At 63.2% G+C, this 114,459-nt stretch carries 102 protein-coding genes, 1 tRNA gene, 4 pseudogenes and 2 riboswitches (1 of these 109 cut by a window edge); of the genes and pseudogenes, 28 read left to right on the forward strand and 79 right to left on the reverse strand.

The genetic code is table 11. From position 1 onward, the window contains the following. A protein-coding gene (radA, locus tag H2510_RS17785; protein ID WP_186629627.1) for a DNA repair protein RadA crosses the window boundary here: on the forward strand, positions 1-582 show its 3' portion. 828 nt of this gene lie to the left of the window's left edge; the window shows 582 of its 1,410 coding nt (coding positions 829-1,410); its start codon lies beyond the left edge, outside the window; the stop codon is at positions 580-582. A 112-nt stretch (positions 583-694) separates the two neighbouring features. Next, positions 695-1,792: a DNA integrity scanning diadenylate cyclase DisA gene (disA, locus tag H2510_RS17790; RefSeq protein ID WP_186629628.1), complete on the forward strand. Its 1,098-nt coding sequence runs from the start codon at positions 695-697 to the stop codon at positions 1,790-1,792. Between the two features lie 22 nt (positions 1,793-1,814). Here the strand turns inward: disA and H2510_RS17795 are convergent, their stop codons facing one another. Then, the gene (locus H2510_RS17795; protein WP_186629629.1) at positions 1,815-2,561 is read right to left on the reverse strand and encodes a hypothetical protein; all 747 of its coding nucleotides are present in this window, start codon (positions 2,559-2,561) and stop codon (positions 1,815-1,817) included. A 98-nt stretch (positions 2,562-2,659) separates the two neighbouring features. Next, a complete protein-coding gene (locus H2510_RS17800; RefSeq protein WP_088944281.1) occupies positions 2,660-3,283 on the reverse strand; it encodes a carbonic anhydrase in 624 nt (207 codons plus the stop codon). A 68-nt stretch (positions 3,284-3,351) separates the two neighbouring features. Between H2510_RS17800 and H2510_RS17805 the strand changes: the two genes are divergently transcribed. Continuing rightward, positions 3,352-4,248 (forward strand): A/G-specific adenine glycosylase, encoded by an 897-nt coding sequence (locus tag H2510_RS17805; RefSeq protein ID WP_186629630.1) that lies wholly within the window; start codon positions 3,352-3,354, stop codon positions 4,246-4,248. A 16-nt stretch (positions 4,249-4,264) separates the two neighbouring features. Here H2510_RS17805 and H2510_RS17810 read toward each other — a convergent pair whose 3' ends face one another. Together H2510_RS17810 and H2510_RS17815 are read right to left on the reverse strand one after the other, a co-directional pair. Then, complete coding sequence (locus tag H2510_RS17810; RefSeq protein ID WP_397517381.1) at positions 4,265-5,080, reverse strand: alpha/beta fold hydrolase; 816 nt, start codon at positions 5,078-5,080, stop codon at positions 4,265-4,267. Then, the gene (locus tag H2510_RS17815; protein WP_186629632.1) at positions 5,077-5,814 is read right to left on the reverse strand and encodes an alpha/beta fold hydrolase; all 738 of its coding nucleotides are present in this window, start codon (positions 5,812-5,814) and stop codon (positions 5,077-5,079) included. Before H2510_RS17815 ends, H2510_RS17810 begins: the two co-directional genes overlap by 4 nt. Before the next feature lie 44 nt (positions 5,815-5,858). Between H2510_RS17815 and mhuD the strand changes: the two genes are divergently transcribed. Then, positions 5,859-6,167, forward strand: a complete 309-nt coding sequence (gene mhuD, locus H2510_RS17820; RefSeq protein ID WP_186629633.1) for a mycobilin-forming heme oxygenase MhuD — start codon at positions 5,859-5,861, stop codon at positions 6,165-6,167. Positions 6,168-6,283: 116 nt separating this feature from the next. Here the strand turns inward: mhuD and H2510_RS21115 are convergent. The 18 genes and pseudogenes from H2510_RS21115 to ftsH all read right to left on the reverse strand — a co-directional run. Next, a pseudogene (locus tag H2510_RS21115) lies at positions 6,284-8,446 on the reverse strand (putative bifunctional diguanylate cyclase/phosphodiesterase); the annotation flags it as partial. A 135-nt stretch (positions 8,447-8,581) separates the two neighbouring features. Next, positions 8,582-9,019, reverse strand: a complete 438-nt coding sequence (locus H2510_RS17830) for an OsmC family protein (protein WP_186629634.1) — start codon at positions 9,017-9,019, stop codon at positions 8,582-8,584. A 63-nt stretch (positions 9,020-9,082) separates the two neighbouring features. Continuing rightward, positions 9,083-10,672: an MFS transporter gene (locus tag H2510_RS17835; RefSeq protein WP_186629635.1), complete on the reverse strand. Its 1,590-nt coding sequence runs from the start codon at positions 10,670-10,672 to the stop codon at positions 9,083-9,085. A gap of 283 nt (positions 10,673-10,955) precedes the next feature. Beyond that, positions 10,956-13,496: an ATP-dependent Clp protease ATP-binding subunit gene (locus H2510_RS17840; protein WP_186629636.1), complete on the reverse strand. Its 2,541-nt coding sequence runs from the start codon at positions 13,494-13,496 to the stop codon at positions 10,956-10,958. Between the two features lie 308 nt (positions 13,497-13,804). After that, complete coding sequence (gene lysS, locus H2510_RS17845) at positions 13,805-15,325, reverse strand: lysine--tRNA ligase (protein WP_186629637.1); 1,521 nt, start codon at positions 15,323-15,325, stop codon at positions 13,805-13,807. A 39-nt stretch (positions 15,326-15,364) separates the two neighbouring features. Continuing rightward, positions 15,365-15,787, reverse strand: coding sequence for a rhodanese-like domain-containing protein (locus H2510_RS17850; protein WP_186629638.1), 423 nt, complete (start codon positions 15,785-15,787; stop codon positions 15,365-15,367). After that, positions 15,784-16,332 carry a cysteine dioxygenase family protein gene (locus H2510_RS17855; RefSeq protein ID WP_315901413.1) on the reverse strand — a complete coding sequence of 183 codons (549 nt, stop codon included), beginning with the start codon at positions 16,330-16,332 and terminating at the stop codon, positions 15,784-15,786. Before H2510_RS17855 ends, H2510_RS17850 begins: the two co-directional genes overlap by 4 nt. A 147-nt stretch (positions 16,333-16,479) precedes the next feature. Further along, on the reverse strand, positions 16,480-17,280 hold the full coding sequence (locus tag H2510_RS17860; protein WP_186629640.1) for a type III pantothenate kinase: 801 nt from the start codon (positions 17,278-17,280) through the stop codon (positions 16,480-16,482). A gap of 2 nt (positions 17,281-17,282) precedes the next feature. Next, positions 17,283-17,714 (reverse strand): aspartate 1-decarboxylase, encoded by a 432-nt coding sequence (panD, locus tag H2510_RS17865; RefSeq protein WP_186629641.1) that lies wholly within the window; start codon positions 17,712-17,714, stop codon positions 17,283-17,285. 11 nt (positions 17,715-17,725) lie between these two features. Then, positions 17,726-18,628: a pantoate--beta-alanine ligase gene (gene panC / locus H2510_RS17870; protein ID WP_136170904.1), complete on the reverse strand. Its 903-nt coding sequence runs from the start codon at positions 18,626-18,628 to the stop codon at positions 17,726-17,728. After that, positions 18,625-19,569, reverse strand: a complete 945-nt coding sequence (locus tag H2510_RS17875; protein WP_397517382.1) for a Rossmann-like and DUF2520 domain-containing protein — start codon at positions 19,567-19,569, stop codon at positions 18,625-18,627. The genes panC and H2510_RS17875 overlap by 4 nt, the downstream gene beginning before the upstream one ends. A gap of 155 nt (positions 19,570-19,724) precedes the next feature. Further along, positions 19,725-20,960: a DUF6779 domain-containing protein gene (locus H2510_RS17880; protein WP_186629642.1), complete on the reverse strand. Its 1,236-nt coding sequence runs from the start codon at positions 20,958-20,960 to the stop codon at positions 19,725-19,727. A 100-nt stretch (positions 20,961-21,060) separates the two neighbouring features. Next, positions 21,061-21,528 carry a DUF3180 domain-containing protein gene (locus H2510_RS17885; protein ID WP_186629643.1) on the reverse strand — a complete coding sequence of 156 codons (468 nt, stop codon included), beginning with the start codon at positions 21,526-21,528 and terminating at the stop codon, positions 21,061-21,063. Beyond that, on the reverse strand, positions 21,525-22,043 hold the full coding sequence (folK, locus tag H2510_RS17890) for a 2-amino-4-hydroxy-6-hydroxymethyldihydropteridine diphosphokinase (RefSeq protein ID WP_186629644.1): 519 nt from the start codon (positions 22,041-22,043) through the stop codon (positions 21,525-21,527). The genes H2510_RS17885 and folK overlap by 4 nt, the downstream gene beginning before the upstream one ends. Continuing rightward, positions 22,040-22,402 carry a dihydroneopterin aldolase gene (gene folB / locus H2510_RS17895; protein WP_186629645.1) on the reverse strand — a complete coding sequence of 121 codons (363 nt, stop codon included), beginning with the start codon at positions 22,400-22,402 and terminating at the stop codon, positions 22,040-22,042. Before folB ends, folK begins: the two co-directional genes overlap by 4 nt. Beyond that, entirely contained in the window at positions 22,399-23,253 is an 855-nt protein-coding gene (gene folP, locus H2510_RS17900; RefSeq protein WP_186629646.1) for a dihydropteroate synthase, read from the reverse strand. The genes folB and folP overlap by 4 nt, the downstream gene beginning before the upstream one ends. After that, positions 23,250-23,855, reverse strand: a complete 606-nt coding sequence (gene folE / locus H2510_RS17905; RefSeq protein WP_136172650.1) for a GTP cyclohydrolase I FolE — start codon at positions 23,853-23,855, stop codon at positions 23,250-23,252. Before folE ends, folP begins: the two co-directional genes overlap by 4 nt. 116 nt (positions 23,856-23,971) lie before the next feature. Next, a complete protein-coding gene (gene ftsH / locus H2510_RS17910; protein WP_186629647.1) occupies positions 23,972-26,653 on the reverse strand; it encodes an ATP-dependent zinc metalloprotease FtsH in 2,682 nt (893 codons plus the stop codon). Positions 26,654-26,986: 333 nt separating this feature from the next. On the opposite strand from ftsH, the gene H2510_RS17915 reads away from it, so the two are divergent. Then, positions 26,987-29,293 carry a serine/threonine-protein kinase gene (locus H2510_RS17915; protein WP_186629723.1) on the forward strand — a complete coding sequence of 769 codons (2,307 nt, stop codon included), beginning with the start codon at positions 26,987-26,989 and terminating at the stop codon, positions 29,291-29,293. Between the two features lie 7 nt (positions 29,294-29,300). On the opposite strand, the gene hpt is transcribed toward H2510_RS17915, so the two are convergent. The 4 genes from hpt to dacB form a co-directional block, all read right to left on the reverse strand. Next, the gene (gene hpt / locus H2510_RS17920) at positions 29,301-29,855 is read right to left on the reverse strand and encodes a hypoxanthine phosphoribosyltransferase (RefSeq protein WP_186629722.1); all 555 of its coding nucleotides are present in this window, start codon (positions 29,853-29,855) and stop codon (positions 29,301-29,303) included. Between the two features lie 62 nt (positions 29,856-29,917). Beyond that, positions 29,918-30,883 carry a tRNA lysidine(34) synthetase TilS gene (tilS, locus tag H2510_RS17925; RefSeq protein ID WP_397517385.1) on the reverse strand — a complete coding sequence of 322 codons (966 nt, stop codon included), beginning with the start codon at positions 30,881-30,883 and terminating at the stop codon, positions 29,918-29,920. A 14-nt stretch (positions 30,884-30,897) separates the two neighbouring features. Continuing rightward, positions 30,898-31,965, reverse strand: a complete 1,068-nt coding sequence (locus H2510_RS17930) for a zinc-dependent metalloprotease (protein WP_186629648.1) — start codon at positions 31,963-31,965, stop codon at positions 30,898-30,900. Beyond that, on the reverse strand, positions 31,962-33,371 hold the full coding sequence (gene dacB / locus H2510_RS17935) for a D-alanyl-D-alanine carboxypeptidase/D-alanyl-D-alanine-endopeptidase (RefSeq protein ID WP_186629649.1): 1,410 nt from the start codon (positions 33,369-33,371) through the stop codon (positions 31,962-31,964). The genes H2510_RS17930 and dacB overlap by 4 nt, the downstream gene beginning before the upstream one ends. Positions 33,372-33,503: 132 nt before the next feature. Between dacB and H2510_RS17940 the strand changes: the two genes are divergently transcribed. Together H2510_RS17940 and H2510_RS17945 are read left to right on the forward strand one after the other, a co-directional pair. Then, positions 33,504-33,995: an inorganic diphosphatase gene (locus H2510_RS17940; protein ID WP_186629650.1), complete on the forward strand. Its 492-nt coding sequence runs from the start codon at positions 33,504-33,506 to the stop codon at positions 33,993-33,995. Between the two features lie 114 nt (positions 33,996-34,109). Continuing rightward, complete coding sequence (locus H2510_RS17945) at positions 34,110-34,583, forward strand: PAS domain-containing protein (protein ID WP_186629651.1); 474 nt, start codon at positions 34,110-34,112, stop codon at positions 34,581-34,583. A gap of 67 nt (positions 34,584-34,650) precedes the next feature. Here the strand turns inward: H2510_RS17945 and H2510_RS20925 are convergent, their stop codons facing one another. The 4 genes from H2510_RS20925 to H2510_RS17960 all read right to left on the reverse strand — a co-directional run bounded on the left by H2510_RS20925 (position 34,651) and on the right by H2510_RS17960 (position 36,836). Beyond that, a complete protein-coding gene (locus tag H2510_RS20925) occupies positions 34,651-35,103 on the reverse strand; it encodes a MarR family winged helix-turn-helix transcriptional regulator (RefSeq protein ID WP_315901415.1) in 453 nt (150 codons plus the stop codon). Between the two features lie 6 nt (positions 35,104-35,109). After that, positions 35,110-35,937: a crotonase/enoyl-CoA hydratase family protein gene (locus H2510_RS20930; RefSeq protein WP_261393010.1), complete on the reverse strand. Its 828-nt coding sequence runs from the start codon at positions 35,935-35,937 to the stop codon at positions 35,110-35,112. Between the two features lie 66 nt (positions 35,938-36,003). Continuing rightward, entirely contained in the window at positions 36,004-36,225 is a 222-nt protein-coding gene (locus H2510_RS17955; RefSeq protein ID WP_186629652.1) for a DUF6480 family protein, read from the reverse strand. A gap of 29 nt (positions 36,226-36,254) precedes the next feature. Continuing rightward, a complete protein-coding gene (locus H2510_RS17960; RefSeq protein ID WP_315901423.1) occupies positions 36,255-36,836 on the reverse strand; it encodes a helix-turn-helix domain-containing protein in 582 nt (193 codons plus the stop codon). Positions 36,837-36,967: 131 nt separating this feature from the next. Between H2510_RS17960 and H2510_RS17965 the strand changes: the two genes are divergently transcribed. Beyond that, positions 36,968-37,960, forward strand: a complete 993-nt coding sequence (locus H2510_RS17965; RefSeq protein WP_186629653.1) for a hypothetical protein — start codon at positions 36,968-36,970, stop codon at positions 37,958-37,960. Positions 37,961-37,999: 39 nt separating this feature from the next. Then, complete coding sequence (locus H2510_RS17970; protein WP_186629654.1) at positions 38,000-38,473, forward strand: YbaK/EbsC family protein; 474 nt, start codon at positions 38,000-38,002, stop codon at positions 38,471-38,473. A 99-nt stretch (positions 38,474-38,572) separates the two neighbouring features. Here the strand turns inward: H2510_RS17970 and H2510_RS17975 are convergent, their stop codons facing one another. Together H2510_RS17975 and H2510_RS17980 are read right to left on the reverse strand one after the other, a co-directional pair. Beyond that, positions 38,573-39,112 (reverse strand): hypothetical protein, encoded by a 540-nt coding sequence (locus tag H2510_RS17975; protein WP_186629655.1) that lies wholly within the window; start codon positions 39,110-39,112, stop codon positions 38,573-38,575. A 141-nt stretch (positions 39,113-39,253) separates the two neighbouring features. Next, positions 39,254-40,666 (reverse strand): aminotransferase class V-fold PLP-dependent enzyme, encoded by a 1,413-nt coding sequence (locus tag H2510_RS17980; RefSeq protein ID WP_186629656.1) that lies wholly within the window; start codon positions 40,664-40,666, stop codon positions 39,254-39,256. 54 nt (positions 40,667-40,720) lie between these two features. Beyond that, a riboswitch (SAM riboswitch) is annotated at positions 40,721-40,836 on the reverse strand. Positions 40,837-41,057: 221 nt separating this feature from the next. Between H2510_RS17980 and H2510_RS17985 the strand changes: the two genes are divergently transcribed. Both H2510_RS17985 and H2510_RS17990 read left to right on the forward strand, forming a co-directional pair. After that, entirely contained in the window at positions 41,058-44,987 is a 3,930-nt protein-coding gene (locus tag H2510_RS17985) for a Pls/PosA family non-ribosomal peptide synthetase (RefSeq protein WP_186629657.1), read from the forward strand. Positions 44,988-45,013: 26 nt separating this feature from the next. After that, positions 45,014-46,327, forward strand: coding sequence for a M1 family metallopeptidase (locus H2510_RS17990; protein ID WP_186629726.1), 1,314 nt, complete (start codon positions 45,014-45,016; stop codon positions 46,325-46,327). A gap of 121 nt (positions 46,328-46,448) precedes the next feature. Here H2510_RS17990 and H2510_RS17995 read toward each other — a convergent pair whose 3' ends face one another. From H2510_RS17995 to H2510_RS20935, 4 genes are all read right to left on the reverse strand, one after another. After that, positions 46,449-47,684 carry an MFS transporter gene (locus tag H2510_RS17995; RefSeq protein WP_186629658.1) on the reverse strand — a complete coding sequence of 412 codons (1,236 nt, stop codon included), beginning with the start codon at positions 47,682-47,684 and terminating at the stop codon, positions 46,449-46,451. After that, a complete protein-coding gene (locus H2510_RS18000; protein WP_315901416.1) occupies positions 47,681-48,343 on the reverse strand; it encodes a GntR family transcriptional regulator in 663 nt (220 codons plus the stop codon). Before H2510_RS18000 ends, H2510_RS17995 begins: the two co-directional genes overlap by 4 nt. Before the next feature lie 206 nt (positions 48,344-48,549). Then, entirely contained in the window at positions 48,550-48,999 is a 450-nt protein-coding gene (locus H2510_RS18005; RefSeq protein WP_186629659.1) for a DUF2752 domain-containing protein, read from the reverse strand. A gap of 18 nt (positions 49,000-49,017) precedes the next feature. After that, the gene (locus H2510_RS20935) at positions 49,018-49,371 is read right to left on the reverse strand and encodes a plastocyanin/azurin family copper-binding protein (protein ID WP_186629660.1); all 354 of its coding nucleotides are present in this window, start codon (positions 49,369-49,371) and stop codon (positions 49,018-49,020) included. Between the two features lie 84 nt (positions 49,372-49,455). On the opposite strand from H2510_RS20935, the gene H2510_RS18015 reads away from it, so the two are divergent. Next, the gene (locus H2510_RS18015; protein ID WP_186629661.1) at positions 49,456-49,890 is read left to right on the forward strand and encodes a hypothetical protein; all 435 of its coding nucleotides are present in this window, start codon (positions 49,456-49,458) and stop codon (positions 49,888-49,890) included. Between the two features lie 10 nt (positions 49,891-49,900). On the opposite strand, the gene H2510_RS18020 is transcribed toward H2510_RS18015, so the two are convergent. From H2510_RS18020 to H2510_RS18150, 27 genes are all read right to left on the reverse strand, one after another. Then, complete coding sequence (locus H2510_RS18020) at positions 49,901-51,076, reverse strand: Dyp-type peroxidase (protein ID WP_315901417.1); 1,176 nt, start codon at positions 51,074-51,076, stop codon at positions 49,901-49,903. Continuing rightward, the gene (locus H2510_RS18025; protein WP_186629662.1) at positions 51,069-51,548 is read right to left on the reverse strand and encodes a copper chaperone PCu(A)C; all 480 of its coding nucleotides are present in this window, start codon (positions 51,546-51,548) and stop codon (positions 51,069-51,071) included. The genes H2510_RS18020 and H2510_RS18025 overlap by 8 nt, the downstream gene beginning before the upstream one ends. 213 nt (positions 51,549-51,761) lie before the next feature. Continuing rightward, positions 51,762-52,289, reverse strand: a complete 528-nt coding sequence (locus H2510_RS18030) for a hypothetical protein (protein WP_186629663.1) — start codon at positions 52,287-52,289, stop codon at positions 51,762-51,764. A gap of 31 nt (positions 52,290-52,320) precedes the next feature. Continuing rightward, positions 52,321-53,013 (reverse strand): (2Fe-2S)-binding protein, encoded by a 693-nt coding sequence (locus H2510_RS18035; RefSeq protein ID WP_186629664.1) that lies wholly within the window; start codon positions 53,011-53,013, stop codon positions 52,321-52,323. Then, positions 53,010-53,777 carry an ABC transporter ATP-binding protein gene (locus tag H2510_RS18040; protein WP_186629665.1) on the reverse strand — a complete coding sequence of 256 codons (768 nt, stop codon included), beginning with the start codon at positions 53,775-53,777 and terminating at the stop codon, positions 53,010-53,012. The genes H2510_RS18035 and H2510_RS18040 overlap by 4 nt, the downstream gene beginning before the upstream one ends. After that, positions 53,774-54,862 (reverse strand): iron ABC transporter permease, encoded by a 1,089-nt coding sequence (locus tag H2510_RS18045; RefSeq protein WP_186629666.1) that lies wholly within the window; start codon positions 54,860-54,862, stop codon positions 53,774-53,776. The genes H2510_RS18040 and H2510_RS18045 overlap by 4 nt, the downstream gene beginning before the upstream one ends. Continuing rightward, entirely contained in the window at positions 54,862-55,857 is a 996-nt protein-coding gene (locus H2510_RS18050; RefSeq protein ID WP_186629667.1) for an ABC transporter substrate-binding protein, read from the reverse strand. The genes H2510_RS18045 and H2510_RS18050 overlap by 1 nt, the downstream gene beginning before the upstream one ends. Positions 55,858-55,957: 100 nt before the next feature. Next, positions 55,958-56,107: riboswitch (cobalamin riboswitch) on the reverse strand. A gap of 41 nt (positions 56,108-56,148) precedes the next feature. After that, entirely contained in the window at positions 56,149-57,450 is a 1,302-nt protein-coding gene (locus H2510_RS18055) for a GAF domain-containing protein (RefSeq protein ID WP_186629668.1), read from the reverse strand. A gap of 45 nt (positions 57,451-57,495) precedes the next feature. Continuing rightward, complete coding sequence (locus H2510_RS18060) at positions 57,496-58,347, reverse strand: IclR family transcriptional regulator (protein ID WP_186629669.1); 852 nt, start codon at positions 58,345-58,347, stop codon at positions 57,496-57,498. Positions 58,348-58,626: 279 nt separating this feature from the next. Further along, complete coding sequence (locus H2510_RS18065) at positions 58,627-60,243, reverse strand: NAD(P)/FAD-dependent oxidoreductase (RefSeq protein ID WP_186629670.1); 1,617 nt, start codon at positions 60,241-60,243, stop codon at positions 58,627-58,629. 60 nt (positions 60,244-60,303) lie between these two features. Beyond that, positions 60,304-61,020, reverse strand: coding sequence for an SDR family NAD(P)-dependent oxidoreductase (locus H2510_RS18070; protein WP_186629671.1), 717 nt, complete (start codon positions 61,018-61,020; stop codon positions 60,304-60,306). Then, on the reverse strand, positions 61,017-61,817 hold the full coding sequence (locus H2510_RS18075; protein WP_186629672.1) for a mycofactocin-coupled SDR family oxidoreductase: 801 nt from the start codon (positions 61,815-61,817) through the stop codon (positions 61,017-61,019). The genes H2510_RS18070 and H2510_RS18075 overlap by 4 nt, the downstream gene beginning before the upstream one ends. A gap of 15 nt (positions 61,818-61,832) precedes the next feature. Beyond that, positions 61,833-62,255, reverse strand: coding sequence for a Zn-ribbon domain-containing OB-fold protein (locus H2510_RS18080; RefSeq protein WP_186629673.1), 423 nt, complete (start codon positions 62,253-62,255; stop codon positions 61,833-61,835). A 2-nt stretch (positions 62,256-62,257) separates the two neighbouring features. Further along, positions 62,258-63,460 carry a thiolase family protein gene (locus H2510_RS18085; RefSeq protein ID WP_088941920.1) on the reverse strand — a complete coding sequence of 401 codons (1,203 nt, stop codon included), beginning with the start codon at positions 63,458-63,460 and terminating at the stop codon, positions 62,258-62,260. Further along, positions 63,460-63,900 carry a MaoC/PaaZ C-terminal domain-containing protein gene (locus H2510_RS18090; RefSeq protein ID WP_088941967.1) on the reverse strand — a complete coding sequence of 147 codons (441 nt, stop codon included), beginning with the start codon at positions 63,898-63,900 and terminating at the stop codon, positions 63,460-63,462. Before H2510_RS18090 ends, H2510_RS18085 begins: the two co-directional genes overlap by 1 nt. A gap of 29 nt (positions 63,901-63,929) precedes the next feature. Then, positions 63,930-64,436, reverse strand: a complete 507-nt coding sequence (locus H2510_RS18095) for a MaoC family dehydratase N-terminal domain-containing protein (protein WP_186629674.1) — start codon at positions 64,434-64,436, stop codon at positions 63,930-63,932. A gap of 43 nt (positions 64,437-64,479) precedes the next feature. Continuing rightward, positions 64,480-65,751: a CaiB/BaiF CoA-transferase family protein gene (locus H2510_RS18100; RefSeq protein ID WP_186629675.1), complete on the reverse strand. Its 1,272-nt coding sequence runs from the start codon at positions 65,749-65,751 to the stop codon at positions 64,480-64,482. Further along, positions 65,748-66,944 (reverse strand): CaiB/BaiF CoA-transferase family protein, encoded by a 1,197-nt coding sequence (locus H2510_RS18105; protein WP_186629676.1) that lies wholly within the window; start codon positions 66,942-66,944, stop codon positions 65,748-65,750. The genes H2510_RS18100 and H2510_RS18105 overlap by 4 nt, the downstream gene beginning before the upstream one ends. After that, positions 66,934-68,082, reverse strand: a complete 1,149-nt coding sequence (locus H2510_RS18110; protein WP_186629677.1) for an acyl-CoA dehydrogenase family protein — start codon at positions 68,080-68,082, stop codon at positions 66,934-66,936. Before H2510_RS18110 ends, H2510_RS18105 begins: the two co-directional genes overlap by 11 nt. 37 nt (positions 68,083-68,119) lie before the next feature. After that, on the reverse strand, positions 68,120-69,298 hold the full coding sequence (locus H2510_RS18115; RefSeq protein WP_186629678.1) for an acyl-CoA dehydrogenase family protein: 1,179 nt from the start codon (positions 69,296-69,298) through the stop codon (positions 68,120-68,122). 40 nt (positions 69,299-69,338) lie between these two features. Beyond that, positions 69,339-70,154, reverse strand: a complete 816-nt coding sequence (locus H2510_RS18120; RefSeq protein WP_088941914.1) for an ATP-binding cassette domain-containing protein — start codon at positions 70,152-70,154, stop codon at positions 69,339-69,341. Then, complete coding sequence (locus H2510_RS18125; protein ID WP_186629679.1) at positions 70,154-71,197, reverse strand: ABC transporter ATP-binding protein; 1,044 nt, start codon at positions 71,195-71,197, stop codon at positions 70,154-70,156. The genes H2510_RS18120 and H2510_RS18125 overlap by 1 nt, the downstream gene beginning before the upstream one ends. After that, positions 71,190-72,077 (reverse strand): ABC transporter permease, encoded by an 888-nt coding sequence (locus tag H2510_RS18130; protein ID WP_088941912.1) that lies wholly within the window; start codon positions 72,075-72,077, stop codon positions 71,190-71,192. Before H2510_RS18130 ends, H2510_RS18125 begins: the two co-directional genes overlap by 8 nt. Next, positions 72,074-73,015: an ABC transporter permease gene (locus tag H2510_RS18135; RefSeq protein WP_186629680.1), complete on the reverse strand. Its 942-nt coding sequence runs from the start codon at positions 73,013-73,015 to the stop codon at positions 72,074-72,076. The genes H2510_RS18130 and H2510_RS18135 overlap by 4 nt, the downstream gene beginning before the upstream one ends. Positions 73,016-73,060: 45 nt before the next feature. Continuing rightward, positions 73,061-74,626: an ABC transporter substrate-binding protein gene (locus tag H2510_RS18140; RefSeq protein WP_315901418.1), complete on the reverse strand. Its 1,566-nt coding sequence runs from the start codon at positions 74,624-74,626 to the stop codon at positions 73,061-73,063. Between the two features lie 51 nt (positions 74,627-74,677). After that, positions 74,678-75,577 carry an NAD(P)-dependent oxidoreductase gene (locus tag H2510_RS18145; protein ID WP_186629682.1) on the reverse strand — a complete coding sequence of 300 codons (900 nt, stop codon included), beginning with the start codon at positions 75,575-75,577 and terminating at the stop codon, positions 74,678-74,680. Beyond that, positions 75,574-76,329: a class II aldolase/adducin family protein gene (locus H2510_RS18150; RefSeq protein ID WP_186629683.1), complete on the reverse strand. Its 756-nt coding sequence runs from the start codon at positions 76,327-76,329 to the stop codon at positions 75,574-75,576. The genes H2510_RS18145 and H2510_RS18150 overlap by 4 nt, the downstream gene beginning before the upstream one ends. A gap of 209 nt (positions 76,330-76,538) precedes the next feature. Here H2510_RS18150 and H2510_RS21260 point away from each other — a divergent pair, with 209 nt between their 5' ends. From H2510_RS21260 to H2510_RS18165, 3 genes are all read left to right on the forward strand, one after another. Beyond that, positions 76,539-77,234 carry an IclR family transcriptional regulator gene (locus H2510_RS21260; RefSeq protein ID WP_222438907.1) on the forward strand — a complete coding sequence of 232 codons (696 nt, stop codon included), beginning with the start codon at positions 76,539-76,541 and terminating at the stop codon, positions 77,232-77,234. Between the two features lie 64 nt (positions 77,235-77,298). After that, complete coding sequence (locus H2510_RS18160; protein WP_186629684.1) at positions 77,299-78,243, forward strand: alpha/beta hydrolase; 945 nt, start codon at positions 77,299-77,301, stop codon at positions 78,241-78,243. 138 nt (positions 78,244-78,381) lie between these two features. Continuing rightward, positions 78,382-80,223, forward strand: coding sequence for an NAD(P)/FAD-dependent oxidoreductase (locus H2510_RS18165; protein ID WP_186629685.1), 1,842 nt, complete (start codon positions 78,382-78,384; stop codon positions 80,221-80,223). A 70-nt stretch (positions 80,224-80,293) separates the two neighbouring features. Here the strand turns inward: H2510_RS18165 and H2510_RS18170 are convergent, their stop codons facing one another. Beyond that, positions 80,294-81,646, reverse strand: coding sequence for an NAD(P)/FAD-dependent oxidoreductase (locus H2510_RS18170; RefSeq protein ID WP_186629686.1), 1,353 nt, complete (start codon positions 81,644-81,646; stop codon positions 80,294-80,296). Between the two features lie 20 nt (positions 81,647-81,666). Continuing rightward, positions 81,667-82,668, reverse strand: a complete 1,002-nt coding sequence (locus H2510_RS18175; RefSeq protein WP_186629687.1) for an aldo/keto reductase family protein — start codon at positions 82,666-82,668, stop codon at positions 81,667-81,669. Between the two features lie 107 nt (positions 82,669-82,775). Here H2510_RS18175 and H2510_RS18180 point away from each other — a divergent pair, with 107 nt between their 5' ends. Both H2510_RS18180 and H2510_RS18185 read left to right on the forward strand, forming a co-directional pair. Next, positions 82,776-84,392 (forward strand): helix-turn-helix domain-containing protein, encoded by a 1,617-nt coding sequence (locus H2510_RS18180; protein WP_315901419.1) that lies wholly within the window; start codon positions 82,776-82,778, stop codon positions 84,390-84,392. An 86-nt stretch (positions 84,393-84,478) separates the two neighbouring features. Beyond that, positions 84,479-85,588 carry an NDMA-dependent alcohol dehydrogenase gene (locus H2510_RS18185; protein WP_186629688.1) on the forward strand — a complete coding sequence of 370 codons (1,110 nt, stop codon included), beginning with the start codon at positions 84,479-84,481 and terminating at the stop codon, positions 85,586-85,588. Between the two features lie 75 nt (positions 85,589-85,663). Here the strand turns inward: H2510_RS18185 and H2510_RS18190 are convergent, their stop codons facing one another. Beyond that, a complete protein-coding gene (locus tag H2510_RS18190; protein ID WP_222438909.1) occupies positions 85,664-86,809 on the reverse strand; it encodes an acyl-CoA dehydrogenase family protein in 1,146 nt (381 codons plus the stop codon). A gap of 70 nt (positions 86,810-86,879) precedes the next feature. Further along, the gene (locus tag H2510_RS18195) at positions 86,880-87,701 is read right to left on the reverse strand and encodes an SDR family oxidoreductase (RefSeq protein ID WP_186629690.1); all 822 of its coding nucleotides are present in this window, start codon (positions 87,699-87,701) and stop codon (positions 86,880-86,882) included. Between the two features lie 94 nt (positions 87,702-87,795). Here H2510_RS18195 and H2510_RS18200 point away from each other — a divergent pair, with 94 nt between their 5' ends. The 4 genes from H2510_RS18200 (at position 87,796) to H2510_RS18215 (ending at position 92,495) form a co-directional block, all read left to right on the forward strand. Beyond that, positions 87,796-88,926 (forward strand): NADH:flavin oxidoreductase, encoded by a 1,131-nt coding sequence (locus tag H2510_RS18200; RefSeq protein ID WP_186629731.1) that lies wholly within the window; start codon positions 87,796-87,798, stop codon positions 88,924-88,926. A 112-nt stretch (positions 88,927-89,038) separates the two neighbouring features. Continuing rightward, positions 89,039-90,709: a phospholipase D family protein gene (locus H2510_RS18205; protein ID WP_186629691.1), complete on the forward strand. Its 1,671-nt coding sequence runs from the start codon at positions 89,039-89,041 to the stop codon at positions 90,707-90,709. 84 nt (positions 90,710-90,793) lie between these two features. After that, the gene (locus tag H2510_RS18210; protein WP_186629692.1) at positions 90,794-91,204 is read left to right on the forward strand and encodes a hypothetical protein; all 411 of its coding nucleotides are present in this window, start codon (positions 90,794-90,796) and stop codon (positions 91,202-91,204) included. A 271-nt stretch (positions 91,205-91,475) separates the two neighbouring features. Then, on the forward strand, positions 91,476-92,495 hold the full coding sequence (locus H2510_RS18215) for an LLM class flavin-dependent oxidoreductase (protein ID WP_186629693.1): 1,020 nt from the start codon (positions 91,476-91,478) through the stop codon (positions 92,493-92,495). Between the two features lie 39 nt (positions 92,496-92,534). On the opposite strand, the gene H2510_RS18220 is transcribed toward H2510_RS18215, so the two are convergent. From H2510_RS18220 to H2510_RS18230, 3 genes are all read right to left on the reverse strand, one after another. Then, complete coding sequence (locus H2510_RS18220) at positions 92,535-94,382, reverse strand: APC family permease (RefSeq protein WP_186629694.1); 1,848 nt, start codon at positions 94,380-94,382, stop codon at positions 92,535-92,537. Positions 94,383-94,642: 260 nt separating this feature from the next. Further along, positions 94,643-96,289 carry a 4Fe-4S binding protein gene (locus tag H2510_RS18225; RefSeq protein WP_186629695.1) on the reverse strand — a complete coding sequence of 549 codons (1,647 nt, stop codon included), beginning with the start codon at positions 96,287-96,289 and terminating at the stop codon, positions 94,643-94,645. Next, the gene (locus H2510_RS18230; protein WP_315901421.1) at positions 96,286-98,436 is read right to left on the reverse strand and encodes a molybdopterin-dependent oxidoreductase; all 2,151 of its coding nucleotides are present in this window, start codon (positions 98,434-98,436) and stop codon (positions 96,286-96,288) included. The genes H2510_RS18225 and H2510_RS18230 overlap by 4 nt, the downstream gene beginning before the upstream one ends. Before the next feature lie 49 nt (positions 98,437-98,485). Between H2510_RS18230 and H2510_RS18235 the strand changes: the two genes are divergently transcribed. After that, on the forward strand, positions 98,486-99,106 hold the full coding sequence (locus H2510_RS18235; protein ID WP_186629697.1) for a TetR/AcrR family transcriptional regulator: 621 nt from the start codon (positions 98,486-98,488) through the stop codon (positions 99,104-99,106). A 68-nt stretch (positions 99,107-99,174) separates the two neighbouring features. Beyond that, positions 99,175-99,342 carry a hypothetical protein gene (locus H2510_RS18240; RefSeq protein ID WP_186629698.1) on the forward strand — a complete coding sequence of 56 codons (168 nt, stop codon included), beginning with the start codon at positions 99,175-99,177 and terminating at the stop codon, positions 99,340-99,342. A gap of 241 nt (positions 99,343-99,583) precedes the next feature. Here the strand turns inward: H2510_RS18240 and H2510_RS18245 are convergent. The 6 genes from H2510_RS18245 to H2510_RS18270 form a co-directional block, all read right to left on the reverse strand. Continuing rightward, a tRNA-Thr gene (locus H2510_RS18245) sits at positions 99,584-99,659 on the reverse strand. 145 nt (positions 99,660-99,804) lie between these two features. After that, positions 99,805-100,992 (reverse strand): DNA polymerase III subunit delta', encoded by a 1,188-nt coding sequence (locus tag H2510_RS18250; protein WP_186629699.1) that lies wholly within the window; start codon positions 100,990-100,992, stop codon positions 99,805-99,807. Positions 100,993-101,065: 73 nt separating this feature from the next. Further along, positions 101,066-101,581, reverse strand: a complete 516-nt coding sequence (locus H2510_RS18255; protein WP_186629700.1) for a DUF3558 family protein — start codon at positions 101,579-101,581, stop codon at positions 101,066-101,068. Positions 101,582-101,748: 167 nt separating this feature from the next. Continuing rightward, positions 101,749-104,760 carry a type I DNA topoisomerase gene (gene topA, locus H2510_RS18260; protein ID WP_186629701.1) on the reverse strand — a complete coding sequence of 1,004 codons (3,012 nt, stop codon included), beginning with the start codon at positions 104,758-104,760 and terminating at the stop codon, positions 101,749-101,751. Positions 104,761-104,904: 144 nt separating this feature from the next. Beyond that, positions 104,905-105,492, reverse strand: a complete 588-nt coding sequence (locus H2510_RS18265; RefSeq protein WP_186629702.1) for a hypothetical protein — start codon at positions 105,490-105,492, stop codon at positions 104,905-104,907. Between the two features lie 175 nt (positions 105,493-105,667). Continuing rightward, positions 105,668-105,871: a cold-shock protein gene (locus H2510_RS18270; RefSeq protein ID WP_084345600.1), complete on the reverse strand. Its 204-nt coding sequence runs from the start codon at positions 105,869-105,871 to the stop codon at positions 105,668-105,670. Positions 105,872-106,301: 430 nt separating this feature from the next. Here H2510_RS18270 and H2510_RS18275 point away from each other — a divergent pair, with 430 nt between their 5' ends. Continuing rightward, positions 106,302-108,659 carry a DEAD/DEAH box helicase gene (locus H2510_RS18275; protein ID WP_315901422.1) on the forward strand — a complete coding sequence of 786 codons (2,358 nt, stop codon included), beginning with the start codon at positions 106,302-106,304 and terminating at the stop codon, positions 108,657-108,659. A gap of 1,220 nt (positions 108,660-109,879) precedes the next feature. Next, a pseudogene (locus H2510_RS18280) lies at positions 109,880-110,856 on the forward strand (transposase). Between the two features lie 249 nt (positions 110,857-111,105). On the opposite strand, the gene H2510_RS18285 reads toward H2510_RS18280, so the two are convergent. Beyond that, positions 111,106-111,609: a DUF6301 family protein gene (locus tag H2510_RS18285; protein ID WP_186629704.1), complete on the reverse strand. Its 504-nt coding sequence runs from the start codon at positions 111,607-111,609 to the stop codon at positions 111,106-111,108. Between the two features lie 483 nt (positions 111,610-112,092). On the opposite strand from H2510_RS18285, the pseudogene H2510_RS20940 reads away from it, so the two are divergent. The 3 genes and pseudogenes from H2510_RS20940 to H2510_RS18295 form a co-directional block, all read left to right on the forward strand. Then, positions 112,093-112,293: pseudogene (locus H2510_RS20940) on the forward strand (AAA family ATPase); the annotation flags it as partial. Between the two features lie 72 nt (positions 112,294-112,365). Next, positions 112,366-112,662 carry a hypothetical protein gene (locus H2510_RS20945; protein ID WP_261393035.1) on the forward strand — a complete coding sequence of 99 codons (297 nt, stop codon included), beginning with the start codon at positions 112,366-112,368 and terminating at the stop codon, positions 112,660-112,662. Between the two features lie 73 nt (positions 112,663-112,735). After that, on the forward strand, positions 112,736-113,221 hold the full coding sequence (locus H2510_RS18295) for a DUF6301 family protein (protein ID WP_186629705.1): 486 nt from the start codon (positions 112,736-112,738) through the stop codon (positions 113,219-113,221). A gap of 332 nt (positions 113,222-113,553) precedes the next feature. Here the strand turns inward: H2510_RS18295 and H2510_RS18300 are convergent. Both H2510_RS18300 and H2510_RS18305 read right to left on the reverse strand, forming a co-directional pair. Next, positions 113,554-113,866: pseudogene (locus H2510_RS18300) on the reverse strand (integrase core domain-containing protein); the annotation flags it as partial. A gap of 219 nt (positions 113,867-114,085) precedes the next feature. Next, entirely contained in the window at positions 114,086-114,271 is a 186-nt protein-coding gene (locus H2510_RS18305; RefSeq protein WP_186629706.1) for an IS3 family transposase, read from the reverse strand. Positions 114,272-114,459: the final 188 nt, after the last annotated feature.

The following is a 114,459-nucleotide window of genomic DNA, read 5'->3' on the forward strand; positions in this document are numbered from 1 at the left end:
GGGTGCTTCGAATTACGAGATACCGGCATCGAGGGCATCACCGATCCGTCGGGCCTGTTCCTGCATCACCGCACCGACGCGGTGCCCGGCACGGCAGTGACAGTCACCATGGACGGTAAGCGTCCGTTGCTCGCCGAAGTGCAGGCACTCGTCGTCGATACGCACATGCCTTCCCCACGCCGTGCGGTCAGCGGCCTCGACCATGCCCGAGTAGCCATGATTCTGGCCGTCCTGGAGCGACGCTGCGGGGTGAAAGTGGCCCGGAGCGAAGTATATGCAGCAACGATCGGCGGAATGCGTACCAGCGAACCTGCTGTCGACCTGGCGCTCGCGGTCGCAGTGGCGTCTGCCGTGACGGATCGTCCGATACCCACAGGGGTGGTCATCCTCGGTGAGGTCGGGCTGGCGGGAGAAGTCCGTCGGGTTTCGGGGCTGGGTCGACGCTTGGCCGAGGCAGCACGGCTCGGCTTCACCCACGCCATCACCCCCGAACACGACGACACCGTGCCGAAGGGAATCGAGGTACGCACCGTCACCAATCTCGGCGAGGCACTCGATTACGCACATATGCGGACGGTTTGATCAACTCCAGTAGCCTCTAGCTGCGAGACTGTGAGACACCACTGTTGTAGAAGTAGTGCTGATGCAGCCGAAAAGCCGTTGTGGAAGCAAATGCTGGGACGAGGGGACGAACGTGGACGAGAACGCACGCGATGCCAGTGCATCCCCGGCGCTACGTGAAACCATCGCCCGGTTAGCACCGGGCACGGCCCTGCGCGACGGGCTGGAACGAATACTTCGAGGCCGTACCGGCGGTCTCATAGTCCTCGGTTACGACGACGAAGTCGAGAAGATCTGCGACGGCGGATTCGAGCTCGATGTCGAGTTCGCGCCCACCAGGCTGCGTGAACTCTCCAAAATGGATGGTGCCGTCGTGCTGTCCACGGACGGCAAACGAATCGTCCGCTCCAACGTGCAGCTTGTGCCGGATCACAAGATTCCTACAGTCGAATCGGGAACGCGGCACCGCGCCGCCGAACGTACCGCCATGGAGACCGGATATCCGGTCGTCTCGGTCAGCCAGTCGATGAGCATCGTCAGCGTTTACGTAGCCGGAGTTCGATATGTCATCGAGGGCTCGGCGACCATCCTCTCGCGTGCGAATCAGGCTGTAGCCACCCTCGAGCGCTACAAGCAGCGTCTCGACGACAACACCCGTCAGCTTTCGGTCGTGGAAATCGAGGACTTCGTCACTCTGCGTGACGCACTCACGGTCGCTCAGCGTTTGGAGATGGTTCGCCGGGTCTCGGTCGAAATCGAGCAGAACGTCCTTGAACTCGGCACCGACGGTAGGCAGCTGGCGCTGCAGCTCGAGGAACTATTGGGCGACAACGACGTCGACCGTCAGCTCGTCGTCCGCGACTACCTTGCCGGTCCTGAACCGTCGACCACGGCAGCCGTGGAGAAGGCTTTGGCTGCTCTCGACAAATTGACCGATGTCGATCTACTCGACCTCACCACGCTCGCACGCGCATTCGGCTACCCGTCGACCATCGAAGCACTCGACACACCGATGAGCCCACGTGGATACCGCGTCCTCACCCGGGTACCGCGGCTGCAGTTCAGCCAGATCCATCGGCTTGTCGTCTCGTTCGGCACGCTGCAGGGGCTTCTTGCAGCAACAGCGGCAGACCTACAGTCGGTCGACGGCATCGGAGGACTGTGGGCGCGTCATATTCGTGAAGGGCTTTCACGTCTGGCCGAGTCGTCCATCGCGGGCCCGTTCGACTGATCGGACCCGCACGCCGGCCGGCTCAGGTCATGTTGAACGGCTCGGGAGAGCTACGCAGCTCACCGAGTTGAGCGATCACCTTGTACGAGCCGACGCCGACAGGTATCCGCTCCTCACCACACCCGGGAACCGAATTGGTACCGGACCACTTGACCGTGAACCCTGCCTGCTCGCCGGGCTTGAACGTCCGCAGGTCGGATTGCGCGTCGGGGAAGCAATCTGTGTTGGACCAGATCCGCAGATCGTCGAGCGTGAACACGAGCGCCTGCTGCAGGCCTGCACCGACGTCGCGCTGGCACTCCGTGGAACTGATGTTTGTGATGACGACGGTGAAGCCGGGCTCTTCGCCGACCTTGTACGACGCCTTGTCCGGCGTCGCCTTGATGGCGAGGCTTTGATCCGAGCACTGGTTTGCCGGCGCCGCAGCTGCCGGCTTCGAGGCAGTCGTGGACGCTCCGCTGCTCGTCGACGTACCACTTGCGGAACCACCGGATGCGGAACCACCGGATGCCGATGCGCCGGATCCAGCACCCGAACCTGCCGAGGATGCACCCGATTCCTTGGCTGCGGCGGAGGCACTCGGCGTTGCGGCCGGCCCCGGAGACGTCACGACACCTGCCGGCTCTGCCTGCGGCGGATCTTCGTTGCCACCACTGAGCGAGGAGATGAACCACACGATCAAACCGAGCACCACGACAGCCGCACCGATGGCGAGTGCGCGACGACGCCAATAGATTTCGGGGGGCAACGGCCCGCTTGGTTCCAACACAGACCAACCGTATGCGTTACGCAGCTACGATTCTCTGAAGCGCCTGCGGCGTGTCGCCTTGTAGGTCACTAAGAAACCGTCCGAAAAGACGAACAAGCTCAGGGAAGCTCGCCGATATCACCGATTACCCCGCGCAAGCGAGCGTTACCTTCGGACAACTGATAGGTCAGGCCGACGATGGCCACTTCCCCCGCGTCGACTTTCTCCGCGATGATCCGCGACCGCTGCATCAACAGATTGCCGGTCTCCTCGACGTGGCGTGCCTCGAAGTCGTCGACGTTGGAGTAGCCGTCACGGCGGGCGGACAGCACGGACGGGGTGACGCGTTCGACGAGGTCACGAATGTAGCCACCGGGGATGTCACCGGAGTCCAACGCATCGAGAGTCGCTTTGACGGCCCCACACCCATCGTGTCCGAGCACGACGATGAGGGGTACATCGAGAATCGCTACGCCGTATTCGATCGAGCCGAGGACGGAAGAATCGATGACGTGGCCTGCGGTTCGGACGACGAACATGTCACCGAGGCCCTGGTCGAAGATGATCTCGGCAGCGACGCGGGAGTCCGCGCAGCCGAAGAGCACGGCGCGTGGATGCTGCTCCTGTGTGAGACGTGCACGGTCCTCGATACCCTGGCTCGGGTGCAGAGACTCGCCCGCGATGAAACGCTGGTTACCCTCTCGAAGTGATTTCCACGCGGTTATCGGATTCGTCGAAGGCATAGAGATCATTGTGCACCGATCCGGCTGTTACCGGCGAGTCGGATACCGAACAACCCGAGGAGATATGCGTGCCGATCAGTCCAGTTGCACTCCTCGGGTGGTTCGACACCGAGGAGCGCGACCTGCCATGGCGACGTCCAGGCGTCAGCGCGTGGCAGATTCTGATGAGCGAAATCATGCTGCAACAGACGCCCGTATCCCGCGTTGCTCCGATCTGGGAAGAGTGGATCGCGCGTTGGCCCGTCCCGTCGGAGATGGCGGCGTCTTCGCAAGCCGATGTTCTGCGCGCATGGGGCAAGTTGGGCTATCCGCGTCGGGCGTTGCGTTTGCATCAGTGCGCGGGGGTGTTGGCCGCCGAGCACGGCGACACCGTGCCGCAGGACGTCGAGACACTGCTGTCGTTACCAGGCATCGGTGCGTACACGGCTCGCGCTGTCGCCTGCTTCGCGTACGGTCAGCGCGTTCCCGTCGTCGATACCAATGTTCGACGCGTCGTCGCTCGGGCAGTGCACGGCGCTGCGGAACCAGGCAACCCGTCGACGACACGGGATCTCGCCGACGTCGAGGCGTTGCTTCCCGCGGGGAGCGCGCGCGCGGCCAGATATTCGGCAGCACTGATGGAATTGGGCGCGTTGATCTGCACCTCGAAGAATCCTGCGTGCCTGCTGTGCCCACTGCCCGAGTGCTCGTGGATCGAAGCAGGCCGCCCGGCCTACAGCGGACCTGCCAAGAAGGTGCAGAAGTTCACGGGCACCGATCGGCAGGTACGCGGGAAACTGATGTCTGTTCTACGTGAAACCGACGGTCCGGTGGATCGGGCCCGGTTGGACGTCGTGTGGCTCAGCGACCCCGGGCAACGCGATCGCGCCTTGGACTCGCTGCTCGTGGACGGCCTGATCGAACAGACGGCGGCAGGGCTTTTCGCTCTGGCCGGTGATGCGGGGTCCCCGACCGGTCTCGGATAGCCGGTGACCCCGTATGTCAGCGCAAGAAGTCGATGAGTACTTCGTTGACCTTCTCGGGGCGCTCGAGGTAGCCGAAGTGTCCGGTGTCCGGGATCTCCTCGTACCGAGCTCCCGGAATCGCCTGCGCGACTTCGCGGCTCAGATGGACGGGGATGAGCCGGTCGTCGGCGAATCCCACCACGAGGGTCTTGGCTGCAATCGTGCGATATGCGGTGAGTCGTTCGGATCCGGCACGCATTTCGAGGCCGATCTGCGCTCGCTTACCCGCCGATCTGGTACCGCCGGAGAACTCCATGACGGCGAGCCAGTCACCGATCGCCGCCTCGTCGCGCAGGGTTTTCGGTGCAAAATTGTTCATTGCGGTAATTGCCGCGCGGTAGGTCGCCGGGAGTGTGATGCTCGCGTCGTACAGATCTCTTTCGCCCTGGGCCATGGCCTTCTGCATCGTCGACGAACGGCCGTACGTCGCCATCATGACCGCGTGCGAGACGAGGTCCGGCCGCGCCAACGCGAGTTCCTGCGTGACACGCGAGCCCATCGAGGTTCCGACGACTCGTGCCGGTGCTGCGCCCACGTGCTCGATCAACGCCGCAGTGTCGGCCACCAGATCGTCGAGCACCATGCCGGCACCGCACTCCGACGACGGCGCTATCCCTCGGTTGTCGAACGTGAGGACCTGGAAGCCTGCCTTCACCAGTGCCGGCACCTGGTGCGTCTGCCATACCCGCCCCGGGCTCCCCGAGCCCATCACCAATACGACGAGCGGGCCGGTACCTTTGACGTCGAAGTTGATATCGATTCCGTTGAGCTTCACCAGGGACATTCGCGTCATCGTAGTTGTCGGAGGAACACTTCCACAGCTGCGCGGTAGAGCTCGGGCTGCTCATCGTGCACGAGATGCGCCGCGCCTGGAATCAGTACATAGCTCGACTTGGCGTTCTTCTCGTGCATCCGACGCATTTGCCCCGGCGGTGTGATTCCGGACGCACCCTCGATCAGTAACGACGGAGCGGTGACGGATTCCCATTCGTTCCAGAAGTGCCTCGTACCCCACTCCTGCGAGATTGCCTCGAACGTCGATACGTCACCGTGCAGATACCAGCCGTCGTCTCGACGCTGGAAGGAATCCAGAAAGTACTGCCCTGCGACGTCGCCGAAGAACTCACGTACTGCCGATTCGGTCTCGAACGGCTGTGGCCACCGACGAATGAGTGCAGCCCAGTCATCGGCCGTGCGCCCGCGGAAGTCCGGTGCGATGTCCTCGATGACCAGGCCTGCCACCAGATCGGGTCTCGCCGCCGCAAGACACCAGCCGTGCAGCGAGCCCATCGAATGCCCGATGACGACGCATTCCCCGATGTGCTCCGCGTGAGCGGTCAGGTCCTCGACGAAGGCCTCGGTACCGATCCCGCGCGGAGCGGGCCTGCCGTGCCCCGGCGCGTCGTAGGTGTAGACGTGGCCGAACGCACGCAGCCACGGCACTTGGCGTCGCCACGTTCGCGCGCTACCCATCAACCCGTGCAACAGCAAGATCGGTCGCCCGTCCCCACCCTCGTCGTGCAGCATCGTCACGACTGTAGCTTTCCGTACGACCGAGTAGCCTCTCGGTCATGGCTGTCGTGAAGATAAATGCAATCGAAGTTCCGGAAGGTGCAGGCGCGGAATTGGAGAAGCGTTTCGCGGCCCGCGCGGGCGCTGTCGAAGGTTCGCCAGGTTTTCTCGGCTTCCAACTCCTGCGCCCGGTCAAGGGCGAAACCCGCTACTTCGTGGTGACGCAATGGGAGACCGAGGAGGCATTCCAGGCGTGGTCGGCGGGCCCATCCAGGGCAGCGCATTCGGGCGAGCGCGCCAAGCCCGTCGCCTCCGGAGCATCGCTACTCGAATTCGAAGTAGTCCTGGACGTCGCAGCCAAGTCCTGACGTCCCGTCGGAGTGCCGGTCGTCGGCAATAGCTCTTGCGACACGGTGACACAGAGTTCGCGTTCGATGCGGGCGATCGATTCCGCTAATTCTTCGGCCGGCACCGGGCGTCCGATATAGAAGCCCTGCGCGCCATCACACCCGAGTGCGCGAAGCCGATTCAACGTGTCCCCGTCCTCGACCCCCTCCGACACCACGCTCATTCCGAGACTGCGTGCCAGGTCGATCGTCGACCGCACGATCGAGGCATTGATGGGCTGGCTGTTCATCGCCGTCACGAACGACTTGTCGATCTTCAAAGTCTGAACGGGCAGCGAACGTAAGTATGCCAGCGAGCTGTATCCGGTCCCGTAGTCGTCGATCGCAATGGTCACACCCAGATCGCGCAGCGCGACAAGGGAATCGACCGACCGACGTGTATCGGTCATTGCCGAGGTCTCCGTCACTTCGAATTCCACAGCAGCCGGAGGCAGATCGTGACGCTGGAGTGCCCGATCAACCTGCCCGACGAGCGTCGGGTCGATCAAGTTCCGGACCGAGAGATTGATCGCGACCCGAATGTCGGAACCGTTGCGGCGCAGCGCACTACAACACGCCAGCGCATCTTCGAGGACATAGGCGGTGATCGCGGGCAGCATGCCGGTGCGCTCGGCATCTGGAAGAAACGACGAGGGGGCGATCAAACCCTCTCGCGGATGCTGCCAACGAATGAGCGCTTCGACGCCGGTCACCGATCCGGATCCGAGATCGAGACAGGGTTGAAAGAAGACTGTGAGCTGACGTTCGCTCAGCGCTGTCTTCAATTCCCCCAGCAAACGCATCTGCTCATGGCGATCGCAATCCATGGAGGGTGCGTACACCGACAATCGAGTGTGCTCGTGCTTGGCCGACGTCAGTGCCACGTGTGCATGTTGCAACAAACCTTGGGCGTCGACACCGGGTTGATCGGCGGACAAGGCCATTCCGACCGTGGCCTCGAGCGCGACGTTGATATCGGTGACGAACATGGTGCAATTCACCGCACGCTGAAAGTGCTCGGCGCACCGCGACGGCGACAGCTCCATCGAGTCTGCGGGGACGGATACGACGAACTGATCGCCACCCAATCTTCCGACGACCGCATCCACGACGGCTGCCGAGACCAATCGGTCCCCGATCTCCCGCAGCACCCGATCGCCGACGGCATAGCCGAACGTCTCGTTGACGTGGGCGAACCTGTCGATGTCGACGACCATCACCACAATCCCCGCCTCGCCTGCGGACCGGATCGACCGATCGAGAAGCTCACCGAGGTGAGTGCGATTCGCAAGTCCGGTAACGGGATCGGATATGGCCGCACGGGTCAGCGCGGCAGCCTGCCTGCAGAGCACCCGCAGGAAACACGCTATCCGGGCCGCCGCAAGCGCAATGATCACCATCGTGGAGCCGAGTACAACCCAACCCCACTCGGCCGCTGGAAGCCCGCGCGCCAACTGCACGGCCATCACCGTGGGAGCCATCAGTATCGCCAACCCCAACCCGACCAGTCGGGTGCGATCGAGCACGAAGTGGGATTTGGGACCCTGACGGGGTTTCCATGCACGAGAAGGCGGATACAGGGCCACCGATCCCGCGAGGACGAAGCCGGTCAGCAAGCAGGCCTGGACAATGGCGGAGTCACGCACCTCGACGCTGACGGCGACACGCGAAATCCAGGTACCAGCGAAGAAGAAAAGAAATGCGCACGCAGCCAGTGCAAACGGTGCCTTCCGTGCCCTTTTCGAGAGCAGCAGAATCACCATCAGCGATACGAGAAAACCGTCGGCTCCGGCGTAGACGATGGCCTGCCAGTGATTGATGAAGGACGTCATGTCCAGACTTGTTTCGACTCGCGCCGAGATGACAACTATCCATGTCGCCAGTGCAACACCGATGGCGACGATCGCTCCTTCGAGGATGTCCTCCACCCGGAACGCCCGCGCGTTGCCCAACCGAAACAGAAGTAGCCCGAGGATGAGGGCCAGATGGCCGCCGACCCAAAGAACATCTGCCCAGGACATCATCATCGTGTGGTTCGGGTCGCCGACGAGATTGCCCAAACCCCACGCGAGTAGGCCTACTACCCACAGCGTCCAGCTGACGCCGTTCACCGACCGATTCATCCGGGCGCCGAAGACGACGAAGGCCAATGCCACCGCCATCAGCACGCCATTAGCGATCGAGCGCGGAAGGCCTGCGGGCAGTAGGAGGTACAACCCCGTGCCCGACAACCCCAGCAGCAAAAACCACGACCAGCGCATTGTTTTCAGAGCGTCCCCTTGTCCACCGACTACAGCCGTGCCCGACACCGAGTAGAAACGGTCCAACAGTGGACATTCGGAGCGAGAACCTCAGCGGATTGGTTGGATCTCATCTTTGGTGGAGGCCGATAGAAATCAGGATTCGAGTGCAGCATCCAGAGTGATGTCGACCCCGGTCAGCGCCTTGCTAACCGGACAAGTTTCCTTCGCGGACTGCGCAGCCTTTGCAAAACCGTCGGCGTCGAGACCGTCGACCTCGGCTCGGACGGTGAGCTTGATCCCGGTGAGCTTGAAGCCCGGTGTATCCGGTCCCAGCGAGACCTCGGCAGTCACGTCGAGGCTCTGCGGAGTGCCGCCCGCCTCGGCGATCACGGCCGACAGTTGCATCGCATAACAAGCCGAATGCGCTGCAGCGATGAGCTCCTCCGGACTCGTCGTGCCATCGGCGTTCTCGGCCGCGCGCTTGGGGAAGGACACATCGAATGTCGCAGCACCCGAACTGGACAACTCGACCTGACCCGACCCTTTCTCCAAGGTTCCGTTCCAGGCCGTGCGTGAAGTGCGTGTAGGCATCGCTTTTCGACTCCTCGTTCGATGCAGGCTCGGATGAGCCCGGAGAATCCCAGGCTAACCGGGTTAGTCGATCGGCGTTGCAGATCGACCCGCGTCGTTCGAATGATATTGAGCGAGAAGCTTTTTCTCTTCGTCACGACCCGGGAAAGCGAAGAAGACCAGTACGGTACCGACCAGAACCACGATTATCGCCGCGGCATAAGACATTTGATCGCCGTCGAGAAAAGCCTGTTTGGCTGCGCCGATGATCTGATCGGCGTACTGCGGATAGCTGCTCGCCAAATCGGTCGCCGACGAGAACGACTTGGTGAGAATCGACTGGGTTTCCGCGCTGATATTGCTCGCATCCGACGAACTCGAAATTTGCGAGGCCAACGATGCCGCATACCCAGCGGTGAGCAGCGCACCCAATATCGATTGCATGATTGCTCCGCCGAGATCGCGTTGGAGATCCGCTGTTCCCGACGCCATGCCGGCGCGAGCGACCGGCACCGAGCCGGTCAACGAACGCGAGGCCGGTGTGCCTGCGAGGCCGACTCCGATTCCGAGCATCACGTAACTGATCGCCACCACGGGATAGGAGACGTCTTCCTTCCATGTCAGCCAAGCGAGCACCAGTCCGAGAACGATGAAGAGGTAACCGAGCAGCAAGGTGAATCGCGACCCCCGATGCTCCACCAACTTCGCCGACTGCGGAGCCACCAGCACCATCGCGAGGGCCGCAGGTAACGTCGCCGCGCCGGCGGAAAGCGTCGAGTAGCCGAGAACGTTCTGCAGAAACTGTTGACCGACGAAGATGACACCCAGCAGCGAACCGAACACGATGATCCCAGCCAGGGCCGCGACCCAGAATATCCTCCGCCGAGCGATCTTCAGATCGAACAGCGGGAACGACGTGCGGCTCTGCCGGAGGAGAAATACCGCCCCAGCTGCGAAAGCGATCGCACCCAGCCCGATAGCGACGGTTCCCATCCCGCTCACCGGAGCAAAATTGATGCTCAGTACCAGCGCCGCAATAAACACGACCGATACGATTCCGCCGAGATTGTCCACCGGATCGGTTGTTTCGTTCACATGCCCAGGCACAAAAGCAGCTGCCAAGACCAGGGCGAGTAACGCCAGCGGCGACGTCACCAGGAAGACCGAACCCCATTGGAACTTCTCGAGCAACACCCCGGACAACAGTGGTCCCAGCGCGGACATGGCACCGCCGAGAGCCGACCACAACGCGATCGCTTTCGTCCGTGGAGCGCCGGACCACAACGCAGTGATCAGCGCCAGGGTCGTCGGGTAGGCCATGCCTGCGGCCACGCCACCGAGCAACCTCGCACCGAACAGGATCTCGAAATTGGGAGCGAAACCGGCGATGACACAGGCTGGGATCGACAGCCCCATTCCAAGAATCAACAACAGTTTGCGCCCATAGCGGTCCCCGAGAGCACCGAGATAGAGGACCGAACCAGCGAGGCCGAGCGAATACGCGACCGCGATCAGATTGAGCTGCGTCTGACTGGCGTCGAAGTCTCTACCGATTTCCGGCAGTGCGACGTTTGCGACCGCCAAATTCAGGTTTGCGACGGAAGCAACAAGGATGAGGACGAACAGAACCAAGCTGGCCCGCGCGGGCGCTGTGTGCCTGTCGAGAGTAGTCACACATTCAGTAGAACCCAGCGTTGCGTTCTCCACCTCACCCCCTGCGTGCGAATCTGTCGGTTCGGCCGCCGCTTGAATGTCACATCGAAGACATCAGATCGTATGAATGGACCATTGAAGCGGGGGTGGGCGGGCGAAGCGGGGGTGGGCGGGCGAAGCGGGGGTGGGCGGGCGAAGCGGCGGGGCGGGGCGGGCAACCACCCAGCCCACAGACGACGAAGCGGGCCGCACCCCTTTCGGAGCACGGCCCGCTGAGTCGAAACTACTGAGCCAAAACTACTGACTAGTCGCTATCGCTGTCGCCGGTGGCCTTGGCCAGGTCGACAGGCAGTTCGTCAGGAACACTGATCGGCTTCTTCTCGCCGCGGAACGTGAACTTCGCGTCCTCGCCCGAGCCTTCGCCGTCCCAGTTCTCGACGTCGACCAGGATGATCTGGCCGGCTTCGACCTCGCCGAACAGGATCTTCTCCGACAACGCGTCCTCGATCTCGCGCTGGATGGTGCGACGCAGCGGCCGCGCACCCAGTACCGGGTCGAATCCACGCTTGGCCAGCAGGGACTTGGCCTTCTCGGTGACCTCGAGCGACATGTCCTTGTTCTTGAGCGCACCTTCGACCCGGTTGAGCATGAGGTCGACCATCTGGACGATCTCGTCCTTGGTGAGCTGGTGGAACACGACGATGTCGTCGATACGGTTGAGGAACTCCGGGCGGAAGTGCTTCTTCAGCTCGTCGTTGACCTTGAGCTTCATCCGCTCGTAGTTCGATCCGGTGCCTTCACCCGAGGAGAAGCCGAGTCCGACTGCCTTCGAGATGTCCGCGGTACCGAGGTTCGAGGTGAAGATCAGCACGGTGTTCTTGAAGTCGACCGTGCGTCCCTGGCCGTCGGTGAGACGGCCATCTTCGAGCACCTGCAGGAGCGTGTTGTAGATCTCCTGGTGTGCCTTCTCGATCTCGTCGAACAGGACGACGGAGAACGGCTTGCGGCGAACCTTTTCGGTGAGCTGGCCGCCCTCTTCGTACCCGACGTAGCCGGGAGGAGCACCGAACAGCCGCGACGCGGTGAAGCGATCGTGGAACTCGCCCATGTCGATCTGGATGAGGGCGTCGTCCTCTCCGAACAGGAAGTTCGCCAGCGCCTTCGACAGTTCGGTCTTACCGACACCGGACGGGCCGGCGAAGATGAACGAGCCCGACGGACGCTTCGGATCCTTCAGTCCTGCACGAGTACGACGGATTGCCTTCGAGACGGCCTTGACTGCCTCTACCTGGCCGATGATCCGCTTGTGCAGTTCATCTTCCATGCGGAGCAGACGAGTGGTCTCTTCCTCGGTGAGCTTGAACACGGGGATACCGGTCCAGTTTCCGAGGACCTCGGCGATCTCGTTTTCGTCGACCTCGGCTACTACGTCGAGGTCACCGCTACGCCACTGCTTCTCGCGCTCGGCACGCTGGGAGACGAGCTGCTTCTCCTTGTCGCGCAGGTTCGCGGCCTTCTCGAAGTCCTGCGCGTCGATCGCGGACTCCTTCTCCCGACGTGCGTCGGCGATCTTGTCGTCGAACTCACGCAGGTCTGGTGGAGCAGTCATTCGACGGATGCGCATCCGCGCGCCCGCCTCGTCGATCAGGTCGATCGCCTTGTCCGGCAGGAATCGATCGTTGATGTAACGATCGGCCAACGTGGCAGCTGCGACGAGAGCACCGTCGGTGATCGAGACGCGGTGGTGTGCCTCGTACCGATCGCGAAGACCCTTGAGGATCTCGATGGTGTGCTCGACGTTCGGCTCACCGACCTGGACCGGCTGGAAACGACGCTCGAGAGCGGCATCCTTCTCGATGTACTTTCGGTACTCGTCGAGAGTGGTGGCACCGATGGTCTGCAGCTCACCGCGAGCGAGCTTCGGCTTGAGGATCGAAGCCGCGTCGATAGCGCCCTCGGCCGCGCCTGCGCCGACGAGAGTGTGAAGCTCGTCGATGAACAGGATGATGTCGCCGCGGGTGTTGATCTCCTTGAGGACCTTCTTCAGGCGCTCTTCGAAGTCACCGCGGTACCGGCTACCGGCAACCAACGAACCGAGGTCGAGGGAGTAGAGCTGCTTGTCCTTGAGTGTCTCGGGGACCTCACCGTTGACGATCGCCTGAGCCAGGCCCTCGACAACAGCGGTCTTACCCACACCGGGCTCACCGATGAGAACAGGGTTGTTCTTCGTACGACGGCTCAGCACCTGCATGACGCGCTCGATTTCCTTCGCGCGACCGATGACCGGGTCCAATTTGCCTTCGAGTGCAGCCTGGGTCAGGTTGCGACCGAACTGATCGAGAACCAGCGACGTCGACGGCGTACCTGCATCGCCGCGTCCGCTACCGCTCTCGGACGGCTCCTTGCCCTGGTAACCGGAGAGCAGCTGGATAACCTGCTGACGCACCCGGTTGAGGTCGGCTCCGAGCTTGACCAGTACCTGAGCCGCGACGCCTTCGCCTTCGCGGATCAGACCCAGCAGTATGTGCTCGGTGCCGATGTAGTTGTGGCCGAGCTGCAGCGCTTCACGCAGACTGAGCTCGAGTACTTTCTTGGCGCGCGGGGTGAACGGAATATGACCGGACGGAGCCTGCTGGCCCTGACCGATGATCTCCTCGACCTGGCTGCGGACTCCTTCAAGGGAGATACCCAGCGACTCCAGAGACTTCGCTGCGACGCCCTCACCCTCGTGGATGAGTCCGAGCAGGATGTGTTCCGTGCCGATGTAGTTGTGGTTGAGCATCCGGGCTTCTTCTTGAGCCAGGACGACAACACGCCGCGCGCGATCGGTGAACCTCTCGAACATCGCTCTCCCTCACTTCTCGGTGGGTGGTAGCACTCCGCCCACCAGGTCTTCTAGCACCACGGTATTTGGTAATCGGGTTCGCCGGCATTTGAAGGTAAGTCTCACGTAGATGCCGAAAGGCATCCACGCCTCCAGCCTTACTCTAGTTGGCCGAAGGTTCACTTGCCGACCCTCGACCCCCTCTACAGGTCATCTCTGATCTGTAGCGACGGACCTATGTGCCTGCTTACTGTTCATAACGCACCGTCGGGGCAATTCGTTTCCCCTCGAGTGTCCGCTGTTGGCGAACAATAAACTTTGCTCGCAAGTCAGCCCTGAGACGGCTTCACGATCGGAAACAGAATCGTCTCTCGGATACCTAGCCCTGTCAGCGCCATGAGGAGCCTGTCGATTCCCATACCTGTGCCCGTGGTCGGAGGCATGCCCTGCTCCATCGCGGCCAGGAAGTCCTCGTCGAGAACCATGGCCTCGTCGTCGCCGGCCGCAGCCTGACGTGCTTGATCTTCGAAACGCTCCCGCTGGATGACCGGGTCGACCAGTTCGGAGTAACCCGTCGCCAGTTCGAACCCGCGGATGTACAGATCCCACTTCTCGGTGACGCCCGGCTTGCTTCGGTGCTGACGAGTCAGCGGAGACGTCTCGACGGGGAAGTCGCGAACGAAGGTCGGCGCGAACAAATCGTTACCGATCTGGTTCTCCCACAACTCCTCCACGAGCTTGCCGTGACCGTAGATCGACTTGCCGTCCTTGAGTGGCACGTCGACCCCGATCTTCTCGGCGAGGGCCAAGAGTTCCTCGACCGTGGTATCGGGCGTCACGACGATTCCGAGTGCCTCCGACAGGGACGGGTACATCTTGAGTGTCGTCCACTCACCGCTCATGTCGTAGGTCGTGCCGTCGGGCAGCAGGATCACCTGCGTTCCGAGCGCGGCCTCGGCAACCTCTTGGATGAGCTCACGGGTCATCTTCGCCGAGTCGTCGTAGGTTCCGTACGCCTCGTAGGTTTCGAGCATCGCGAATTCAGGAGAGTGCGAGGAGTCTGCGCCTTCGTTACGGAAGTTGCGGTTGATCTCGAAAACCTTCTCGATGCCGCCCACGACGCAGCGCTTGAGAAACAGTTCGGGTGCGATGCGCAGAAACAGGTCGGTATCGAGTGCATTGGAATGAGTGACGAAGGGGCGAGCGGCAGCGCCACCATGCAAGGTCTGCAGCATCGGGGTCTCGACTTCGAGGAAGCCCCGTCGCTCCAGTGCGTTGCGCAGTTCTCGTACGACGGCGATGCGCTTGCGAGCGACCGCGCGTGCTTCCGGGCGCGTGATCAGATCCAGGTATCGCTGCCGGATACGCGTCTCTTCGTTCAGTTCCTTGTGCGCCACCGGGAGCGGCCGGAGAGCCTTCGACGCGATCTCCCACGAATCGGCCATCACGCTGAGCTCGCCGCGACGGGAGCTGATGACCTCACCGTGTACGAAGACGAAGTCACCGAGATCGACGTCCGACTTCCATGCAGCCAAGGCGTCCTCACCGACACCCGCGAGGCTGATCATTGCCTGGAGTTGAGTTCCGTCGCCTTCCTGGAGAGTGGCAAAACACAACTTGCCGGTGTTGCGGACGAAAATGACGCGGCCGGCGACTCCGACGAGCACGCCCGTCTTCGCGTCGGCTTCGAGGTTGGAGTACCGGTCGCGAATCTCGAGCAACGTGTGCGTCCGTGCCACGGACACTGGGTACGCCTCACGTCCCTGTTCGAGCAACCGGTCCCGCTTGGCGCGACGGATCCGAATCTGTTCCGGAGTGTCGTCGGCGGTGGAGGAAGCTGAATCAGTCACAGACGCACACTTTATCTGTCGAACCCCACAACAGGAGAATCAGTGCGCACTGACGGCCTTTGCCTCACGGACGGTGTGCTTGGCCTTGGCCAGCACGCCGAGCAGCCCGGCCGACTTCAGTGCCTGATATCCGCCGACGAGGTCGCTGGCCTTCTTGAGCCCCAAATCCTGCAACGACGCCGCGGCAAGGCTGGAGGTGTAGCCCTCGGAGCAGATGACGATCCACTCGACGTCGTGATCGACTGCGACAGCGAGCCTGGCATCACTCGTCGGATCCAGACGCCACTCCAGCACGTTGCGCTCGATGGCAAGCGCGCCGGGCAGCGTGCCCTCGACGGCACGTTGGGCCTGAGGCCGAATGTCGACGACGACGGCACCACGCGCAATCGCGTCGCGCAGCTCGAAGACGGTGGTGCGCTCGATGCGGCTGCGCGCCTGATCCAACATTTCGACGATCGTCATTTCGATGCACCTTCGGGTTCGTCGGTCAGCTCGGTACGGGTTCTTCGGAGCGAGGAGTGCTCGGTGACTTCGTAGTAGGACATTGCTGTCAGCGGTGGCGAGTACGCGTGAACGCTGAGGGTCGGACCGGGCGCGGTGGTGTCCGGTGCGTGCACGACGTCGTGGACCCACCCGAGCGGGAACGACGCTTGATCCCCAGCATCGAGGTTCCGGCTCTTCAGTTCATTTCCAGCCCAACGAGATTCGACGAGGGAGCCACTGAGTACAGTCAGGGCGCCGATCGAGCCCGCGTGATCATGAAGCTCGGTGGACCTGTCCGGTACCCAGCTGATGAGCCAGACGTCCAAGTCGTCGTCGGCGTGCAAACGAGTCGCCCAGCGTTCTTCGGTCGGCCAGAGACCGCTCTCGGGCAGGATGTCGTCGAATCGGCCGTCCAGGATGTCCGAAGCGCCCTGGTCGGTGATGCGCAGCAGGTCGTGTGGCCTGAGCCGAGTAGGTAGAGAAAGTTGAGGCGCGGTACGGGCGCGGCTGGATAAAGAGCGCACCGGTTGGGAAATAAAGACAGGTGTGGAAAGCACGGGGAGTACTCCAGAGTCGATGTTCGAACGAGGCAGCGATCAGCCTCGACAACACTCCTGGGGTCCCATGCACGTCATCACGAGAAAGATTGTTACACACGCCGCCCGCTAGCGCTAGCGCATGCGTCGTTTCGCAAGATTGCGCTCGTAGACCAGTCGCAGGCCCTCGAGCGTCAGGTCGGGCTCATGATGCTCGATTGCACTGCTCTCCCCCATGATGAGCGGGGCACTGGCACCGGTACCGATCACGGCCACGTCCGCACCGGAGAAGTCGGCGAGTTCACGACGGATGCGGGCGATCAATCCATCGACCAATCCGGCGAACCCGAACACGGCACCGGACTGCATGCATTCGACGGTATTCTTCCCGACCACCGATCGGGGCCGCACCAATTCGATCTCCCGTAAAGCCGCCGACCTGGAAGACATTGCTGCAGTGGAGATCTCCAACCCGGGCGCAATGGCACCGCCGAGGAATTCGCCTTTGGCAGAGACGACGTCGACACAGGTCGTGGTGCCGAAGTCGACCACGATGCAGGCGCTACCGTACAAATCGTGCGCAGCAAGGGTGTTGACGATCCGATCGGCGCCGACTTCCTTGGGATTGTCGACCAACAGCGGAACACCTGTTCGCACACCAGGTTCGACGACGACGTGCGGAATGTGCTCCCAGTAACGGGTCAGCATCGTCCGCACTTCCCGCAGCACCGAAGGGACGGTCGACAGTGCACTAACGCCGGTGATCTGGTCGACGTCGTCGCCGAGAAGACCGCGGAGCATCAATGCGAGTTCGTCTGCCGTTATTCGCGAATCCGTACGCATCCGCCAATCACGCAACAACTTCGCGTGATCACCACTGCCACTGAACAGGCCGAGCGTCATCGATGTGTTGCGAATGTCGATCGCAAGCAACATCTTTACACCAGTACGGAATCGGCACGGAGCGTGCGAGGTGTGATCAGGCCCGAGCCCTCGGGTGCATATGCGGGGTCACTACCGAGTTCGACGGGCTTGTTCTTCTCGTCGACGAACACCACTCGGGGTGCGTAGTCCTTGCATTCCTGCTCGTTCATCACGCCGTAGGCAATGAGAATGACCAGATCACCAGGATTGACCAGATGTGCTGCGGCACCGTTGATACCGATCACCCCGCTGCCACGCTCACCGGTAATGACATAGGTTTCCAACCGTGCGCCGTTGTCGATGTCGACGATGGTCACCTGCTCACCTTCGAGGAGATCGGCCGCCTCCATCAGGTCCTGATCGACGGTCACCGAACCTACGTAGTGCAGGTCCGCGTGGGTTACGGTCGCGCGATGAATCTTGGACTTCATCATTGTGCGAAACATGTTCTATCCCTTCAATTCTTCGGGTCGTCGGGGTATTCGAGAAAGCCGGTCCCGACAGCGACACCGACGTTGTCGATGAGTCGGGTGGTGCCGAGCGTCGCTGCCACGAGAAGACGACCGTCGCCTCGCTCGGGAGCAGGTCCGAGATCGACACCTCGAAGTTCGAGATAGTCCACCTTCACCTCGGGCACCGCCGCGAGCACTTCGCCGGCCGTAGCCAGAATCACTTCGGCTCCGCCCGCCGCGGCGTGAGCCCCGGCTACCAATGCCGCCGACAACGCCATCGCCGCCGAACGCTGGGCATCGTCGAGATAGCGATTGCGAGAAGACAACGCGAGACCGTCCTGCTCGCGCACGGTGGGGACACCGAAGATCTTCACGTCGAAGTTCAGATCTCGCACCAACTGTCGGATCAACGTCAACTGCTGGTAATCCTTCTCACCGAAGAACGCTGCATGCGGGGAGGTGATCTGCAACAGCTTGGTCACCACGGTGAGCATCCCGGCAAAGTGCGTCGGCCGGCTTGCACCCTCCATCTCGCTGCCGAGCGGACCGGGCAGAACGGTCGTACGTGGCCCGGCCGGGTACATATCCGACACCGAGGGAGCGAAGACGATCTCGACTCCTTCACTTGCCAGCAACTCCACGTCCGCGTCGAGGGTGCGTGGATAGGCGTCGAGGTCTTCCCCTTCGCCGAACTGCAGGGGGTTTACGAAGATCGACACGAACACCACTGCCCCGGTGCGTTTGGCCTGCCGAACCAAATGGATGTGCCCGGCGTGCAGCGCACCCATGGTCGGCACCAGCGCTATCTGTCTTCCGACACCGCGCAGTGCCTTCGACACCGCGGAGACGACAGTCGGATCGTGATGAACTGTCAACTCCCCCGCCTTGTAGCTACCTGCCAGGGTCATAACTCGCCTTCCAGAATCTCGATGAGTTCGGGCTTCGATCCCATGCGTTGGGCAGATCTGAGCGAGAGCGCGCGGTATCCCGCTGCAATCGCGGGATCGACGTCGCTGAGCACGTCCAGATGCTTCTGCACGGCGGCAACGTCGCCGCGCGCCACCGGCCCGGTAAGAGCGCTCTGACCGTGCCGCAACGCGTTGTCCAACGCTGCGCGCACGAGCGGACCCAGGACCCGCTGCGCTGCTTCGGGGTCGGAATCGATCCCAGGAAAGCCTGGGCCGTCGAGTGCGACTCGCAACGCGTCGACGGCGTCGGCAACGAGAGTGACGAGGTGATTGGCCCCGTGAGCCAACGCCGCGTGATAGAGCGCGCGATTGTCTTCGGCGACATGAACCGGTTCACCACCGAGTTCCAGAACCAATGCTTGCGCGACGGCATAGCCGATCTCGTCCGCTGCGGTGATTCCGAAGCATGCAGCAGCCAGGCGATCGGTGTCCTCGGGCCCGCCGGTGAACGTCATGGCCGGGTGAATGGCCAACGGGATCGCACCTTGCGCGGTCAACGGGGCGAGGATGCCGATGCCATTCGCGCCGGAGGTGTGCACAACGAGCTTTCCCCGGGCAACGACACCGGTTGCCGCCAACCCCGCGGCGATGGATGCCAACTCGTTGTCCGGAACGGCGAGGATCAGCAACTCGGCACGCCTGGCAACCTCGTCGACAGGCAATATCTGCGACTCCGGCAGGCGCGTACGTACGCGCTCCTTGGACTCTTCCGATACTGCAGCACAACCGAACACGACATGCCCGACGCGCTCGAGAGCCTCGCCGAGTGCGGTACCGACCCGTCCTGCGGAGACGATACCTACGGTCAAACGCGCAGGTGCCGGGTCGGCAGAGCTTGGGGGTATTCCGCGGGCACCACTCCTGAACTCAGGTGAGGTCACCGAAACTTCCTCTCGTTCGTTCCAGTCCCGCTCGGCGGGTACCAGACGTCCTGAACGAAGGATAGCGGCACCGGGATACCTCGGGCCACGGCCTGAGCAGTGATCTATTTCACCCTTCGGTATCGCGTCCGGCGTTCGGACGAGATGTCAGCAGGTCAGTCGGCGCGGCGCCGATGACGACGTGCGCTCGGTTCGGTGTCACTGGATTTCATTCCTGCCATGATCTCGGCCACCGAACGACCATTGGAGTGCGCACCCGCGCCATCACCGTCCGGCTCGGCTCGACGCCGTCGCCTCGGAAGATCGGAAGCAGGCTCCGAAGCGCCGTGACTTTCCACGTCCTCGGTGTTCGAGTCGGGCACAGGTGCCACAGCTTGCTCGGGAACCGGTGCTGGTTGTTCCGTCGACTCCGGAACAACCTCCGGCTCGAACACCCGGCTCGCATACGGCTGCTGGCTCGAATACGACTGGCCCGAATACGGCTGCGAACTCGTGCCCGAAACCTGGGCTGCCGCGAGCGGTTCTTCTGCTTCGACGGCCGTCGACCGATCGGACGAATAGCCGACAGGCTCACTCACCAGCGGAGATGTCGGAGCCGGGACATGCGGCGGAGCCGGGGCGTGCGGTGGTGTGGGTACGCGTCGACCGCTGCCCTGTGATCGCGATTCTGCGGTAGGGGCCGGCTTGCTCGGCACATAGCCCCCGCTGGACACAGAACCCGCGCTGGGCATGTCCTCGCTACCGATGGGGACGTCGGGATAGAGCACCGAGGTCTCGGCTGTGACGGGCTCGTCGTACGGCGTTCCAAGTCCGGGCACGGGGGCATTCGGGCCCTCGGCGCTCGGGGAAGAGGACTGCGAAGATTTCCCGGGAACGAACAAGCCGGAAGGTGCCGGCTGGTAGCTGGCGTAGCTGCGACCGCCGAGCTCCTGCACACGCGTCGCGTCGGCCCGCAGCGCCACCCGTTCGGTGGGCAGGTTGCCGTCGAACAGTAGTTGCAGGTTGTTGCGTAGGTGAGCCAGTTCGGCTCGAAGTGCCGCGATCTCGCTGGTCTCGACGGCTACCTCGCTCCGTACGCGAGACTCGACGCCCAGTTCGTACTCCCGCCGAGCCGAAATCTCACGGGCGAGTTGGAGCTCGTACACAGTCTGAAGATCCTTGGCCCTGGTTTGGTCGGCCACTGCTTCGCGGCGGTACTTCGTCATCGCGAACGCACCGATGATCGCGGCCCACAACGCTGAGACCAAGCCCACACGTAGCCACTGCACATTTTCGCTGAACAACATCAACATGCTGGCGATGATGCCGAATACGACCAGCGCTGCAATGAAAAGCTGGCTCGCACTCCGCCGTTGACGGCGTGACGCTTTCGCGCGAGTCGGTTCGGTCATGACGTCCAGGGTAGCTGGCTAACCGTCGACAAACGGGGAAGCCGGACTACGCTTGTCCACTTCGGTGATAACGATCCGGCGCAGGGGACGGTAAATGCTTTCACCGTTCGGGCCTGTCACCGGAGTCGGTGGGCGTCCTGCAGCAACGCTCGAGCCACAGCGCCGCACCAACCAGGGCACATGCAGCGACGAGTCCGACGAGGACGCCTGCCCGATCCGAGGACGCGGCGCGCACCGACGACGCGAGCGGGACGATGTGGAGCAAGAACCCCAGCCACACACCGGCAGCTGCTGCACCGACCAGAGCAGATGCCTTGGCCAGGGCCAACGCTCGGGCCGCGGTGATCGGATGGAGCTGACTCGGCCCGTCGCCGACCTGCAGTTTCTCGATGCGCGATCGAACCACGAAGCCGAGCACCGTCTCGGCGATCGCGACGACGTAGAGCGATGCGCCGGCGAACACATGAATCGGTGGTAGCGATCCGTAGAACGATCGCACGAGCAGCCAGGTTGCGAGAGCCGCAAATCCGGCGAGGCCGACAAGATCTCTGAATCTCGTGGCCGTCATGGAGCGGTGTTCGGTGTGTGCAGTGTCATCTCCGTGCGCTGAACGCCCGCCCGTTCTTCCTCGCTCAACGATTCGATCCATTCGCCCACCGACCGAGCCTCGCCCGACACTTCGAGCGACGCCCCAGGGTCGACCTCGAGCCAAGGCACCAGGACGAATGCTCGCTGGTGTGCTCGAGGATGCGGAAGAAGCAGCTGTGGATCGCTACTGGAAATGTCGTCACACGTGATGATGTCGACGTCGAGACTTCGCGGTCCCCAACGCTCGACTCGTACGCGGTCCGCTGCCTTTTCCAGTTCACGAGCAACTTCGAGCCAGTCGTACGGACCCCGTTGTTCGTCGTCCGCTACGACGACGGCATTGAGAAAGTCCTGTTGTTCGACGCCTCCCCACGGCGCCGACGAGTACACCGAAGACACCGCAACGACGCGGTCGCCGAGCGCGGACGTAACCGAACGCAGATGCGCATACGAGTCACCGACATTGCTGCCGATCGACAGCACCGCGCGCGTCACCGACGACTCCGCGAAGCAACTACAGCCACATCGTCGAAGGCGAGTGGGATCGGCGCGGACGGTTTGTGCAACACCACCTCGACTGCATCGACGCGCGTGTCCGCCATGACTCCGTCGGCGATTTCGGCTGCGACGGTTTCGATGAGGTCTCGCGACGGACCTGCGATGATCGCCGCTGCCGCTTCCGCAAGCTCGCCATAGTGCAGCGTGTTCACCAGATCGTCCGTCGCGGCAGCAGGGCGCAAATCCATCCAGACGGTGATGTCGACGACGAAGTCCTGACCGTCACGTTTCTCGAAGTCGAAGACTCCGTGGTTGCCGCGAATCTTCAACCCGCGCAACTCGATTCGATCACTCATTTTGCCAGCCCCTGCCATGCTTTCACCACTGCTACCGCGTCCGATGAGGCCTGGGCGTCGTGGACGCGAACACCCCATGCTCCTCTCGCGACCGCAAGCGCGGACACGACCGCGGTTGCGACCTCACGTCCGTCGGGCGGTCTCGGTTCACCGTCGGATTCGAGAAGTGTGCCGAGAAAACGTTTACGCGACGCGCCGATCAGAATCGGCATGCCGAGTTCGACGAACGCCGGTAGCGCTCGCAGCAGTTCCCAGTTGTGCTGGGCGTTCTTCGCGAAACCGAGACCTGGATCGAGGATGATGGCAGCCGGATCCACTCCAGCCGCTACGGCACGGTCGACTTGCTCGAGCAGTTCCCGTCGAACATCGGCGACGACATCGTCGTAATGCGCGACTGCGCCACTGTCGTAATGTGAGCCAGCGCCCTTGGGGAGGTAATCGGCGGCCGAGCGCCAATGCATGAGGATCCACGGCAGACCGGCATCGGCGACCACCGACGCCATCGCAGGATCTGCGCGGCCACCGGAGACATCGTTGATGATCGATACCCCTGCTTCGATGGCCGCCGCCGCTACCGATGCCCGCATGGTGTCGACGCTGGTGGCGATGCCGCGCGCCGACAGCTCTGCGATGACGGGCACAACTCGGCGCGCCTCGACGGCAGGGTCGATCCGATCGGCACCCGGACGCGTGGATTCACCGCCGACGTCGACGATGTCGACACCTGTGCGGTGCAGTTTCGTTCCGTGTGCAACTGCTGCGTCGACGTTCAGGTATCGCCCCCCGTCGGAGAACGAGTCGGCGGTCACGTTGAGGACACCCATGACGACGGGCGCGACGGGCAAGGTCATTTGCGCAGGATGAGATCCAACGCTTCGGACCGAGACGCGGCAGAAGATTGGAACAAGCCCCGCACAGCCGACGTTGTCGTACTCGCTCCGGGCTTGCGGATGCCACGCATCGCCATGCACAGGTGCTCTGCCTCGATGACGACGATCGCGCCGCGTGGGCTCAGCTTGCGCATCACTGCGTCGGCAACCTGACTGGTCAGACGTTCCTGAACCTGTGGCCGTTTGGCATAGAGGTCTACCACTCGTGCCAGCTTCGAGAGGCCTGTCACCTTGCCGTTGCTACCGGGGATGTACCCGACGTGCGCGACTCCATGGAACGAGACGAGATGATGCTCGCAGGTGGAGAACATGGGGATGTCGCGGACGAGAACCAATTCCTGGTGGCCTTCGTCGAACGTGGTGTTCAGTACATCGTCCGGGTCGGTGTAGAGGCCCCCGAAGATCTCCTTGTACGCGCGTGCGACGCGGGCGGGGGTCTCGAGCAGCCCCGGCCGATCCGGGTCTTCTCCGACTGCAATGAGCAGTTCGCGCACTGCGGCCTCCGCGCGCGGTTGATCGAACGCGTTTCCGGTTGCCACTGCGACGAACTCGTCGCCGGGTATTACCCCGTCTTGGTCGATCTGCCTGACTGACACTGAGCTTGTACCTCCGGTTGCGGGGCGCCGATGCCCCGAGGTTTGACAGTCAGCCTATCCGGCCGCACCTCGGGCCGACCGAACTAGTGCTGTCCGTTAGGACCTTCCCAGCGTTGCGTGCGAGGGCCCTCGTTCTGGTCGCCGTCCGGATTCGGGGTCTCCCAGGGTGGATTCGGTTCTTCGTTTCCACCGCCGCGAACGGCTTCATCTGGCAGGGCTCCGTTCAAAGGATCCCATCGCGGGGCTTCCTGACCCTGGGACTCCGGTTCCCGGTATTCGGGCTGGCGGTTGTCGGGCTGGCGGTACTCCGGGGGCTGATATTGCGGCGGCTGATAGGAGGGGTCGTTGTAGCGATTGCCCTCCGAATAGCCCGCCGGAGGTCCACCTGGAACGGGACCGAGCGGATCTCGCGGAGGCCAGCCGGGGGCGGACCATCCGGCCGGAGCGCCGTAGTCGGGACGCGAGCTCTTCGGTGGCTCCGGCTTGCGATACGACCCACCGTTGTAGGGCGCGCCGTCATTGTGTGCTCCGGTGGTGGGTGCACCACCGTTGTACGCGCCCCCGTTGTACGGTCCGCCGTTGTACGGGCTGCTGTTCTGGGTGTCACCGTTCTGGGTGCCACCGTTGTACGGGCTGCCGCCATTGTTACCAGCTGGATTGTTGCCGGCTGGGTTGTTACCTGCTGGGTTGTTACCTGCTGTAGGCGCACCGTTGGCGTAACCACCGCTGTAGTTGCCCGGGCCGCCCTTGGAAAGCTGCGGCGAACCTGCATATGTCGGCTGCGGGAACTGTTGTGGTGGAACAACCTTCGGGGCGACGGGCTCTGGCGGCCAGGGCTCACCGCGCTCGGCAGCGAGTTCGCGTGGTGTTTTGACCGGCGGCTTGTCGGAGGGAATCCGCTCACCGAAGTCGTTGAACAGTGTGATGCGCGGACGCTTGACGACACTGTGGAAGATCTTCTCGAGGTCCTTGCGCTTGAGCGTCTCGCGCTCGAGCAGTTCCGTTGCAAGAATATCGAGAACGTCGCGGTATTCGTTGAGGATGGCCCACGCCTCGGTGTGCGCGGCTTCGATCAGATTGCGCACTTCCTCGTCGATCTCCCGTGCGACCTCGTGCGAGAAGTCGGACTGCATGCCCATCGAGCGACCGAGGAACGGATCGCCCTGCTCCTGCCCGTAGCGGACTGCGCCGAGCTTGCTGCTCATGCCGTATTCGGTGACCATTGCCCGCGCGATCTTGGTGGCCTGGTCGATATCGGAAGACGCACCGGTGGTCGGCTCGTGGAAAACGAGTTCCTCGGCTGCGCGACCACCCATTGCCATGACCAGACGAGCAATCATCTCGGACCGCGTCATGAGGCCCTTGTCGTCCTCGGGCACCGTCATGGCGTGGCCACCGGTTCTACCGCGAGCGAGGATCGTCACCTTGTACACGGGCTCGATATCGGGCATCGCCCACGCCGCGAGCGTGTGCCCGCCCTCGTGGTAGGCGGTGATCTTCTTCTCGTGCTCACTGATGATCCGGCTCTTGCGGCGGGGGCCACCGACGACGCGATCCACCGACTCCTCGAGAGCGGCCTCGGTGATGACCGTGCCGTTCTCGCGTGCTGTCAGTAGAGCTGCTTCGTTGATGACGTTCGCCAGATCTGCACCGGACATACCGACCGTGCGTTTCGCGAGGCCTTCGAGATCGGCGTCGTGTGCCACCGGCTTGCCCGCCGAGTGGACGGCCAGGATTGCGCGTCGACCAGCGAGATCAGGGACCCCGACGGGGATCTGGCGGTCGAAGCGACCCGGACGTAGAAGAGCCGGATCGAGGATGTCGGGTCGGTTGGTGGCGGCGATGAGGATGACCCCGGTGCGCTCACCGAAGCCGTCCATTTCGACCAGCAGCTGGTTGAGGGTCTGCTCGCGCTCGTCGTGGCCGCCGCCCATGCCCGCACCACGCTGGCGTCCGACGGCGTCGATCTCGTCCACGAAAATGATGCAGGGGCTGTTCTGCTTGGCCTGTTCGAACAGGTCGCGCACACGAGAGGCACCTACGCCGACGAACATTTCGACGAAGTCCGAACCGGAGATCGTGAAGAACGGCACTCCGGCTTCACCGGCAACTGCTCGTGCAAGGAGAGTCTTGCCTGTTCCGGGAGGGCCGTACAGCAGCACGCCACGCGGGATCTTCGCCCCGAGTGCCTGGTAGCGAGCCGGATTCTGGAGGAAATCCTTGATCTCGTACAGCTCTTCGACGGCCTCGTCGGCACCTGCGACGTCCTGGAACGTCGTCTTGGGCATGTCCTTGGAGAGCTGCTTGGCTTTCGACTTACCGAAGCCCATCACGCCACCACGACCACCGCCCTGCATACGGCTCATGAAGAACACGAAGATGCCGAGCAGAATGATCATCGGGAGAAGGAAGAGCAGCAATGAGCTGAACCAGCTGTCCTGGGACACCACGGTGTTGTAGCTCTTCAGCCCGTCCTGGCCGACCTTGTCGAAGATCTGTTCCGACGCTGAGGTCGGGTACTTGGCGAGGATCTTCGTCTCGCCGTCGGTTGCGTCGCTACCGGACTTGAGGTCGAGGCGTATCTGCTGCTCACGATCATCGATCTGAGCTGTGTCGACGTTCTTGGAATCGAGCTGCGCTATCGCCACTGACGTGTCGACAGTCTTCCACCCGCGAGTGTCGTTTCCGAAGTAACTGAAGGCAGCGATCACCATCAGGACGCCGAAAACGATGGCCAGGTTCCGTATAACTGTCTTCCGATTCATACAGCTTCAGCCGAGACGGCCTCGTCCTTTCCAGTCTTCTCCAGTACGCAGACTCCGGCCGCGCACCGGATGATCCAGGTTACCGCGAACGGCAACCGACTGCCCCAGGTGCATCACGTGCACAAACGGGCCGGCAACACTGCTGCATTGCACAACGCATCTCCCCCTTCAACGTCTCCCCTGCCCCACAGGTTCCCCACCACAGTCTTGTTGTCCGGACCTACCGCTTTCGGCAGAGGACAACGACGCTGGAGGGTCTATCCTGTCAAAGTGCAGCCGGGCTCGGACAGAGTCACCCTGAATTCGGATGGTGTCACAACCTATCCGGACGGCATGGCAGTGCCAGAGCACGCCGACGCGGCAGCTGAGCTGCTGAGATCTGCATGGCGGACGAGTACCTCGACGGCTGATCCACGGGCGCCCGACCTTGCCGAATTCCTACCCGATTCGACAACTCTGCGGCATCGGTGGCTCGTAGCGCTCATCTCGGTCGACCTCCAGGAGCGCTGGTTACGTGCGCACTCACCCAAGCGACTGCGGGACTACTGCACGGAATTCGACCTCGCCGAGGCTCTGCTCCCGGTGGGATTGATCTACGAGGAATTCTGCGTGCGGCGTCAGAGCGGGGACTCGGTATCGCCGTCCCACTACGTCGCGGAGTATCCGGTGCAGGCCGCGGCGCTGGCCGAACTGCTCAACGTCGTACCAGGGGAAACCACCGAGCTTTCCTCGACCGAGCCGGAGTCGGAGCTCGATACCACCCAGGTGGAACCCACGACCGTCGACATGACGGGAACCGCATCCGCCGGACTGGAATGGACCCGCCCCGGATCCCAGGACGAACTCGAGGACCTCGACGTCGGCGATCGGTTGGACGATTTCGACTTGCTGATGGGCCTCGGCCGTGGCGCTTTTGCACGGGTGTTCCTGTCCAGGCAGCGCTCGATGCAACGAATCGTGGCGGTGAAGATTTCCGAGGACCGAGGGACCGAACCGCAGACTTTGGCACAGCTCGACCACGACTACATCGTTCGGGTGTTCGATCAACGTGTCCTCCGGGACCGCGGGCTGCGACTGCTGTACATGCAGTACGTGCCTGGAGGCACGCTGCTCAATGTGCTCGGAAGGGTACGGGCGAATCGAGAAGTCGACCGCGACGGACAACTACTTCTCGACAGCGTCGACGCCTCGCTCGCCGACAAAGGCGGCCTTCGCCCCACCGACTCGACTGTGCGCGAACAGATTTCGTCCCTGTCATGGCCGGAGACGGTGGCGTGGATCGGCCGTCGACTCGCGGATGCACTGCATTACGCAGGCGAACGCGGTGTGTTGCATCGCGATATCAAGCCGGCAAATGTGTTGTTGACTGCCGAGGGCGTCCCCAAACTGGCCGACTTCAACATCAGCTTCAGCGGCGCCGTGGCAGGGGACAGCCCAGTCGCCTATTTCGGTGGATCGCTGAGCTACATGTCGCCGGAACAATTGGAGGCCTGCCATCCCGGCAGGCCAGGGCGCGCCGAAGATCTCGACACACGCAGCGATCTGTATTCGCTCGCGGTCGTGCTGTGGGAACTGTTGACCGGCCACAAGCCGTTCCCCGACCCCGACGACTCCGCGGCGGGTGACCGTACGACTATCGACGGCCTGCTCGGGGCGCGCCGGGGCGGAGTCGGCGCGCAGGCACTGTCCGAACTGCCAGAAAACTGTCCCGCGACGCTGCGACGCATCCTCGTCAAATGCCTCTCACCCGACCGGGACGATCGCTGGGCCACCGGCCAGGAAATGGCTCAACAATTCGACCTGTGCCTCGACGCACGCGCACGTAATTTGGTCGACCCACCGCCCACCAGCGCCCGCCTGAGACTTCGGCCCTACACGGTTCCCATCATGACCCTCGCAATCGGCGTTCCCAATGCCGTCGCTGCGGTCTACAACTATCAGCACAACAAGGCACTGATCATCAGCGACCTCGCCCCGGCAGCGCAGGAGAGATTCGGGATCGTCGCGACGGCCATCAACGGCCTGGTCTGGCCCCTGGGATTGGTGTTGATTCTCTGGTTCTGCCGTCGAGTTCTCGCAGTTCCGCATGCATTGCGGACCGGAAAAATTGTTCCGGAAGAGCGATTGGCCCAAGCAAGAGCAGACACGCTCACGGTTGCGGGCCGAGTGGTCGCGGTATGCCTTGGGCTGTGGGTCGTCGCAGGTATCGCATTTCCGGTGTCCCTGCAGTTCGCCGCCGGTTCGGTGCCGACCGAAGCGTACGTGCACTTCATCGCATCGCTCGTAGTCTGCGGCGCGATGGCAACCGCCTACCCGTTCTTTCTGGTCTCGCTGTTCACCGTTCGATGCCTGTACCCGTCGCTGCTTCCCTACGGCCGTGCAGGGAGCGGAGACGCCTCACGACTGCACACGTTGCAGCGCCGTAGCGTCGGATTTTTGACCGTCGCCGCGTCGATTCCGCTGATCGCCGTGGGTGGCCTGACCTTCGTTCCTGCCTCGGACATCCCCAACATCATCGACGTCGTACGGGTCGTCTGCGTGGGCGGAATTTTGGCATTCGTCGCGTCGTACTCGATTTTCCGGCTGATCGAGGGCGATCTGAACGCGCTGCTGCGAGTCGTGTCCCGCCGGTCCCGCTAGGCCGGTTTCAGCCGCCGTACACCTTCGGGTGAAGAGTTCCGATGTACGGCAGATCGCGGTATCGCTCGTTGTAGTCGAGTCCGTATCCGACGACGAATTCGTTGGGAATGTCGAAACCCACGTTCGCGACCTCGATGTCCACCTTGATTGCGTCGGGCTTGCGAAGCAGTGTCACCACCGACAACGAGGCCGGGTTACGAGTGGCGAGGTTGCGCATGAGCCAAGACAGCGTCAGACCCGAATCGATGATGTCCTCGACGATGAGTACGTGACGGCCGCTGATGTCGCGGTCGAGGTCCTTGAGAATCCGAACCACTCCGGAAGAGGACGTGGACGAGCCGTACGAGCTGACCGCCATGAACTCGAGCTGAGTCGGAATCGGGAGCGCGCGAGCAAAATCCGTCATGAACATCACGGCACCCTTGAGGACACCGACCAGGAGAAGATCACCTTCTGGCGCGCCCTCCGGATAGCGCTCGGCAATCTCGTTGGCAAGCTCGATCGTACGAGTCTTGATCTGCTCCTCGGAGATGAGAATCGATTCGATATCGCCCTCGTACACGGCGCTTCCCTTCAATTGTTTCTCGTACCTTCACAACTGTTGCGGATTCAAGCACCGCCGTTTCACAGGCTCCACTCTTGCTCGAGCACCAGACTGCCACGTCGACGCGCGACCACCAACCTGGCGTCGGACGCTCCCGAACGGACGGCAACCCCGCCCTGCCCACGCCAATGTCCGACGAGATCGTCGATCAGCCGTAACTGCTTGTCCGACAGCGCCTTCACACCACTCCGCAGCAACCACAATCGCAACGCCCGACGACGCAGCGCAGCGGGGACCGACGTGAGGGTCGTCACGTCCACTTCGGGTTCGGCAAAGTTCTCCCGTACCAGGGTCTCGGCCATGGCGTCGAGAACCATGAGGTCTTCACGAAGTTGCGTAGCCGTGCGAGCAAGAGCCGCTGCGACGCCACCACCGAGCGCATCTTCGAGCAGCGGCAGAATCTCGTGTCGAAGCCGGACGCGAGTGAAATCGGTGTCGGTGTTGTGCGGATCCTCGAACGGCGTCAACCCCAACTCGGTGCACGCTTGCCGGGTCACTGCTCGCCGAACCCCCAGAAGTGGTCGGCCCCACGGCCCATCGATCGCGGACATACCGGCGATCGATCGCGGCCCGGAGCCCCGCGAGAGTCCGAGCAGAACGGTCTCCGCTTGATCGTCGAGAGTGTGAGCGAGGAGGACCGTGGCGTCGCCTCGGTGGCGGTCCAATGCCTCGTATCGCGCGCGACGGGCCGCGGCCTCCATTCCACCCGAGCCGCCCACGGTCACCGTCAGCACCGACGCGTCCACGCACCCCAGCTGCAGTGCCGTCGCTGCGGCCGTTGCTGCCACCGTGGCCGAGCCCTGTTGTAGCCCGTGGTCGACGACGAGTGCTCGGACGTCCGGGGCCTCCGCGGCCACTGCAGCGGTCAGTGCAAGCGAATCGGCACCGCCGGACAGTGCGAGGACCACTGGGCCCGGGCTCGACGCGAGCCACCGCCGAACTGCCTGCCGCAGCTCGAGGATTGCAGGCTTCTCCGGCAGCGCCACCCCGGTACGCCGCGTCATCGAAGTACGCGGGCGATCCACCGGTCGGGGTCCTCGATCTCGTCGAGCAGCGGCAACGTGGCGGCGTCGGTCCAGATGATGTTGAACTGCTCCATGCCGACCCTGCCGACGACGTGGTCGACGAACGCTTTGCCTCGCACGTACTGCGCCATCTTCGCGTCCATCCCGAGCAGTGCTCTGATGACGCGCTGGAGTGGGTTCGTCTTTCGCCGACGCCTGCGCTCGAACGCCTGGCGGATCTGCAGGACCGAGGGCACCACTGCCGGCCCGACTGCGTCCATGACGTGATCGGCGTGACCTTCGAGGAGCGTCCCGAGCACGAGGAGCCGATCGATCGCTTCCCGCTGGGCCGGGGCTTGCGTTGCGCGCAGCAGCCCGACGATGCCTGCGTCCTCGGCTTTGTTCGACTGCTTACGGTTCTTCAGCGCGCTCGTCAACCTCGTGGCGAACTCACCGATCGGTTCGTCGACACCACCGGACAACAGTGCGACGGAACTGCGCATGTAGTCGCCCAACCACGGTGCCGAGGAGAACTGAACTCGATGTGTCACCTCGTGCAGGCATACCCACAGCCGGAAGTCGCTGGGCGGCACTCGCAACGCCCGCTCGACGGCGACGACATTCGGTGCGACGAGCAGAAGCGTCCCGTGCTCACCGGTGAACGGGTCGTACTGACCGAGAATCGCGCTGGACAGGAACGCGAGCATCGCGCCTGCTTGCAGACCCGCGGGTTTACCGCCGAGCAGGCCGGACGGAGGTTCTGCATCGGCGTCGCCGGTCAGGTGTTTCATCGATGCCGATGCTGCGTCGATCCACCCTGCCCGATCGACGACAAGTGCCTGCGGTACCGGAAGTCCGTCGGCGAGACCGGTCGTTTCACGTACCGGTCCTTCGGCACGCACCGAGGCCTCCGACAACTCGGCGACGACCGCTTCAGCGGTGTATCGGGAGATCGACGGTTCTTTCGGAGCCAATTTGGCACCGGTCTTCGCCGCCAGCGCCCAATCGACGGACCCACGAAAGCCTGCTGCGTTGTCTTCGGTGTCCGCTGCGTCGTTCGTCATCGGCAACCACACAGTCTGAGAGTAGCCGCCACCGCGTCGAGCGCCGGTCTGCTGACTTCGGGTGGTCGGTCGTTGGACATCAACGCGAACGTCAACGTCCGGCCTTCCATGTCCACTACGTACCCGGCGAGAGCACTTGCGGCCGACAAGGTGCCGGTCTTGGCCCTGACCCAGCCTGCTCCGACGCGTTCGGCGCTGGCGTATCGATCCGACAGCGTTCCGGTGGACCCGGCGACAGGAAGGTAGTCGAGCATCGGGCGGAGTTCGGGTTTGCCCGATCCTGCGGCCGAAGTCAATATTTGATCGAGCAGTCTGGCCGGAATCACCCCGTCGACCGACAGTCCGCTCGAATCGTGCAGCTCGAGTCCGGACATGTCGTACCCGGCGGCGAACAGTGTCTGCTCGATCGAGTCCACCGCACCGGTGAAAGAAGCCTGCGCATTGGTCTCGATGGCGATCTCGCGCCCGATGGCTTCTGCGAGGACGTTGTCCGAACGGCCCATCATCTGACCGAGACGATCACGAAGAGGTGCAGATTGGACACTGGCCACCTGATCGGCACCGGGTGGCGCCGCACCGATCGACACCCGTGCCGGGTCGAGCCCCAGGCCCCGGGCCAGCGCGCGACCGGCATCGAGAGCCGGTTCGACGCTTCGGGGCGACTCGTCTTCCAGCGGATCCGATCTGCCACCGTCGATCATGATCGGTTCGATAGGCGTGATGTAACCGGCCGCGATGTCAGGAGCAAACCATCCCTGTGCCATCGTCGGACCGCTGTAGATGGACGTGTCGACGACGATTCTGTCGACCGGCGTACCGGATTTGGATATCTGCTCCACCAGATCGTCTATACGCGCCGAGCCTGAGTAGAAGCTTTCGCTACCCAGGGGCCGAGCAGTGATCGTCGGATCGCCTGCGGCCACGATGACGATCTCACCAGCGGATTGTCCCTTCACCACACGGGTCGTGACGCGATGTTCCGGTGACAGCGCGAGCATCGCCGCGCCTGCAGTCAAAACCTTGGTCGTCGATGCGGGAGTCATCGGGGTGTCCGGGCCCGAGGACCACAGCACCTCCCCTGTGACGGCGTCGGCCACAGATCCGGTGAACGCGCCGAGATCAGGTGATGCGACCACCGGCGCGAGCGCGGCCGCCATACCTGGGACGGAGGGTGCAGGTGACATGTCCGACATCGGCGCGATGGACGGTACGAGAGTTACCGGGTCCGGCTCGGGTGCGATCGACACCTCGGAGTTCGTCTCGGATCCGTGCGGGACGATGGCCGCAAGTGCTGTTCCGCCTGCCGCAACGACCGACACCGCAACGAGAATCAGAAGAATGCGGGTTCTTCGTCGCCGTCTTCCAGCGGTGGGACCGAGATTTCGCTTGGTCAACCTGGCCAACATTCCTCCATCGGTGTGTACTTCTCCCCGTTGCCAGTTTCTCCAACAGTATCCTCGGGTCCGGTACGCTGACCCCGCCACCATCGTGCGTCACTCGAGACGCAAGACGAGAACAAAGAAGAGCGAGGGCAGCACGTGTCGTTCGACGTCACCATCGAGATCCCCAAGGGTCAGCGAAACAAGTACGAAATCGACCACGTTTCCGGTCGAATTCGCCTCGACCGCTACCTGTACACGGCGATGGGTTACCCGGCCGACTACGGCTTCATCGAGAACACCCTCGGCGAGGACGGCGATCCACTCGATGCTTTCGTCCTTCTCCCGGAATCCGTTTTCCCCGGAGTCGTCGTCGAAGCCCGCCCAGTGGCAATGTTCAAGATGGTGGACGAGGCCGGCGGCGACGACAAGGTCCTCTGTGTGCCCGCAGGCGACTCACGCTGGGACCACATCCAGGACCTCAGTGATGTCTCGACATTCGAATTGGACGCGATCAAGCACTTCTTCGTCCACTACAAGGACCTCGAGCCGAACAAGCACGTCACAGCAGCGGACTGGGTAGGCCGGGCCGAGGCTGAAGCCGAAATCGCTGCATCGTTCAAGCGCTTGGCAGACAATCCGGCGCACTGACAACTTTTCGACACCGGCAGTTCCGCACTTCGTTACCCGCAGGGGGAGTGTTCACCCTTCCCCTGCGGGTACGCAGCACATCATGGTTCGATCGACGCACTAGTGAGGAGATTTATGAGCGAAAGCAATTCCGTCGATTCGTCGGCAGGAGATACGGGCGAGCGTCGTAAGAACAGGCAAGCGAGCTTCGTTTCCGATGCAGGACAATTTCCGGAGCTACCGGTGACGGTCGTTCTCGACCGAATCCCCGTACCGATTCTTGCCGTCGATCCCAGTGGCGCAATCGTGTTTGCGAACGAAGCCTTCGACGAACTCTTCGGCACCGAGGAATCGGCTCGTGCGGACTTTCATTTGCACGACATCTTTCCCGATCAGGCCCCCGAGGGCGTCAACGTCGCCGATATGTTCCTGACGACGGTTGCCACGCGAGCCGATTCGCTGTGGCGCATGACCGACAAGACCGGTGATGTGGTGCAGGTTCGCGCCAGCAAGTCGATCCTTCGCCGAGCCGAGGACACGGTCGTACTAGTTGCGCTGGAGGACTTCACCGATCAGCTCTGGAACGACCCCAAGAGCGCGCTGCGCTGACGCCGGGTCGTCATGCCTCGCTCCGGGAAGCCGGAGGAGGAGACATGACCGACCTGGGGTTCTGCCGTCACGAGCCTTTGGACGTTTCCACTTTGGATCGCTCGTAATCGGTCAGAAATCTGTCCAGCAGTTCGACCAACGTCGCACGGTCGTCGTTCGACCAGTCTTCGATGATCTTGCCGATGTGCGCGGTCCGCCGCAGCTGAATTCGATGGACTACCTGCTTGCCGGACTCTGTGACGGCGAGTGCGAACGCCCTACCGTCGCTCTCGTCGCGAACACGTTCGACGTGCCCACGGTCGACGAGCTGGGCGACCTGCCTGCTCACCGTCGACGGGTCCGAGTTGACCAGTGCCGCCAACTCACTGGACCTCATCGGGCCGTCTCGAAGCAATCGAAACAAGCACACGAATGCTGCTCCGTCGACGCCACCGGACTCTTCGGTCAGCTGCGCAATCTTGCGGTCCCGTGCGCGCTGCAGACGCACCAGCTGGGTACCGATTTCTTCGGCGTAATCCACGGTGGGTCAGCTTCCGGAGAACTCTGCCGGGCGCTTCTCGAACACTGCGGTGATCGCCTCGGTGAGATCGTTCGAGGCGAGGAAGGCCGCGTTCCAGGCAGCTACGAATCGCAGGCTGGCGTCGACGTCGGCTGCCCGTGAGTTGTCCAGAACCTCCTTGACGCCCTGCACCACCAGAGGCGGGTTGGCGGCAATCTCTGCTGCTGTGGCCCGAGCACCGGCGATCAGCGCGTCGTGGTCCTCGAACACGTCGTTGACCAGTCCGATCTTCTCGGCGCGAGCGGAGTCGATGTCTTTTCCCGTCAATGCGAGTTCGCGAAGGTGACCGTCGCCGATGATCGCGGGCAGTCGCGCGAGCGAACCCATGTCGGCGACGATGGCGACCCGCACTTCACGAACACTGAACTTGGCGTCGGAGCTGGCGTACCTGATGTCGGCGGCACTGATGAGATCGAGGCCACCGCCGATGCACCAGCCGTGCACGGCTGCAACGACGGGCTTGCGGCAGTCGGCAACGGCGTTGGTGGCCAACTGCATCCGCTTGATCGTGTTGTGGAATGCGGTGCGCGGACCGGCGAGAGCCTTGTCGGCCATCAGCGGCGCGAACTCACCTGCCATCGCTGCCAGGTCGAGACCGAAAGTGAAGTGTTTGCCGGAGCCGACGAGGAGTATTGCGCGTACGTCGGGATCAGCGTCGAGCTGAGCGAAAACCAGTGGACATTCGTTCCAGAAGTCCGGGCCCATCGCATTACCTTTGCCGGGACCGATCAGGGTAACTACCGCCACATGGTCGGCGATTTCGACGGAAAATGCGTTCCAGGTTTGTTCCTTCATGCCGCTGAGCCTAGCGGGCCGCCAGCTCTCGCCAACTAGTCCAGCGGGCCGCCCGCTCTCACCTATCTAGTAGAGACCGAAGATTCGACCGATCAGTCCAGCCGCGACGATGATCACCACCAGCCCGATGAGCCCGAGAAACACGATAGGCAATGCCAACCCTCGTTGCGGCGGTTCGTGCTGCGGACCACCGACGCTGGATTCCGCCGGTGGCGTATCTCCGGGCTGAACACCGCCGCCTGGTTCCAATCCTGAGGTTTCGTTCGGGTCGGGGTTCTGAGCACTCATGTGAAGTCGGGTACCCGATGAAATCCGCTTCAATCTTGCTCGGTCGCCCGGGCGATCGCTCCTGCAAAGAGTTCGGTGATCGCTGCACCGATCGTTCGTTCGTCGATCTCGTCTGGATCGACGGAATGCTCGACGGACAGTCCGGAGATCAGTGCCATCAGTGACGTCGCGACTTCTCGCGCGTCGAGGGTGTCCGTTACGCCCCACACCTCGGCTTTGGTCGAGATCAGGGTGGCGAGTTCTTCTCGTAGGAGTCGACGCTCGCGTCGGTAGCTCTCCGCCAACTTCGGGTCTCGACCTGCATGTATGCCGAACTCGGTCACCAGCAGTGGCCACCGGGGCTCGGCGACGATCCACGACGCGATGGCGCTACCACCCGCTCCGGCAGCGTCGCCGGGGCCGAGGTCGGACACGTCGTCGACGACTCGTGCGGCGAGTTCCAACGAACGGCGCGAGAGCAGCTCGGCGAACAGCGCCTGTTTGGACTCGAAATTGGAGTAGACAGCGCCCTTGGTGAACCCGGCTCGTCTGGCGATGTCTTGGAGTTTGGCTGCCGCGAATCCGTGTTCGGTGAACTCGTCGGCTGCGGCGTCGAGCAGCCTTTCACGCACGTTCTCACGCCCAGGCCTGGCCGACGCCATGTGTGTCGACAACCACTCTTCTTGACCGTCTATCGTCACGATACCTAGAGTATTCAATACCTTAGGTATTGACAATTCATTTGACAGGGGAGTTCACATTCATGCGCAAGGTTGTCTGGTTAGCGGCCGGAGTGCTGATACTCCAACTCGGCTTCATCCTCAGTTACGTAGCTGCTTTCCATCAGCCCACCCCGCGTGAAATTCCGATCGTGATCGTTGCCGCGCAAGGACTCCCTGCCGGCCTGGACGCCGATACGGCCGACAAGCTCAACGCCATCGAAGGCACTCCCCTCGAAGCCCGCACCGCTGCCAGCACGGGCGACGCGCGTGCGATGATCCGCAACCGAGAGGTGCTGGGCGCCTACATTCTGAGCCCGACGGGCACGGACACACTCATCACCGCCAGCGCCGCAGGCAGTTCCATTGCCACCTCGCTCGACGCGATCTTCACCAAGATCGACAAGAGCCAGAACCGCACCTTCGTCGTTCGCGACGACATTCCCGTGGGCGTCCACGACAACCGCGGATTGTCCGGCTTCTATCTCTCCGTCGGTTGGGTAGTCGGCGGGTACCTCCTCGCCGCGGCAATCGGACTCCTCATCGGCGCACCGAAGTCGCTACGCGAAGCTTCGACTCAATTCGGGGTACTCCTCGGCTATTCGATCCTGTCCGGCATCTTCGGTGCGTTCATCACCACGCATGTTCTCGGAACGTTCACCGGCCACTGGTTCCCACTCGCGCTACTGGGAACGGCCGTGGTTCTGGCAACGGCACTGTTCACGCTCGGGCTACGCGCTGCGGTGGGTGTTGCCGCTGTGCCGATCTCGATCATCGTGTTCGTCATTCTCGGAAACCCCAGCGCCGGAGGCGCATTCGGTCCGAATATCCTTCCCGCGTTCTATTCGGCCGTCGGCCACTGGATCACACCGGGAGTCGGCACCGAAGGCGTTCGGAGCATTGTCTACTTCGCCGGCAACGGCCTCGGGCAGCCCGCACTGGCACTCGTCCTCTACACGGTGGTCGGTCTCGCCCTGTTCTTCGGCTTCACCTACCGCACACAACAGAAACCTGCAAACCTCCCGGTCCACGCCTAGCACGAAGCACGGACTGCCGATTGGCAATACGCTTGCCCTATGCCCCGGCTTCTTCACCCGAACGCAGCCCACGTCGCGGACGTCCTGATCTCGCGTGGACATCACGGGGTGGTCGTCACCGCGCCAGTGCCGACAGTGACCGCCGACGCCGCCGCCGAATCTCTCGGCGTCGACGTCGGCGCGATCGTGAAGTCCCTGGTGTTTCTGCTCGACGACGACCCAGTGTTACTGCTCGTCTCCGGTGCGCACCGCGTGAACCTCGATCGGACAGGCCAGCGACTGGAGGGCACGTTGTCGCAAGCTCCGCTCGATCTGGTCAAGCACTGCACCGGTCAACCGATCGGAGGCATCGCACCGGTAGGTCACCCGACGAATCTACCCACATACATAGACGAGCAATTGGCCGAATACCCCGAATTATGGGCTGCTGCAGGGCATCCGAACACGATCTTCAGAACGACCTATTCGGAACTGCTCCGCATCACCGCCGGACTTGCCCTGTCCATGACATGACAGCAGAGGCTGCGGGGACATGACAGCAGAGGCCGCGGGGACATGACAGCAGAGGCCGCGGGGACCTGAGGGCAGATGCGGCGCGAGTAATAGTGCGAGCTACGAGGCGAGCACTCGCGAGCCGGGTCGAACTCCGGTGGCTCCCGCCACGTTCGAGGCCGAGAACGCAACGCCACGATCTTCCAGCCACGGCACGACGCCGTACGCGACCTTGCCGAAATTCGCTTCTTGGGGACCCACCGAGATCAGGGTGACGCCATCGGCGACGTCAGCAGCTTTCACATCGGCTATCAGACCTGCCAGCCCGACGGGTGTACCGATATAACGAATCGAGGCCGGAACTACCGGAGCGTCGAGTCCGGCAAACTCTCGACGGGCAGTGCGCGCATCGTCCGCAATGTGAATCTCGATATCGAGGAACACGACCACATCGTCGGCGACCTTGCCCGACTCGACGGCCTCGGCGCGTAGCCGAGTACGCAGATTCTGCGCTTCCCGTAGGTCTTCGGCCTGAATTCTCACCATCTCCGAAGTCGGAGTCGAGTCGGTGAGCTCGGTCCACTGCCCATTCAGGTCGAGGGCCACCCGGATGGGGCGAGCGTGGAGGTGATCAGAGGTGATATCTGAACTGTGCGACATGCGATTGTGTCCTTCGTACGAGGCAAGGGATGCGGCTTCTGAATGGGGTCTAACCCGAGCGCCTACAAGATCCGGACGATGTCCGGCACAAATCGACGTACCTGTCGTACCAGCGACGGTTGCGCCACAAGACAATTGCTGTCATATCCCGATGCTAACCGCTTCAGCCGGCGATGGGGATTCGTCCCACTCAGCGGCACCTGGCTCCCCGAGGGCACTCACCGGCACCGTGGCAGGAACACAGGGAGATCCGACTCCTGCCTTCCCGTCTACGAGATCGGGGAAGGGACGCGGATCTGGCACCGGGTTCCACCATCCTTCTTTCTCCTCGTACGTCCACGAAGCACCCTCGTACACGAGCCTGGTTATGGCTTCGAGCAGGCGATCGACGTCGGCGCTGGAGCTTCCCAGACCGAGGCTCGCACGCACTGCCCCGTCGGGATGTCCGAGGCGCGCAAGAAGCGGGTGCGCACAGAATTTGCCGTCTCGAACACCGATGCCATGCTCGGCCGACAGGTAGGCAGCGATCTCACCGGGGCCGAAGCCGTCGATCGTGAATGTGACGATCCCCACAGTATCCGGAGAGTCGGTCCACACTTCGAGCAAGCGCACGCCGGGGGTTGCCGTCAGTCCGGCGCGCAATCGGTCCGACAAAGCACGCTCGTGCTCGACGGATCCCAACCTCTCGTGCTCGGTGAGCGCCTCGCACGCCGCAGCCACTGCGGCGACGCCGAGGACGTTGGGCGTGCCGGCTTCGTGACGCGCAGGCGAGCGCGCCCAGGTAGTGGATTCCACGCTCACACTGTGCACAGCACCGCCACCCGCAAGGTACGGCTGAGCCGCATCGAGCCAATCGCGACGACCCACGAGCACACCTGCGCCGTGCGGGGCGTACAGCTTGTGGCCGGAGAAGGCGAGGTAGTCGATGCCGAGGTCGCTGATGTCGACCCGCCGATGCGGTACCAACTGGGCGCCGTCGACGAGTATGCGTGCACCGTACCGATGAGCCAGATTTGCGAGTTCACGAATGGGCAACACCTCACCGGTGACATTCGAGGCGCCCGTGATGGCAAGCAACGCAGCAGGTTTCGTGGCGAGCTCGACCTCGATGCGCGCCACTGTCTCCGCGAGGGTGTCGGCGGCAACGACGACACGTCGGTCCCGCCATGGCAATAGATTTGCGTGGTGCTCGATGTCGAGGACGACTGTCTCACCGGGCACGCACTGCGCCAGCAGATTGAGCGAGTCGGTGGTGTTCCTGGTGAAGATCGTCACCGAATCACTCTGTGCAACTACAAAATTCGACACAGTCGTGCGAGCCTTCTCGTACGCCGCCGTCGACACGCGCGAGGCGTAACCCGCGCCGCGGTGCACACTCGAGTAGTAGGGCAGCAACTCGATGATCCGATCGGTCACCGCGGCTAGAGCAGGAGCACTGGCGGCGTAGTCGAAATTCGCATAAGCGCAGGTGGTGCCGTCGACCAGCGGGACCTGAAGGTCTGCCCCACTGACCACGGCGAACGGTGCGCACGAGCTTTCGAGAACAGCAGTCATGACAAATATCCCCTTGTACATCAAGGGACCCGAAATATCGAAGAAGGACGATCGAGTCCGCGCTTGCCGCGCCGGTATTCCGGCGTCAGCCAGGTCGTCACCCGGAGCACCCCACCGCGGAGGAGGGTTGCCGACCAGCAAGCCGGGGCTCGATGCTGGTACTCATGACCTGTGAAGAGGATGGCAAACGGTCTGCGACGTTGTCAACCCCTCCGGTAGGAAATCGCGTCTCCAGCCGCTCCGAGGCCGTATCCCGAGTAGAATTCGCGCGGTGTCGAGCCTCAACGATCCATCCCTCCGTTCACCTTCCGGCCACCCGAACATGAGATAACGACCATCGAGGTTCACTCGCAATTCGGCAACCAACGAGAAGAAGGACACCCCGTTTTCTGTGCAACCACAATCGGATTCGGCCCCCGAACTGCCTTCGAACGACGTACCCCCCGACTTCTTGCGCTCCGAGCACGCGCCCGAGCAGCGCACGCTCATCGATATTCTCCGCGCCACAGCAGAGCAATACCCTGACGCACCCGCAATCGACGACGGCACGGTCGCGGTGTCCTACAGCGAATTACTCGTAGATATCGACGAGGGATCACAGTGGCTGTATCGGGCCGGTGTTCGCCGCGGCGATCGCGTCGGAATCCGAATGCCTTCGGGATCCTTCGCCCTGTACGTCGCCATCCTGTCGATTCTCAACGCGGGCGCGGCCTACGTGCCCGTCGACGCAGACGACCCGGACGAGCGCGCCGAACTCGTATTCGGCGAGGCCAAGGTCACTGCGGTGGTGACCGCGAACGGAATCGTTGCCGGTACAGCCGAAAAGAACACAGCACCCGCCTCGGACGTCGGCGCCCCGACAACCGAGGACGACGCCTGGATCATCTTCACTTCCGGTTCGACCGGGACCCCGAAGGGGGTGGCCGTGAGCCACCGCAGCGCGGCGGCCTTCGTCGATGCAGAAGCGCGCATGTTCATGCAGGACGATCCACTCGGCCCCGGCGATCGTGTGCTGGCGGGTCTGTCCGTGGCGTTCGACGCGTCGTGCGAGGAAATGTGGCTCGCCTGGCGTCACGGCGCCGCACTGGTGCCCGCGCCGCGATCGCTCGTGCGCAGCGGCCTGGACCTGGGTCCGTGGCTCGTCTCGCGCGACATCACCGTCGTATCGACGGTTCCCACTCTGGCGGCCCTGTGGCCTGCCGTTGCCCTCGAAGCAGTCCGGTTGCTCATCTTCGGCGGCGAGGCCTGCCCGCCCGAGTTGGCCGAGCGTCTCGCCGTGGACGGGCGTGAAGTGTGGAACACCTACGGTCCGACCGAGGCGACCGTCGTCGCCTGCGCATCGATCATGGACGGCAAGGGTCCGGTGCGCATCGGGCTACCGCTCGACGGCTGGGATCTCGCAGTCGTCGATGCTGCAGGCAATCCCGTAGCCGTCGGCGAAGTCGGTGAACTGGTGATCGGGGGTGTCGGACTCGCCCGCTACCTAGACCCCGAGAAGGACGCCGAAAAGTACGCGCCCATGCCCACGCTCGGCTGGGAGCGCGCGTACCGCAGCGGAGACCTCGTCGAACTCCAGCTCGAGGGTCTACTTTTCCAGGGCCGCGCCGACGATCAGATCAAGCTCGGCGGGCGACGCATCGAACTCGGCGAGATCGACAACGCGCTACAGGCCCTCCCCGGTGTCGCCGGCGCTGCTGCGGCAATCCGCACCACCGGCGCGGGCAACTCCGTACTCATCGGTTACCTGTCCAGCACCGACCCGAACTTCGATCTCGACGCCGCGCGCACGGTGCTCGCCCAGCAACTTCCGTCGGCGCTCGTTCCGCGGCTCACCCTCGTCGACGAGCTACCGACGCGGACGTCGGGCAAGGTGGATCGAAACGCGCTCCCGTGGCCACTTCCCGGCATGGGCGAACAGTCGGAGCTCGGCGGAACCGCAGGATGGGTTGCCGAACTGTGGACCGAAATTCTCGGCGCGCAGGTCTCCGACGAAAACGCCGACTTCTTCCAGAACGGTGGCGGATCGTTGTCCGCCGCGCAGTTGGTGACAGCGCTTCGTCAGCGTTTTCCCGAGGTCACCGTCGCGCAGTTGTACGACCATCCGCGGCTCGGCTCACTTGCCCGCATGCTCGACGACCTCGCACCGCCGGTCGACGTCGTGCCGCGTGAAGTGATCCCGACGCCGCGCCGGTCTCAGTGGATCCAGATCGCCGCAACGGTGCCACTGACCACGCTTACCGGCCTGCAGTGGGTCACCTGGCTCGGCATTCTCGCCAACGTCATGTCGTGGTTCGCCGACGTGCCATGGGCGCCGACGGTGTCCTGGTGGTGGCTCCTGGTCGCGTTCTTGCTGTTCATCACGCCGGTCGGCCGGATGGCGATCTCGGTCGTCGGCTCACGCCTGCTGCTGACCGGAGTGAAACCCGGCGCCTACGACCGCGGCGGCAGCGTGCATCTGCGCCTGTGGACGGCAACGCGCCTCACCGACGCCAGCGGCGCCTCCAACCTGTCCGGCGCGCCGTGGATGGTCTACTACGCACGAGCACTCGGCGCGAAGATCGGCAAGGGCGTCGACCTGCACACCATGCCTCCCGTGACGGGAATGCTCGAGCTGGGCGACGGCTGCTCGGTCGAACCCGAGGTGGATCTCACCGGTCACTGGATCGACGGTGACATCGTCTACATCGGCGGTATCAGGATCGGTGCGGGGGCAACCGTCGGCGCACGATCGACGCTCCTACCAGGCACTTCGGTCGGCAAGAACGCCGTCGTGACCGCCGGTTCCGCCGTCGTCGGACGGGTCAAAGCCGGCCAGATGTGGGCCGGCTCCCCAGCCACGAAAATCGGCAAGGCCGAGCACCCGTGGCCCGAGGAAACACCACCTCGCGCGACCCGGTGGATCGCGGCGTACGGCGTCGCGTCCCTGCTCCTGTCGGGTATGGCGATCTTCTCCATCGGCGTCTCGTTGGTGCTGATGGGTTGGTGGCTGCATACTGCGACGACGTTGCTCGGCGCACTCGGCCGCGGCGTACTGCTGCTACCTGTCGCCACGATGGTCTCCCTCGCGACGTTCGCGCTCATCACGGTGGCCGCGGTGCGTCTGTGCAGCATCGGCCTGACCGAGGGCTATCACCCGGTTCGCAGCCGAATCGGCTTTCAGGTGTGGGCAACGGAACGACTCATGGACTCCGCGCGCACCTTCCTGTTCCCGCTCTACGCCAGCTTGTTGACGCCGGGATGGCTGCGACTTCTCGGCGCCAAGATCGGCAAGGACGTCGAGGCCTCGACAGTGCTGATGATTCCGAAATTCACCACCGTTGCCGACGGTGCATTCCTCGCCGACGACACGATGATCGCCAGCTACGAACTCGGCGGCGGCTGGATGCACCTCGGGGATGCCAAGGTCGGCAAGCGGGCGTTCCTCGGCAACTCCGGCATGACGGGTCCGGGACGCACAGTCCCGAAGAACGGCCTCGTCGCCGTGCTGTCGGCTACCCCGGACAAGGCGAAATCCGGATCGTCCTGGCTCGGCAGCCCACCCGTGCGGTTGCGTCGCACCTCCGGGAAGACCGACTCCTCGCGCACGTTCGATCCGCCGACCAAGCTGAAGATCGCTCGGGCATTCGTCGAGACCTGCCGACTGATTCCAGTGGTCGTGACATTCGCGATCGGCCTGGGAGTACTGTTCGGTCTGTTCGCACTGGCCGACAGTCATGGGTACTGGCTGGCCGCGCTACTCAGCGGAGTCGTACTGCTGATTGCCGGTGCCGTCGCCGCTGCGGTGTCCGCGCTGGCGAAGTGGGCCTGGGTCGGCCGTATAGACAAGGTGGAACACCCACTGTGGAGCTCGTTCGTGTGGCGCAACGAAGTGTCCGACACGTTCGTCGAAACCGTCGCGGCCCCGTGGTTCGCGCGTGCAGCAGAAGGCACAGCAGTGCTCAACATGTGGCTTCGTTGGCTCGGCGCGGACATCGGCCACGGAGTCTGGTGTGAAACATACTGGCTACCGGAAGCCGATCTTGTGACACTTGCCGACGGTGCCACAGTCAACCGTGGGTGCGTTGTGCAGACGCACCTGTTCCATGATCGGATCATGTCCATGGACAGCGTCACCCTCGGACGAGGAGCCACACTGGGGCAGCATTGCGTCGCACTGCCTGCCGCTGGAATCGGCGAAGGCGCGACCGTCGGGCCGGCGTCGCTGGTGATGCGCGGCGACACCGTGCCTGCGCACACGCGTTGGCAAGGTAACCCGATCGCGCCGTGGGCAAAGGGCGATCCGTACCGCCGGATCACTGCGGCGGCCGAGGCGACCCTGTGAAACCTGGTTCGAAGACGGTGACTCCGATGTTCGACCTCGACGCCAACGATGCGCCGATCGACCCGTACCTGCCCGAGAGCGGCAACCGCGGATATCGGGTCTCGCGGTACGAGTTGGATCTCGAGTACAAGGTCGACAGCAATCGATTGACAGGAACAGCGCAGATCACTGCCATCACCACCGCGACCATCGCCAAGTTCGCGCTCGATCTCGGGCCTGCACTTCGGGTGTCCAAGGTGTCGGTCAACGGGTCCCGCTCGGTGAAGTTCTCACGCCAGCGCGGCAAGTTGAAGATCACCATGGCAAAACCGATCCTCTCGGGTGGGGCGCTCGTCGTCACCGTGCACTACGGCGGAATCCCCAAGCCCATCAACAGTTTCTGGGGTGAAGTCGGCTGGGACGAACTCGCCGAAGGCGCCATCGTCGCGAGCCAACCCAACGGTGCCGCGTCCTGGTTTCCCTGCGACGACCATCCTGGATCCAAAGCGAGCTTCGGCATCACGATCACCACCGACTCGCCCTACTACGCGGTGGCCAACGGAACTTTGGTGCGCAAGCAGACTCGGGCGAGCCGCACGACCTGGGTGTACGAGCAACCCGAGCCGATGGCGACGTACCTTGCCACCATTCAGATAGGTCATTACGAAAAGCGCGTCACCAGCACCGAGCCCGTACCGATAGAGGCGATCATTCCTCCACGGCTGCGTCGGCACTACGATCACGATTTCGGCCGTCAAGCCCAGATGATGGAGACCTTCGTACGCCTGTACGGCCCGTACCCGTTCTCCGCCTACACCGTTGTCGTCACCGATGACGAACTGGAAATTCCAATCGAGGCGCAAGGCATTTCGATCTTCGGCGCCAACCATTGTTCGGGTGATCGACGCTCCGAACGCCTTGTCGCACACGAGCTTGCGCACCAGTGGTTCGGCAACAGCCTCACGCTCGGAACCTGGGCGGACATCTGGCTCCACGAAGGCTTCGCGTGCTACTCCGAATGGATCTGGGTCGAAAACTCCGGTGGCGCAAGCGCTCACGACAAGGCACAGCGCGCATACGCCTTACAGCAGACTTTGCCGAAGGATCTGATACTCGGCGATCCAGGCAAGGCCAAACTGTTCGATGATCGGGTCTACAAACGTGGCGCGCTGGCACTGCATTCACTGCGGCGAACCGTCGGTGACGAGCGGTTCTTCGCACTGATTCAGCTGTGGACCAAAGATTACCGCTATTCGACGGTATCGAGCCAGGACTTCATCGACCTGGCCTCGCGCTTCGGTTGCCCGCGAACCCTCTGGGACAGCTGGCTCTATCAGGCGGAGCTGCCGGCGCTTCCGTAGGCTCCAGCGCTTTCGTAGGCTCCGGCGGCCCAAATTTACTCCGCTATTCGGAATCCGTACCCCCTGCAGGGGGTACGGATTCCGAATGGGGGAGTAAATTGCCGGACCCCGCTCACGAAACTCAGGGAAGGTGCGCCGTCGAACGAGCGCGAATGAACACCCAGCAAAGCGCGGCGACAACCGAACCGAAGACGAAGATGGCCGGATAGGTCACGACCCCTGGCCACTGCTCGGTGAGCGCAGACAGAATCGCCGGAATCGCGAACCCCAGGTACGTGAGTGAATAAAACACAGCGGTCAGTCCGGCGAGATCATCAGGGCCGGCAATACGTTGCACCTCTTGCAATCCGGAGACCAACGCCATGCCATAACCGCAACCGAGCACTGCCGCTGCGATGAGAGCGGCGGCGATCGTCAATACCGACGCCGCCCACGCTGCGAGCAACATCCCGACTACCAGAATGGCGAGCGCAACGAGTGCTCCTCTGGCGTGGGTCGGAGTGTCGATCTTGCGGCCGACCGCCTGGATGGCGAAGCCGGAGCCGAGCGCGATCACCGACATCAGTGCCGATAGTGCGATGGGGTAACCCCCACTACTGTCGGCCATCAACGACGGCAGCACCGCGTACGCGACACTCGCGGCACCGAACACCCACGGCGCCAACGGAACGACGACCAGCAGAAATCTGCGATGCGACGCTGCAGGGATCAACAGATCTTTGCGAAGCGGTTCACGATCGGCAGCCGGCACGGCAGCACGCGTCTCCGGCACCGAAGCCATACCGATTCCCGCGAGGACGCAGATACTCACATGAACGAGGTACGCGAGGTGCGTCGGCCAAGGCGCCCACTGGGCCAGAATGCCCGCGACGCCTGCACCGAGCGCGAAACCTGCGGTCAAACTCATCGCTGCGCGACGTGCTCCCGCGCCGGCTGCGGCCGAAGGGTCCAGGGCGGTAAGCTCTTTCACCCAACTGCCTCCGACGGCCATCCCGATACCGAGGGCGACTCCGCTGAGAACCCGGCCGCTGAACAACACGCCTGCACTGTCTGCGCCGAGCGAGATGAGAATCGATCCGGCAGCGGCCACGGCCGTCGCGGGCAACATCACCGGCCGTCGACCCAGCCGGTCGGACAGCGGCCCGCAGATGAGCAGCGCGGGCACTATCCCGATGACATACGCGAACAGAAACAAATCGACCGTGACGGCGGAGAAGCCGTGCTCGAGCCGGTACATCACCAGAAGTGGGGTGAATTCGTTTCCGCCCCACGCGACGGCGAACATACCTGCCGCGACGAGTAGCCAACGAGCAGTACCGACCTTGGTGACGTTCGACCCGGTGGAGAGTGCGGTCATTTCCGACCACCCTCGGTCAATCCATGCACCCGGTTCATATGTTGCTCGACCGCATCAGCGAAACCGTCGACATCGCCTGCTTCGATCAAGTCGGTGAGCTCGGCGTGATCGTCGACGATCCGCGAGATCTGTCCGGGATCGCGGATGAGCGAATGCGCCGTCATCCGTCGCTGACGCTCGCGAAGACCGGTGTAGAACTCGTCGAGAAGTGGGTTGCCGCCTGCACGCACTATCAGCCGGTGAAAGTCTGCGTCGGCAGCGCTGAATTCGGCTGCGGTGCCCGTCTCGACAAGGCCACGTTGGCGCTCGAGGTTGCTGCGGAGATCAGCAAGAAGTTCGGTTCGGGCCCGTTCGTCACGGACGACAGAGCGAACGCTGGCCGTCTCGACGATCCAACGTGCCGAGACGATATGTTCGGCCTCGCCGGGCGCGATCGGCACGACGAGTGCCCCTCGCTTGGGATAGAGGCGCATCCATCCTTCGACCTGAAGTCGGAGGAACGCCTCGCGAACCGGAGTCCGGCTCACGTCCATGCGTCCGGCGATGTCACCTTCGCTGACCAGCTCTCCGCCGGGAAGTTCACCGGTGACGATGAGCTCCTTGACGGTCAGGTAAGCCTGCTCCGATGCCGATGCGGGGTTCGATGCGGGGATAGACACAACATAAATACTAGATGCCGAAGCTTCTCCGCCCAATTCGAGGCTTCGTCCCCACACCCCTACATGAAATCGCTATTCGTCCTCACCCTTCTTGAACACGCGCCGAGCAGTCGGAATGAGCACCACCAGTGCCCCTATGAGAACCACAACCGAAAACACTTCGAGCCACATGCGCTTACTCCTTCGGGAAGACCAAGAGCGGACAACTATGACGCCGGCGCGAGCCAACTGCCGGCCGGGATGTTGCGCAGAATCGTGAACACCACCACGACGGCGACACTCGCGACGAACAACCACGTCGGCGGACGTCTGATGCCGAAGGCCCTACCGCGCGCACGGGCGCGCAGCCACACGCCCCACACCACGACACCCACAGCGACGAGTACGACGGCCAGCGCGTTCGTCGTCAGGGCGGACTGCAGGTCACCGTGCACCAGGTCACCGAGGGCCCGCGTCGTGCCACACCCTGGACACCACAACCCGGTGACGGCATGGATCGGGCACGGGAGATACGTCGAGGTCCGCGGGTCCCGGACGTACAACAATGCCCCGGCCGCGACGGCGAGAGCTCCGACAGCGAGCGGCGCTCTGGTCCCCCTACGCAGGTCGAGTGAGATCACCTGTTCCACGATATCGGTGATGCGAGCCGAGGTCATCCGACCGACTACTACAACTCAGCCCTGAACGACAACGGTTCCCATCATGTCCGGATGCGGGGTGCAGTGATACGTGTACGTTCCCGGCTCGGTGAACGTGTGGGTGAACGTATTCGAGGTCATCAGCGGGCTACGGAAGGACTTGTCATCGGCGACGACGTCGTGCGTCATGCCGCCGTCGTCGAACAACCAGGTCACCGTATCGCCGACGCCGACGGTGATGCTCGAAGGCGAGTAGGTGCGGTCTTTCACCGTCACCTGGTTCGCCACCGGCGCCGGAGCTTGTTCGGGTTCCGGCGACGAACAGCCGATCAGAGACGCGAAGACGAATGCCGACGCGACACACCCTGAGAGGACCCTCGAAGTTTTCACTACACCGAGGCTACCGTCAGGCGGGTGGTCCTGAGCTCGGGTAACATCATCGCGGAAGTTCACCCCCTGCGAGAGGCACCACCGATGACCGAGCGACGCGGCCGCAGCAGCGCAGCTGCCCTGTTCTCCCTCCTGTTCGTCCTCGTCGCCTCGCTGATGGGATCGGCTACCGCGCAAGCCGCACCGGCACGCTTCGTACCTGCAGGCGAGATCAGCCCAACCGTCGGCTTCGATCCTGCCGGGGTTCTCGAATGGCGGCTCGATCAGGTGTTCATCAACCAACCGATCTTCGTACGGGTCGATCCCGCACTCCCAGGATTGACCGACTTCTCCCTCAACAACTGGTGTAACTGCGCCATCAACTGGTTCAACAACACCACCCAGGTCGGGGGCGTCGCGTTCCCCGGACCGTTGGACACCGGGCCCATCCGCACCGGATCGGGTGACGTCTCGGCGTGGACCGACATCCCGGGCGGCTGGACGATCATCCGCGGCAACGGTCACTGGTGGGTTCCTTAGATTCTCGGAGCTAGCGGAACACCTGCTCGCCCAGATAGCCGCCCTCCTCGACCCCCGGCGGAATCGCGAAGACCGCAGACCCGATAGGGGTCGTCCACTCGTTGAGCGCGTCATGGGCGTCCAGACGTTGCTGCACCGGCAGAAATTGACTGTCGATATCGCGTTGGAAAGCCGCAAAGATCAGGCCCGAGTTGCTGGTCTTGTCATCCGACGGTGGGTCGTCGTAGTTGTAGGCGCGACGGAAGAAGCGCTCACCGCCATGTGTGTGGTGCGCACGGGCGATGTGCGAAGCCGGTGAGATCACCGGTATTCCGAAGCGGTCGGTAGCGTCGAAGTCCGCGACGTCACGTTCGGACTCCCCGGTCAGCGGCGCCCCGGTGTCGAGTCGCCGACCCATTACGAACTCCCTTCCCCCGCGATCCAACTCGTCCCACGTATCGAGTTCGACGGCAATTCGGCGCAACACCAGTGAAGTTCCGCCGGTGCTGTCCCACACCAAAGCATCGAAATCCGTTGCTGGATCCGGATTCTCCGTACCGTCGATCTGCCCCATCAGATTCCGCATCGTGGTGCCAGAGGGCTGCGCTCCGTGTGCTGCTCGAAAACCACGTTGAACCCAGCGGATCGACGCCATCGAGCGCACATTCTTGGCCAACACGCGGACTGCGTGCGCGAGGGAAACAGGGTCGTCGGCGCACAGTTGTAGCAGTAGATCACCTCCGCTCCAACGTGATTCGAGTCGGTCGATTCCGAACTCGGGCAATGGGGCCAACCACCCCGGCTTGGTTGTGCCGGCGGCGTCGTATGCGCCGGGGCCGAATCCGACAGTGACGGTCAGCCTCGCTGGGTCCAGTGCCAGTTCCGGCTCGGTATCGGCCAACGCCGGCAATCCTTGCGTCAATCGCGCAGCATCGGCTGTCCACATCTTCATGATGCCGACGACATCGGACCGCGTCGTGCCCGCTCGCAAGTCGAAGGCCACGAATATTCCGTGGGCTTGCGCTGGGGTGGCGATCCCGGACTGGTGCTCACCGTAGTAGGGAACTGTCAGGCCTCCGAAGTCGGATTCAGCGGGCTCCCTGGCGATTCCGTAGGTCAATCCGGCAGCGCCGAGTGCGGCGACACCTCCACCGAGGAGGTGTCGCCGACTGATTCTCGTGCGATGCGGAGGTGTCCGCTCAGCCACCGTAGTTTTCCTGCGCGCCCGCGAACTCGCGGACCTGCGCCTTGAACGTCGAAGTCGACCCGTCCTCGAAGGTCAGAGTGAACTCTGTGTCACTACCTGGGGTCAGCGGCGAGGTCACCCCCATCAGCATGAGGTGGTCTCCGCCTGCCTGGAGCACCTTGGTGTCACCAGCTGCTACAGCGAAGCCACCATCCTTGGGTTGCATGACCATGGAACCATCTGCGCTGGAGACGACCTCGTGCAATTCCACCATCGGAGACGAAGGCGACTGCGCGGATACGACGCGTACCTGCCCCTCCCCGGTGTTCTGAATTTCGGCGAATGCCGAGGTCATGCCTTCGTCGGTGGCCTTGACCCACGCTTCCCTGACGGTGACGGAATCCGCCTCGGGCGTCGGTGCGTCGTTCGAGGAACAGCCGACGAGCAGCGTTCCGGAGGCGAGCGCTACGAGCAGTGCTTTTCCGAGTTTCATGATGTCTCCATAGTGTTCGTTCGATGCCGAAATCCGAGTACGGCATCGATGACGAGAAAGGCAGAATGGCCGAGTAGTGGCACGAACCACCCGAGGACGACGCTGCCGACCGTGCGATCGCATGGTCGTGTGGTCGTGCTCGATACGACCGAATGTGGATGTGCCGAAGCAAGACTCCGCCCTCAGTGGCGTGCCGCTTCGAAAAAGGGAAGGTCAGGCGGGGCAGGGAGGCCCGCGCGTACCGACCCCGGAAGACACCAACAGCCGGAGAACGACGTCGGGACGGTACTCGGGTGCTCCGGGGCAAGGGAACTGCTGCACCGGAATCGACAGGTTCAGCACCGGGAGAATGCGACGGAGGATGGACAGTGCGTGCCCATGTCCCAGAACGGCCGCTCGAATCAGTAACGCACACAACACCGTTGCGAATGCGTGAGCACCCGCCATCGTGGGTGTCAGGAAAGACCCGTGATCATGTTCGGCGGCGATCGTCAAAATCGTGTGGCCGAGCAGTTGGCCGACGATCAGGGTCGCCGGCGTCGAAGCCCATCCCCCACGCTCGCCGAGAGCTGCGACCGCTCCACCCACCGCGGCACTGATTGCGAGGAGAAGAATCAGAGCCGCCTCGCTCGGCATCATGGCTCCCCCACCGACACCGTGCGCGGCGACACTCAGCGCACCGGATGCGGCGCCGACGAACACACCACGTACGCGCGCGCGACCGTCCGACCGGGGAGTCATGAGGACACCATACCGCCGACTACTACAACCCCTAGTAGTCGGCGGCGATCTCGAGTCCACGCCGACGATCCTCGGGCGTTCGCCGAGGGCAGCTGGTGCACTTGTCGGCTCCTGCGGTCTCGTACAGAAGACAGCACGAGCAGCGCCGGGTGAACCGGCAGCCCCCTACGTCGACGAATCTCGGTGACGGCAGCGTTTCCTGCATATTCGCGATCAACGACATCGCGAAGCGACTGCCGACGGTCCTGTCGCCAAGTGCGGCCCCCACGTCGAGGCTTCGGTTCGCGATGGAGTCCGTCGCGATTGCCCACAATGCCTGTCGGCGGGCTCCCGAGGCCTCGGCGAGTACGTCGATGATGCCCGCGAACGTTGTGTCCAGTGCGGGTGCCAGTTGCTCGGTCGAGATGGTCCGCTCGGTTCTCACCCCACCCAGGTAGCCGTTCGGACGCAGGAAGCAGTGTGCGGTATCGAGGCTTGGATCTGCGGCCTCACCGGTCACCATCGCGGTGGCGACAGCAACGAAGGCGAGCGTCGAGCTCGCTGAATACCACCACAGGGTGCCATTGACTCGGTCGTCGACGCAGTTCCACCGCACCCCGGTGTCGACGACGCGTGCCCGTATCCAGTCGGCGTCGAGCATCACCGACGCGGGAAGATCGAACGGGCCTTCGAGGTACTCACCGAGCCCTGGTATCCGCGCCGCGGCACGCGCATAGACGCTCATGCCAGACCGTGTACTTCGAAGACGGGCCTCGGATGGGTACGCACCGTGGCGCGAATGCCGAACACCTCCGCGAGCAACGTGTCGGTCAGAACTTCGGCGGTCGGGCCCGAAGCAACGACGGATCCACCGTCGAGAACCGCCAGCGAGGAGCAGTACTCGACGGCCAGACGCAGATCGTGCACAGTGATGACGATAGCGAGCCCGTCGGCAGCAAGATCGGCAATGGCGCTCATGACGATCAGTTGGTGGCGCAGATCGAGATGGTTGGTCGGCTCGTCGAGCAGCAGAATTCGCGGCTGTTGAGCCAGCGCGCGCGCAATGGAGACGCGTTGCCGCTCACCACCGGACAATGCGCCGACATCACGGTCGGCCAGAGCGAACAATTCCATTCGATGCAGGCAGGATGTCACTACCTCGTCATCGGATGCGGTCGGGGGAGAAAACCATCCGCGGTGCGGCACCCTCCCGAGCGCGACCGATTCTCGGACCGTCAACCCCACGGATGCCTCGGGTTCTTGTGCTGCGACGCCGACGGTCCGAGCGAGTTCAGAACGCTTCATCGACCGTGCGTCGACATGGTCGACGAGAACGGACCCGGACGCCGGCGTCAGCGCCCGGTAGCAGCAGCGGAGCGCCGTGGTCTTACCTGAACCGTTGGGTCCGACGAGTCCCAGAATTTGCCCGGGCCGGACACTGAAATCGATGCCGTGCAGCACTTCTCGCGATCCGAGCCGGGCAGTGACCTCGTGTATCGACAGAGTCATCGCTCGGCCCTTCCGTATTGACGAGAGAGCATGAATACGAAGATCGGAGCACCGACCAGCGCGGTGACCACTCCGACCGGCACCTCCGTGCTGCTGGCAACCGATCGCGCGAGCGTATCTGCCCCCACCAACGCGATCGCCCCGAGCAAAGCCGCCACGGGAAGCAACCTGACGGCCCGGGTACCGACGATGTATCCCGCGAGATGAGGTACGAGCAAACCCACGAAACCGATTCCGCCACCGACGGATACGGCGGCACCGGCCAGCACCGAGACAGCCAGGAGCTGCAGAACACGGAATCGCTGAACATTCAATCCCAGAGCGGCGGCGCCGTCGTCACCCGTCTTGAGCAGGTCCATACGCGGCGCACTGAGCAACACCACTGTGCCGACCACCAGGAGCGCGAGGGTGGGGAATGTCAATGTCGACCAGCGTGCGTCGCCGAATCCTCCTGCAAGCCAATGCAACACACCGCTCAGACTGCGCTCGTCGGCGAAAACGAGAAGAGTGAAGGTGATCAACGCCGAGAACACGGCGCCCAATGCGACGCCGACGAGGATGATCGCCGTCGACTGCGGGTACCTGCCACCGATCAACAGTGCCAGGAACAACGGGATCATCGCCCCGACGAAGGCCGCCGCTGGAATGGTGAAGACCCCGAGCGCACCCGCTCCGATACCGAGCGCCATCACCACCACGACGCCGAAGCCCGCTCCCGAGGAAACTCCCAGCAGGTACGGGTCAGCCAGCGGGTTACGCGTGACAGCCTGGGCGACACCGCCCGCGATCGCAAGCGAGGCACCGACGACCGCGGCCGTAACCGAACGCGGAAGACGGGAGTCGAGGACGATCACTGCGCGCGCCTCGGTCCACCAGGATTCGAACGCTCCCGGCATCACCTTGTGCATCACGATCGCCCAGACGTCGCCGACGGGAATCCGTACCGATCCGAACGATGCTGCCGCTGCGATCGCAGCCAGAAGACCGATGGTCAGCAGTACAAGAACCACTCCGAGCCCGAGGCGTGAACGCCGGGTCGACGTGGGTTCGGCAGGCGCAGTTCGTGTTTCGACGGCGGTGGCCATCAGTCCTGGAACCGGTCCGGGTGCAGTGCGCGTGCGAGGGTGTCCACGCTCGTCACCAGTCGTGGGCTCTCGAAGAAGTCGTCGAGCGGTACGACGATGAAGTTGTCGCGTCGGACGGCAGGCGTCGTCGCCATGATCGGTTGACTTTTCAGGAAGGCGATCTTGTCCTGCGCGGAGGTATCGCCGTAGTCGAGGACGACGATCGCCTGTGGTGCGCGTTCGCCGATGATCTCCCACGTCGTGTCCAGGTAGGGACGCTCCCCTTCGGGGAAGATGTTTCCCGCCCCGGCGTAATTTCCGATGAGTTGACCGACGCCGACGCCCCCGATGGTCGTGGGAACATCTTCACCGGAGTCGTAGAAGAATGTCGGGGTCGGAGCTACATCGGTCAATTTCTCGCCCACTGCATTCAGGCCCGCCACGACACCTTCGGTGATGTCCTTCGCGGCATCCTCGGCTCCCAGAATCTCGCCGAGTTGGGTGTAGTCGTTTTCGAGCATCCCGATATCGGGGAATCCAGATCCGCAATATTCGGAGAACAGGAACGTCGCGATGCCGACGTCGGTGAACGATTCACGGGAGCGGCCCTCCTTGTCGTTGAATGCACTTCGCATGCCGCCCACGACGAGGTCCGGGTCGAGATCGAGGATCTGTTCTTTGGTCGGGTATTCATCGGCGAGGCCGGCGATTCGTTCGAACGCATCTGCCGTCTCCGCCGTCGGGGTGGCGTTCTGATAGCCCATCCCGACGATCCGATCCGCGACACCCATCTCGATCAGCACCTCGGTGACGTGGTCGTTCATGGAAATGATGCGCTGCGGAGGGGCATCGAACTGCTGGGTGAGGTCGCAGTTGGAGATGGAGACCGGCTCGTCGAACGCGGCCCCGGTCGAGGTGGCGTCTACCGAGTCGCCACGCGAACAGCCCGCGAAGAGCAGCGCTGTTGCGGAACCTACCGCGACAATTCGGACGATGAAGGGAGTAGATGGTGACATATGAACCTCACTTGGAGCTCAGAGCCACGAAATTGAGAGTCGACGCGCAGCAGAAAATCAACCACGCGCAGGACTGCCGATTCGTAGACCACGACGAATAGGTGTCGCACACACAGCCGCTGGGTAATCGGACTCGCCATCTCCACGAGAAGAGACAGCCCACCGTTGCGGGTCAGCGCCGGATTTCGACCGGCTTCCCCCTGCGACTGGCTTGCTAAGTGCTTCGCCCAGCAGTATGCACGAGAGGTTTCGGCAGCGGTCGAGTGCGCCTACCGAGGCCCACACATGCCGTCAGCTGATACGTCGTGCCCGAACCGCGGGTGCCGAAGAATGCGGCAGCAGTCTGCTGATGTCCTCCGGCAGCAAAATTTCGACGGTCGCCGACGCGTCGAACCGGTAGGGCTGCGTCATGACCACACCGGACAGCTGCTTTCGTAGGCGAGACATTTCGGCTCGCACGGTGATCGCCCTTCCGCCGTCTCCGAAGAGATCCGCCGCCATCTGTGCCGCAGTCCGCCCCTCCCGGTGGACGGCCAGGAGGTAGAGAATCTCTGCGTGGCGCGGCGTCGGCTCGTGTGTCCACTCCCCGACCTCGCTACGGATCTGTACCCGAGTGTGCTGCGGATGACGTAGGTCGATGCAGATCGTAGTGGCACCGGCCGTCTCGGAGACCGATGCGCTCTCCGCCACCCCGGTCGGCCGGACGAGCCATCCCCCGGGCAACGGCTCGACGTCACACACACCGAGCGTCGGCATCCAGAACCGTCCTGTGGCCAGATCCTCGGGCAGAAGAACTCGAGTGCGCAACGCTACCGACGAGGTGGCCGCTACCCACCCGTTGGCGTCGACGGCCAATGCCGGGGCATGCAACCGAGCGAGCATGGGGGCAGCAACCGAACGCAGCCGATCCAGGTTCTGCCGGTGATGTTCACGCAGTTGGGATTCGGTAAGACGCGCTATGGCATCGACCAGCGCAAGGGTCGTCGGGTGCACGGTGTTTGCGGGCCCGCTGACGTCGAGTGCGCCGAGAACATGCCCGGTGCGCGGGTCCTTGATGGGCGCGCCTGCGCAGGTCCACGGATGGTGGCTGCGCACGTAGTGTTCCGCGGAGAAGATTTGCACGGCCCGACGCGAGACCAACGCAGTACCGATGGCATTGGTACCCACCGCATCCTCGGCCCAGCTGGCACCCTCGACGAATCCGAGTCCGTCGGCGCGATCGAGCACCGACGTCGAGCCACTGCGCCACAGCACCCGGCCGTGTCGGTCCGCCACGACGAGGATGTTGTTGCCGTCCTGAACGACCGATTCCAGACCTCTGGCCAGATCGTCGAGGACGTCGAACAGACCCGAATCCCGACGGCTCCGCTCGAGATCGGAGACGTTGACGAGTGAGGGTGAGATGGATTTTTGCTCGGGATCGATACCGAGGGTCTGCAACCGACGCCACGAGTCGCCGATCACCTCGCGTGGCCGGGCGGGACCTTTACCGCCTGCCATCGTCGCGTCGTAGACGGCCGTCAGTATCTGCGCGTAACGGCGCGGGTCTTCGCCTGCCGCCAGCGCAGGCTCGGGGCCTGTCGACTGAGTCATTGCCGACAATTGTGCGCCAGCTCACATAACTGCGAAGAGGTGGGGTCAGTTCGCCTGCATCGACAGAGTTTTGCGGGCACGCCGAGGGGCTCCCAGCTCGGGGAAGAGAGTGCGCGTGACCTCACGGGCGGCATCCATCACCAAGGGCGCAACTCGCTCGAGTTGCGCAGTCCGCATCTCCCCACACAGCGCGATACCGCCGGCCGGGCCTTCGTAACCACGAATCGCCGACCCAACGCATGCGATCCCGCGGACCGACTCGCCGAGACCGAACGCCAACCCCTTGCGCTGACGAATTCGGTTCAACTCCAGATGCAGAACCGCCCGCTCGGTGATGGTGCTGTCGGTGAAGCGGGGAAGGGCCTGGCCGAACAGGGTGTCGACATGCTCAGGATCGAGCCACGCCAGCATCGCCTTTCCGCCTGCCGTCGAGTGTGCCGAGACTCGGCCACCGACGCGGGACGGCAGTGCGGCCGCGAACCGTCCGCCGACCTTGTCGAGACAGACGCTTTCGGACCCGTCGAGAACGGACAGGTGGACGACCATCCCGGTCTGCATGTGCAGTTCGTGCAGGATCGGTGCTGCCGCCTCGCGAATCTGGCTACGCCCGCCGTCGCCGCCACCGAGTCCGAGGGCACGCGCACCGAGGCCATAGCCGACCGAAGAGTGGTCCACCCAGTCGAGCCGGACGAGCTGATCGAGAATGCGGTGAACAGTGGACCGCGGAAGCTGAGTGCAGAACGAGATCTCTTCGAGGGACAGCCGGGCTGCTCGACCGTCGAACGCGTCCAGGATCAGGGTCATGCGTTCGACCATCGACGGTGGCAGGTCCGTCTTGGACTGCGCACCGGTAGCCCGGCCGGCGAACCTCGCGTCGTTCATGTCAACGATGGTCATGGCACTCCCCCAGATCAGTTTCGAGTCGAATCACAGCTCCACGCATCCTGGTCGTAACGTTCGGGCGAGCACGGAGCGCAGCAAGAAGTTTCGCGTTGGAGATTTCACCGGCGTACGAAAGGAGAGGTCCGGGGGCAATACCTGCAGTGAGCAGACGGAGCCGACTCGAGAGCGTGAATCACTGAGTGATACTTGGTATCTCATTACACACCAAAGAGTAAAAGAGATTCAGATCACCGTCAAGCGGGCCCACATCCCCAGTGCGGGCCCGCCGTGACGTCACTCCTGACTTGCAGCGAGCGCGGTGAGCTCGAACCCCTTGTACCCCGCCGCGGCAGCCTCCGCGATCTTCTTGCCGTAGTTGCCGAAGCCACCCGCATACATCATGAACATGCGCGGCTTGCCCTCGATGTTTGCACCCATGTACCAGGAGTTGGCCTGTGGGAACAAAGTTTTCGAGGCAACGGTGGCACACTCGGCCATCCAGTCCGCGGCGGCTTGCTCGCTGGCCTCGATGACCGCGTAACCATTGCTGTCGAGATACGTGATCACGTCGGCGATCCAGTTCACGTGCTGCTCGGAGCCCAAAACCATGTTTGCCAGCACACCGGGGCTGCCGGGTCCGGTGACCACGAACAGGTTCGGGAAGCCGGGCGCAGCGATGCCATGCAATGTCTGCGGGCCTGCCGCCCACTTCTCACGGAGCAGAACCCCGTCGCGTCCACGAATGTCGATGCGATCCAGTGAACCCGTGATCGCATCGAAGCCCGTGGCGAACACGATCATGTCCAGGTCGTAGTGCGCGTCGCCGGTCGCGATGCCTGTCTCGTCGATCGCGGTGATCGGGGCCTCACGAAGGTTCACCAGGGTGACGTTGTCGCGGTTGTAGGTCGCGAAGTAGCCCGAGTCGGTAACGATCCGCTTGGACCCGATCGGGTGGTCCGTCGGGATCAGCACGTCGGCCAAAGCCTGATCTTCGATGACGGAGCGAATCTTGCGCTCGGCGAAGTCGCGAGCCAGATCGTTGGCCTCGATGTCGCTCATCTGGTCCGCGAAAGTCTTGGCGAACAACACCCCGCCGAGCTCCCAGTACTGCTCGAACTCTGCTTCCCGCTCGTCCGCCGGAACCTCGAGCGCACTCTTCGGGTTCGAGACGAAGGGAGAGCCGCCACCGCTGGCCCAACTCTTGCGTCGACGCTCGGCGTAGGTCGCCTTCTGCTCACGGCGAGTCTCCTCGTCCAGCGGGCGGTTGCTCGCGGGCACGGAGAAGTTCGGGGTGCGCTGGAAGACGTGCAGCGTGGCTGCCTCCTCGGCGATCAGCGGGATGGACTGGATGCCCGAGGATCCGGTCCCGATGACACCGACCCGCTTACCGGCGAAATCGACACCGGTGCGCGGCCAGTCACCGGTGTGCAGGATCTCGCCGCCGAAGCTGTCGCGGCCCGGGATGTTCGGCAGGTTCGTCGTGGACAACGCGCCGGTGGCCAGCACACAGAATCGCGCCGTCACCTTATCGCCCTTGTCGGTGACGATGTTCCACCGTGCGGCCTGCTCGTCGAACGTCGCGGACACCACTCGGGTGTCGAACTCGAAACCGCTACGCAGGTCGAATCGGTCCGCGACGTGTTCGAGGTATGCCAGGATCTCGGGCTGCGTGGCGTAGCGCTCGGACCAGTCCCACTCCTGCTGCAGGTCATCGTCGAAGGAATACGAGTAGTCGACGCTTTCCACGTCGCAGCGAGCACCCGGGTAGCGGTTGAAGTACCACGTGCCACCGACGCCCGAAGCTGCTTCGAAGCCCTGGACGTCGAGTCCCTGCCCGCGGAACTTGTGCATCGCGTACAGGCCGGCGAGGCCTGCTCCGACAACCACCACGTCCACATTGGTTCGCGTCATGATCGATTCCTTCTTTCTGGAGAGTGTGTTGGTTTGACTAGCACGCAGATCACCGGGCTATCACGCGTAGGACATGTCGAGAGGCATCGTGATCCCGGTGATGGAACGGGCCTCGTCGGAGGCCAGGAACAGGCTCACGTCGGCGATGTCCTGGCTCGCCCTTCCGTCCGTGCTCATGGAAGGGTTCACGATATTGATTCGAATCTTGTGCGGCTCCAGCTCCTTCGCCAGCGATCGCATCAGCCCGACCAGCCCGTGCTCGGCAGCGGCGACGTGGCCCATGCTGTTCAGACCTCGCACGCCTGCCGTGGAGCTGACCAGGACGAGCGAGCCACCGCGCCCACCCTCGATCAGGTGTGGAATAGCGGCCTTGCAGGTCTTCCACATTCCTGTGAGGTTCACATCCAGCATCGTCTGCCAGACCTCTGCCGAGAGCTCCATGGTTTTACCGGTGGAACTGATTCCGGCTCCTGCGCAGACGATGTCGAGCCGACCAAGTGTGCTGACGCCCTTGGCTACCGCCGCATCCAGCGCGCTCTGCTCGCGGACATCGGCCTCGATGGCGACGATCCGTCGCCCGAGCAGTTCGACCTGTCGGACAGTCTCCGCCAGGTCCGCGCTGCTCGCGGCGGGGGTCGTCGAGTGCGCTACCGCGGTGCAGCAGTCCACCACGATCAGGTCGGCACCCTCCTGAGCGAATCGCACCGCCTGCGCTCGTCCGACCCCCCGGGCTCCGCCGGTGATCAATGCGGTCTTGCCCGCCAATCGCCCACTCATGACATCGCTTTCTGTGTAAGTCCGGCGTCGACCACCAGTTGTGTGCCGGTGATGTACCGCGCCTCGTCCGAGGCCAGGAACACCACCGCGTTGCTCACATCCACCGACTCCACCCAGGGCACCGGCAACAGGTGCCGCGCGGCGAGGACATCGACGACGTCCTCGGCTTTCGGATCCTCGAGGTCCGGGCGCAGCCGGGCGAACGTGGCCGGGTTGAGTGTCATCGCCGTGTCCACCGCGCCTGGGTGGACGGTATTGACGCGAATCGACTGCGGGCCGAGCTCGTTGGCCAGTGTCCGGGCCAGTCCGACCACCGCATGTTTGGCTGCACTGTAATGCGAGGCTCCGGGAGCCGCGCTGATGCCGGCCGTCGAGCTGATGATGATCACCGAACCGCCGGCGACCTCCAGCGCAGCCACGCCCGCCAGCACGGTGTGCCAGACCCCGGTGAGGTTGACGGCCATCGACCGCTCCCACAGGGCCTCGTCGATCGTCCACGACGGGCCGACGTTCTCGGTCACTCCGGCATTGGCGACCACCGTGTCCAACCTGCCGAGCTCGGCCACGCCGAGTGCGACTGCATCCTTCGTCGCGGCCAGGTTTCGCACGTCGGCAATACCGGTGACGATTCGACGACCCTCGGCCCGAACGAGCGCCGCTGTCTCGGCAAGGCCTGCCTCGACGAGATCGAGCGCGATGATGTCCGCGCCCTCCTGGGCCAACCTCACCGCATGGGTGCGGCCCATTCCTCCGCCTGCGCCGGTGATCAGCGCGACCTTGCCTGCCATCCGTGACATCTGTGATTCCTCTCGTCAGTCTTGGGTGGCAACCGGACGATAACGCAGGAGCGTGATGTCGCGGTCGGGATAGTCGCAGAACACCGGCTCGACGCGCATGCCGATTTCCAGCTCTGCCGGGTCGACCTCGACCATCTCCGTGCTCAGCCGCGGGCCCACGTCCCACTGGACGACGGCCAGGATCTGTGGGAGCGAGTCCGCCCATGGCGGCGCGGTGGGGCGATCGGCCACGGTGTAGGTGTACAGCGTGCCCAGCCCGGTGATTTCCCGCCATTCGAGATCGTCGGCCAGGGTCCGCGGTGCCAGCACCCGCGGGTAGAACACGTACTCGTCCGAGGACGGGGAGTACTGGATCTCGATCCGGTGCTCACGGAGGCTGTCCCAGAACGGCTTGGTGACCGGGGTGGGCTCGGGAAACGGCTTTTCTGCGGTGCTCATACTCATTCTCCTTGCAGGATCAAAGCGACCTGCTCGCTCATGATTCCGCCGTTGCCGGTGACGAACGCCGTGTTGCAGTCCTCGACCTGCGCCTCGCCTGCTCGTCCCATCAGTTGCCGTACGCCGTCGACTACGTGGTGCATGCCGCCTGCCATGCCTGCCTGCCCGAAGGAGAGCTGGCCACCTGCGGTGTTCAGCGGGAAGTCGCCACGGAAGGTCAGGTCACGCTGTTTGACCCACTCCATGCCGGTGCCCTTCTCACAGAACCCTGCATCTTCCAGGCTCATCAGCACGGTGATCGTGTAGCAGTCGTATATTGACGCCACGTCGATGTCGGAGCGCTCGACACCCGCCATCGCGAAGGCTCTGTCCGCGGCCGCCTTGATGGGCGTGCGGACCATGTCCTCGGCGTAGGTGGGAGTCTTGAACGAGATCCGCTCGCCGAAGCCCTTGACCCATACGGGTCGGTTCTTCGACTTGCGCGCCACGTCGGCGTTACCGACGATCACACCCGCGCCGCCCTGCACCCGCATTACGACCTCGAGCATCCGGATGGGGTCCGCGATCATCGGGCTGGCGAGCACGTCGTCGAGAGTGATCGGCTTACCGTGGAACACCGCACCGGGGGTGGCGCACGCGTTCGTCCGCTGGTCGACGGCGATCTTCGCGGTCGCCTCCGGGTCGTAGCCGAACTCGGCGGCGTAGCGCCGGGCGATCTGCGCGTACGGCGCATTCTGGCCGAGGTTGCCGTAGGGGATCTCGAACTCTGCCTGGGGCGAACCGAAGTTGTTGCTCGACGCGCCGAAGTAACCGGGATCCTTGGCCGGGCGTTGCTGCGAGCGCGGCAACATGTACGAGCCCGGGACCACCACGAGCACGGATTCACACAGGCCCAGCTCCACGGCCGCCGCCGCACGCCACACCATACCGGCTGCAGTGGCGCCGCCGAGGTCCACCCGCTCGCCGAAGTTCAACGGCAATCCCATGTACTCCGACAGCGTGGCCGGGACGAACATGTCCGACTCCGCCAGGCCGTGCGCGACGATGCCGTCGACCTGTGAGGCATCGATGCCGGCGTCGTCGATCGCCATCTTCGACAGCGTCGCCCACTGCTCGATGGTGAACTGCTCCGGCCGAGTCTGCTTGCGCTGGGAGGGCAGCTCGCAGAAGCCGAGGATGGCCGCTTCGCCGCGTAGTCCGCTCATCACGCAGCCTCGGTCCGGCGTGGCAGGGTGACGGTGGCAGTGCCCGGCATCAGCAGCTCGCCGTCGCGCTCACCACGAATCTCCAAGTCCACCAACGCGCGTCCGTCTTCCTCGCGCTTGGCCGTCACAGTTCCCACGAAGTCCAGCTCCTGGCCGGCGAAGGCGACGGCGCGGTTCTGGGCCGAGTACGTGACCAAGGTGCCGGCGCCGCCGATCCAATCGGTGACGGCACGAGCCAGCAGTGCGGCCTGTAGTGGCCCCTGTACCAGTGGCCCCGAGTAACCCTCGACATCGACTGCCCAGGACTTGTCGTAATGGATCCGGTGCGCGTTGTACGTCGCAGCACTGAACAAGAACATCTGGATCTCGTCGACGCTCGTGCGCAGGGTGGTGATCTGGTCCCCTACCGTGACGTCTTCGAAGTGCAGCTGGTCCGCCATCGCGTTCTCCCTCAACTCTTTTCCTTCTCTCATGGCCGGGCGATCATCGACGTCGTAGCTTCGGCAACCAGTTCACGACGCTGATTGGTGTACGCGGTCTTCCACGTCACTAGCACGAAACGCCCTGAGCGGCCTTGCTTCTCCACGATCGACTCGACTGTGCGCACCGAGGTGATCACGTCGCCGTCGTAGGAGGGGCGCAGGAACGTGGTGCTCTCGCCGCCTGCCATCCGCTTGGGGCACTTGGGGAACGTCAGGTTCCCGGATGCGGCACCGGAGGAACCGTCGACGCGCAGGGTGTCGATCGGGGTGACGCCGAGGATCGCGTACTGCACGTAGAGCGGAGGACAGATGACGTTGGCGTAACCGTGTTCGCGTGCGTAGTCCCCGTCGAAGTACAGCGGGTTGTCCTCGCGTACGGACACGGCCCACCGCTGCCAATCACGCTGAACGACAGCACCTGTCGCGGTCGCTACGACCGTTCCGATCCGGGCTGCGACCTCGTCCGGGATCAACGACTCTGCTGTTTCTGGCATCGGTTGCCCGCCTAACTGTGTTGTGTTCGAATGCATCTGTCTGTCAAGCAATCTGGTGGTCGGTGATCAAGCCACGAGCCACCTGGTCGGCGTACTGCTCGGCGGAGTATCCGAGCAATTCCTTGTAGAGGTACTCGTTGTCCTCGCCGAAGCCCGGAACCGCCCGGCCGAATGCCAGGTCGAAACCCTCTGCTCGCCACGGGTGGCCGGGGTAGCGGTGCGTGCCCACCGACGGGTGGCTGCGCTCCTGGAACCAGCCGCGCGCGGCCAGGTGCGGGTCCTCGAGCAACCGAGTTTCGCTCATGACCTCGCCCGCTGGCACGCCGACGTCCTGCAGTTCCTGGACGGCTTGCTCAGCCGGCCGCTTGTGGCACCAACCCGCCAGTACTGCTCGGATTGCGGCGGAGTTCTCCGCCCGCAACGCGGCCGTCTCACCCATCCCTGCCAGTCCTTCGGGGTCGACGAGTGCTGCCATCGCGACCCAATCTCGGTCGTCGCGCACAGATACCGCGAGCCAGCGGTCCTCGTCGGCGGAGAGGAACACGTCCTGAAGCATGTGCAGGTCGGTGTTGCCGAGCACCTGCGGGTTACGTGCGTTCATCTGGCAGTCGAGCACGAACTCGCCGATGTCGGCCATGACCGCTTCCGCCTGCGGAAACTCGACGAGCCCGCCGAGTCCGGTGCGTTCGCGATCCCACAGCGCTGCCATCACCGCGAATGCGACGCCCGCGGGGGCCGCCTCGTCCATGTGGTAGTTCTCGCCTGCCGAATCGGGCTCTTCGCCCTCGTACCCGTCCATTGCTGCGATGCCGACGAGCGAGTTGAAGTTCGGCCCGTAGCCGAGGTAGTCGCTCATGGGTCCGCTCATTCCCATCGGCGGCATCCGTACCACCACCAGGCGTGGGTTGATCGCCAGCAGCGCCTCGTGGCCCAGTCCCAGCTTCTCGAGCGTGCCGTTGGAGTTGTTCTCCACCAGCACATCACTGATCTTGATCAACTCGATAGCGGCGGCATGGCCTTCTTCGGTCTCCAAGTTCGCGCACGCGGCCAGCTTGTTCCGTGAGTGCCAATTGAAGAGCGCGGTCCGCTCGTACGGTCGTTCGCCCGGATCCTTGTCCGGGTACGTGCCGCCGTGGTAACCGGTGGAGGCGATGAGTTCCTTCGTCGTCTTCGCGGACACCTGCCTGCTGGCGCGGTTGTTGCCCTCGAGCCGAATCACCTCGGCACCGAGATCACCCAGCAGTGCCGTCGCGCCCGGGCCGGACCACACGACAGTCAGATCGACAACGCGGATGCCTTCGAGTGGATAGCTCATGCCTGGCTCACCTTCTGCTCGTTCTGCTCCCGAATCCGTGCACCGTGCTGATCGAGCAGCGGCGCGGCCGTTTTGATCGCATGACCACCGCGCATCCGCCACGGCGCGGCCGTGTAGGACAACGTGCCTGCGACGGGATGCTCGACCTCGACGAAGGCGCCGCGTCCACGAAAGTGCTCGGCCTCCAACAACTCCGAGACCTCCATGAATGCGGTGACCGGGATACGAGCCGCCTCGCAGCGCTCCATCAGGTCGATCTTCGAGTGCGCCAGGCACCAGTCGCTGATGTAAGTGATGAAGTCCTCGCGATCCTGGCCGGTCACCGTTTGGCGGCCGTGGAAGCGCTCGTGGAACTCTGGGTCGTCTTTTCCGGCGAGGTCGATCAACCGGTTCCAGAAGGCCTGGTTGGTCACGTAGATCATCACGAAGCCGTCGTTGGTGCGGAATGGCCCGGTGAAGGTCGCCCCATGCCGGTGCGGGCTACGGACCCCTCGCGGCGCCACCATTCCCGAGTAGGCCGCCGAGAGCAGGTACGACGCACGGCGGTCTGCACCAGCGAGCAATACTTCCTGCCCGGACACATCGATCACCGAACCCGAGCCTGTGCGCCGGGCATGGAAGATGCCGGCCATCGTGGCCTCACCCGCCGAACGCCCGATCGTGTAGTGCTCGAGCAGACCCGGCTTACGCAGCGGAGCACGGTCGGCCGCGCCCGTCGCGTTCATCGGGCCGCCGGCTGCCTGCAGCGTGATGCCGGTGGCTTCCCGGTCCCGATTGGGCCCGGTCTGGCCGAAGGCACTGATGCGGGTGATCACCAGCCGCGGGTTCCGCGCGCGCAGCACGTCGGGACCAATACCGAGGCTCTCGAGATGCCCGGGACGGAACGACTCGACCACAGCGTCGGCGGTCTCGATCAAGGTGAGCAGGACCTCCACATCGGCGGGGTCGTGTAGATCGAGTGCCACCGACTGCTTGTTGGTGTTCAAGTGCAGAAACAGCGCGCTGGCCTCGGGGTCCGGCACGTCGCCGGGGAACGGACCCCATCGACGCGTCAGGCTGCCTTCGCCGGGCCGTTCGATCTTGATGACCTCCGCGCCGAAGTCTGCGAACAGCTTCGTCGCGTACTCACCCGCCACCCACCGAGACAGGTCGATGACACGTAGTCCTGAAAGTGCTTGCGGCTCAATGGACAAGGCCGATCTCCTCCTCTAGCCAGCGCGCGGCCACATCTGCCGTACCGCCGCGGATCTCGGATACTTTGGCCCGCTCGGACCACAGATGCAGGTCCGTCTCTCGGACGTACCCCATTCCGCCGTGGACCTGGTGTGCGTTGAGCGTTGCCCACTTGTAGGCCTCGCTGGCGTGCATTTTGGCAATCGCCACGTTGCGGCCTGCCTGCTCGCCGCGTGCGAGCCACCAGACTGCCGAATCTGCGGACAGTCGCGACGCCTCGAGTGCGATGTGAATGTCGGCGACGATGTGCTGGACCGCCTGGAAGATGCCGATCGGGCGTCCGAACTGCTCGCGGGTACGCACGTAATCCACGGTCCGCTCCAGCACGGCAGCGCCGCCGCCGGACATTTCCACGCACTGCAAAGCGGTGACTACGTCTGCCACCCACCGCACCTCGTTGAGCGCCAGCCCGGCATCGCCGGCAAGTACCCGCTCGTCCGGAACGAAAAGCCCGTCGAGCTCGACGCGGTACTGGTGCTCACCTGCAATGGTCGGCTGCCACGTACTCGTCCATCCCTGCCCACCGGGCTCGACGAGCAAGCCGAGCACTCGGTTCGGCTCCGCGAACACGGTCGCGGTGGCCGTCACGAGCAGGAGTTCGGCCAACTCTGCGTTCTCCACGAACGGCAGGAGGCCGCTGAGCGTCCAGCCTCCGTCTGCGCGCGTCGCCGTCAGGGTGGGACTCACATTGTGTGCGTCGGCGGCATCCCAGAGCGCAACCCCGGCCCGCAGTTCGCCCGCCGCAAGACGCGGAAGGTACTGCTCGCGCATCTCCTGGCCGGCCAGTCGGTCCAGCGCGATGCCGAACGCCAGCGTGCTGTAGACGATGGACGGGCACAGTGCCCGCCCGGCCTCGGAGTAGAAGATGCCGAGCTCGTTGAGCGTTGCACCTGCCCCGCCGAGCTCTTCTTCGAGCGCCAAACCGAACACGCCCATCTCGGTCAGTGCGCGCCAGAGCGAGTCCGGGAACGCCGTCCCGGCCGATTCGGAACCGGCAGCTTTCCACTTACGAACCAGCTCGGGCGTGCACTCCTTGACGAACAGCGAACGGAGAACCGATCGCAGCTCCGACTGCTCCTCCGTGGGAACGAGTCTCATGACTTTCTCCTCTTGATCTTGTCTACGCAGCTCATGGTCATCGTCCGCCGCGCGGCAAGCCGTGCCCACGCTGGGCGATGACGTCTCTGAGCACTTCGTTGGCGCCTGCACCGAACCGCAACAGCGGTGCGGCGCGGTAGAGCCGTTCGAACTTTCCGTCGAGCGGAGCACCCTCGGTACCGATCGAGAGAACACCCGCCATGCCGAGCACCTGGGTACCGACGTCGGCGATGCGCTGGCGCAGCTCACTCGAGTAGATCTTCTCGGCGCTGACCAGTACCGACGGAATGATGCCGTCCTCGAGCAGTGACGAGGCTTCGAAGCCCATCAGCCGGGCCGCCTCCACCTCCGCGTCGAGCTGTGCGATCTTGCGACGTAGCGCCGGGTCATCGATCGGGCGAAGGCCGTCCGCGCGCTCGTCCTTGGCCAGGCCGATGAGCTCGTCCACCGAGCGACGCAGGTCGCCGACGTTGGTCAGGGCACCGCGTTCGAGGTCCAGCGCGCCGATGATGTAGCGCCAGCCCTGGTTGACCTCACCGATCAGGTTGGTCACCGGCACCCGGACGTTGTCGAAGAACGTCTCGTTGGTGCGGTAATCCGACCACGCCATGATCGGACGGATGGTGATGCCGGGTGCGTCGATGGGCACGATGATCACCGAGATGCCCTTGTGCTTGGGCACGTCCTTGTCGGTGCGCACGCACAGCCACTCGTGGGTGACGCGCTGCGCCATGCTGTTCCAGATCTTGGATCCGTTGATCACCCACTCGTCACCGTCGAGCACCGCGGTAGTCCGCAGGCTGGCGAGGTCGGTACCGGCGTCGGGCTCGGAATAACCGACCGCACAGGTCATCTCACCGCGCGCGATCGGCGGCAAGAACTCTTCCCGGTTGCGAGCGGTGCCATTTCGCATGATCATCGGTGCTACCGAGGTGACGGTCAGGTCCGGCCCGGGTACACCCCAGTACTCGAACTCACTGACCAGAAGGTGCTGGTACACCGCGCCGAGCCCGAGCCCGCCGAACTCCTTGGGCCAGTTCAGCCCGAACCAGCCCTTGTCGCCGATCTTCTTACGGAACGCAGTGACCTCGCCACCGAGGAATTCGATGTCGTGCTCTGCCATTTCGGCGCGCAGTGCCGGGGTGACATTCTCGCCGAGGAACGCGCGTACCTCCTCGAGCCAGCGCTTCTGGTCTACGTCTAACTGGAAATCCATGCCTCACAGCTTTCGATAGGGTGAAAATCAAAATAAGAAATCAACTGGTTTCGACGGTCCTGGCCAGTCGAGGGATCGGGACGGGGATCGCGTCGAGCAGTGTGCGGGTGTATTGCTCCTGCGGATTCGCGAAGACGTCCGCCACCACGCCCGACTCCACGATTTTACCTGCAGCCATCACCAGTACCCGGTCTGCGATCACCTCGATCAGAGCAAGGTCGTGGCCGATGAACAGGTAGGCCAACCCCAGCTCGTCCTGCAGGTCGCGGAGCAGGTTGAGCACCTGCGCGCGCACCGAGACGTCCAATGCAGCCACCGGCTCGTCGCAGACGATCATCTTCGGGCTCAGCGTCAGCGCCCTGGCGATCGCGACACGCTGAAGTTGCCCGCCGGACAGCTCCGATGGGTAGCGGTCGAGGTAGCGAGAGCCGATGTGCACCTTGCTCAACAGCTCGCGCACCGCCTTCGCACGCGCGGCCCGATCGAGATCGGTGTGCACGACCAACGGCTCGGCGACAGCTTCCCCGATGGTCATCCGAGGGTTCAGGCAACTGTGGGGATCCTGGAAGATCATCTGCATTCCACGTCGCATCTGACGCAGTGCTGCTGGTTTGGCAGCACGCACATCTTCACCGTCGAAGATGATCGTGCCGGTATCGGGCTCGATCAACCGCAGCACGATGCGCCCGACCGTCGACTTGCCCGCGCCGGATTCCCCGACGACGGCCAGACATTCGCCAGCCTCGAGCGTGAAACTGACGTCGCTGACCGAGGGGGCGCCCGGTTTCGGCCGACCCCACCAGTTTCGTCCCGAGTCGAAGGTCTTGGACACGTTCGATACTTCGAGAAGGCTCATCAGATCGTCACCCCGGCAAGTGTCAGTTCGGAGGCGCGCACGCAACGCGCATGGCTGGTGCCGTCCACCTGAGTCATCGACGGATGCACCGCATCGCACAGGCCCGGCTTCGCGTACTCACAGCGATCGAAGAACCGGCAGCCCGACGGCCAGTCCGCGGCGGCGGGAATGCCACCGGGAATGGCGGAGAGCCGACGCCGTGTGCCGGAGTTCGGCTGCGGGATGGAGGCAAGCAGGCCCGAGGTGTACGGGTGAGCCGGCCGGAAGAATACGTCGTCGATCGTGCCCTCTTCGGCGCTCTCGCCGGCGTACATGACGATTACCTTCTGGCACAGTTCGGCGACGACGGCGAGGTCGTGGCTGACGAACAGCATCGCGACACCCGTCTGCTCCTGCAGATCTCGAAGCAAGGACAGGATTGTCGCCTGCACCGTCACATCCAGTGCGGTGGTCGGCTCGTCGGCGATGAGCATTCGAGGATTGCTGGCCATCACCATCGCGATCATGACCCGCTGGCACATGCCGCCGCTGAACGCATGCGGATATTCTTTGACTCGGTCTGCGGCCCGGGGGATCTGAACCAATTCCAACATTTCGACGGCTTTCGCCATCGCGGCCTTGCGTCCCAGTCCGAGGTGTCGGCGGACCGATTCGGCGATCTGGTCACCCACGGTGAACGCCGGATTGAGGCTACGAATCGGCTGCTGGAAGATCATTCCCATTCCGCCGCCGCGAAGGTCCCGCCAGACGCGGTCAGGTGCCGCGGTCAGATCCTGGCCGTCGAACACCACCTTGGAGCCCGGTGCGAGCCTGCCACCGGTTCTGCCGGTCAACCCCATCAGTGCCAGCGAGGTCACGGTCTTACCCGAACCGGATTCACCGACCAATGCGACGGATTCACCGGCGGCGAGGTCGAAGGAGACCCCGTCCACTGCGGTCAGCCACTTTCCGCGACCCGCGGGGAATTGCACCGTGAGGTCCTGGACCTGCAGGAGCGGTGAGTCTTTCCGGGCGGAGCTTTCCATCGAGTTCTTGTCAAGCATCTTCGCTACCACTTCGGCTCCTCACCATCGCTCGTCGCACACCGTCACCGAGGTAGGTGAAAGCAAGTACTGCCAGGAAGATCATGACCCCGGGCGGCCACACGAGATACGGGGCGAGCTGCATATTCGATGCCGCGGTGCTGAGCATGGAACCCCAGCTCGCGGCCGGTGCCTTTGCGCCGAGACCCAAGAAGCTCAACGAGGCCTCGGCGGCAACGGCCGAACCGAGAGACACCGAAATCACCAGCACCACGGGCGGCATCACATTCGGCAGAATGTGCCGCACGATCACGCGGATCGGCCGACATCCCAGTGCCACAGCGGATTCGATGTACGTCTCATGTCGCACGTCCATCGTGGAGGCCCTCGAGACACGGAAGAACCGCGGCGTCATGACCAATCCGACGGCAACCATCGCATTGGTGATTCCGGAGCCGAGTACCGCCACGATGGTGATTGCCAAAACCAATGCAGGTGCACTCATCAGCGCATCCATGATTCTGGTCAGCACGGTGTCGATCCAACCGCCGACGTAACCGGCGATCACACCCAACGGCAGCCCGAGGACCAATGCAAGGCCCACCGCCTGCAGTGCAGCAGTCAACGAAATTCGAGCGCCGAAGATCAACCGGCTCAACGCATCCCGACCGTAGTCATCGGTGCCCAGCCAGTGCTCGGCACTCGGCGGCGAGAGCCTGTCGAGCAGGTCTTGCGTGTACGGGTCGTACGGGGCGATCCATGGCGCGAAGATGGCCATCAATGCCAGGGCAACTACGAATACCAGAGCGATCAGGGCAGCTGGCCGTCGGCGCATCCCGCTGAGCACACCACCGGTTTTCCGCGGCGCGGTCTTCGACTCTTCGTCTGACTGCGTTGTCATGAGCGAACTTTCGGATTGAAGTAGCCGTAGGAGATATCTACCAGAAGGTTCACCAGCACCACCACGATCGTGGTGAACAAGACGAAGCCCAACAGCACCGGGATGTCGTGGTTCTGCACGCTGTCGACAGCGAGACTGCCCAGTCCGGGCATGCCGTAGATGATCTCGATGGTCACGGCACCGCCGAGCACCTCGGAGACTCGAAAGCCCAGAACGGTGACCACGGGGATGCATGCGTTCTTGAGTGCATGCTTGAACATCACGCTGGTCTTGGACAACCCGCGGGCCTCGGCGTTGAGAATGTAATCGCTCTCGAGCACCTTGCCGAGCGCGGACCGCAGCTGCAACGTCACTTCGGCGGCGGGCAGTAGCGCCAACGCTATGCCCGGTAGCACCAGGTGTTGCAGCCACGGGACCACGCCCTCGGACAAGGGTACGTAGCCGAACGCGGGAAAGATCTGGTTGCTCACTGCGAACAGTGAAACCAGGACCAGCCCGAACCAGAACGCGGGGATTGCAATGGCGATGGATGCCACCACGTTGACCGCTCGATCGATAACCCCGCCCGGCCGGATGGCCGCCACGATGCCGAGAAGCCCGCCGACCAGTATCGCGATGACCATCGCGAAGAGAACCAACGACATCGTGGTGGCCATCCGGCGGCTGATCAGCTCGGTGACCGACTGGTTCGACAGGAACGACATGCCCAGATCGCCGTGAAGTACCCCGCCGACCCAGTCCACGTAGCGAACGAACACATTGTCGTCGAGTCGCAGATTCTCGCGAATCGCCGCCAACCGCTCGGGAGTGGGGTTCTCACCGGCGAGTACGACGGCGGGATCTCCCGGAGTGAGGTCGATCAGCACGAAAATCAGAAACGGCACTATCAGCAGCAGCGGCACTGCGGCCAGCAGTCGCCGGCCTCCGTATCGCAACATGGCTTGCCTCTCGGGTCGAGATAATCGGACGGGGTGAGACGGGTGCTACTTGACCATTGCGACCGTGCGGATATCGAAGGTGCCGGTATTGGCCCAAGGCATGTTTTCCGCGTCGACGACCTTGTCGGAGTAGATGGTCGCGTTCGTCTGGTGGCAGATCGGAACGAACAGCGCCTCTTTCAACACCATCGCCCAGATTTCCTTGTACAGCACAGCGCGATCATCTTGTGCCAGTGTCGGATCCGCAGCCTGCTTTGCCTTCGCGGCAATCTCGGGGTTGCCGTTACCGAAGCCGTAGGCGCCGGTGACGTAGGTTTCCACCGTCTCCTCCGGGTCGATCTTCGGGCTGAAGCTGTTGGTGACCATTGCCTCGAAATCACCGGCGATGAATCGCGGCTCCGTCTGGGTGATCGGGGCCGGGTTCAGGGTCGCGTTGAATCCCACCTGCGAGAGCTGCGACTGGATCACGTTGGCAGGCTTCTCGGTGTTCGTTCCTGCCGCGAAAGTAAGGGCAATCGTCGGCGATCCGCCGGCAAGCTTCTTGGCCTCGGCCTCGTCGTAGGTGTAGGGGTACTCGTAGGAGCCGTCCGCGGGCCAGCTGCTCTCTGGGTACATCTGCTGGTACGGGGTGCAGGTATCGGAGAACAGCGCGCTGATGGCTGCCGGATCGATCGCCCGCGCCGCGGCCTGTCGAACGGCCGGGTCGGTCAAGTCACCCTGCGCGCGCATCATCAAGCCGAGGACATTTCGGAACTCGACTTCTTCGACACCCAAGGAACTCTGCTTGGCAAGGCTCTGCGCCTCCACGATCTCGTTCGCCGAGCTGACCCAGGTCAGATCCGTCGCACCGGTACGCACACCGTTGAGCCGCGTCGATGCGTCGGGCATTCCGACGATCTCGATACCCTTCAGACGGCCGGCCTTCTCGTCCCAATAGTCCTCGTCCGCGCGGGTCAGCGTCAGCGACTCCTGCGGAATGTAAGCGGAGACGACGTACGGGCCGGAACCCGACTTGCCGGGATCGTTCTGGATGTCGGTGCCGGCTTCGATCGTCTTGGGACTGATCATCATTCCCACATTGGTGCCGAACACACTCGGCAGTTCCACGCCGGAGCCGGGAGCGAGGTTGAGGCGCACCGTGGTGGGATCGACGACGTCGACCGTGGTGATGTCACTGAGCGATTTCACCACTGTGCTGCCGGGCAAGGTCTTGCCGCGCTGGATGTTCGCGGCCACAGCTGCGGCGTCGAACGGCGTGCCGTCGTTGAAGGTGACGTCGTCGCGCAGTGCGAGTTCCAAGTAGGAACCGTCCGGAGCGAATTCCCACGATGCGGCAAGGCCGGGTACCACGTTGTCGTCACCGTCGATCATCGTCAGACGATCGAAAATCGGCGTCATGTAGCTGACCCCGCTGTAACTGGTCTGCAGATACGGGTCGAGGTTTCGAGAAGGGGCCGCGGTGGTCACCCGCAGGACTGCGTCCCGGTCGATCTCGCCCGACGAGTTGGACGTACTGCCCCCGGTTGCCCCACCACCACATGCTGACAACAACATAAGTGCGGCAGCGGATGCCCCCACAACCTTTGCCGTACCTTGCTTTCGAACCTTCACGGAGTACCTCTCGTAGAAAACTTCACACTGGATTTGGAGTTCGGACAACATTTACCGAGTTACGAATTCACTGACGTTTCGAACGATGGCGTCCCAGCAGCGGTTGGCAGTGTCATCGGTGATGGCCGCACTGTGCGGTGTGATCACCACGCCCGGAGCGGTCCACAGCGGATGCCCGGACGGCAGGGGTTCCGGGTCGGTGACGTCGAGGATGGCGTGAAGCCGTTGATCCTCTAGCGCGGCGAGCAGTGCATCGGTGTCGACGAGCGGTCCTCGGCCCGCGTTGACCAGCACACTCCCGGGGCGCATTGCCGCCAGGAACGACGCGTCGACCAAGTGGTGGGTGTCCGCTGTGAGCGGGAGCGCCAGAACGACGACATCCTGCTCGGGCAGCATCTCCCGCGCTTGCGCGAGATCGACGACGCCCTCTCGCGCGGTGCGAGCCGCCAACGTCACGTCGGCGCCGAAGGGCACAGTTCTCTGTTGGACGTTCAACCCGATGTCGCCGGCTCCGAGTACGAGTACTCGTTTACCGGCAAGGGTGCCGGTGGGGTGCCGTTCCCACGTCTGCGCGCTCTGTTTCGCGCGGTAACCCACCAGGTCGCGATAGTGGTTGAGCAGTTGCGCCACAACCCATTCCGCGACCGGGCCGCCATGTGCCCGATCCGCCCCGGAAATCACCACGCCTTCCGGGACGATGCCGGTCCAGGCGTCTCGTCCGGCGCTGAACAGCTGAACCATTCGTAGGTTCGGCAGTTCGGTGTGCATCTGCGCGGCGAACTCCGGTGCGACTCCGCGGCTCACGAGGACCTGGGCCCGGTCGGCCCCGGCCGGGCGCGGACTCGACAGGTCCCAGAGAATCGGTTCGATTCCGGGCAGGCTATCGAAAGCTTCGATCCCCCGCTGATCCGGCACCAGTACTACGACTGCGCTCGGGGGCGCAGTCGTCACTCCGACACCGAGGCAATCTTTCCAAGCAGCTCGGGCTCGGTGCGCAACGCCGCACGAACTGCTGCCTCCCAGAAGCCGTGGTAGCCGTTTCCGTCGCTACGAGCCTGGTTGTTGACCCACCAGTCGGGCAGCGAGGACTTCGCCGGTCCACCCGCGACGCGAGTCAGCCAAGCATTCTTGCAGCGAATCTCGAGGCTCACCGCGCGCAGGTAGATCGCGCGGGCGGTGCTGCCGAGAACGAAAACGCCGTGGCCACCGAGGAGTGCGACATCCGCATCACCGACGCCCTGGATCGCAGCCGCGGCTGCGGTCATGTTGTCCACTCCGCCGTCGTACTCGTCGACGAGGACGAGCTCGCCTCCGCCCAGGCTCGAACTCTGGTCGTGCATCGGCGGAATCTCTTTGAGATCGGCCCAGACAGTCCCGTACTCCGAGTGATTGTGCAGCGCGAACGTGACGTCCGGGCGCGCCTTGTGCAGGGCGAGGTGCAGCGGGATTCCCAGCGGTACCGGCCAGTTGCCCTCGATCAGATTTCCGTCCATGTCGATACGGAGTACATCCTCGGGACCGAATTCTTCCCAGGTCAGCAGCCATGGGTTGCAGAGCAGCGTGCCGTCGCCGACCGCGTAGGTGATGTGTCCCGCGAGGTGGTCGCAGTAGCCTTCGGCCCACAGGGTGCGGGCAAGCATGACGATCTCTTCTGCCGGGGTGAGTTCGGGCATCAGACGGTCCGCGGTCGGGATGAATCCCATCGAAGGCTCCTTTTCGATTCACGTCGAATGTCCATCGATCCGGCCATGGCCGGCCCCGAGGGGCCATTCACGACCCGAAGGCTCCGATGGTCGACGCTGTGGCTGGCGACACTGTGGCTGAAAACACTGTGGTATCGTAGAGTGATACCGGGTATCACTTTCACTGAAGGATAGGTGGGATTCAAATCACAGTCAAGACGGTCCGCAGTCTGACCCGCGGCCTCGAGATTCTCGAGGCGATCGCTGCCCACCAACCGATCGGCCTCACCGCGCTGTGCACGGCCACAGGCGAGGACAAAAGCGCACTTCAGCGGACTCTCGCCACGCTGCACGAGGCCGGCTGGATCCAACCGGCACCAGGTTCTTCACCGCAATGGGAACTCGGCGCCAAGCCGATCGTCGTCTCCGGGCGGGCCCGTCAGTCGTCGTCCCTGCAAGGTCGGGCACGCCAACTCCTCGGACCACTGCGTGACGCGACCCGCGAGACGGTCCATCTCGCGCTGCTCACCAACACCAACCTCGTCGTGGCCGACGTTGCCGAGGGCATGCAGGTGGTTCGGACCGCCCTGCCGGTTGGGCAGCTTCACCCATTCGAAACGAGCTCCGCCGGCCGAGCGATCCTCGCCCACTTGAACCCGGCGCAGCGTATGGCGCGAGCCCAGGCACCTGAGAAGTTGATGACCACGGCAGAGTACGAGCAGATTCGCCAACGGGGTTGGGCCTCGAGCGCAGGTGCAGTTCTCGAAGGGTCGAACAGCATCGGTGCAGCGATACTCGATGCCGCGGGAACGCCGATGGGTGCGATAGTGATCAGCGGCCCAGCATCCCGTCTCACTCCTGACAGATGCGAGGAGTTGGGCGTGGCACTGACCGAGACGATTCACGCGCTGGCCCACCACCACTGAACTTGCGCTCACCGAATTCCCCCCACTCGACCCGCTGAAAAGTACACCCGAGAAACGGAGCATCATGCGTCTCACCGACGAGGTTCAAGCCCTGCTCGATATCCTGAACACCGGATTTCCACGCGTGGAGGAGATGACGGGCGCCGAAGCACGGGCCGCGGTACTGGCCCGCAAGCAGATCGCCTCGAACCCGGAACCCGTTGGTTCGGTGACCAATACAGTCATCGACGGCCCCGGCGGCCCGCTCCCGCTACGCATCTACCAACCACTCTCGAGCACCACGCACGCAGCCGCGACACGGCCGGTCATCGTCTTCGCACACGGCGGCGGCTTCGTGTTCTGCGACCTGGACACTCACGATGAGTTCTGCCGAAACATGACGAATGCCGTTGACGCAGTGGTTATCTCGGTCGACTACCGGCTAGCTCCCGAGCATCCTGCGCCTGCTGCGGCAATGGACGTACACGCGGCGCTCGAATGGGCTCGCGTACACGCCGGCGAGCTGGGGGCCGACCTCGAGCGGGTGGTCGTCGCCGGGGACAGTGCAGGCGGAAACCTGGCAGCGGTGACCGCCCTGATGGACCGCGACAGCACCTGGCCCGCGATCGCAGGCCAAGTCCTCATCTACCCCGTGATCGACGACGACTTCGACACACCCTCGTACCTCGAATACGCCGAGGGCTACTTCAACACTCGGAACGCGATGCAGTGGTACTGGCAGCAATACGCACCCGGCGGCGTCCACGTTGCCGACAACCCCCACCACATCTCCCCCAGCCGAGCCGACACACTCGCAGGCCTGCCGCCTGCCATCGTCATCACCGCCGGATGCGATCCACTCGACCACGAGGGAACTGCCTACGCCGAACAACTCCGCGCCGCCGGAGTGCCCACCACCCACCGCCGCTACGACGGGATCTTCCACGGCTTCCTGACCATTCCCTCCCTGACGATCACCGCCGAAGCCCGAACCCAGCTGTGGGCCGACCTCACCGAGTTGCTTGCCTGAGTCACCGAGCAAGCTCTGGACAAACGTTCAGCCCTCTCGAGCTCCTGCCGCGTGCAACCCATTGCAACTCTCGACCAACGTGCGCCGAGGGTGTGTGCTGGGTCACAGAGCACGCACACGAGCAACAAGGGAGTTGGCATGACCCAGACCATCGAGCCGGTGGAAACAACACGGTTTCAGAACCCGCAGGAACGCGTCGACGCCTGGTTGGCAGACTTCGAGGCAGCACTGGCGGCCCGGGATATAGAGCGGGTCGCTGCCAAGTTCGCCGTAGACAGCTTCTGGCGAGACCTGGTCACGTTCACGTGGAACCTGAAGACCGTCGAGGGCCGTGACGGCATCGCGGCCATGCTGGAGGCCCGTCTCGACGACACCGACCCGTCGAACTTTCGAACGATCGAGACGCCGGACGAGGCCGACGGTGTCACCTCGGCGTGGATCGAGTTCGAGACCGCGACCAGCCGCGGCAAGGGGCATCTGCGGTTGAAGAGCGATCCGGAGTCCGGGGAGGACACGGCCTGGACGCTGCTCACCACGATGCAGGAGCTCAAAGGCTACGAGGAGCGCCAGGGCCACACCCGGATCAAGGGCGCGGTGCACGGATCCAATGCCGACACCCAGAACTGGGCGGAGAAGAAGGAGATCGAGGAGAAGGAACTCGGTTACACGGTCCAGCCGTACGCGTTGATCGTCGGCGGTGGCCAGGGCGGAATTGCTCTCGGTGCACGATTCCGCCAAATGGGCGTGCCCGCGATCGTTGTCGATCGCGCGAACCGGCCCGGGGATCAGTGGCGTGGACGCTACAAGTCCCTGTGCCTGCACGATCCGGTCTGGTACGACCACCTGCCGTACTTGCCGTTCCCGGCAAACTGGCCGGTCTTCGCCCCGAAGGACAAGATCGGCGATTGGCTCGAGATGTACACCAAGGTCATGGAGGTTCCGTACTGGAGCCGGACCACCGCTAAGTCGGCGACCTACGACGAGGCCGCCGAAGAATGGACCGTCGTCCTCGATCGCGACGGCGAGGAAGTGATCCTGCGACCCAAACAGTTGGTGATGGCCACCGGAATGTCCGGTAAGAAGAACGTCCCGAACTTCCCAGGAATGGACGAGTTCGAAGGCGAGCAGCACCATTCGAGCGAACACCCCGGTCCCGACGCGTATGTCGGCAAGAAGGTCGTCGTCGTCGGATCCAACAATTCAGCGCACGACATCTGCAAGGCACTCTACGAAACAGGCGTCGACGTGACGATGCTGCAGCGATCGTCCACGCACATCGTCAAGTCCGACTCGCTGTGCGAGATCGCCCTCGGTGACCTGTATTCCGAGCGTGCAGTCGAATCCGGGATGACCACGCAGAAGGCCGATCTGACGTTCGCCTCGTTGCCGTACCGGATCATGCACGAGTTCCAGATCCCGGTGTACCAGCAGATAGCGGAGAAGGACAAGGACTTCTACGATCGCCTGGAGAAGGCCGGCTTCCAGCACGATTTCGGTGACGACGGTTCAGGGTTGTTCATGAAGTACCTGCGCCGGGGTTCGGGATATTACATCGATGTTGGCGCCTCGGAACTCGTCGCGGACGGAAAGATCAAACTTGTTGCCGGACAGGTCGATCGGATAAGCAAGACCGGGGTGGTGCTAGCCGACGGCAAAGAACTGCCCGCAGACCTCATCGTCTACGCCACCGGTTACGGGTCGATGAACGGCTGGGTCACCGACCTGATCGATCAGGAGACCGCGGACAAGGTAGGCAAGTGCTGGGGCCTCGGCTCGGACACCACCAAGGATCCTGGTCCGTGGGAAGGAGAGCAGCGCAACATGTGGAAGCCGACGCAGCAGAAGAACCTGTGGTTCCATGGCGGCAATCTCCATCAGTCACGCCACTATTCGCTGTACCTGGCACTGCAGATCAAGGCGCGCTACGAGGGCATCGACACCCCGACCTTCGGCCTGCAGGAAGTGCATCACCTGAAGTAACCTTTCAGTGACCTTCAGTAGCCTTCAGCGGCCTTGTGCGCACCTTCTGGTGCACACAAGGCCGTTCCAGCTACTGGCCCTGCGCTTTCGCGATCAAGGCGTCCTCGGCGCGCACTTGGTCCAGATTCACAACCCGAGTCGGCAGGATCGTCGAGTAGAGCCAATCGGTGGCCACCCGAACTCGCGCCGCGGCGGTCGGCAACGCATAAAGGTGATAGCTGCGGGCAACGAACTTTGCGACCGGCCCCTTCAGCGGTATCCCCAAAGGCTTTGCAACACCGTCGAATCCGCCCAGATCCGCGACGAGTCCGAGATCCTTGTGGAAATATGGCTTCGATTCTCCGACGCCGAGGCTTGCCGCCACATTCTTCGCAACCTGCACCCCCTGCCGCTGCGCATGTTGAGCAGTCGGCGGTGTAGGTTTCGACGCGTCCAACGCGAGATCTGGCACCGCAGCCGCATCGCCGATGGCCCAGACGTTCGGCACTCCTGGAACTGTCATGTCGGGTTCCACGACGAGGCGACCTTTCTCGGTCGGCAGGTCCAGCTTGGCGATCAGCGGACTCGGCGCCACTCCCGCGCCCCACACGAGAGTCCTCGACGGCACGACGGTTCCGTCGGTCAGCGTCACCGAGGTTGCAGTGGCCGACGCTACCGACACCTCGAGCCGGATCTCGACCCCCCGTGCGGTTAACACGTCCATCGCTTCCTTGCCGAGCTTGTCCCCCAGCTCCGGTAGAACCGCAGGCGCCAGGTCGACGAGAAGCCATCGCACGTCACTCGGGTCGATGCTCGCCCAGCGGGTGGCTATTCCTTTGACCCAGTTCTGCATCTGCGCAACGAATTCCGTGCCCGTGTACCCCGCGCCGACCGCGACGACGGTGAGCCGCTCGATACGCTCTGCGCGACCGGCCGGAGTATCGGGCAACGAGTCGGCGACATCGAGCTGCGCGAGGACATGGTTGCGGATGAACGTTGCCTCGCTCAATGTCTTGAGCCCGTGCGCATTCTCGGCGACACCCGGTATGTCGAACTGTCTGGTGACCGATCCTGGCGCGAGAATCAGCTTGTCCCACTCGATTTTGGTGATCCCGTCCCTGCCCTCGACTCTCAGCGTGCGTTCGCCGAAGTCGATCGAGGAGACATGGCCGAGCACGGTGCGAGTGCGTCGCAACGTCTGCCTGATGGAGACGGCGATGTCACGCGGGTCCAGCACACCCGTCGCGACCTCGGGAAGGAGTGGGCTGTACAGGAGATAGTCGGTCGGCGCGACGAGCGTCAGGCTCACTCGTTCGGGTTCGAGCAGTTTCTGTAAACGCCTCAATGCGTGAAATCCACCGAACCCGCCTCCGACGACGACAATCCTCGCGGGAGCCAGAGGCAGCGGCGTTTTCGTTCGGGAACCACGACCGAATGTGCGCATGAACGTCACCTTACTGCGGGTCAGAGGCGGGCGTCGGGAGACCGCGTCAGTTTCGGATCGGTGATGATGGATCCGGCAAGGGCGTCGTCGATCTTCCCCAACACCTCCGCGTCCAGGACGACTTCGGAGGCTTTCACGTTCTCCGCGATCTGTTCCGGCCGCGAAGCGCCGACCAATGCGGCGGCCACGTTGTCGTTCGCCAAGACCCAGGCGACGGCAAGTTGAGCCATGGTGATGCCGAGGTCTGCGGCAATGGGCGCGAGTTTCTGCACCCGTGTGAGCGTCTCGTCTTCGAGGTAGCGGGAGATCATCTTGTCTCCGCCCTTGTCATCGGTCGCGCGGGAACCTTCCGGCAGCGGCTGCCCGGGCAGGTATTTGCCGGTGAGCACGCCCTGCGCGATAGGTGACCAGACGATCTGCGAGATGCCGAGTTTTTTCGAGGTCGGGACCACGTCTTTCTCGATGACCCGCCACAGTGCCGAGTACTGAGGCTGATTGGAGACGATGGAAAATCCGTTTTCCCTGGCCAGCGACTGGCCTCGCCGCAGCTGGTCGGCGTCCCACTCCGAGACGCCGATGTACAGCGCCTTGCCCTGACGGACGATGTCGCCGAACGCGGCGATGGTCTCCTCGAGCGGGGTCTCGACGTCGTACCGATGCGCTTGATAAAGGTCGACGTAGTCGGTGCCCAGCCTGCGCAACGACGCGTCGATGCCTTCGAAGATGTGCTTGCGTGACAATCCGGTGTCGTTGGGGCCTTTCGGTCCGACCGGGAAGTAGACCTTGGTGAAGATCTCGAGCGATTCCCGACGTACCCCTTTCAGGGCCTCCCCGAGTACCGATTCTGCAGCGCCGTTGGCGTAGACGTCGGCGGTATCGAAGGTGGTGATGCCCGCGTCGAGAGCCGCGTGCACGCACTTGGTGGCGACGTCGTTCTCCACTTGCGAACCGTGTGTCAGCCAGTTTCCATAGGTGATCTCGGAAACCTTGAATCCGCTGTTGCCCAGAAATCTGTATGCCATGAGAAAAACGCTACCCGCGAACCCGGTTGGTTACAGGAAGAACCGAGTTTGCGCAGAAGCCCCCAGAGCTCGTACGCCTTCGATACCGTCAGGTGAGGGTGCACCGAGTGGAGAACACCGTGGAACTGGTTCGTGAACAGATCGCACAGTCGTGGAGTCGAGCTCGGCTCAGCGGCCTCGACCCGTCGGACACGTTGGAGGATTTCAGCGTCTCCGAAGTGGACCGGCGCTCACGCTTGCTGTCCGCTGCCGACCCCGTCCTCGACCGTATGGACAGCGTCCTGCGCGGCAGTCGGTACTGCGTCATCCTCGCCGACCGCGACGCAAAGCTCGTCGACATCAGATTCGGTACCGACGCTGTCCGCACGCTTGTGGAGTCGACGGGCACGGTGGTGGGTCGGACTTTCACCGAGAACACCTCGGGCACCAATTCGATCGCGACGGTGCACGAGCTCAGAAAGCCGGTATCGGTGCGTGGCGACGAGCATTACATGGAATCGATGAAGATGTTCAGTTGCTATGGATATCCAATCGTCCACCCCGTCACCCGCCGGATCGAGGGCGTACTCGACATCACCTTCCTCGAGCCGGACGACAATCCGTTGCTCGAGCCGATGCTCGGAAATGCTGTCTCGGATATTCAGGACCGACTGTTCGAGGAAACCCGGTGGAGCGAACAGCTCCTCTTCGGAGCGTTCCAGCGTGCCTCGGCACGCAGACGCGGCGCACCGGCCATCGCGATAGCCGACGAAATATTTTTGGAGAACACCAGCGCAGGAACACTTCTCGATGCTGTCGATCACGCCGCCTTGCGGGCACTGACCGACGATCCGGTGCACCGCCAAGGCGTCGTCCGATCGATGACGTTGAGTTCGGGGGTGCGTGCCACCGTGCGATGGGAACGTCCGGCTTCCGGTGCGGGCATCGTGATCGAGATCGATCCGCTGCGCGAAGGGTCGTGCAGCAGACCGGCTGCACCGTTGATCCGCGCCGAGAAGAAGCGTGGAGCCACCGCCAGTGTCAGCGGCGAACCCGGCTCCGGGCGAACCACAGTGCTGTCCGAGCTTGCCGGTGACGCGAAGTTCTTCGACGCCGTCGATCTCGTGACGAGTGATCCGCACGAGTGGATGACGCTCGTGGGTGCCGCACTCGCCGATTCCGCCGGTGCGGTAGTGATCGAACATGTTCATCTGCTCTCGCCGATGATCGCGCGAAGTCTCTATGTGCAGCTTCAGAGCGCGACCGCATGGTTTGCCGTGTCTTCGAGTCCCACGGCCGCGGTGTCCGCTGAGCACCGTCAACTCCTCACCGCATGTAGTTCGACGATCGAACTGTCCCCACTGCGGACGCGTAAGCACGAGATCCCCGGCTTCGTGCGCACCTTCCTGGCGCAGGTACCGGGTGGAAGCGACCGCCGCATCACGGCAGCTGCGATGACTGCCCTGATGGGCTACGACTGGCCTGGCAATCTGTCCGAACTGCGGAGCGAGGTGGCCGAGGTCGCCGCCACCCGTTCGGTCGGCGACATCACGGCGCGGGATCTGATCAGGCCGAAATCGGGAGCGCCTACCGCTGGCCTGGGGGCTCTCGATGCCGCGATGCGCGAGGCAATCGTTCGTGAGCTCGAACGCCACGGCGGCAACAAGCGCACCACGGCAGAGCGACTGGGAATCAGCCGGACCACGCTGTACAAGCGGATGAAAGGCCTCGGCATCGTGGGCTGAAAAAGGTTGTCCAATATCTGAACACTCGCCGGGCGTGATCCAGGTCACGATGGTGTACGAGCGTCATCAACCGGTAGGAGATTTTCGTGAAGATCAAAGCAGCCGTTCTGTTCGAGCCTCACAAGCCGTTCGAGATCATCGAACTCGACATGGACGGCCCCGGACCCGGCGAGGTACTCATCAAGTACGTCGCCGCCGGGCTGTGCCATTCGGATCTGCACCTCCTCGACGGGGACCTGCCCCCACGTTTCCCGATCGTCGGCGGCCACGAAGGCTCCGGCATCATCGAAGAAGTCGGGCCAGGCGTCACCAAGGTCAAGCCCGGCGATCACGTCGTATGCTCGTTCATCCCGAACTGCGGCACCTGCCGCTACTGTTCGACCGGCCGACAAAGCCTGTGCGACATGGGCGCAACCATTCTCGAAGGCAGCATGACCGACGGCAGCTTCCGTCGTCGTGACAGCAAGGGCACCGAGTTCGGCGCCATGTGCATGCTCGGCACCTTCGCCGATCGAGCAACCATTTCCCAGCACTCGGTCGTCAAGGTCGACGACTGGCTGCCGTTGGAAATCGCAGTGCTCGTCGGCTGCGGTGTCCCCTCCGGCTGGGGAACCGCCGTCTACGCCGGCGGGGTCCGAGCGGGTGATTCGGTCATCATCTACGGCATCGGCGGCCTCGGCATCAACGCCGTGCAAGGCGCTGTTCACTCCGGTGCCAAGCACGTCATCGTCGTCGACCCGCTCGAATTCAAGCGCAACCAAGCACTGAAATTCGGTGCCACACATGCTTTCGCAGACTACGCATCAGCGCAGGAAAAGCTCACCGAGCTCACCTGGGGACAGGGTGCCGATCAAGCGCTGATCCTCGTCGGGACCGTCGACGAAGAGGTCGTCCAGGCTGCGACCGCCGCGATCGGCAAAGGCGGAACCGTCGTCATCACCGGTCTTGCAGATCCTTCGGCCCTGACCGTGCACGTCTCGGGCACTGATCTGACGCTCAACGAGAAGACGATCAAGGGCACTTTGTTCGGGTCGGCGAACCCGCAGTACGACATCGTTCGACTACTGCGCCTCTACGACGCCGGACAGCTGAAACTGGACGAGTTGATCACCACGACGTACAGCCTCGAGCAGGTCAACGAGGGCTACCAGGACCTACGCGACGGCAAGAACATGCGAGGTGTCATCCACTTCTAGGCACCCGAAGCACGAGAGCGGAAATACTTCCTGGGAAGTATTTCCGCTCTCGTGTGTCGGTACCCGGATGAAAGTTCACATGTATTTGCGCAACTCCATCTTCGCGATGGACATCTTGTGCACCTCGTCGGGGCCGTCGGCGAGTCGCAGCGTCCGAATGTGGGCGTACATCATGGCCAGTGGGAAGTCGTCGCTGACGCCTCCGCCCCCGTGGACCTGGATGGCGCGGTCGATGATCTTCAGAGCCATCTCGGGCGCAGCAACCTTGATGGCTGCGATCTCGGTACGCGCTTCCTTGTTGCCGACCGTGTCCATCAGATAAGCGGCCTTGAAAGTCAGTAGTCGCGTCATCTCGATATCGATGCGCGCCTCGGCTATCCAGTCCTGAATGTTGGCTCGCGTCGCAATCGGCTTCCCGAACGTGACTCGCGATACCGCACGGCGACAGAGCAATTCGAGTGCACGCTCGGCCACGCCGATGGTGCGCATCGCGTGGTGGATGCGACCGGGCCCGAGACGTGCCTGGCTGATGGCGAAACCTTCACCCGGGCCTTTCAACACGTCCTTCGAGGGCACTCGCACGTTCTCGAAGAGCACCTCGGCATGCCCTTCTCGGTCGATGTAGCCGAAGACCGGGAGATTGCGGACTACCGTGACGCCGGGAGCATCGATCGGGACGACCAACATCGACTGCTGACGGTGGGTGGCCGCGCTCGGATCGGTCTTGCCCATGACGATGAGCACCTTGCAATTCTTGTGCATCGCGTTGGACGTCCACCACTTGCGGCCGTTGAGGATGTAGTCGTCACCGTCTTCCACCATGCTCATCTCGATGTTGGTGGCATCGGAACTGGCAACTGCAGGCTCGGTCATGGCGAATGCGGACCGAATTGTGCCGTCCAGCAGGGGCTTCAGGTACTTCTCTTTGTGCTCCTCGGTCCCGAAAAGCGTCAAGACCTCCATGTTGCCGGTGTCGGGGGCGTTGCAATTGCATGCCTCCGGCGCGAGCAGGCTTCGACCCATGATCTCGGCGAGCGGGGCATATTCGAGGTTGGTGAGCCCTGGCCCCCATTCGGGGTGCGGGTGGAAGAGATTCCACAGTCCCCGTGACCGGGCTTCCTTCTTGAGGTCCTCGATGATCTGAGGTTGACCGTGTGGATCGCCGAGTTCTCGCATCTGTTCGCTGTACACGGCCTCGGCCGGGTAGATGTGCGAGTCCATGAACTCGAGCAGGTCGGTTTCGTACTTCTTGGCCCGGTCGGTAGTTTCGAAGAACGACACGTGTTTCCCCTCAGTTGTTTTCGCCCATGAGGGCGGTTTGGTAGCGGCGCATTCCGCGAAGCCACCGGTCGTAATCGGATCCTTTGTTGCGGTACATGTCCAACACGTTGGCGTGCGGGAGGATCAGGAACTGTTCTGCGTCCATCGCGGCGAGCACGATCTCGGCAACATCGGCCGGCTCGAGGACGTCACCGGCGGCCAACACTGCCTTGGTCGCAGCGGCACCCAAGGCACTTCCGGACTCTTGCCCCTCGTACAGCAACTTGGTGTTGACGCCCATCGGGCACAGGCAGCTGACTCTGATACCACGATCGCCGTAGGTAACATTGAGCCACTCCGAGAAGCCCACGGCCGCATGCTTGGTGACCGAGTATGTGGCAGAACCGATTTGAGTGAGCAGCCCTGCAGCCGAAGCAGTACTGACGAAGTATCCCTCACCGCGTTCGATCCACGTGGGCACCAGCAGCTGCGCAGCTCTGATGTGCGCACGAAGATTGACGTCGATCGACAGATCCCAGTCGGCCTCGCTTGCGTCCAATCCCGGCGCGCCGCCGATCCCGGCGTTCGCAAAATAAAGGTCTACCGGGCCGAAAGAATCCTCGGCGAGCGCAATGAGTGCGGTGATGTCCTCGACGACGGACGCGTCCCCGCCGAGGGATACCGCCGCGCCCGGACTTGTCTGCTCGATACGGGAGACGACCTCAGAAGCAGCAGTCGCATTCAGATCGGAAACGACCACACGGGCGCCTTCTGCGACCAGTCGCTCGGCGAGCGCTCCACCGATTCCTCCGCCACCACCGGTGACGATCGCGACCTTGCCTGTAACCTTCATCACCCAGGTATAGCACGCCCCCCGTCGCACATTGCCGCCCGAAGGAATAGCGGCTACGCCCTAATAGTTGGACCGCTACGTGACTCAACCCGCAGTGAGCAACCTCGACCTCGACGCAGCCGGACTCTTCACCCCCATCGAGGTGAAGTCCTTGAAGTTGCGCAATCGTTTCGCGATGGCACCGATGACACGCGCGTTCTCTCCAGGCGGAGTGCCCCGCGAAAATGTCGCCGAGTACTACCGCAAGCGGGCCGCAGGTGGGACCTCGCTGATCATCACCGAGGGCACGCTGATCCCCGACCCGGCAGCAGGCCCGGACTCCCGAGTCCCCCACATCCACGGCGACGAAAGCCTCGGAGGCTGGAAGGGCGTCGTCGACGCAGTGCACGCCGAGGGCAGCGCGATCATCCCTCAGCTATGGCATCTCGGTGTCGAACGAGGCGCGAGCCCAAGGTTCAACCCCGACGTCGTCACCGTCAGCCCGTCGGGACTCGCTCTCGATGGCTCACCGGTCGGCCGAGCGTTCACCGCCGCCGATCTGGAAGAGCAGAAGCAGTTCTGGGTCGATGCCGCGGTCAACGCCAAGAAGACCGGATTCGACGGCGTCGAGCTGCACGGTGCGCACGGGTACCTCCTCGATGAGTTCCTGTGGGAGCAGACCAACACTCGCGAAGATGGATATGGCGGTTCACTGGAGGCCCGTACCCGATTCCCTGCCGAGGTGGTCGCAGCCATTCGTGCTGCCGTCGGCCCGGAGTTTGCGATCGTCTACCGATTCTCGCAGTGGAAATCGGGCCACTACGACGCCCGCCTGGCCCAGACTCCACAGCAACTCGAACGCATCCTCGCGCCGCTGGTCGACGCGGGTGTCGATGTTCTGCATCCCTCGACGCGACGTCACTGGGAGCCCGCCTTCCCTGAGCTGTCCGGGGTGGAAGGTGAACGCGGACTCGCCGGTTGGACGAAGTCGATCACCGGACTGCCGACCATCACAGTCGGTTCGGTCGGCCTCGACCAGGTATTCACCGGTGCGTGGGGCAAAAATTCCACCGCGGCAACAACCAGTCTCGACCCTCTGCTCGCGCAGTTCGCGCGCGAAGAGTTCGACATCGTCGCCGTCGGCCGGGCATTACTGTCCGACCCCGAATGGGTCAACAAGGTTCAGCAAGGACGTCTCGACGACCGCATCCCGTTCGCCCGCGAGCACATCACCTCACTGAACTGATTTCAGCCTGCGGCGATAGTGCCGCGCAGACATCGGCAGCGCCTGCCGCGGGAATGACCGCGCACACCGGATGCGGCATCTCGCGGCGGGCTCTGACAGAATCTCGTGCGTGATGACGCAACGAGCACGCCGCATGATCGACGTGGTGGCGAAGCGACTCGGACGCAGTATCACCGCCCTCGACGACGAGGTTCGCGACTTCGACTCGGCCCATCCGTGGTTTCTGAGCGCCGAGGAACGCGACAATCCCGATACCCGGATCGCGGCGTGGACCGAGGGCAATCGCGTCACGTCGCTGGTGCATGGGAAGACTTACTTCGCGCATCTGGCCGAGGCCTTGTCCAAAGCCGGGCGTGACGACCTGGTCTTCTTCACCGATTGGCGCGGCGATCCGGAGCAGCTCCTCACCGACGACGGTGAGACAGTCGACGATGCACTGACCGGCGTCTCCAAGCGCGGCGGGATCGTCAAGGGCATGGTGTGGCGCTCGCATATCGAGACTCTCGGGTTCACGGGACCGAAGAACCGCAAGCTCGCCCAGCGGCTGGAAGAGGCAGGCGGAGAAGTCATCCTCGACCAGCGAGTTCTCATGCTGGGAAGTCATCATCAAAAGTTTGTCGTCATTCGCTACGTCGATAAAGATCTTCAGGACGTCGCGTTCGTCGGGGGCATCGATCTTGCACGCGCCCGCCGGGACGACGCCGATCACTTCGGTGACCCGGTCAGTCGGCCCTTCCCGCCGGAGTACGGCGAGACTCCCGCGTGGCACGACATGCAGGTTCAGCTCGAGGGCCCCGCAGTCCGCGACGTCGAGGATGTGTTTCGAGAACGCTGGGAGGACCCGGCTGCCTTGTCGCGGCTACCCTGGCACGCACTACCGGATATTCTCCGGGGAGTGACACGCGAGCCTTCGGAGCTCCCGGATTCGCCGGCCGGCCCCGATCCGCTGGGCTCGTGCTCGGTGCAGCTACTGCGGACGTACCCCCGCCGCCGACCGGCATATCCGTTCGCCACCAAGGGTGAGCGCAGTGCCGCGCGCGCGTATGCAAAAGCCCTTCGTCGCGCTCGCCAGCTGGTGTACGTGGAGGATCAGTACCTGTGGTCCGTGGACGTAGCGCGCGTCTTCGCCGCTGCACTGCGGCGTTCACCCGATCTTCGCCTCGTCATCGTCGTACCGAAGCATCTCGACGACGACAGCGCGATCACCATTCCGTCGGCGCTGCTCGGTCACTCGGCGGCGCTCGATGTCATTCGTGACGCGGGCGGCGAGAGAGTGTTGGTGCTGGATATCGAAAACGACCGCGGCATACCGGTGTACGTGCATTCGAAGGTCTGCATCATCGACGATGTGTGGGCGGCCGTGGGATCGGACAACTTCAATCGCCGCTCGTGGACGCATGATTCGGAGTTGACGGCCGCAATCATCGACGAAGATGTCGACCGACGCGAGCCGGCCGACCCGGGTGGTCACGGCGATCATGCCCGGGTATTCGCACGTTCACTACGCCTCGAGCTGATGCGTGAGCACCTCGATCGCGCGCCGGGGGACGACGCGGATCTTCTCGATCCCGGCTCGTTCTTCGACGTCGTCGGTGCGAGTGCCGATCGTCTCGACGCCTGGCACCGCGCACCAGGGGCGACACCACGGCCTGCGGGAAGGTTGCGCGCACACAACATCGAGGTGCCACCGGAATGGCAGCAACGGCTCGCATCGCTGGCATACAGGTTGTTCGTCGATCCCGACGGTCGCCCTTTCGGGATGCGGCTGCGAAAGCACTTCTGAGTCCGACCGGGTGTCCACTCCAAGCATGAGATCGTGGGGCATGACGAGTGCCTGGCATCGAACTGTACGAAAAGCAACCTGATCGTGAAGGTGACACTGACGTACCTTTCGGCCCTGACGGTGCTCTGCACGATGTTGGTGTTGCTGTACTGCGTACCTCAGCTGGTGGTCTCCGGTGTGATCGAACCGGGGCCGCTGTTCGAGCTTATGGTGGTGTTTCCAACGGTGGTCGGTGTAGTTGCTTCGCTGATCGGAGCCATCGCAGGGGCCATCGCACTTCCGCGAGTGGTGCGCGCCGGACAATACGCAACCTCAGCCATGGCCGCCGGTCAGATCATCACCTGCACAATCGCTTTCGCGATCGTTCTCTGGGCAGGTTACTTCGCCACGACAGGGTGGGAGTTGTTGATGCTGCCTCTCGCGCTGTTCATCGGCCAAGCAGTAGTCGCCGGGGGTCTTGTGTCGCGATTGCGGCAGCTGCGTCGTGCCGCTTAGTGCGAAAACTGCACTAGATACCTGCCGGTATTTCGGTTTCGAACATATGCACTAACAGGGTGTGGATGAAACTGTGGATAACTCGAGGACCAAGGCCTTCAGGCTGTGGATGGCTTGTGGATAGATCTCACGCCCATCACTATTTCCGCAGGTAGGACACGGCAAAATTGAATTACACGGCTGTGAGTAACTTTGGTTGAAGCTAGAACCTAATCTGTGTATGTTGGGACGTGCAGCCATCTTTTGCCCGACATCGAGGAAGTAGACGCACATGAAGAACATCGGGTTCTTGTCCTTCGGCCACTGGACGCCAAATCCTCAGTCGCAGACTCGATCGGCCTCCGACGTCCTACTGCAATCCATCGATCTCGCAGTTGCTGCCGAGGAACTGGGTGCCGACGGTGCCTACTTCCGCGTCCACCACTTCGCCAACCAACTTTCCTCACCGTTCCCGCTACTCGCCGCAGTCGGTGCCAAAACGAGCAAGATCGAGATCGGCACCGGCGTCATCGACATGCGCTACGAGAACCCGTTTTACATGACCGAGGATGCCGGTTCCGCGGATCTCATCTCGGGCGGCCGGCTTCAGCTCGGGATCAGCCGGGGATCGCCCGAGCAGGTCATCGAGGGATACCGCTACTTCGGGCACACGCCACCGGAGGGGTCCGACCACGCGGCGATGGCTCGCGCGCACACCCGACAGTTCCTCGAGCTACTGGAAGGCAAGGGATTCGCCGAACCGAATCCGTCGCCGATGTTCCCCAATCCTCCCGGATTGTTGCGCCTCGAGCCGCACTCCGAGGGCCTTCGCAATCGAATCTGGTGGGGAGCCGGCACCCGGCAGACCGCCGAATGGGCTGCCGAGCAGGGCATGAACCTGATGAGTTCGACGCTCCTCAGCGAAGACACCGGAGTACCGTTCCATCAACTCCAGGCCGAGCAGATCGTTCGATTCCGTAAAGCCTGGTCCGACGCAGGCCACCCGCACGAACCCCGGGTCTCGGTCAGTCGCAGCATCTTTCCCATCGTCAGCGATCTCGACCGCGCCTACTTCGGCCGCGAGGGCACAGGCCAGGACCAGGTGGGTTACCTCGACGGCGGCAAAGCCCGCTTCGGCAAAACATATGCCGGAGAGCCTGATCGACTCATCGCGGACCTGGCCGAGGACGAGGCCATCGCTGCCGCCGATACCCTGCTGCTGACCATCCCCAATCAACTGGGCGTCGACTACTGCGCCCACGTCCTCGACGCGCTACTCACCGAAGTTGCCCCAGCACTCGGGTGGCGGTAGCGCGCCGATACGCAGAGGTTGTCGGCGACGACTTGGTCGTCAGGCGCGCAAGGGGCGGTATCGGTCTGCAGGATCGATGCGGACCGGTATCTGGCACACCACCGCTTCGGTGTGTTTGCGTAGTACACCGGCGATTTCGTCGGTGCGTTGACTAGGCAGGAACTTGTGCCATCTGGTGGCCGGGTCGATGGTGGCGACCACCGCAAATGTTTCCTGGTGCGGGAAGTGGGTCCGGATATACCGGGCAATGGACAGTCCAACCGAGTTTTCGGTGTCATCGATGACGATCAGATGCGAATCCGGATAGCGGGTTTCCCAGCGTTGCGTGAAGTCTGCCGTCGACTCGTCGCCCATGCAGACGTGGATCGCGATCGGCTCCGATGACATAGCAGTCGCTGCAGCCATCGCCCGAGCGGACAGTGCCGTGAGTTCCGCTACCGGAACCAAAACAGCCGGTTCGACTCGGACGCCGCGGGAGGTCTCGACCCCGTCGACTGTGGTGAGTCGTGTGCCGATGTGCGTGTACGCACCTCGAATGCGTTCCATCCCGAGGATCAGTGCCGGCAGGGCAAACGCGATCAGCCACGCTCCCTCGGTGAACTTCATTGCGGTGGTCACCACAGCAGCCACGGCCGTCAACAATGCACCGAAACCGTTGAGCGCCAGGCGCCACTTCCAGCCAGGAGTGCGCTCCGCCAGCCAATGCCGCACCATGCCGAACTGGGCGAGAGTAAATCCGATGAAGACTCCGATAGCGAACAGCGGGACCAACGTGTTCATGTGTGCGCCGGAGGCGAGGAGCAGCAGTGCCGCAACGCCACCGAGGGACAGAACACCGTAGGTGAAGACTTCGCGTCGCGACTTCCTGCTGAAGCGATGAGGAAGGACATTGTCCTCGGCGAGCAGTCGCATCAGGTTGGGAAGTCCGCCGTACGAGGTATTCGCTGCCAGTGCAAGAAGTATCACCGTGGAGAATTGCACGACGTAGTAGCCCACACCATTTCCGAGTGATGCGGAGGTGAGCTGCGATAGGACCGTCGCACCGTGCACCGGCGTCAAGGAGAACTTCTCGATCAGCACCGCGAGCCCGATCAGCATGGTGCCCAACAGAATTCCAAGGACGACCTCGGCGCGCTGAGCATTGCGCACCCGAGGCGTCTTGAAGCTCGGTACCGCATTCGCGATCGCTTCGACACCTGTCAGTGCAGCACAGCCACTCGAAAACGCCTTGAGGAGAAGAAGAATACCGATCGTATGCGCATTGTCGGCCAGGAACGGAGCCGCGACCGCGGCGGGCTGATCACGAAACAGTCCCGCAATGATGACGGTGAAGATACTCACGACGAAGATCGCGGTCGGGAGCATGAACACCCGCGCCGACTCCGCGATTCCACGGAGGTTCAACGCAGTGATCCCACCGAGTATCGCCAGCGCAATCCAGACCGTATAAGGAAGCAGTGCGGGGAAAGCCGAGGTCAAAGCCGCCACACCCGCGGCGATCGATACCGCAACGTTGAGGGTGTAATCCACGATCAACGACGCGGCGGCCGCCAAGCTTGCACGAGGACTCAGATGCTTCTTCGCGACGGCGTAGGCACCACCGCCTTGGGGAAACGCAGCGATCACCTGACGGTACGACGCCACCAGAACCGCCAGCAACACCGCGATCGCGATGGTCACCGGCACAGTGAACCCGATACCGGCACCACCGGCGAGAGCGAGAACGAGCACGATTGCCTCGGGGCCATACGACACCGAGGCCATCGCGTCCAGCGACAACCCCGCCAATCCGGTTGCGACGGAAAGCTTGTGCTTTTCGGTGTTTCGCGCCGGCCGTGGTGTTGCCGATACGGCCCCACGGTGCCCGAGTATCACTGAATGTCTCATCGCTCGACACTCGCACGGACCATCGGCGTCGAATCGTTTCTTGTCGAAATATTGACGGGATAGCCGACAATATCGACGGCATTGATCGGATACGGCACGCTCGGCGAAGTCGGCGACGGTGTTCGGGCACACCAACGCATCGACATGCCGGTGTGCGGTCTCCGTGGTCTCCGGGCCGCATCCTTTCTTGCGCGTCCCCATTCGCAGCGATCTACCGGCGCCTGAGCGTCACGGAGGCCCGCTGCGGGTCATGCGTTGACTTATGCGGGGTCGGCGGATGTTGGAAGAACCGCGATCCGGGAGATAGCTGCGGTGTCGGTGAGTTTGATCGCTGGTCTACCTGCGGCTCGCCCGGCGGTGCGTTCGTGCTCGTCGATTCGTTGCCATGTGCGCCGGTCGACGTATTCGCACCTGCGGGTGGAGACGAAGGTGGTCAGGTCGTCGGCCGATCCGAGGGGGTCGGCCAGATTTCCGTTCGAGAAGTCCTCGAGCAAGTGAGCGACGGTTTCCGCAGCACAGGTTTTGTTGGTGCCGATGACGCCGGACGGGCCACGTTTGATCCAGCCTGCGGTGTACACGCCCGGCACGGGTTCGCCGTCCGGCCCGATAACCCGTCCGTGGTCGTTGGGAATTGTCCCCACCTGTTCGTTGAACGGGACACCGTTGATCGCTCGGCCCCGGAAGCCGACCGCTCTGAGCACGAGACCGGCATCGAGTAGATCCGATTCACCGCTCGGCTCGGCTCGTCCATCGATCATCGTGTTGCGTGTGACACGTAATCCGGTCACCTGCTCGTCGCCGACGACCTCGATGGGCGATGCCAGGAAACGTAGGACGAGGCGCTTGGCATTGCCGCGTGGGGCTGCGTTGAGCTCGGCGAGCACCTTGGTCTTGAGCTGCGTGGAGAACCCCGGCACGATCGCGTCTTGGGCCGCACCGTCTTCTACGAAGACGTCGATATCATCGAGGTGCGCGAACGCCAACAACTCCGGTGTGGTGAATGCCGCGTGCGACGAGCCCCGTCGCCCGAGAACGACAACCTCTTCGATGTTGTTGTCGGCCAAGGCTTTGAGGGCATGGTCGGCGATGTCGGTTCTGGCGAGCTCGTCGACGGGCAGTAGCAGGACGCGAGCGATGTCCAGGGCGACGTTTCCGTTGCCGATGATGATCGCCCGGCGGTGGCTGAGATCGAAGCGCCGGTCGGCGTAGTCGGGGTGGCCGTTGTACCAGGCGACGAATTCGGCTGCGGCGTGACTGCCGGGAAGGTCTTCGCCGACGATGCCGAGACGGCGGTCCTGTAGTGCGCCAACCGAATAGAGGACGGCGTGATGATACTGCAACAGGTCATGGTGCGACAGGTGGGTTCCGACTTCGACGTTGTAGAACGTGTTGAATTCCCGGCGTGCCGCCGTCCAGCGGAACTGGTCGGTGACGTTCTTGGTATGGGTGTGATCGGGTGCTACGCCCGCGCGCACAAGCCCGAAAGGGGTTGAGAGGCGGTCGAACATCGATACTTCGGCGCCGGCCTCGATCAGCTGTTCGGCAGCGTAGAATCCGCTCGGCCCGGCGCCGACGATCGCAACGCGCAGCGAATTCGCTGTACGTTCGAAGGTCCGCGGTGGTGCCACGCTCAATGGCAACGAGACTCTCGGCGTCGCACGGTAGTAGTCGGCGTTGATCTCCTCGTACCGCCGCATGCGGTCGGGCAGGGCGTCTGCCGAGTAGACCGCGTCGACCGGGCACGCCTCGGCGCACGCGCCGCAGTCGATACAGCGGACGGGATCGATGTAGAGCATTTCGGTGCTGGCGTAGCCCGGTTCACCTGGGGACGGGTGAATGCACCCGACTGGGCAGACATCGGCGCAGGCCGCGTCGTTGCAGCAGTTCTGGGTGATGACGTAGCTCATTGCGCCGCCACCGCCACCGGGATGCCGTTGAAATAGGCGTTGCCAGATGGGCGGTCGATCAGGTCCGGGTCCACCGGAGTCAGGTCGTTGTAGCTGGCGCCGCCGGCCGCAGTGGCAATCGACCAGCCCCCGCTGTGACCCCATCCCTGAGTCAGGCCGACCGAGCCCGGCGAGACCTCCTCGTTCACCTCGATCGGTACCACGATCCGGCCCCACGGTGAAGATATCGCGACCTCGTCGCGATCATGGACCCCTGCGGTTTCGGCGTCGGCGGGATTGATCATTGCCCGGCAGCGACGCTGCCCGGCCATCAACTTCGGCACGTTGTGCAGCCAGCTATTGTGCGAGCGAAACTCCCGAATGCTGAACAGCCGCAACGGAAATTCCGCGTTCTCTTGCTGCGCGGCGACGAGTCGGCGCGTTTCGGCGAGCATTTCCGGCGAATCGAGGTGGATCCGTTTGTCGTGCGTGTGGATCTTTTTCCGCAGCACCCCGGTCGGACAGCTGTCACGCAGGGCGATCGCGCCCTGATGAGCCATCAGCTTGCCGCGATTGATCCCGCCACGACGAAGTCCGAACAGGTCGCCGTAGGGCCCGATCCGGGTGAGTAGATCGACCGCGAATGCGGGTGTGAACCGGATCCCCAACCGTCCGAGCAGCTGTGCTCCGGGCACTGGCGACGGGACGATGCCGATCTGGCGGGCGATCTGATCGACGATCCACCAGTCGTCGCGCGCCTCTCCGCGGGCGGACACGACCGGTGCGACCCATTGGGCATTGGGCACGGTCGACTGCGCCTGCGTAAAGCAGGGCATCTGTTCGCGTTCGAGCCATAGGGCAGGTGGCAATACCCAATGCGCATGTTTCGAGGTCTCGGTGATGTACGGGTCGAGTGAGACCATGAGATCGAGTGACTCCAGCGCCGCGGCCGACTCGGCCGATCCGGGCCCACTGGTGACGAAGTTGCTCGATGTCGTGATCAGCGCGCGTAGTTGGCCCTGGCCGGGGGTCGTGATTTCGGTCGCGATCGTGGCCAGCGGCGCCTGGCCGTTGATCTCGGGCAACCCGTCCACTCGTGTGCGCCACCGCCCGCGCCCGGATACTCCGATTAGTTCTGCGAAGCCTTCGATGTCGACCATCGGGTCACCGAAGACCATGCCGCCACGGGAGTCGAAGTTGCCGGTGACCACCGACAGCGTGTCGAGCAGGAACTTGGTCAGAGTCGAGTACTGGCCGAGGGAGGTGCCACAGCGACCGTAGGCGCAGGCGCGCGGCGCCGTCGCCATAGCGCGGGCGATCTCGGTGATCTTCTCGGCCGCGATTCCCGTCTCGAGCGCCGCCCTGTCCAGGTCGAAGTGCAACGTGAGGTCCCGCAATGTGGCGATGCCGCGGGTTTGCACGGCGACCGTGCTCCAGTCGATCAGATTCTCCTCGAACATGACTCGGAGCATCGCGCCCAGCAGCCACGGGTCCGCGCCGGGCCGGATCGGGGTGTGCTCGAAGAGCTTTGCGGTTTCCGTCCGTCGTGGGTCCACCACGACCACGCGGCCGCCCCGGGCCGGAATATCGAGCAGGACCTCACGGATATGGCCGGTGGTAACCAGGCTGCCGTGCGAGACAACCGGATTCGCGCCGATGATGAGTGCGAAGTCGGTGGCGGTGAAGTCCGGCAGCGGGTTGACACCGGTTGCGCCGTACATGATGTGCGCGGCGGCCCAGTAGTTGTTGACGTCGATCGACGCGGACGAATAGTGGTGCTTGGTCTCGAGCGCGGCCGCGAAGCCCATTGTCGTGATCGAGCTCGCGTAGTTCCAGGCGATCGGGTTGCCCCAGAGAACACCAATCGACGAATTGCCGTGCGTGCGCTGGATTGCGCGTAGCCGGTTGCCGATGTCGTCGAACGCCGACTGCCACGTCGAACGCTCGAACCGGCCATCGGGCAGGCGCCGCATCGGGTACAGGACGCGGTCCGGATCGGCGACCACGTGATGAAACTGGACACCCTTCGAGCACGCGAAGCCTCGCGTCGCGGGATGGTCGGGATCGGGCCGGAGGGCAACGACCTCGTTCGCCTCGACGGTGGCGATGAGCCCGCAAGAGGACTCACAGATGCCGCAAAAGGTCTTCTTCTCAATCACGTTCGACACGTCGGCCCATCCTTCGTCGCTTATTCGAACAGTATGTATGATTAATAGTGTGGAGGCAATCATACGAAGACGGCGAACGACGAGCGCCCAGCGCATGCTGGACGCCACCGCCGAGTTGCTGCGAGCGGGTGAGCGGTTTGCCGATCTCTCGGTGGAGCGGATCATCACCTCCGCCAACGCATCGCGTTCGACGTTCTATCAACACTTCGGCGACAAGACCGAGCTGATCCAGCGAGTCGCGGAGCCTAGCGTGGACGCCTTCATCACCGCGTCCAATACCTGGTGGCAACGAGCAGACTGGGCGTCGTGGCAGTCACTGACCGACGTGATCGCGCAGATGTTCGCGCTTGCTCGCGAGAACGCGGAAATTTGGGCGGCCTACCTCGAAACCGCCGAGTCCGACCGCGAATTCGCTGCGGCGCTTCGCAATACGCTCGCCTCCTACACGGCGACGATGGCGGAGCGTCTCGAGGGTGAACGCCGCCGGGGGATCGTCTCCGCAGAGGTAGATCCACTACAGACGGCCCGATTCATCGTGACCGCTACCCGGGCGTCTCTCATCGACGCGCTTGCGGATCGTGCTGAGGATGAAGACGCCGCGATGGCCCAAACACTCGGCAGAACTTTCTGGCTCGCGATGTACGGACGAGTCGAGGAGAAGGGCAGCTGAGGCCTGGGACGAACTGGCGCGGTCGGCCGCGGATTTCGCGTGCTGCCGCTCTCGGAGATCACGCCGCGGTGATCGCCGATCTGTCGCGCGGTGCCCGCTATTTGTCCGTGGCGCCGATCCCGGTGACCATGGCGATGAGTCTGCTGGGACCGGAGTTCGCCGCACTCGTGTTCACCGGTCGTGTCGATGCCGACGCCGCCCGGTTGAGCACCTCAGTGGCATGTTCGGCGTTCTGACTCGTACCAGTTCGCACTGGTCATGCTGCAAATACGAGTGTTCTGCGCCTACAACGACACCCGCACCCCCACAGCAGTACCGCCGTCACTGAGCGTCACTACATCGAACGCGCCGCGTTAGCGCCTGACACCAGCGCAGTCCTCGATCAGTTGGCACCGCGAATCCGTGCCGTAAACGTGCCCTCGGACGAAAAAAAGACCAGGTCGACAGGGTAGAAATACCCTGTCGACCTGGCCTTCGTGGAGCCGCCTAAGAGAATCGAACTCTTGACCTTTTCATTACGAGTGAAATGCTCTACCGACTGAGCTAAGGCGGCGTGCCTTTCGGCGTTCGTGAGTCTAACGGAGCATCCCGCCCAAATGAAAATCGCCTGCTTGAATGGCCGCTTCAAGCTATCTGTCAGCCTGAATGAACCATTGAAGCGATGGGGCCGGCCTCGATAAACCACCCAAGCGATGGGGTCAGCTCAGCGCCGAACCCAACGACGCCACCATCGCGTACACCGCAAACTTCGGTTTGGCGTTGAGGGCCAGAGACTCGCGGCAGCGCAGAATGGCCTCGATGCTCTTCAGCAGCGCCTCCGGTGAGGCACCTTTGGCCATCCGTTCGATCTGTTCGGCCATGTCGGGGTGATTGAGCACGGCCGTCGACCCGTACGAGCGGGCCAACGCATCGCGATACAGGCCGGCGAGATCGATCAGCGCTCGGTCGTAGGAGTCACGCACGTTGCGGGTGCGACGCGACTTCTGCCGCGCTTCCAGTTCCTTGATGACCCCTGCAGACCCGCGTAGCGCCCCCGCGGCGCCCTTGCCGGTACCGCCGCCGCCCAATGCGGTGCGAAGCTCTTCCATCTCGACGCCATCGAGCGCAGCGCTGATCTCCGCTGCTTCCGTTTCGGCGGCCTTCACCATCTCTTCGGCTGCGAGATAAGCCTGTGTGGGGCGAGCGGCGGCCGATGCGAGCCCCAGCGCACGCATCCGTCGAGCACGGGCGTCCTCGTCTTTGGCGAGACGTCGAGCGCGCCCGACATGACCGCCACTGATCGACGCGGCCCACTCCGCTGTTTTCTGGTCCAGCTTGTCGCGGGTCTGCAGCACTCCTGCGATGGCCGACGCGGTAGGCGTCACCAAGGGGATGTGGCGGCAGCGCGACCGCAATGTCACCGACATGTCCTCCGGATCGGTCGACGGCGCACACAGCAGCATGACGGTCCGCGTCGGTGGTTCCTCGACGACCTTGAGCAGCGCGTTGGCAGCGGCCTCACTGAGACGGTCCGCGTCCTCGATCACGACGATCTGCCACCGGCCGGTGCTCGGACGTCTGGACGCTATCGAGACGATGTCACGCATTTCCTTGACGCTGATGCTCAATCCTTGCGGGATGATGCGTCGAACATCGCCGTGGGTTCCTGCCATCGTCGTCGAACAGGCATGGCACTCGCCGCAGCCCGGTGAGCCTTCCGACGTGCATTGGAGGGCGGCGGCGAAACACAGTGCGGCCACCGAACGTCCTGAGCCGGGAGGCCCGGTGAAAAGCCAGGCGTGAGTCATGGCGGACCCGGTATCGCCATTGCGTGCACCGACGGCTGCAGTGGTCAGCTGCAACTCGACGTCCTCTTGGCCGATCAGCCGATCGAATACTCCTGCCATGGGTGGTGATCCTAGTCGCCGACTACGACGCCGTAGACGGTCGCAGTGCTACCCGATAGACGGACCACCCGACCTAGATGTCCTCTACGAGGATTCTCGCCGCCACGCTCAATCTGATACAGAACGAGCTGAAGTCCTTTTCCATCATCGTCAGCTGAAGTGCTCGGCCGTCGATATCGACCACTGCCACACAAGAATCACCCTTGTACGCGAAGATTTGAACCCTTCGCGTACCTACGTCGATGTAGGTCAGGTCGGTGACACCGGCGGTCCCCTCGATCGAATCCAGCGGGAGGCCTGCCTGGATCGTGGCAGTGAACGCAACATCCTCACCCGTCCAGACGCACCCGCCCGACATCGGCACGACCGTCTTCGGATCCACACCTACCGCTATCGTCAGCGTGATTTCGTCTAAATCGCATGGGTCGAACTCCACAGAAGTTACCGCCTCGGTCGTCGGTGGAGTCGCCGAACTCGATTGGCCTTGCCCATGCCACGGGTCCTCGACGACAGCTTTACCCTCGACCGATCGAGCGCACCCCGACAACACGAGTAGACAGCATGCAACTACGGCTAGTTTCTTCCTCACACCCACTTGGACGTAGCGAACGCCCCGCTGGTTCCAGCGTTACCCAGTCGTGTTCGGTCAACACCCATCCGCTTGAATGGTCCATTCAAGATGACAGATAGCTTGAATGGTCCATTCACGTTGGCAGAGAACATGAATGGACCATTCAAGCAAAAAGGGGCGAGCGGCTAACCCTCGGCCGGCGGCGTCTTCTTCGCGACGGTTTTCTTTGCGGCAACCTTCTTCGCCGCGGTCTTCTTCGCGGGCGCCTTCTTGGCTGCAGCCTTCTTCGCCGGTGCCTTCTTGGCCGCAGTCTTCGTTGCGGTCTTGGTGGCGGTGGCCTTCTTGGTCGTCGCCTTCTTGGTGGCCTTCTTCTTCACCGGGCCACGAGCACGCCTGTCCGCCAGCAACTCCGACGCACGATCGTCGGTGATGTCGGCGACGTCGTCGTCCTTGCGGAGGCTGGCGTTGGTTTCACCGTCGGTCACGTACGGCCCGAATCGTCCGTCCTTGATGACCATCGGCGCTTCGCTGACCGGATCGATCCCGAGCTCGCGGAGCGGTGGCTTCGCTTCACCCTGACGTCCGCGACGCTTCGGTTCTGCGTAGATCTTGAGCGCATCTTCCAACGTGACGGTGAACAGTTGTTCCTCGTCGGTGAGTGAACGGGAGTCGGTGCCCTTCTTCAGATATGGGCCGTAGCGGCCGTTCTGAGCGGTGATCTCCTCTTTCGACTCGGGGTCCACGCCGACCACTCGCGGTAGCGACAGCAACTTGAGCGCGTCGTCGAGCGTGATGGTCGCGAGGTCCATCGACTTCAGTAGTGAGCCTGTGCGCGGTTTCGGGCCGGTGGCCTTCTTCGCCGCCTTCTTGGCGGGCGCTTTTTTCGCAGCAGCCTTCTTTACTGCAGTTTTGGTGCCACCGCCACTTTCTTCGCCCTGCGGGATGGGAACGATGTCGGGCTCGGGAGGTGTCGGTTCGGCCGGCGGCTCGGGCAGTATCTCGGTCACGTAAGGACCGAAACGGCCTTCTTTCGCGACGATGTCGTTGCCGGTGAGCGGATCGGAGCCGAGCTTGCGGCCCTCCTGCGGAGTCGCAAACAGCTTCTCCGCGAACTCGAGCGTCAGCTCGTCAGGGGGAAGGTCGTCGGGCAGGTTGGCGCGCTGTGAAATCGGATCCCCGTCAGGATCGTCGTCGTTGCGGACCAGCCGCTCGAGATACGGACCGTAGCGGCCGACGCGTACGTGGACTTCGCGTCCCTCGCTGTCGTCGAACAGCCTGATCGAGTTGATTTCTCGAGCGTCGATGTCCTCGAGGTTGGTGCCGACCATCTTCTTCAGTCCGCCCGAACGCGCGACAGAACCTTCGGCACCGGTGTCGCCACCGAAGTAGAAGCTGTTGAGCCAATCACCGCGACGTTCGCGACCACCGGCGATGGCGTCGAGATCGTCTTCCATCCCGGCAGTGAAGTCGAAGTCGACGAGTCGGCCGAAGTGCGTCTCGAGGAGTGCGACGACCGAGAACGCCACCCACGCCGGCACCAACGCGCTGCCACGTTTGTAGACGTACCCGCGGTCGAGAATGGTCTTGATGATCGAGGCGTACGTCGACGGTCGACCGATCCCCAACTCTTCGAGGGTCTTGATCAGCGAGGCCTCGGTATACCGTGCCGGCGGGTTGGTCGTATGCCCATCCGGATCGAGCGCGGTAGCGGTCACCGCATGCCCGGCTTTCAACGCAGGAAGTCTGGATTCTGCGTCGTCGGACTGGCCGCCGGCCTCGTCGTCGACACTTTCGACGTAGGCCTTCAGGAAGCCTGCGAAAGTGATGGTGCGACCAGCCGCGGAGAACGTGCACTCTTCTCCGGTGCCTGCTGTTCCGGTGATACGCAAAGTAAGAGTCGTGCCGCGAAGGTCCGCCATCTGCGATGCGACCGTGCGCTGCCAGATCAGCTCGTACAGACGAAACTCGTCGGTCTGCAGCGCCGAATGGAGCTGGCCTGGCGTTTGGAATACGTCACCCGCAGGCCTGATGGCCTCGTGTGCCTCCTGCGCGTTCTTGACCTTGCGTGTGTACTGCCTCGGCGACGGATGGACGTATTCCGCACCGTACAGATCGGTTGCCTGCGCCCGTGCGGCTGCAATCGCGGACTCCGACAGGTTCGTGGAGTCGGTACGCATGTAGGTGATGTAGCCGTTTTCGTACAACCGCTGCGCAACGCGCATGGTTCGTTCCGAGCTGAAACGCAGTTTGCGGCCGGCTTCCTGCTGCAGCGTCGACGTCATGAATGGTGGGTACGGTTTGCGGGTGTACGGCTTGTCCTCGGCAGACGCGACGGTCAGGTCGACGCCTTGAAGTGCGTCGGCGAGCCTGCGCGCACGTGGTTCGTCGAGAACGGTCACGGCGTCGGTCTTGAGCTTGCCGTCGGCTCCGAAGTCTCGACCCGACGCGACACGATTGCCATCGACATTGACCAGACGGGCACCGAAACTGCGCGGTGCCGCATCGGCTCCGGCGTCGAGTGTCGCCGAGATGTCCCAGTACTCGGCTGTGCGGAACGCCATCCGGTCACGCTCACGCTGCACGATGATGCGAGTCGCGACGGACTGGACACGGCCCGCCGAGAGCTTCGGCATGACCTTCTTCCACAGGACCGGACTGACCTCGTAGCCGTACAGGCGATCGAGGATTCGGCGGGTTTCCTGCGCGTCGACAAGGTCTTGGTCGAGTTCGCGGGTGTCGGCGGCCGCTGCCAGAATGGCCGGTTTGGTGATCTCGTTGAACACCATGCGTCGAACTGGGATCTTCGGGTTCAGGGTCTCGAGGAGGTGCCAAGCAATGGCTTCACCCTCGCGGTCAGGGTCAGTGGCCAGGTAGAGTTCGTCGGCGTCCTTGAGCAGACTTTTGAGCTCGGCGACCTTGCTTCGCTTCTCCGGCGACACCACGTACAGAGCTTCGAAGTCGTGATCGACATCCACACCGAGCCTGGCCCACGGTTCACCCTTGTATTTGGCAGGCACGTCGGCCGCTCCACGTGGGAGGTCTCTGATGTGCCCTACGGATGCCTCGACCACGTAGTTCGGACCGAGGTACGGGGCAATCTTCTTCGCCTTGGTCGGGGACTCGACGATGACAAGACGGCGCGGCTCAACAGAGCTGCCGGTGGACCCGTCCCCCGTGCCGTTATTCCGTGTTGCCACCTTGTTGCCGAACCTTTCCTATTGCATTGACTCGAAGCACTCCGTGTGCATTTTTACCGGTCGAATCCGACATTTTCTTTCGGTCCGCCTGGTAACAGAGTGACATACGCCGTCGAAATTCTCGCAGATCGGCTTCTGAACGACCTAGTCGGCGTGCGGCCAGCTGGCACGAGCGTCCGCGTTTTCCGGAGGGGGGCCCACGTTCTCGACCAGCCTCATCATGCGCCTTCGCCCGGAAATTCTCAGGCCCGGCGTCGGTCCGCGAGTGCCTATCTGGGTTGGCGCGATTCCGGCACGCATCAGGGCCTGCGCGAGCGGGGCATGTGTTTCCGGGGCGTGCGGATCGAGGCCGAGGACGTAACGTTCGCCGTCGGCCTCCGGCTTGCCGGAGGCCAGAACCCAGGCCCGTAACTCACGGGATCCGGGAACCCAGCCGGGTGGCATCGCCTTCACCGCGCCTTTGGTCCACAGCGAGGCCAGCGGTGCCAGGTCCGCGACCGATGCGGTACGAACCAGTGGGCGATTTTCTTCCGACCGGCTCAATTCCGAGACCAACCCACATTCGGCGATCAGATCGGCGATCGCGGCGGCGCGCCATTCACTGTCGACGACGACAGATATACGCGCGCCCGCAGCTGACACGACGACCTGTCCGGTCGACGCCAGCAGTCCGCTCAAGTCGGTCACCGATGGGGGCAACGACTCGGCGGAGAAGAACGACAGCTGGTTCACAGTGTGGACAGTAGGACATTGCCGGGCGAACCGGCGCCTCATGTGCGCGTTTCGCTCGAGCAGATGACGCACCGACCCGAAAACAACTCATCCCCCTCTTGTCGTTCGCAGAAAATGCGAACGTAAGAGGGGGATGATGATTGTCGACTCGACCCGCATTGCGGGCGATTGTCGATCAGACCGCGTGAACTCCGGTTGCCTGAGGCCCCTTGGTGCCCTGGCCGACCTCGAACTCGACGCGCTGATTCTCCTCGAGGGTACGGAATCCGTTGCCCTGAATCTCGGAGTAATGAACGAAGACGTCAGCGGACCCGTCTTCTGGTGCGATGAATCCAAAGCCTTTTTCGGCGTTGAACCACTTCACAGTTCCCTGTGCCATGCTGTTCCTTCTCTTTCTAACACCGGATGCGGTGGACGGCGCATACAGTCCACCGGGCCGGTTCCGACCGTTGTACTTCCTGAATCCCCCTCGTGAGAACCCCTGCAAAACAGAGATCCCTTCAGGAAATGCTCTGAAAAGCACACCGTTCGCAACATTAGTTTCTGCGAACGTGAAACGAACACAGAAGCTGCGACCAAGGCAAGTGAACCATGTTCCCTGCAATCGCAACAGTCAGAATGCGCACTTTCCGAACATTTTGTCGATCTTGATGACCACGGAGCCGCCCGACGATACCGTCGTATGCCTTCACCAGCAGCGATACCGTCCCACTGCAGGTGACCAACCGGCTGACCGATAGCATGAAAACCGCAGGTCGCGGCCCTCGCAAATGTATGCTGTTCGTTCGATTTTCAAGTATGGAGAGCACGTGACCCAACCGGTTCCACAGCAGAGCTACGGTCGCGCACTACTGGACCGAGTGCTCGCCGGCACCCCCTCCGGCGAGGATCCGTTGACCCACATCGCGGAGTTACCGGGGCGGGCTTCGCAATTCGTCGACTGGCCGTCGTGGCTGAAGCCCGAAGTAAGCCGCACGCTGATTTCCAGAGGAATCACCCGACCGTGGAGCCATCAGGCTCACGCCGCGACACTTGCCATCGGTGGTCAGCACGTCGTCTTGTCCACCGGTACGGCTTCGGGAAAGTCACTGGCATACCAGATGCCGATCTTGTCGACGCTTCTCGACGAACCCCGCGCGACGGCACTGTATCTGGCACCGACGAAGGCACTGGGCGCAGACCAACTACGCAGCACCATCTCCATCACCGACGAGTTACGCACCGAAGCACCGGAATCGAGTGAGGTCTTCCCGAGCTCGTACGACGGCGACACCCCCATCGAGACGCGACAGTGGGCCCGCGCCAATGCACGCTGGATTTTCACGAACCCAGACATGGTGCACATCGGAATTCTCGGCGCGCACGAGCGGTGGGCGAGATTCTTGCGGAACTTGAAATTCGTCGTCGTCGACGAATGCCACTACTACCGTGGTGTTTTCGGTTCCAATGTCGCATTGATACTTCGGCGCCTTCGACGCATCTGCGCGCGTTACGGTGCCACACCCACCTTCGTTCTGGCGAGTGCCACGACGGCCGATCCGGGAGCAGCGGCCACCCGCCTCGTCGGCGCTCCCTGCGCGCAGGTCACCGAGGACGGATCTCCGCACGGCCCCCGCACAGTGGCACTGTGGGAACCGCCGCTGTTGAAAGCGATCAAGGGCGAGAACGGGGCGCCGGTTCGCCGATCGGCAGGCGCTGAAGCGTCGCGCATCATGGCCGACCTCATCATAGAAGGCGCTCGCACACTGACATTCGTCCGATCCAGGCGAGGAGCCGAGGTCACCGCTCTCGGCACTCAACGCCTACTCGCCGACGTCGATCGAGACCTACCAACTCGCGTTGCCGCGTACCGTGCGGGATACCTCGCGGACGATCGACGGAAATTGGAGTCGGATCTTTCCGACGGCACTTTACTCGGCGTCGCCACGACCAACGCTCTCGAATTGGGCGTCGACATCGCCGGTCTCGACGCTGTCATCGTCGCAGGATTTCCCGGGACCGTCGCCTCGTTCTGGCAGCAGGCCGGCCGCTCGGGAAGGCGAGGAGAGGGATCTCTCGTCGTCCTCGTCGGCCGCGACGATCCACTCGACACGTACCTGGTTCACCATCCCGCAGCATTGTTGGACAAGCCCATCGAGGCGACGGTCACCGATCCGACCAACCCGTACATTCTTCGCCCGCAAATGCTGTGCGCTGCAGCAGAATTACCGATCACCGCCGAAGAGGCAGTGGAGCTGCAGGCCGAGTCGATGCTCACCGCTCTGGCTGCCGACGGGCTGGTTCGCAAACGGCCGCACGGATGGTTCATCACACCCGAGGGCCAGAAACGGACTCCGCATGCCGCCGTGAACATACGCGGCGGCATCGGCATTCAGGTCGCCATCGTCGACGGCGGCTCGGGTCGCATGCTCGGGACCGTCGATGGTGGCCGAGCCCCTGCCACAGCACATCCCGGCGCCGTTCACATTCACCAGGGTGAATCGTTCGTCGTCGACGAGCTGGATCTCGAGGACGGATTAGCACTCGTCCACCCGGAGCAGCCCGACTGGAGTACCTCTGCCCGCGAGAGAACCGACATCGTAGTCACGGCCGTGCACTCCCAACAGGATTTCGGCGAGGTGACCACCGCGCTCGTCCAGGTGAACGTCACCCATCAGGTGGTCGGCTATCTTCGACGTCTGCACTCCGGCGAGGTCCTCGATTCCATCGATCTCGACATGCCCGAACAGACATTGGACACACGCGCGGTGATGTACACGATCACACCGGAGCTGCTCGAGGCCAGAGGGATACCGGCGGAACGATTCCCGGGATCACTCCACGCCGCGGAACACGCTGCCATCGGCCTACTTCCGCTCATTGCAACCTGCGATCGCTGGGACATCGGCGGCGTGTCGACGGCCCTGCACGCGGACACCGGGCTACCCACGATCTTCGTTTACGACGGTTACGACGGCGGTGCAGGATTCGCCGACCGGGGGCACAGCGCGCTCCGAGAATGGCTGGCCGCAACGAAGGATGCCATCGAATCATGCGAGTGTCAGACCGGATGTCCGTCCTGCATTCAGTCACCGAAATGCGGCAACGGTAACGATCCGCTGGACAAGCCTGGCGCCGTCGTGGTGTTGGAAACGGTACTCGGTGCCCTCCGGGCCGGGCCGCGTTGAGGTAGCTACTACCGCGAGTCCGCAGACGACTGGGCAAAGCACTGCAGCGTCAACGCGCGCCTTCTGTGGATGTGCCAATGAACAGATCAATCTGGGGGAGTCGAGGACACCGCTGCTGAATCGGCTATGCCAATGGGTCAACCCGTACAAGCCAATGGTGAGACCACTGTCGACTTCGCACGGATCATCGTCCATGTGATCATTCACCGGACACAGCAGCCCCTCGAACTGGAGTGGACAAATCTATGGAAAGAACCTCGCCGCCTACCGTCGTGGCTCCATCTCCGGAGATCGAGAAGCTTTCCTCATCGAGACCGATGGCACGACGACCCCGATCACCGCGCGTCAGGTCGAACGATGGACCAAACCAGATCGTGACGCCGCAACTTTCTTGTGTTCCGGTTGTTCGATTCGCGTCTTCCCATGGAACATGGAATCAGAAGACCGGTCCCCGACTTTCAGCTCGGGGACTGGACCCATCAAGCACGGTACCGATTGCGACCGAAAGTCTCTACGGGACAATCCCTCGAGTTCTCGTGACCGCGTAACCACCCTCGACGGCACCACCATCTCCGGGATTCCCCACCGCCTGGTGCTAGTAGACCGCACGGTCACCACCGAAATCGTCTCCGACGGCAATCCCGACACCGACACCGACACTCGCCGTAGATCCCGCGCAGGGAGTGGGACTGCCATGTCAGTCCCCGGAGGCCGCACCGAATTACGCTGGAGCGAACCACTATCCGAGGATGGAAATTTACTCACCGTCACCTTGCATCCACAACAACGCCTCAGCCGGAACCGTCCCCCGATCCTGTGCAGGCTCACCATCGACCGCACAGGATGGCCCACCGGCCGCCGCAACGCCTTTCAGCGCGAGCTGGACTGGGCATATACACACGTACGCAAAGCCTGGATCGCGGATAAAACTTCCGCTACAGGTCTTCGCCATCGCGAAACAACATTCGCAAGATCCGACAACGTTCACAGTCCACGACTCACGCTTGATCTACCTTACCGACCACAAGATCACCCATTAACCTCGCGCTTTCACGCTGACTGAGCGGAAGTCCGTGTCATAAACGAAGAATGGTGCCCTGAACTGGGATAATTCGACTTGCGATAGTTGAATCAACACCAGTTCGAGGAGCACCATCCAGGTGAGCTAGCCTACCCGCGCCTACCCCCACACGTCCGTAGACGCCACCGGAACCGGTGTCGTGTCGCACGCCGGCACAGTCCTGCTGCTGCGCACCGCCGAGAAAACCGGCTTGACCACCGCTCTGTCGACCGGGTTGGCACCGTGGCGCAAGCCGCTGGCCAGCCACGATCCCGGCAAGATCGTGTTGGACCTCGCGGTGACCCTCGCACTCGGTGGCGACTGCCTCGCCGACATCGCCCAACTGCGCAACCACCCGGAGGGTCTTCGGCCGGGTAGCCTCCGACCCGGCCGTCTCACGCCTGGTCGCCGACGCCCCGAAAGCACTCGCAGTGATCAACACCGCACGCCGCACCGCTCGGGCCCACGCCTGGGCGGCGGCCGACGAACCTGACCAAACGCCACCTGGGGTACTCGATCGGGTTCTCACTCACCGACGCGATGGCCGCCAAGATCGCGATGATCCTGAAGGAGGTGTGGACCCCGGCCTACGACGCCGACGGGAAGGTCCGCGACGGCGCCTGGGTCGCCGAACTTACCGGCCTACTGGATCTTTCGGGCTAGCCGACCGGGATGGGGGTGATCGTCCAGAAGGAACGACCGCACCCCGGTGCGCAGTTGCGATTCACCGATACCGACGGGCTGAGACTGACCGCGTTCGCCGCCACCACCACTCGCGGCAAGCTGCCGATCTCGAACTACGGCACCGGAGGCGGGCGCGCTGCGAGGACCGCATCCGGACCACGAAAGACACCGGACTGCAGAGCCTTCCGCTGCACGGGTTTGACCAGAACCGGATCTGGCTGGCGGTCGTGCAGTTGGCGTGCGAGCTGACTGCGTGGACGCAGATGCTCGCCTTCAACATGATCCGGCACTCCGCTGGGAACCCCAACGCCTGCGGTTGCGTCTGCTCTCGATCGCCAGCCGTATCGCCCGGCATGCCCGCCGTATTCACTTGAGACGTCCGCGCACGCACCGCACGTGGACCTGCTGGCCGCCGGACTCGGGCGCCTCGCTGCGCTACCGGTTCCGACCTGACCTGCGTCAACCTGCTCGACCCAGGCGAAAGGCAATCCACATTCGGGGCCGTTGACCCGACGTCACCCGACCGCGTCGGGTACTCGTTCACGGACGAACACGTTCCCTGGATCGAGACACCCAGTCCGAAGCCGCTCAGGCCAGCACGCGGGACTCACGAAAGATCGAGGCTAGTGCGAGCTGCGCAAGCTATCGATTTTCGGGAATGACAGCGAGTCGGACCGGCCGCAGCCTCAACCGACCTCACCTCTACTCATCTTCGGCGCTCTGCTCGATTTCGTCGTTCCATTGCTGGTACGCAGGACTGACCAGATACACCCAGACCGATGAGACGCCGATCTCAGCCGTAACCACCAGGCCCGGAAGGTCCCAGCGCAGGCCGCGGGTCGGTTCGATCCACCAATCCGTGGGCCGCTGCCCGAGCAGTTCGAACATCCGCTGCACGAGTGTATTGAAAACTTCATCCAGCTCAGGCTCCAAGTCGCTCCGACCGAGAACCACATCACTGGCACAGAAGGCGAGCATATTGATCGCTCGCGACAAGTCGGTTGTCGATATGTCCGCGACGTACACCGACACATCGGGGCGATTGACTTCGAGATTGGTCACCGCTGCTGGCACCTGCTCATCGAGGCCGCTGAACTGCCAGCCGACCTGACCGCAGAACGGCGGCAGGTCATTGACGGTCCACGTCCAGTCGAACTCAGCGGCCGCGCGCACCGCCTGGGCAGCGCGTTCGATATCTGCTCGCATCTTTTACGGCTCTCTCTCGTAGTCAGAGTTGGTGGTTCGGTGGTGGCCGTCAAGGCGGTCGTAGCCTCCCACATCACGACGGGGCCAAGTACTCACAGGTAAGTCATGCCGCGGAGTCGTTCTTCATCCGAGACGATCTGTCCGGGCGGCGGCGTGTGCTGCACGACGTTGACTGTCAATGATTCGTTTGCCGGTTTTCGAGGGGCCGGAACCCTGGTAGCAGGGCAGCAACCGCAGGTACTGGAACAGCAAGTTGCCCGATCGCGGCGACATCGTGCAACCCTGCCTGGACCAGGCCACCGAGCCAACTACCTGATGCCGATTCGAACGATCGGGCCTCTAAAGCTGTCCTTGATCAGGCGGTGGCACTCACTGGATCCTCCTGCCATTGGTAATAAACCGGCTCTGCGGACGAGGAGCCATCCATTAGCTTCTTGAGTTCGATCGTGATCAGTCGGTCGCCTTCCAAGTACCCCGTGCGTCCTTTTTCTCGATGAGATCGATGCGTTGGGTCAGAAGTGGTCCCACCTGCGACATGCAGGCTCGATACGTCAGACCGTCAATCAGTTGCTCGCGGAGCTTGATTCGGCGGGTGGTAGCAACGATGGCGTGTTCGTTCTCGGTGCGACGAACCTGCCGTGGGATGTCGACCCGGCGCTGCGTCGCCCGGGACGCTTCGATCGGATGCTGTTGGTCACCCCGCCGGACCCTGATGCACGCGCGGCCATCGTCCGGTCCCATCTCGGCGGGAAGCCGATGGAGGGAATCGATCTCGCGCCAGTCGTCGCCGCCGCGGACGGGTTCTCCGGTGCGGACGTCGCCTATCTGTGCGATGAAGCCGCCAAGTCCGCCATGGACGACTCGATGAGCACTGGGAATCTTCGCTACATCACCAACGCCGACATCCTCGCCGCACGGGCCAGTGTTCAGCCCAGTACTGCGGGGTGGTCCGAAACGGCACGCACGGTGGTCGAATTCGGGAACAGTGATGGTGCGTTCGACGACCTTGCCACCTATATGCGAGTGTCGGGCAAGAAACGGTGGCGTCGTTGACTCTGCCCGGTCGCATGTCGGCCAACCGTTGCCAGTATCGCCGCACTCGAACAGAGAGGACTAGCCTCCACACATGCACGTCGACATCGAAGGCGCCACCCGGATCGCCCGCCTCGCTACCGAATTCGACTGGACCTGGGCCGTCGACGACCTGGAACCCTTCTGCGCACAGGCTGGATGGGAGCTCGGCGAACTCAGGCAAGGTGGCGCCTCGATACGGACGAACTTTCATGTCAACCGGCCGGATGCGCACATGTTCGGGCGGCAACCCAGAATGGATTTGATCTTGATCTTCGTCTCGGATCTGGCAGATGACGCTACGCCCATGACAGTGGTGCGCCCGCTGCTGGACGAAGGGTTCACGAACCTCGATGTGGCACTTACCGCACTCCTGGGGACAGCCACGAGCGCCGAACCCGGACCAGAAGCAGCTCTCCGATGGGACCTGCCCAAAGTGGTCGTCGAACTCAGTACGAGCCCCAGTGCGATCCACCTGAGTCTGACGAGTCCGGGGTACCAGGCATGGTTGGATGAGCCCGAACCGGAGGATGAGGACTAGCGATCGAGGTCGCATCCGATCGAGGTCGCATCCGGTGCGGAAACAGGTTTGCGCTCCTCCACGCGAATTGGACCACTCACATCGAATGGTGGCTAGTTACTCGGTGATTCGGGCGAGTGGGAGGGTAGCGGGGTCCTCATTCTCGTGGGCTTCGTCGCCACGCGAGGTCGATGATGGCTGTTGTGGGCTTCAGGGTGAGATCGCGGCAACTACTTTGCCGAGCACACCGGAATCGACCTCATCTACACGGGTTCCGGTCAATACACTGCGGACCGGGTCAACCGTAATTACGGGACTGCCGTGATTACGGTTGACTCGCGGGGGTGTGTAGTTTAATGCCGCGAGTGAAGCCTCTGATCGAGGGTCTCATATTCGACCAGGGTCAGTCGCTCGAGCCCCCGTTGACGACGTCGCCGATTGTAGGTCCGCTCGATCCAAGTGACGATCGTTGATCGCAACTCGTCCCGAGTGTCCCACCGGCGGCGATCGAGGACATTGCGCTGCAGGAGCGCGAAGAACGACTCCATCGCGGCATTGTCGCCGCATGCACCCACCCGCCCCGTCGATCCCTGTAAATCATTGTCCACCAACATTTCCCTGAAGGCGCGCGACCGAAATCCGGGATCCGCGGTCGTTGTGGTCGATCAGCCCCGCCAGGTCGGTGAATCCCTCACGTCTACGGGTCCAGATCGGTTGTTCGATCGCGTCGAGGACCAACGGTGTCGTCATAGTCGTCGAACTGCGCCAACCCTGGATCCGTTGCGAGAACGCATCAATCACGAACTCGACGTCTCCCCCGAGCACTCCGTGCAGGGCGGTGCCCCCACCCCCCGGCCATGTCGAGGCACACGTGAAATCCGCTATTTACAACATATTTGATGCTTCCGGGTTGAAGTTGCGCTCCACCAGATCGCCAGCACGATCGGCCTGCGGAGTAGCAAGGGTGGTCCGTTTCTGCTTGCCGCGTCGCGCGCCCTCGAGTCCGAGTTCACCCATCAACCGCTCGACGGTGCAGCGCGTCACCTCGATGCCCTCACGACGGCACTGCAATCACACCTTCCGCGTGCTGTAGACGGAGTAGTTCGCCTCATACACCCGGACGATCTCGGCCATCAGCTCTCGTCGCGAATCGCGCGTTTCGACGGCAGACGGTTGCGGGCGTCGCAGTAGGGGTCCCGGTAGTAATCGCCGAAAATCCAACGATGTTCGGAATACCGCCCGGTAGAGGGTAATTCGGT

The organism is Rhodococcus sp. BP22 (assembly GCF_014281965.1).
Classification (GTDB): Bacteria; Actinomycetota; Actinomycetes; order Mycobacteriales; family Mycobacteriaceae; genus Rhodococcoides.

What these genes read in the sequence shown, in the direction of transcription:
- H2510_RS18125 (WP_186629679.1), bottom strand. Translation starts at nt 71,197, where the DNA reads ATGCTTGACAAGAACTCGATGGAAAGCTCCGCCCGGAAAGACTCACCG.
- H2510_RS18215 (WP_186629693.1), top strand. Translation starts at nt 91,476, where the DNA reads ATGAAGAACATCGGGTTCTTGTCCTTCGGCCACTGGACGCCAAATCCT.
- H2510_RS18120 (WP_088941914.1), bottom strand. Translation starts at nt 70,154, where the DNA reads ATGAGCCTTCTCGAAGTATCGAACGTGTCCAAGACCTTCGACTCGGGA.
- H2510_RS18250 (WP_186629699.1), bottom strand. Translation starts at nt 100,992, where the DNA reads ATGGCAGGAGTATTCGATCGGCTGATCGGCCAAGAGGACGTCGAGTTG.
- H2510_RS17965 (WP_186629653.1), top strand. Translation starts at nt 36,968, where the DNA reads ATGCGCAAGGTTGTCTGGTTAGCGGCCGGAGTGCTGATACTCCAACTC.
- H2510_RS18130 (WP_088941912.1), bottom strand. Translation starts at nt 72,077, where the DNA reads ATGACAACGCAGTCAGACGAAGAGTCGAAGACCGCGCCGCGGAAAACC.
- H2510_RS18070 (WP_186629671.1), bottom strand. Translation starts at nt 61,020, where the DNA reads ATGAGTGGGCGATTGGCGGGCAAGACCGCATTGATCACCGGCGGAGCC.
- H2510_RS18085 (WP_088941920.1), bottom strand. Translation starts at nt 63,460, where the DNA reads ATGAGCGGACTACGCGGCGAAGCGGCCATCCTCGGCTTCTGCGAGCTG.
- dacB (WP_186629649.1), bottom strand. Translation starts at nt 33,371, where the DNA reads ATGTTGGCCAGGTTGACCAAGCGAAATCTCGGTCCCACCGCTGGAAGA.
- H2510_RS18135 (WP_186629680.1), bottom strand. Translation starts at nt 73,015, where the DNA reads ATGTTGCGATACGGAGGCCGGCGACTGCTGGCCGCAGTGCCGCTGCTG.
- H2510_RS18175 (WP_186629687.1), bottom strand. Translation starts at nt 82,668, where the DNA reads ATGGCATACAGATTTCTGGGCAACAGCGGATTCAAGGTTTCCGAGATC.
- H2510_RS18115 (WP_186629678.1), bottom strand. Translation starts at nt 69,298, where the DNA reads ATGGATTTCCAGTTAGACGTAGACCAGAAGCGCTGGCTCGAGGAGGTA.
- H2510_RS18090 (WP_088941967.1), bottom strand. Translation starts at nt 63,900, where the DNA reads ATGGCGGACCAGCTGCACTTCGAAGACGTCACGGTAGGGGACCAGATC.
- H2510_RS18285 (WP_186629704.1), bottom strand. Translation starts at nt 111,609, where the DNA reads ATGCGAGCAGATATCGAACGCGCTGCCCAGGCGGTGCGCGCGGCCGCT.
- H2510_RS18170 (WP_186629686.1), bottom strand. Translation starts at nt 81,646, where the DNA reads ATGCGCACATTCGGTCGTGGTTCCCGAACGAAAACGCCGCTGCCTCTG.
- H2510_RS18050 (WP_186629667.1), bottom strand. Translation starts at nt 55,857, where the DNA reads ATGTCACCATCTACTCCCTTCATCGTCCGAATTGTCGCGGTAGGTTCC.
- H2510_RS18195 (WP_186629690.1), bottom strand. Translation starts at nt 87,701, where the DNA reads ATGAAGGTTACAGGCAAGGTCGCGATCGTCACCGGTGGTGGCGGAGGA.
- H2510_RS17995 (WP_186629658.1), bottom strand. Translation starts at nt 47,684, where the DNA reads ATGACCGCACTCTCCACCGGGTCGAACGTCACCAAGGTCGGTACTGCT.
- panD (WP_186629641.1), bottom strand. Translation starts at nt 17,714, where the DNA reads ATGTTTCGCACAATGATGAAGTCCAAGATTCATCGCGCGACCGTAACC.
- H2510_RS17840 (WP_186629636.1), bottom strand. Translation starts at nt 13,496, where the DNA reads ATGTTCGAGAGGTTCACCGATCGCGCGCGGCGTGTTGTCGTCCTGGCT.
- ftsH (WP_186629647.1), bottom strand. Translation starts at nt 26,653, where the DNA reads ATGAATCGGAAGACAGTTATACGGAACCTGGCCATCGTTTTCGGCGTC.
- H2510_RS18030 (WP_186629663.1), bottom strand. Translation starts at nt 52,289, where the DNA reads ATGACTCCCCGGTCGGACGGTCGCGCGCGCGTACGTGGTGTGTTCGTC.
- H2510_RS18015 (WP_186629661.1), top strand. Translation starts at nt 49,456, where the DNA reads ATGACCGAGCGACGCGGCCGCAGCAGCGCAGCTGCCCTGTTCTCCCTC.
- H2510_RS18110 (WP_186629677.1), bottom strand. Translation starts at nt 68,082, where the DNA reads ATGAGACTCGTTCCCACGGAGGAGCAGTCGGAGCTGCGATCGGTTCTC.
- H2510_RS18060 (WP_186629669.1), bottom strand. Translation starts at nt 58,347, where the DNA reads ATGACCATCGTTGACATGAACGACGCGAGGTTCGCCGGCCGGGCTACC.
- H2510_RS17830 (WP_186629634.1), bottom strand. Translation starts at nt 9,019, where the DNA reads ATGCCTACACGCACTTCACGCACGGCCTGGAACGGAACCTTGGAGAAA.
- panC (WP_136170904.1), bottom strand. Translation starts at nt 18,628, where the DNA reads ATGACCCTGGCAGGTAGCTACAAGGCGGGGGAGTTGACAGTTCATCAC.
- folB (WP_186629645.1), bottom strand. Translation starts at nt 22,402, where the DNA reads ATGAGTGATCGAATCGAGTTGCGCGGGTTGAAGATTCGCGGCAACCAC.
- H2510_RS17970 (WP_186629654.1), top strand. Translation starts at nt 38,000, where the DNA reads ATGCCCCGGCTTCTTCACCCGAACGCAGCCCACGTCGCGGACGTCCTG.
- H2510_RS18095 (WP_186629674.1), bottom strand. Translation starts at nt 64,436, where the DNA reads ATGCCAGAAACAGCAGAGTCGTTGATCCCGGACGAGGTCGCAGCCCGG.
- H2510_RS17990 (WP_186629726.1), top strand. Translation starts at nt 45,014, where the DNA reads ATGTTCGACCTCGACGCCAACGATGCGCCGATCGACCCGTACCTGCCC.
- H2510_RS18055 (WP_186629668.1), bottom strand. Translation starts at nt 57,450, where the DNA reads ATGACTCAGTCGACAGGCCCCGAGCCTGCGCTGGCGGCAGGCGAAGAC.
- mhuD (WP_186629633.1), top strand. Translation starts at nt 5,859, where the DNA reads ATGGCTGTCGTGAAGATAAATGCAATCGAAGTTCCGGAAGGTGCAGGC.
- H2510_RS18040 (WP_186629665.1), bottom strand. Translation starts at nt 53,777, where the DNA reads ATGACTCTGTCGATACACGAGGTCACTGCCCGGCTCGGATCGCGAGAA.
- H2510_RS18025 (WP_186629662.1), bottom strand. Translation starts at nt 51,548, where the DNA reads ATGAAACTCGGAAAAGCACTGCTCGTAGCGCTCGCCTCCGGAACGCTG.
- H2510_RS18220 (WP_186629694.1), bottom strand. Translation starts at nt 94,382, where the DNA reads ATGAGACATTCAGTGATACTCGGGCACCGTGGGGCCGTATCGGCAACA.
- H2510_RS17955 (WP_186629652.1), bottom strand. Translation starts at nt 36,225, where the DNA reads ATGAGTGCTCAGAACCCCGACCCGAACGAAACCTCAGGATTGGAACCA.
- H2510_RS20930 (WP_261393010.1), bottom strand. Translation starts at nt 35,937, where the DNA reads ATGAAGGAACAAACCTGGAACGCATTTTCCGTCGAAATCGCCGACCAT.
- folP (WP_186629646.1), bottom strand. Translation starts at nt 23,253, where the DNA reads ATGACCTTGCCCGTCGCGCCCGTCGTCATGGGTGTCCTCAACGTGACC.
- H2510_RS18270 (WP_084345600.1), bottom strand. Translation starts at nt 105,871, where the DNA reads ATGGCACAGGGAACTGTGAAGTGGTTCAACGCCGAAAAAGGCTTTGGA.
- H2510_RS18045 (WP_186629666.1), bottom strand. Translation starts at nt 54,862, where the DNA reads ATGGCCACCGCCGTCGAAACACGAACTGCGCCTGCCGAACCCACGTCG.
- H2510_RS18005 (WP_186629659.1), bottom strand. Translation starts at nt 48,999, where the DNA reads ATGACCTCGGCTCGCATCACCGATATCGTGGAACAGGTGATCTCACTC.
- H2510_RS18160 (WP_186629684.1), top strand. Translation starts at nt 77,299, where the DNA reads ATGCGTCTCACCGACGAGGTTCAAGCCCTGCTCGATATCCTGAACACC.
- H2510_RS17815 (WP_186629632.1), bottom strand. Translation starts at nt 5,814, where the DNA reads ATGCTGCACGACGAGGGTGGGGACGGGCGACCGATCTTGCTGTTGCAC.
- H2510_RS17975 (WP_186629655.1), bottom strand. Translation starts at nt 39,112, where the DNA reads ATGTCGCACAGTTCAGATATCACCTCTGATCACCTCCACGCTCGCCCC.
- H2510_RS18075 (WP_186629672.1), bottom strand. Translation starts at nt 61,817, where the DNA reads ATGTCACGGATGGCAGGCAAGGTCGCGCTGATCACCGGCGCAGGCGGA.
- H2510_RS17810 (WP_397517381.1), bottom strand. Translation starts at nt 5,080, where the DNA reads ATGACGCGAATGTCCCTGGTGAAGCTCAACGGAATCGATATCAACTTC.
- H2510_RS18295 (WP_186629705.1), top strand. Translation starts at nt 112,736, where the DNA reads ATGCACGTCGACATCGAAGGCGCCACCCGGATCGCCCGCCTCGCTACC.
- H2510_RS17945 (WP_186629651.1), top strand. Translation starts at nt 34,110, where the DNA reads ATGAGCGAAAGCAATTCCGTCGATTCGTCGGCAGGAGATACGGGCGAG.
- H2510_RS18225 (WP_186629695.1), bottom strand. Translation starts at nt 96,289, where the DNA reads ATGAGCTACGTCATCACCCAGAACTGCTGCAACGACGCGGCCTGCGCC.
- H2510_RS17885 (WP_186629643.1), bottom strand. Translation starts at nt 21,528, where the DNA reads ATGACGGCCACGAGATTCAGAGATCTTGTCGGCCTCGCCGGATTTGCG.
- H2510_RS17980 (WP_186629656.1), bottom strand. Translation starts at nt 40,666, where the DNA reads ATGACTGCTGTTCTCGAAAGCTCGTGCGCACCGTTCGCCGTGGTCAGT.
- H2510_RS17915 (WP_186629723.1), top strand. Translation starts at nt 26,987, where the DNA reads ATGGCAGTGCCAGAGCACGCCGACGCGGCAGCTGAGCTGCTGAGATCT.
- H2510_RS17880 (WP_186629642.1), bottom strand. Translation starts at nt 20,960, where the DNA reads ATGACCGAACCGACTCGCGCGAAAGCGTCACGCCGTCAACGGCGGAGT.
- H2510_RS17850 (WP_186629638.1), bottom strand. Translation starts at nt 15,787, where the DNA reads ATGACGATCGTCGAAATGTTGGATCAGGCGCGCAGCCGCATCGAGCGC.
- H2510_RS18205 (WP_186629691.1), top strand. Translation starts at nt 89,039, where the DNA reads ATGACGCAACGAGCACGCCGCATGATCGACGTGGTGGCGAAGCGACTC.
- H2510_RS17860 (WP_186629640.1), bottom strand. Translation starts at nt 17,280, where the DNA reads ATGTTGCTTGCGATCGACATTCGCAACACATCGATGACGCTCGGCCTG.
- H2510_RS18035 (WP_186629664.1), bottom strand. Translation starts at nt 53,013, where the DNA reads ATGAGCGTCTATGCGCGTGCCGCGGCGCGGATACCAGGGCTCGGTGAG.
- H2510_RS18065 (WP_186629670.1), bottom strand. Translation starts at nt 60,243, where the DNA reads ATGACGCGAACCAATGTGGACGTGGTGGTTGTCGGAGCAGGCCTCGCC.
- H2510_RS18080 (WP_186629673.1), bottom strand. Translation starts at nt 62,255, where the DNA reads ATGAGCACCGCAGAAAAGCCGTTTCCCGAGCCCACCCCGGTCACCAAG.
- H2510_RS18150 (WP_186629683.1), bottom strand. Translation starts at nt 76,329, where the DNA reads ATGGGATTCATCCCGACCGCGGACCGTCTGATGCCCGAACTCACCCCG.
- H2510_RS18165 (WP_186629685.1), top strand. Translation starts at nt 78,382, where the DNA reads ATGACCCAGACCATCGAGCCGGTGGAAACAACACGGTTTCAGAACCCG.
- H2510_RS18100 (WP_186629675.1), bottom strand. Translation starts at nt 65,751, where the DNA reads ATGAGCTATCCACTCGAAGGCATCCGCGTTGTCGATCTGACTGTCGTG.
- H2510_RS17930 (WP_186629648.1), bottom strand. Translation starts at nt 31,965, where the DNA reads ATGACGAACGACGCAGCGGACACCGAAGACAACGCAGCAGGCTTTCGT.
- H2510_RS20945 (WP_261393035.1), top strand. Translation starts at nt 112,366, where the DNA reads ATGGAGGGAATCGATCTCGCGCCAGTCGTCGCCGCCGCGGACGGGTTC.
- H2510_RS18190 (WP_222438909.1), bottom strand. Translation starts at nt 86,809, where the DNA reads ATGGACTCGCACATCTACCCGGCCGAGGCCGTGTACAGCGAACAGATG.
- H2510_RS17800 (WP_088944281.1), bottom strand. Translation starts at nt 3,283, where the DNA reads ATGCCTTCGACGAATCCGATAACCGCGTGGAAATCACTTCGAGAGGGT.